The 115,343-nt window shown below is 42.7% G+C and carries 120 protein-coding genes and 1 riboswitch (2 of these 121 running past the window's edge); of the genes, 86 read left to right on the top strand and 34 right to left on the bottom strand.

The window, feature by feature from the left end:
* From DFP79_RS14360 to DFP79_RS14400, 9 genes are all read left to right on the top strand, one after another.
* Positions 1-41 carry the 3' portion of a response regulator gene (locus DFP79_RS14360; RefSeq protein WP_133504638.1) on the top strand. 325 nt of this gene lie to the left of the window's left edge, so the window shows 41 of its 366 coding nt (coding positions 326-366); its start codon lies beyond the left edge, outside the window; the stop codon is at positions 39-41.
* A 65-nt stretch (positions 42-106) separates the two neighbouring features.
* Positions 107-2,326 (top strand): chemotaxis protein CheA, encoded by a 2,220-nt coding sequence (locus tag DFP79_RS14365; RefSeq protein WP_133504639.1) that lies wholly within the window; start codon positions 107-109, stop codon positions 2,324-2,326.
* A complete protein-coding gene (locus DFP79_RS14370) occupies positions 2,313-2,798 on the top strand; it encodes a chemotaxis protein CheW (protein ID WP_133504640.1) in 486 nt (161 codons plus the stop codon). The genes DFP79_RS14365 and DFP79_RS14370 overlap by 14 nt, the downstream gene beginning before the upstream one ends.
* Before the next feature lie 19 nt (positions 2,799-2,817).
* Positions 2,818-5,649, top strand: a complete 2,832-nt coding sequence (locus DFP79_RS18175) for a methyl-accepting chemotaxis protein (RefSeq protein WP_133504641.1) — start codon at positions 2,818-2,820, stop codon at positions 5,647-5,649.
* Between the two features lie 2 nt (positions 5,650-5,651).
* A complete protein-coding gene (locus DFP79_RS14380) occupies positions 5,652-6,458 on the top strand; it encodes a CheR family methyltransferase (RefSeq protein ID WP_133504642.1) in 807 nt (268 codons plus the stop codon).
* A gap of 15 nt (positions 6,459-6,473) precedes the next feature.
* Entirely contained in the window at positions 6,474-7,088 is a 615-nt protein-coding gene (cheD, locus tag DFP79_RS14385; RefSeq protein WP_133504643.1) for a chemoreceptor glutamine deamidase CheD, read from the top strand.
* The gene (locus DFP79_RS14390; RefSeq protein ID WP_133504644.1) at positions 7,088-8,140 is read left to right on the top strand and encodes a protein-glutamate methylesterase/protein-glutamine glutaminase; all 1,053 of its coding nucleotides are present in this window, start codon (positions 7,088-7,090) and stop codon (positions 8,138-8,140) included. Before cheD ends, DFP79_RS14390 begins: the two co-directional genes overlap by 1 nt.
* A 316-nt stretch (positions 8,141-8,456) precedes the next feature.
* Positions 8,457-8,723: riboswitch (cobalamin riboswitch) on the top strand.
* A 33-nt stretch (positions 8,724-8,756) separates the two neighbouring features.
* Positions 8,757-9,431 (top strand): energy-coupling factor ABC transporter permease, encoded by a 675-nt coding sequence (locus DFP79_RS14395; protein WP_133504645.1) that lies wholly within the window; start codon positions 8,757-8,759, stop codon positions 9,429-9,431.
* A 197-nt stretch (positions 9,432-9,628) separates the two neighbouring features.
* A complete protein-coding gene (locus DFP79_RS14400) occupies positions 9,629-9,958 on the top strand; it encodes a hypothetical protein (RefSeq protein WP_133504646.1) in 330 nt (109 codons plus the stop codon).
* Between the two features lie 10 nt (positions 9,959-9,968).
* On the opposite strand, the gene DFP79_RS14405 is transcribed toward DFP79_RS14400, so the two are convergent.
* A complete protein-coding gene (locus DFP79_RS14405; protein WP_166637713.1) occupies positions 9,969-10,871 on the bottom strand; it encodes a TraB/GumN family protein in 903 nt (300 codons plus the stop codon).
* 187 nt (positions 10,872-11,058) lie between these two features.
* Between DFP79_RS14405 and DFP79_RS14410 the strand changes: the two genes are divergently transcribed.
* The 7 genes from DFP79_RS14410 to acpS all read left to right on the top strand — a co-directional run bounded on the left by DFP79_RS14410 (position 11,059) and on the right by acpS (position 17,530).
* Complete coding sequence (locus DFP79_RS14410) at positions 11,059-11,688, top strand: riboflavin synthase subunit alpha (protein WP_133504648.1); 630 nt, start codon at positions 11,059-11,061, stop codon at positions 11,686-11,688.
* A gap of 306 nt (positions 11,689-11,994) precedes the next feature.
* Positions 11,995-13,797, top strand: coding sequence for a translation elongation factor 4 (lepA, locus tag DFP79_RS14415; RefSeq protein WP_133504649.1), 1,803 nt, complete (start codon positions 11,995-11,997; stop codon positions 13,795-13,797).
* 60 nt (positions 13,798-13,857) lie between these two features.
* Positions 13,858-14,685, top strand: coding sequence for a signal peptidase I (lepB, locus tag DFP79_RS14420; RefSeq protein WP_133504650.1), 828 nt, complete (start codon positions 13,858-13,860; stop codon positions 14,683-14,685).
* A gap of 13 nt (positions 14,686-14,698) precedes the next feature.
* Positions 14,699-15,385: a ribonuclease III gene (gene rnc, locus DFP79_RS14425; protein WP_133504651.1), complete on the top strand. Its 687-nt coding sequence runs from the start codon at positions 14,699-14,701 to the stop codon at positions 15,383-15,385.
* A gap of 19 nt (positions 15,386-15,404) precedes the next feature.
* On the top strand, positions 15,405-16,343 hold the full coding sequence (gene era, locus DFP79_RS14430) for a GTPase Era (RefSeq protein WP_133504791.1): 939 nt from the start codon (positions 15,405-15,407) through the stop codon (positions 16,341-16,343).
* A 30-nt stretch (positions 16,344-16,373) separates the two neighbouring features.
* On the top strand, positions 16,374-17,105 hold the full coding sequence (recO, locus tag DFP79_RS14435; RefSeq protein WP_133504652.1) for a DNA repair protein RecO: 732 nt from the start codon (positions 16,374-16,376) through the stop codon (positions 17,103-17,105).
* 41 nt (positions 17,106-17,146) lie between these two features.
* Positions 17,147-17,530: a holo-ACP synthase gene (gene acpS / locus DFP79_RS14440; protein ID WP_133504653.1), complete on the top strand. Its 384-nt coding sequence runs from the start codon at positions 17,147-17,149 to the stop codon at positions 17,528-17,530.
* Here the strand turns inward: acpS and DFP79_RS14445 are convergent.
* The 3 genes from DFP79_RS14445 to DFP79_RS14450 form a co-directional block, all read right to left on the bottom strand.
* Positions 17,511-19,943 carry a response regulator gene (locus DFP79_RS14445; RefSeq protein WP_243730283.1) on the bottom strand — a complete coding sequence of 811 codons (2,433 nt, stop codon included), beginning with the start codon at positions 19,941-19,943 and terminating at the stop codon, positions 17,511-17,513. The two genes, acpS and DFP79_RS14445, sit on opposite strands and share 20 nt — an antisense overlap.
* An 80-nt stretch (positions 19,944-20,023) precedes the next feature.
* Positions 20,024-20,317, bottom strand: a complete 294-nt coding sequence (locus DFP79_RS18095; protein ID WP_243730284.1) for a hypothetical protein — start codon at positions 20,315-20,317, stop codon at positions 20,024-20,026.
* A 33-nt stretch (positions 20,318-20,350) separates the two neighbouring features.
* Positions 20,351-20,575 carry a hypothetical protein gene (locus tag DFP79_RS14450; protein WP_133504654.1) on the bottom strand — a complete coding sequence of 75 codons (225 nt, stop codon included), beginning with the start codon at positions 20,573-20,575 and terminating at the stop codon, positions 20,351-20,353.
* 143 nt (positions 20,576-20,718) lie between these two features.
* Between DFP79_RS14450 and cysM the strand changes: the two genes are divergently transcribed.
* The 10 genes from cysM (at position 20,719) to DFP79_RS14500 (ending at position 32,354) form a co-directional block, all read left to right on the top strand.
* Positions 20,719-21,615: a cysteine synthase CysM gene (gene cysM, locus DFP79_RS14455; protein WP_133504655.1), complete on the top strand. Its 897-nt coding sequence runs from the start codon at positions 20,719-20,721 to the stop codon at positions 21,613-21,615.
* 117 nt (positions 21,616-21,732) lie between these two features.
* Entirely contained in the window at positions 21,733-23,046 is a 1,314-nt protein-coding gene (gene rlmD / locus DFP79_RS14460) for a 23S rRNA (uracil(1939)-C(5))-methyltransferase RlmD (protein WP_243730285.1), read from the top strand.
* A gap of 21 nt (positions 23,047-23,067) precedes the next feature.
* Positions 23,068-25,317, top strand: a complete 2,250-nt coding sequence (gene relA, locus DFP79_RS14465; protein ID WP_133504656.1) for a GTP diphosphokinase — start codon at positions 23,068-23,070, stop codon at positions 25,315-25,317.
* Positions 25,314-26,135, top strand: a complete 822-nt coding sequence (gene mazG, locus DFP79_RS14470) for a nucleoside triphosphate pyrophosphohydrolase (RefSeq protein WP_133504657.1) — start codon at positions 25,314-25,316, stop codon at positions 26,133-26,135. The genes relA and mazG overlap by 4 nt, the downstream gene beginning before the upstream one ends.
* 93 nt (positions 26,136-26,228) lie before the next feature.
* Positions 26,229-28,859 carry a phosphoenolpyruvate carboxylase gene (gene ppc, locus DFP79_RS14475; RefSeq protein WP_133504658.1) on the top strand — a complete coding sequence of 877 codons (2,631 nt, stop codon included), beginning with the start codon at positions 26,229-26,231 and terminating at the stop codon, positions 28,857-28,859.
* 231 nt (positions 28,860-29,090) lie between these two features.
* Entirely contained in the window at positions 29,091-29,747 is a 657-nt protein-coding gene (adk, locus tag DFP79_RS14480) for an adenylate kinase (protein ID WP_133504659.1), read from the top strand.
* 9 nt (positions 29,748-29,756) lie between these two features.
* Positions 29,757-30,464 (top strand): tRNA (adenosine(37)-N6)-threonylcarbamoyltransferase complex dimerization subunit type 1 TsaB, encoded by a 708-nt coding sequence (tsaB, locus tag DFP79_RS14485; RefSeq protein ID WP_133504660.1) that lies wholly within the window; start codon positions 29,757-29,759, stop codon positions 30,462-30,464.
* 3 nt (positions 30,465-30,467) lie between these two features.
* Positions 30,468-31,274 carry an undecaprenyl-diphosphate phosphatase gene (locus tag DFP79_RS14490; protein WP_133504661.1) on the top strand — a complete coding sequence of 269 codons (807 nt, stop codon included), beginning with the start codon at positions 30,468-30,470 and terminating at the stop codon, positions 31,272-31,274.
* Between the two features lie 8 nt (positions 31,275-31,282).
* A complete protein-coding gene (locus DFP79_RS14495) occupies positions 31,283-31,582 on the top strand; it encodes a hypothetical protein (RefSeq protein WP_133504662.1) in 300 nt (99 codons plus the stop codon).
* Positions 31,575-32,354, top strand: coding sequence for a class I SAM-dependent methyltransferase (locus DFP79_RS14500; protein ID WP_133504663.1), 780 nt, complete (start codon positions 31,575-31,577; stop codon positions 32,352-32,354). The genes DFP79_RS14495 and DFP79_RS14500 overlap by 8 nt, the downstream gene beginning before the upstream one ends.
* A gap of 35 nt (positions 32,355-32,389) precedes the next feature.
* Here DFP79_RS14500 and DFP79_RS14505 read toward each other — a convergent pair whose 3' ends face one another.
* Positions 32,390-32,620, bottom strand: a complete 231-nt coding sequence (locus tag DFP79_RS14505; protein ID WP_243730286.1) for a SlyX family protein — start codon at positions 32,618-32,620, stop codon at positions 32,390-32,392.
* A 255-nt stretch (positions 32,621-32,875) separates the two neighbouring features.
* Here DFP79_RS14505 and DFP79_RS18180 point away from each other — a divergent pair, with 255 nt between their 5' ends.
* From DFP79_RS18180 to DFP79_RS14520, 3 genes are all read left to right on the top strand, one after another.
* The gene (locus DFP79_RS18180; protein ID WP_279526500.1) at positions 32,876-33,340 is read left to right on the top strand and encodes a cold-shock protein; all 465 of its coding nucleotides are present in this window, start codon (positions 32,876-32,878) and stop codon (positions 33,338-33,340) included.
* 24 nt (positions 33,341-33,364) lie between these two features.
* Positions 33,365-33,862 carry a thiol peroxidase gene (gene tpx, locus DFP79_RS14515; protein ID WP_133504664.1) on the top strand — a complete coding sequence of 166 codons (498 nt, stop codon included), beginning with the start codon at positions 33,365-33,367 and terminating at the stop codon, positions 33,860-33,862.
* A gap of 86 nt (positions 33,863-33,948) precedes the next feature.
* The gene (locus DFP79_RS14520; protein ID WP_133504665.1) at positions 33,949-34,374 is read left to right on the top strand and encodes a DUF3010 family protein; all 426 of its coding nucleotides are present in this window, start codon (positions 33,949-33,951) and stop codon (positions 34,372-34,374) included.
* Positions 34,375-34,498: 124 nt separating this feature from the next.
* Here the strand turns inward: DFP79_RS14520 and panD are convergent, their stop codons facing one another.
* The 4 genes from panD to dapE form a co-directional block, all read right to left on the bottom strand.
* Positions 34,499-34,879 carry an aspartate 1-decarboxylase gene (gene panD / locus DFP79_RS14525; protein WP_133504666.1) on the bottom strand — a complete coding sequence of 127 codons (381 nt, stop codon included), beginning with the start codon at positions 34,877-34,879 and terminating at the stop codon, positions 34,499-34,501.
* Between the two features lie 61 nt (positions 34,880-34,940).
* Positions 34,941-35,315, bottom strand: coding sequence for a hypothetical protein (locus tag DFP79_RS14530; protein ID WP_133504667.1), 375 nt, complete (start codon positions 35,313-35,315; stop codon positions 34,941-34,943).
* Between the two features lie 2 nt (positions 35,316-35,317).
* Complete coding sequence (locus DFP79_RS14535) at positions 35,318-35,524, bottom strand: hypothetical protein (RefSeq protein ID WP_243730287.1); 207 nt, start codon at positions 35,522-35,524, stop codon at positions 35,318-35,320.
* 72 nt (positions 35,525-35,596) lie between these two features.
* Positions 35,597-36,772 (bottom strand): succinyl-diaminopimelate desuccinylase, encoded by a 1,176-nt coding sequence (gene dapE / locus DFP79_RS14540; protein WP_133504669.1) that lies wholly within the window; start codon positions 36,770-36,772, stop codon positions 35,597-35,599.
* 73 nt (positions 36,773-36,845) lie between these two features.
* On the opposite strand from dapE, the gene DFP79_RS14545 reads away from it, so the two are divergent.
* Positions 36,846-37,070, top strand: a complete 225-nt coding sequence (locus tag DFP79_RS14545; RefSeq protein WP_133504670.1) for a hypothetical protein — start codon at positions 36,846-36,848, stop codon at positions 37,068-37,070.
* 16 nt (positions 37,071-37,086) lie between these two features.
* Here the strand turns inward: DFP79_RS14545 and DFP79_RS14550 are convergent, their stop codons facing one another.
* From DFP79_RS14550 to map, 5 genes are all read right to left on the bottom strand, one after another.
* Positions 37,087-37,431 (bottom strand): ArsC family reductase, encoded by a 345-nt coding sequence (locus DFP79_RS14550; RefSeq protein ID WP_133504671.1) that lies wholly within the window; start codon positions 37,429-37,431, stop codon positions 37,087-37,089.
* Between the two features lie 106 nt (positions 37,432-37,537).
* Entirely contained in the window at positions 37,538-38,575 is a 1,038-nt protein-coding gene (dapD, locus tag DFP79_RS14555; protein ID WP_133504672.1) for a 2,3,4,5-tetrahydropyridine-2,6-dicarboxylate N-succinyltransferase, read from the bottom strand.
* On the bottom strand, positions 38,575-39,792 hold the full coding sequence (gene dapC, locus DFP79_RS14560; RefSeq protein WP_133504673.1) for a succinyldiaminopimelate transaminase: 1,218 nt from the start codon (positions 39,790-39,792) through the stop codon (positions 38,575-38,577). The genes dapD and dapC overlap by 1 nt, the downstream gene beginning before the upstream one ends.
* Positions 39,792-42,491, bottom strand: a complete 2,700-nt coding sequence (glnD, locus tag DFP79_RS14565) for a [protein-PII] uridylyltransferase (protein ID WP_133504674.1) — start codon at positions 42,489-42,491, stop codon at positions 39,792-39,794. Before glnD ends, dapC begins: the two co-directional genes overlap by 1 nt.
* A 73-nt stretch (positions 42,492-42,564) precedes the next feature.
* Positions 42,565-43,425 carry a type I methionyl aminopeptidase gene (map, locus tag DFP79_RS14570; RefSeq protein ID WP_133504675.1) on the bottom strand — a complete coding sequence of 287 codons (861 nt, stop codon included), beginning with the start codon at positions 43,423-43,425 and terminating at the stop codon, positions 42,565-42,567.
* Between the two features lie 351 nt (positions 43,426-43,776).
* On the opposite strand from map, the gene rpsB reads away from it, so the two are divergent.
* From rpsB to DFP79_RS14675, 21 genes are all read left to right on the top strand, one after another.
* Positions 43,777-44,511, top strand: a complete 735-nt coding sequence (rpsB, locus tag DFP79_RS14575; protein WP_133504676.1) for a 30S ribosomal protein S2 — start codon at positions 43,777-43,779, stop codon at positions 44,509-44,511.
* An 89-nt stretch (positions 44,512-44,600) separates the two neighbouring features.
* Positions 44,601-45,461, top strand: coding sequence for a translation elongation factor Ts (gene tsf, locus DFP79_RS14580; RefSeq protein ID WP_133504677.1), 861 nt, complete (start codon positions 44,601-44,603; stop codon positions 45,459-45,461).
* 124 nt (positions 45,462-45,585) lie between these two features.
* Entirely contained in the window at positions 45,586-46,308 is a 723-nt protein-coding gene (gene pyrH / locus DFP79_RS14585) for a UMP kinase (RefSeq protein ID WP_133504678.1), read from the top strand.
* Between the two features lie 7 nt (positions 46,309-46,315).
* On the top strand, positions 46,316-46,873 hold the full coding sequence (gene frr, locus DFP79_RS14590) for a ribosome recycling factor (protein WP_133504679.1): 558 nt from the start codon (positions 46,316-46,318) through the stop codon (positions 46,871-46,873).
* Positions 46,874-46,936: 63 nt separating this feature from the next.
* Positions 46,937-47,665 (top strand): isoprenyl transferase, encoded by a 729-nt coding sequence (locus DFP79_RS14595; RefSeq protein ID WP_133504680.1) that lies wholly within the window; start codon positions 46,937-46,939, stop codon positions 47,663-47,665.
* 2 nt (positions 47,666-47,667) lie between these two features.
* On the top strand, positions 47,668-48,471 hold the full coding sequence (locus DFP79_RS14600) for a phosphatidate cytidylyltransferase (RefSeq protein ID WP_133504681.1): 804 nt from the start codon (positions 47,668-47,670) through the stop codon (positions 48,469-48,471).
* Positions 48,468-49,646, top strand: a complete 1,179-nt coding sequence (ispC, locus tag DFP79_RS14605) for a 1-deoxy-D-xylulose-5-phosphate reductoisomerase (RefSeq protein WP_133504682.1) — start codon at positions 48,468-48,470, stop codon at positions 49,644-49,646. Before DFP79_RS14600 ends, ispC begins: the two co-directional genes overlap by 4 nt.
* The gene (gene rseP, locus DFP79_RS14610) at positions 49,643-50,989 is read left to right on the top strand and encodes an RIP metalloprotease RseP (protein ID WP_133504683.1); all 1,347 of its coding nucleotides are present in this window, start codon (positions 49,643-49,645) and stop codon (positions 50,987-50,989) included. The genes ispC and rseP overlap by 4 nt, the downstream gene beginning before the upstream one ends.
* Before the next feature lie 19 nt (positions 50,990-51,008).
* On the top strand, positions 51,009-53,318 hold the full coding sequence (bamA, locus tag DFP79_RS14615) for an outer membrane protein assembly factor BamA (RefSeq protein WP_133504684.1): 2,310 nt from the start codon (positions 51,009-51,011) through the stop codon (positions 53,316-53,318).
* A 22-nt stretch (positions 53,319-53,340) separates the two neighbouring features.
* The gene (locus DFP79_RS14620; RefSeq protein WP_133504685.1) at positions 53,341-53,835 is read left to right on the top strand and encodes an OmpH/Skp family outer membrane protein; all 495 of its coding nucleotides are present in this window, start codon (positions 53,341-53,343) and stop codon (positions 53,833-53,835) included.
* Positions 53,836-54,882, top strand: a complete 1,047-nt coding sequence (lpxD, locus tag DFP79_RS14625) for a UDP-3-O-(3-hydroxymyristoyl)glucosamine N-acyltransferase (RefSeq protein WP_133504686.1) — start codon at positions 53,836-53,838, stop codon at positions 54,880-54,882. It abuts the gene before it with no gap.
* A gap of 6 nt (positions 54,883-54,888) precedes the next feature.
* Positions 54,889-55,326 carry a 3-hydroxyacyl-ACP dehydratase FabZ gene (gene fabZ, locus DFP79_RS14630; RefSeq protein WP_133504687.1) on the top strand — a complete coding sequence of 146 codons (438 nt, stop codon included), beginning with the start codon at positions 54,889-54,891 and terminating at the stop codon, positions 55,324-55,326.
* Positions 55,326-56,102 (top strand): acyl-ACP--UDP-N-acetylglucosamine O-acyltransferase, encoded by a 777-nt coding sequence (lpxA, locus tag DFP79_RS14635; RefSeq protein WP_133504688.1) that lies wholly within the window; start codon positions 55,326-55,328, stop codon positions 56,100-56,102. Before fabZ ends, lpxA begins: the two co-directional genes overlap by 1 nt.
* 158 nt (positions 56,103-56,260) lie before the next feature.
* Positions 56,261-57,400 carry a lipid-A-disaccharide synthase gene (lpxB, locus tag DFP79_RS14640; RefSeq protein WP_133504689.1) on the top strand — a complete coding sequence of 380 codons (1,140 nt, stop codon included), beginning with the start codon at positions 56,261-56,263 and terminating at the stop codon, positions 57,398-57,400.
* Positions 57,401-57,423: 23 nt separating this feature from the next.
* Entirely contained in the window at positions 57,424-58,026 is a 603-nt protein-coding gene (gene rnhB, locus DFP79_RS14645; protein WP_166637715.1) for a ribonuclease HII, read from the top strand.
* 46 nt (positions 58,027-58,072) lie between these two features.
* Entirely contained in the window at positions 58,073-61,543 is a 3,471-nt protein-coding gene (gene dnaE, locus DFP79_RS14650) for a DNA polymerase III subunit alpha (protein ID WP_133504691.1), read from the top strand.
* A 110-nt stretch (positions 61,544-61,653) separates the two neighbouring features.
* The gene (gene accA / locus DFP79_RS14655; RefSeq protein WP_133504692.1) at positions 61,654-62,601 is read left to right on the top strand and encodes an acetyl-CoA carboxylase carboxyl transferase subunit alpha; all 948 of its coding nucleotides are present in this window, start codon (positions 61,654-61,656) and stop codon (positions 62,599-62,601) included.
* A 164-nt stretch (positions 62,602-62,765) separates the two neighbouring features.
* The gene (tilS, locus tag DFP79_RS14660) at positions 62,766-64,034 is read left to right on the top strand and encodes a tRNA lysidine(34) synthetase TilS (protein ID WP_133504693.1); all 1,269 of its coding nucleotides are present in this window, start codon (positions 62,766-62,768) and stop codon (positions 64,032-64,034) included.
* A 22-nt stretch (positions 64,035-64,056) separates the two neighbouring features.
* A complete protein-coding gene (locus tag DFP79_RS14665; protein ID WP_133504694.1) occupies positions 64,057-64,320 on the top strand; it encodes a hypothetical protein in 264 nt (87 codons plus the stop codon).
* 207 nt (positions 64,321-64,527) lie between these two features.
* Positions 64,528-65,316, top strand: a complete 789-nt coding sequence (locus DFP79_RS14670; RefSeq protein WP_133504695.1) for a DODA-type extradiol aromatic ring-opening family dioxygenase — start codon at positions 64,528-64,530, stop codon at positions 65,314-65,316.
* Positions 65,317-65,515: 199 nt separating this feature from the next.
* Positions 65,516-65,818 (top strand): DUF6482 family protein, encoded by a 303-nt coding sequence (locus DFP79_RS14675; RefSeq protein WP_133504696.1) that lies wholly within the window; start codon positions 65,516-65,518, stop codon positions 65,816-65,818.
* A 37-nt stretch (positions 65,819-65,855) separates the two neighbouring features.
* On the opposite strand, the gene DFP79_RS14680 is transcribed toward DFP79_RS14675, so the two are convergent.
* The gene (locus tag DFP79_RS14680) at positions 65,856-66,584 is read right to left on the bottom strand and encodes a GntR family transcriptional regulator (RefSeq protein WP_133504697.1); all 729 of its coding nucleotides are present in this window, start codon (positions 66,582-66,584) and stop codon (positions 65,856-65,858) included.
* 178 nt (positions 66,585-66,762) lie between these two features.
* Between DFP79_RS14680 and DFP79_RS14685 the strand changes: the two genes are divergently transcribed.
* The 13 genes from DFP79_RS14685 to rpoS all read left to right on the top strand — a co-directional run bounded on the left by DFP79_RS14685 (position 66,763) and on the right by rpoS (position 79,024).
* Positions 66,763-67,890 (top strand): aromatic ring-hydroxylating dioxygenase subunit alpha, encoded by a 1,128-nt coding sequence (locus DFP79_RS14685; protein ID WP_133504698.1) that lies wholly within the window; start codon positions 66,763-66,765, stop codon positions 67,888-67,890.
* A 29-nt stretch (positions 67,891-67,919) separates the two neighbouring features.
* Entirely contained in the window at positions 67,920-68,876 is a 957-nt protein-coding gene (locus tag DFP79_RS14690) for a PDR/VanB family oxidoreductase (RefSeq protein WP_133504699.1), read from the top strand.
* A gap of 140 nt (positions 68,877-69,016) precedes the next feature.
* Positions 69,017-70,651, top strand: a complete 1,635-nt coding sequence (locus tag DFP79_RS14695; RefSeq protein WP_133504700.1) for a CTP synthase — start codon at positions 69,017-69,019, stop codon at positions 70,649-70,651.
* Between the two features lie 68 nt (positions 70,652-70,719).
* Positions 70,720-72,015: a phosphopyruvate hydratase gene (gene eno, locus DFP79_RS14700; RefSeq protein WP_133504701.1), complete on the top strand. Its 1,296-nt coding sequence runs from the start codon at positions 70,720-70,722 to the stop codon at positions 72,013-72,015.
* A gap of 108 nt (positions 72,016-72,123) precedes the next feature.
* Positions 72,124-72,402 (top strand): septum formation initiator family protein, encoded by a 279-nt coding sequence (locus DFP79_RS14705; protein WP_133504702.1) that lies wholly within the window; start codon positions 72,124-72,126, stop codon positions 72,400-72,402.
* Positions 72,399-73,085 (top strand): 2-C-methyl-D-erythritol 4-phosphate cytidylyltransferase, encoded by a 687-nt coding sequence (ispD, locus tag DFP79_RS14710; RefSeq protein WP_133504703.1) that lies wholly within the window; start codon positions 72,399-72,401, stop codon positions 73,083-73,085. The genes DFP79_RS14705 and ispD overlap by 4 nt, the downstream gene beginning before the upstream one ends.
* A gap of 45 nt (positions 73,086-73,130) precedes the next feature.
* A complete protein-coding gene (ispF, locus tag DFP79_RS14715) occupies positions 73,131-73,619 on the top strand; it encodes a 2-C-methyl-D-erythritol 2,4-cyclodiphosphate synthase (RefSeq protein ID WP_133504704.1) in 489 nt (162 codons plus the stop codon).
* Complete coding sequence (gene truD, locus DFP79_RS14720; protein ID WP_133504705.1) at positions 73,619-74,776, top strand: tRNA pseudouridine(13) synthase TruD; 1,158 nt, start codon at positions 73,619-73,621, stop codon at positions 74,774-74,776. The genes ispF and truD overlap by 1 nt, the downstream gene beginning before the upstream one ends.
* The gene (gene surE / locus DFP79_RS14725) at positions 74,773-75,534 is read left to right on the top strand and encodes a 5'/3'-nucleotidase SurE (protein ID WP_133504706.1); all 762 of its coding nucleotides are present in this window, start codon (positions 74,773-74,775) and stop codon (positions 75,532-75,534) included. The genes truD and surE overlap by 4 nt, the downstream gene beginning before the upstream one ends.
* Positions 75,531-76,193, top strand: coding sequence for a protein-L-isoaspartate(D-aspartate) O-methyltransferase (locus DFP79_RS14730; protein ID WP_133504707.1), 663 nt, complete (start codon positions 75,531-75,533; stop codon positions 76,191-76,193). The genes surE and DFP79_RS14730 overlap by 4 nt, the downstream gene beginning before the upstream one ends.
* Positions 76,186-77,100 carry a DUF368 domain-containing protein gene (locus DFP79_RS14735; protein WP_133504708.1) on the top strand — a complete coding sequence of 305 codons (915 nt, stop codon included), beginning with the start codon at positions 76,186-76,188 and terminating at the stop codon, positions 77,098-77,100. The genes DFP79_RS14730 and DFP79_RS14735 overlap by 8 nt, the downstream gene beginning before the upstream one ends.
* A gap of 244 nt (positions 77,101-77,344) precedes the next feature.
* Complete coding sequence (locus tag DFP79_RS14740; protein ID WP_243730289.1) at positions 77,345-78,016, top strand: peptidoglycan DD-metalloendopeptidase family protein; 672 nt, start codon at positions 77,345-77,347, stop codon at positions 78,014-78,016.
* 27 nt (positions 78,017-78,043) lie between these two features.
* The gene (gene rpoS, locus DFP79_RS14745; protein ID WP_208111445.1) at positions 78,044-79,024 is read left to right on the top strand and encodes an RNA polymerase sigma factor RpoS; all 981 of its coding nucleotides are present in this window, start codon (positions 78,044-78,046) and stop codon (positions 79,022-79,024) included.
* A gap of 175 nt (positions 79,025-79,199) precedes the next feature.
* On the opposite strand, the gene DFP79_RS14750 is transcribed toward rpoS, so the two are convergent.
* Complete coding sequence (locus DFP79_RS14750) at positions 79,200-80,594, bottom strand: AhpA/YtjB family protein (protein ID WP_133504710.1); 1,395 nt, start codon at positions 80,592-80,594, stop codon at positions 79,200-79,202.
* A gap of 196 nt (positions 80,595-80,790) precedes the next feature.
* Here DFP79_RS14750 and serB point away from each other — a divergent pair, with 196 nt between their 5' ends.
* Together serB and DFP79_RS14760 are read left to right on the top strand one after the other, a co-directional pair.
* Positions 80,791-81,705, top strand: a complete 915-nt coding sequence (gene serB / locus DFP79_RS14755; protein WP_133504711.1) for a phosphoserine phosphatase SerB — start codon at positions 80,791-80,793, stop codon at positions 81,703-81,705.
* A gap of 194 nt (positions 81,706-81,899) precedes the next feature.
* Positions 81,900-82,835: a LysR family transcriptional regulator gene (locus tag DFP79_RS14760; protein ID WP_133504712.1), complete on the top strand. Its 936-nt coding sequence runs from the start codon at positions 81,900-81,902 to the stop codon at positions 82,833-82,835.
* A gap of 115 nt (positions 82,836-82,950) precedes the next feature.
* On the opposite strand, the gene DFP79_RS14765 is transcribed toward DFP79_RS14760, so the two are convergent.
* The 4 genes from DFP79_RS14765 to moaA form a co-directional block, all read right to left on the bottom strand.
* Positions 82,951-83,370 (bottom strand): HepT-like ribonuclease domain-containing protein, encoded by a 420-nt coding sequence (locus DFP79_RS14765; protein ID WP_133504713.1) that lies wholly within the window; start codon positions 83,368-83,370, stop codon positions 82,951-82,953.
* Positions 83,371-83,471: 101 nt separating this feature from the next.
* Positions 83,472-84,683 carry a molybdopterin molybdotransferase MoeA gene (locus tag DFP79_RS14770; protein ID WP_133504714.1) on the bottom strand — a complete coding sequence of 404 codons (1,212 nt, stop codon included), beginning with the start codon at positions 84,681-84,683 and terminating at the stop codon, positions 83,472-83,474.
* A gap of 29 nt (positions 84,684-84,712) precedes the next feature.
* Positions 84,713-85,240, bottom strand: a complete 528-nt coding sequence (moaB, locus tag DFP79_RS14775) for a molybdenum cofactor biosynthesis protein B (RefSeq protein WP_133504715.1) — start codon at positions 85,238-85,240, stop codon at positions 84,713-84,715.
* A 13-nt stretch (positions 85,241-85,253) separates the two neighbouring features.
* Positions 85,254-86,249, bottom strand: coding sequence for a GTP 3',8-cyclase MoaA (moaA, locus tag DFP79_RS14780; protein ID WP_133504716.1), 996 nt, complete (start codon positions 86,247-86,249; stop codon positions 85,254-85,256).
* 224 nt (positions 86,250-86,473) lie between these two features.
* On the opposite strand from moaA, the gene DFP79_RS14785 reads away from it, so the two are divergent.
* Together DFP79_RS14785 and DFP79_RS14790 are read left to right on the top strand one after the other, a co-directional pair.
* The gene (locus DFP79_RS14785; RefSeq protein WP_133504717.1) at positions 86,474-87,328 is read left to right on the top strand and encodes an acyl-CoA thioesterase; all 855 of its coding nucleotides are present in this window, start codon (positions 86,474-86,476) and stop codon (positions 87,326-87,328) included.
* Positions 87,329-87,588: 260 nt separating this feature from the next.
* Positions 87,589-88,896, top strand: a complete 1,308-nt coding sequence (locus tag DFP79_RS14790; protein ID WP_133504718.1) for a GGDEF domain-containing protein — start codon at positions 87,589-87,591, stop codon at positions 88,894-88,896.
* Positions 88,897-88,917: 21 nt separating this feature from the next.
* Here DFP79_RS14790 and queG read toward each other — a convergent pair whose 3' ends face one another.
* Together queG and DFP79_RS14800 are read right to left on the bottom strand one after the other, a co-directional pair.
* Entirely contained in the window at positions 88,918-90,000 is a 1,083-nt protein-coding gene (queG, locus tag DFP79_RS14795) for a tRNA epoxyqueuosine(34) reductase QueG (RefSeq protein ID WP_133504719.1), read from the bottom strand.
* 134 nt (positions 90,001-90,134) lie between these two features.
* Positions 90,135-90,395, bottom strand: a complete 261-nt coding sequence (locus DFP79_RS14800) for a hypothetical protein (protein ID WP_133504720.1) — start codon at positions 90,393-90,395, stop codon at positions 90,135-90,137.
* A gap of 424 nt (positions 90,396-90,819) precedes the next feature.
* Here DFP79_RS14800 and DFP79_RS14805 point away from each other — a divergent pair, with 424 nt between their 5' ends.
* The 5 genes from DFP79_RS14805 (at position 90,820) to DFP79_RS14825 (ending at position 95,043) form a co-directional block, all read left to right on the top strand.
* On the top strand, positions 90,820-92,538 hold the full coding sequence (locus tag DFP79_RS14805; protein ID WP_133504721.1) for an acetolactate synthase 3 large subunit: 1,719 nt from the start codon (positions 90,820-90,822) through the stop codon (positions 92,536-92,538).
* Positions 92,539-92,540: 2 nt separating this feature from the next.
* Positions 92,541-93,032, top strand: coding sequence for an acetolactate synthase small subunit (gene ilvN, locus DFP79_RS14810; RefSeq protein ID WP_133504722.1), 492 nt, complete (start codon positions 92,541-92,543; stop codon positions 93,030-93,032).
* 120 nt (positions 93,033-93,152) lie between these two features.
* Positions 93,153-93,830, top strand: a complete 678-nt coding sequence (locus DFP79_RS14815) for a zinc metallopeptidase (protein ID WP_133504723.1) — start codon at positions 93,153-93,155, stop codon at positions 93,828-93,830.
* 56 nt (positions 93,831-93,886) lie between these two features.
* Positions 93,887-94,513: a LysE family translocator gene (locus DFP79_RS14820; protein ID WP_133504724.1), complete on the top strand. Its 627-nt coding sequence runs from the start codon at positions 93,887-93,889 to the stop codon at positions 94,511-94,513.
* A gap of 74 nt (positions 94,514-94,587) precedes the next feature.
* Positions 94,588-95,043, top strand: coding sequence for an Lrp/AsnC family transcriptional regulator (locus DFP79_RS14825; protein ID WP_133504725.1), 456 nt, complete (start codon positions 94,588-94,590; stop codon positions 95,041-95,043).
* A 66-nt stretch (positions 95,044-95,109) separates the two neighbouring features.
* Here the strand turns inward: DFP79_RS14825 and DFP79_RS14830 are convergent, their stop codons facing one another.
* Positions 95,110-95,982: a DMT family transporter gene (locus tag DFP79_RS14830; RefSeq protein WP_133504726.1), complete on the bottom strand. Its 873-nt coding sequence runs from the start codon at positions 95,980-95,982 to the stop codon at positions 95,110-95,112.
* Positions 95,983-96,261: 279 nt separating this feature from the next.
* Positions 96,262-97,071, bottom strand: a complete 810-nt coding sequence (gene cysE, locus DFP79_RS14835; RefSeq protein WP_133504796.1) for a serine O-acetyltransferase — start codon at positions 97,069-97,071, stop codon at positions 96,262-96,264.
* Positions 97,072-97,188: 117 nt separating this feature from the next.
* Here cysE and DFP79_RS14840 point away from each other — a divergent pair, with 117 nt between their 5' ends.
* The gene (locus DFP79_RS14840; protein WP_133504727.1) at positions 97,189-97,518 is read left to right on the top strand and encodes a hypothetical protein; all 330 of its coding nucleotides are present in this window, start codon (positions 97,189-97,191) and stop codon (positions 97,516-97,518) included.
* A gap of 72 nt (positions 97,519-97,590) precedes the next feature.
* Here the strand turns inward: DFP79_RS14840 and mnmC are convergent, their stop codons facing one another.
* Positions 97,591-99,606, bottom strand: coding sequence for a bifunctional tRNA (5-methylaminomethyl-2-thiouridine)(34)-methyltransferase MnmC2/FAD-dependent 5-carboxymethylaminomethyl-2-thiouridine(34) oxidoreductase MnmC1 (gene mnmC, locus DFP79_RS14845; protein ID WP_133504728.1), 2,016 nt, complete (start codon positions 99,604-99,606; stop codon positions 97,591-97,593).
* A complete protein-coding gene (locus DFP79_RS14850) occupies positions 99,596-100,147 on the bottom strand; it encodes a peptidylprolyl isomerase (RefSeq protein WP_133504729.1) in 552 nt (183 codons plus the stop codon). Before DFP79_RS14850 ends, mnmC begins: the two co-directional genes overlap by 11 nt.
* 120 nt (positions 100,148-100,267) lie before the next feature.
* Between DFP79_RS14850 and DFP79_RS14855 the strand changes: the two genes are divergently transcribed.
* Positions 100,268-100,552 carry an Rdx family protein gene (locus DFP79_RS14855; RefSeq protein WP_133504730.1) on the top strand — a complete coding sequence of 95 codons (285 nt, stop codon included), beginning with the start codon at positions 100,268-100,270 and terminating at the stop codon, positions 100,550-100,552.
* 66 nt (positions 100,553-100,618) lie between these two features.
* Here DFP79_RS14855 and DFP79_RS14860 read toward each other — a convergent pair whose 3' ends face one another.
* Both DFP79_RS14860 and DFP79_RS14865 read right to left on the bottom strand, forming a co-directional pair.
* Positions 100,619-100,915 (bottom strand): YciI family protein, encoded by a 297-nt coding sequence (locus DFP79_RS14860; RefSeq protein WP_133504731.1) that lies wholly within the window; start codon positions 100,913-100,915, stop codon positions 100,619-100,621.
* Between the two features lie 4 nt (positions 100,916-100,919).
* Positions 100,920-101,456 (bottom strand): septation protein A, encoded by a 537-nt coding sequence (locus DFP79_RS14865; RefSeq protein WP_133504732.1) that lies wholly within the window; start codon positions 101,454-101,456, stop codon positions 100,920-100,922.
* A gap of 66 nt (positions 101,457-101,522) precedes the next feature.
* Between DFP79_RS14865 and DFP79_RS14870 the strand changes: the two genes are divergently transcribed.
* The 6 genes from DFP79_RS14870 to DFP79_RS14895 all read left to right on the top strand — a co-directional run bounded on the left by DFP79_RS14870 (position 101,523) and on the right by DFP79_RS14895 (position 106,911).
* A complete protein-coding gene (locus DFP79_RS14870; RefSeq protein WP_133504733.1) occupies positions 101,523-102,377 on the top strand; it encodes a PHP domain-containing protein in 855 nt (284 codons plus the stop codon).
* A 101-nt stretch (positions 102,378-102,478) separates the two neighbouring features.
* A complete protein-coding gene (locus DFP79_RS14875; protein WP_133504734.1) occupies positions 102,479-103,099 on the top strand; it encodes an L-threonylcarbamoyladenylate synthase in 621 nt (206 codons plus the stop codon).
* A 112-nt stretch (positions 103,100-103,211) separates the two neighbouring features.
* Positions 103,212-104,108: a 23S rRNA pseudouridine(2605) synthase RluB gene (gene rluB / locus DFP79_RS14880; RefSeq protein ID WP_133504735.1), complete on the top strand. Its 897-nt coding sequence runs from the start codon at positions 103,212-103,214 to the stop codon at positions 104,106-104,108.
* Between the two features lie 23 nt (positions 104,109-104,131).
* Entirely contained in the window at positions 104,132-104,593 is a 462-nt protein-coding gene (locus DFP79_RS14885; protein ID WP_133504736.1) for a DUF1499 domain-containing protein, read from the top strand.
* A gap of 42 nt (positions 104,594-104,635) precedes the next feature.
* Entirely contained in the window at positions 104,636-105,373 is a 738-nt protein-coding gene (locus tag DFP79_RS14890; protein WP_133504737.1) for a winged helix-turn-helix domain-containing protein, read from the top strand.
* Between the two features lie 5 nt (positions 105,374-105,378).
* The gene (locus DFP79_RS14895; protein WP_133504738.1) at positions 105,379-106,911 is read left to right on the top strand and encodes an ATP-binding protein; all 1,533 of its coding nucleotides are present in this window, start codon (positions 105,379-105,381) and stop codon (positions 106,909-106,911) included.
* A gap of 90 nt (positions 106,912-107,001) precedes the next feature.
* On the opposite strand, the gene DFP79_RS14900 is transcribed toward DFP79_RS14895, so the two are convergent.
* Complete coding sequence (locus DFP79_RS14900; protein WP_279526501.1) at positions 107,002-107,928, bottom strand: LysR family transcriptional regulator; 927 nt, start codon at positions 107,926-107,928, stop codon at positions 107,002-107,004.
* Between the two features lie 88 nt (positions 107,929-108,016).
* Complete coding sequence (argF, locus tag DFP79_RS14905) at positions 108,017-108,922, bottom strand: ornithine carbamoyltransferase (RefSeq protein ID WP_133504739.1); 906 nt, start codon at positions 108,920-108,922, stop codon at positions 108,017-108,019.
* Between the two features lie 224 nt (positions 108,923-109,146).
* Between argF and grxD the strand changes: the two genes are divergently transcribed.
* Positions 109,147-109,473, top strand: coding sequence for a Grx4 family monothiol glutaredoxin (grxD, locus tag DFP79_RS14910; RefSeq protein ID WP_133504740.1), 327 nt, complete (start codon positions 109,147-109,149; stop codon positions 109,471-109,473).
* Between the two features lie 85 nt (positions 109,474-109,558).
* Complete coding sequence (locus DFP79_RS14915) at positions 109,559-110,182, top strand: peroxiredoxin (RefSeq protein ID WP_133504741.1); 624 nt, start codon at positions 109,559-109,561, stop codon at positions 110,180-110,182.
* Positions 110,183-110,298: 116 nt separating this feature from the next.
* Here DFP79_RS14915 and DFP79_RS14920 read toward each other — a convergent pair whose 3' ends face one another.
* The 3 genes from DFP79_RS14920 to DFP79_RS14930 form a co-directional block, all read right to left on the bottom strand.
* On the bottom strand, positions 110,299-111,249 hold the full coding sequence (locus DFP79_RS14920; RefSeq protein WP_133504742.1) for a LysR family transcriptional regulator: 951 nt from the start codon (positions 111,247-111,249) through the stop codon (positions 110,299-110,301).
* A gap of 185 nt (positions 111,250-111,434) precedes the next feature.
* On the bottom strand, positions 111,435-112,322 hold the full coding sequence (locus DFP79_RS14925) for a LysR substrate-binding domain-containing protein (RefSeq protein ID WP_133504743.1): 888 nt from the start codon (positions 112,320-112,322) through the stop codon (positions 111,435-111,437).
* Positions 112,323-112,358: 36 nt separating this feature from the next.
* A complete protein-coding gene (locus tag DFP79_RS14930) occupies positions 112,359-113,351 on the bottom strand; it encodes a 2-hydroxyacid dehydrogenase (RefSeq protein WP_133504744.1) in 993 nt (330 codons plus the stop codon).
* 369 nt (positions 113,352-113,720) lie between these two features.
* Here DFP79_RS14930 and DFP79_RS14935 point away from each other — a divergent pair, with 369 nt between their 5' ends.
* Positions 113,721-113,930, top strand: a complete 210-nt coding sequence (locus tag DFP79_RS14935) for a cold-shock protein (protein ID WP_013662110.1) — start codon at positions 113,721-113,723, stop codon at positions 113,928-113,930.
* Positions 113,931-114,088: 158 nt separating this feature from the next.
* Positions 114,089-114,640 carry a DUF2058 domain-containing protein gene (locus DFP79_RS14940; RefSeq protein WP_133504745.1) on the top strand — a complete coding sequence of 184 codons (552 nt, stop codon included), beginning with the start codon at positions 114,089-114,091 and terminating at the stop codon, positions 114,638-114,640.
* 87 nt (positions 114,641-114,727) lie between these two features.
* Here the strand turns inward: DFP79_RS14940 and DFP79_RS14945 are convergent, their stop codons facing one another.
* Positions 114,728-115,075: a hypothetical protein gene (locus tag DFP79_RS14945; protein WP_133504746.1), complete on the bottom strand. Its 348-nt coding sequence runs from the start codon at positions 115,073-115,075 to the stop codon at positions 114,728-114,730.
* Between the two features lie 257 nt (positions 115,076-115,332).
* Between DFP79_RS14945 and DFP79_RS14950 the strand changes: the two genes are divergently transcribed.
* Positions 115,333-115,343 carry the beginning of a cupin domain-containing protein gene (locus DFP79_RS14950; RefSeq protein ID WP_133504747.1) on the top strand. The gene runs 649 nt beyond the window's last position, so the window shows 11 of its 660 coding nt (coding positions 1-11); its start codon is at positions 115,333-115,335; the stop codon falls past the right edge of the window.

Consider the following 115,343-nt stretch of genomic DNA (forward strand, 5'->3'; position numbering starts at 1 on the left):
CTCAAAAGTTACTGGAAGTGGTCGCGAAAGTGGTGCGTTGAAAAATGTAAAAAACGTGTTTAGCGCAATGTACTAAGCACGTAATAAACAACGCTAGGGAAAGACTATGGACGATATGAATCAGTTTACTGAAATCTTCTTTGAAGAAGCACAAGAGCATATTGACGCAATGGAAACACTGTTGCTTGCTTTTAATATCGATGAGCCTGATATCGAAGAGCTCAATAGTATTTTCCGTGCCGCTCATTCTATTAAAGGAGGCAGTGGAACATTCGGTTTACATGCAATGACAGGTGTAACTCATGTAATGGAGAACATTTTAGACTCGGCAAGAAACGAAACATTAAGACTTGATGACACATTGATCACGGTACTGCTTGAAACTGTCGATGTGCTTAAGAACATTCTAGATGCCTACCGTTTTAATGCTGAGATAGATTACCCAGAAATAGACACAGCAAAATCAAAACTCGAAGCCGAACTTAAGCGGGTCACTGAAGCCCAGGGTAACGCGACTCCCCCTAATGACACTGCACAAGCGCTAATCAATCCTTATCAAAATACGTCTGCATCAGTTGCTGTTACAAATGAATCTACGGGCGAAGCAACATCGGACGGTGCGAAGGAGGAAGAGGCGTTTGGTTTCTTCGAGCAAAACTCAACGGACGACGACGCAGGCTTCGGATTCTTTGATGATGAGTTTACCTCTGAGGGTGTTTCTGCTGACGCTGCCCCGTCTCTTAGTGACGAGTTTCAAGAGGAATGTTATGGCTTTTTTGATGAAATATCAGAAGACGCCACTACCAACGAAGCCAGCAATAACGAAGGCACAGTTAAGGAAGAAACCAATCAGGATGGACCATTATTAACTGAAGAATTGGATGAAGAGTCTAAAGGCTACGGTTTCTTTGAAAAACCTGAAGAGCGTCTTTCCGGTTTTCAGGCTGATTCCAGTGATCATGCCTCGTACGGTTTTTTTAATAGTTTAGATGAAACAGACACTAACGAAACACTCCAAGAATTGAATTCTACAGTCTCAAAAACGCCAAAACGTGGTGAACAGCGGTCGCCTGAGTCTAAAACCACTGTGGGAAAACGCGTCGAAAAAGCGAAAGCCAGTAAAGGGGCGGGAGAAGCCACCAGCATTCGAGTTGAAACAACGAAAGTCGATAATTTAGTCAATTTAGTCGGCGAGTTGGTTATTACGCAGTCTATGCTGAAACTAATTGGTAATGACGTGCAGGACAGTTTGCTTGAAAAAATGCAAACAGCCCTCGTTGAATTGGAGCGAAATACACGAGAAATTCAGGAAGCCGTGATGTCGGTACGGATGCTTCCTATTTCGACCGTTTTTAATCGGTTCCCTCGTTTGGTCAGAGACTTATCTAAGAAACTCGATAAGCAAATTGAGTTGGTTATAGAGGGTGGAGCGACGGAAATTGACAAGAACTTAATTGAAAAAATTTCAGACCCTTTAACGCATTTAATCCGAAATAGTGTGGATCACGGGATCGAGCTACCCAGTGATAGAGAGGAGAAAGGTAAAGCTTCTAAAGGGACTGTAACTTTGTCGGCAAGCCAAAAAGGGGGAGAAATCGTCATTGAAATTAGGGATGACGGCGGGGGCTTGAATAAGGAGAAAATCCTGCAGAAGGCAGTTGAAAACAATGTCACTCTTCCTGATCCATTGACCGATTCCGCTATTTGGGGGCTTATTTTTGCCGCAGGTTTTTCTACTGCCGCAGAGGTCACGGATGTGTCTGGGCGCGGAGTTGGGATGGATGTCGTACGTAAAAACATAGAGTCACTTGGCGGCCGAGTTGATATTTACTCAAAAGAAAACGTAGGAACGCGCTTTCAGATTAGTCTTCCTCTTACATTAGCCATTCTGGATGGCATGTGTGTTCGAAGTGGCGAACAAGTCTTTGTATTACCGCTTACGAATATTATCGAAAGCATACAACCGGATGCGAACCAGATCCGGGTGATGAAGAACAAACCGCTTCTTTGGGTAAGAGAGGAGTATTGGCCGCTTGTTGATCTTGGACAAGTGTTAGCGGATGAAGAAAACGCGAAGGATTTAAGCGAGAGCATTGTGGTGCTTGTTGAAGCGGCAAGCAACCGATTCGGCGTCATCGTTGACGGTTTGTTGGGCCAGCAGCAAGTCGTTATTAAAAGTTTGGAAAGACATTATAAACGCGTCCAAGGGATCGCAGGGGCGACCATTATGGGTGATGGAAGTGTTGCTTTGATCCTCGATGCAGATTCTCTGACAGGGTTTATTGCTCAGTCAGAAATGGAGGAAACGAATTATGTCGTTAATTGAAGCAGACGCAACGAGTCAGGCGCTTGCTGAAGAGTTGCTTACGTTTGTATTGGGTGATGAAACCTACGCTCTCGATATTATGGCAGTAAAGGAGATTCGCGGTTACGAAGATTCGACCAAAATTGCGAATACACCTGACTACATTAAAGGGGTGATTAACCTAAGAGGAGACATTGTTCCCATTGTCGATTTGAGAATCAAGTTTTCGATAGGCGAACCTGTCTATAACGAGTGGACCATTGTCATCATGCTAAACGTTGGTTCGCGTATTGTGGGAATCGTCGTTGATGCGGTTTCTGATGTTGTCACATTGAACGAAGAAAATATTAAGCCCCCGCCTGAGTTCGGCACTGCGTTTGACAGCCGCTATCTTCGAGGGCTAGCAACAGTCGATGATCATATGATTATTATCGTTAATATTGATGAACTCATTTCCAGTGATGAGCTTGGTCTTTTTGACGCCGAACGTTAAGGAAACTTAGGAGCACACCATGCAGTGGATGAATAATATAAAACTCTCACGTAAGTTCGTACTGCTTGGCATATTGGTTGCCATTAGTGTGGGCGTACCGATCAAATTTTTGATCGAACGAGAGATGCGAGTTTTTGATAAGTCGAATACTGAAATATTGGGTGTTGGGCCCACAAACATGCTGTTGGAGTATGTGAGTTTGTTGCAGCTGCATAGAGGGCACTCTGCAATCTATCTTTCTAACGGTGTTAAGGCGACGACGAACATTGATAACTTGGTGAAAGAGATAGATGTTTTTCATGAAAACGTGCTTCAGGAGATGAAAGCACAGTTCCCAAATTCTCCCATCGTCGCTGACGTTGAACGCCTAAAAGTAAGTTTTGACCGCTTACGAGGGGAGGTGCGATCTAGAGTGATTACTCCCTCGGATTCTTATGCTGCTCATACTGGGTTAGTCATGCAAATCATTGCGGAAGATATTCCATTTGTACTTGAGTATTCAGGTTTGAAGTTTGATTCCTCGAAAGAGACTGCATACCTGACCACAGCATCCAAGCTGAATTTGCCATTATTTATCGAAGGGATTGCGCGCCTTCGTGGATACGGCAGTGAGGCGCTTGCACAGGATAATATAACACCTGTACAGATAGGTAAGATTCTATCAGCGTTAGCCTTTATCGAGGCGCCTCACATAGAGCTTTTGCATAACTTGAAAGCGGCCTATGAGTCTACCGGAGATCCAAGAGCGAATGAGTTGTATCGGGAGGCGATGGTGATTGATGAGGATTATCAAGTGCTTCTCGGTGTTGCTCAAAGGTATGTGATGACCGAAGGTGTGCCGGAGTACACTCCACAGCAGTTTTTTGACAATGCAACTGTGATTATTGATGAGTTATTTCTTTTGAGCCGCCACGCTTCTGATCTTATGAAAGAAGTGTTGTTAGAGAGAATGGAACGAGTGAAGTTCGAGCTCATAACAAATCTGGGGGTTGTGTTTGGTTTTCTATTTTTAGTCATTATCGCTTCTATATTCATATTACGTAACTTAAACATTGCATTAAGTAACTTAGGTGACGCGGCATTGTCTGTTGCAGAAGGGAACTATGACGTTGAGTTGAATAATGCTCGTAAAGACGAATTTGGCCCTTTGAATCAGTCTGTTGTAGATATGAGTCTTAGCTTGCGCAAAGCCGAACTTGAGAGAGAAGAGAATTTAAAAGTCATGGCCGCCCGTCTTGTCGAGACGACAAGGGTTGAGCAAGCTTTGAATGCCACCGGAACGAACGTTATTATTGTTGGGAATGACAGAAAAATTCTTTATGCGAACGCTTCGATGGAGAAAATGCTCAAGACCGCTGAGCCAAATTTACGCTCTGTCATTTCCGGTTTTGATGCGTCGGCAATCATCGGTGAAAGCATCGATTCTTTTAATGTTTCTGGCCAGCCGAATATTTTACCAGAGAACCTACAAGCCTCCTACGAATCGAATATTGAGCTCTCCGAACTGCACTTTAGAGTGTTCGCTAATCCGATTTTCAGTCAAGAAAAGGAAAAAATTGGATCGATAGTCGAGTGGCTTGATTTAACGAGTGAAGTTGAAGCTCAAAATGAAATTGGCTCTATTGTGAATGAAGCCGCCCGTGGAAACTTTACCGTAAGAGCAAAAGAAGAGGGCAAGGTTGAATTTATGCTCTTTATGGCGCAATCGCTCAATAAGCTCATGGCAACTGCTGATGAAGGCTTATCAGATGTGACACGTGTTCTAATGGCACTGTCGAAAGGTAATTTGACAGAGAAAATTACGCAAGATTATGAAGGGCAATTTAACGATCTAAAAAATTACTGTAATCAAACGAGTGAAAACCTCGCTCGAATGATCGGCGAGCTTAGGTTTGCGGCTGAAACCATCAATGTGGCGGCGTCCGAAATTGCACAGGGTAACTCTGATTTGTCGAATAGGACAGAGACTCAAGCTTCGAGCTTAGAAGAGACCGCTTCGAGCATGGAAGAAATTACCAGTACCGTAAGGCGCAATGCCGATAATGCGACCGAAGCCAATACACTTGCTTCGGAAGCGGCAGACGTTGCGATAACAGGCGGCGAGTTGATCCATCAGGTTGTCGAAACGATGACGGCAATCAACCAATCCTCTCAAAAGATTTCAGACATTATTGGTGTCATTGATGGAATCGCATTCCAAACAAACATATTGGCATTAAATGCAGCGGTAGAGGCCGCGCGGGCGGGCGAGCAAGGTCGTGGTTTTGCCGTCGTTGCGTCTGAAGTTCGTACGTTAGCTCAAAGGTCTGCGAATGCAGCAAAAGACATCAAAGCTCTGATTTCTGACTCTGTTGCTAAAATTGTGGATGGTAATGAGCTCGTCGGTCAATCAGGTGAGACAATGGGCGTTATTGTCGATTCTATTAAAAGAGTGAACGGCATTATGGCTGAAATTGCAGCGGCTTCCACTCAGCAAGCGGCTGGTGTTGACGAAATTAACCGAACGATTTCTCAAATGGATGAGATGACCCAGCAAAATGCGGCATTGGTTGAAGAAGCCGCGGCGTCTGCTGAGAGCATGCGTTCGCAGGCAAATGGATTAGAACGTCAAGTGTCGAGCTTCACATTGTCGGACAATCAAAACCGAAACCAATCGTTACTTTCTATGGAACGTGAGAACACAAGTGGGGCTGCCCCAACGAGTTTAAACAGGCACGGCTCAAACAGTATGAATACCTCCTCAGCGAAACCTTCTTCGCAAACAGGCATGAAGCCGAAGAAAACAGAGTCGTCAAAGGTGGTTACCGCGAGCGGTAATGCATTAAATGAAGATGATTGGGAAGAGTTTTAATCATGCCACCATTGGAAAGGGAGTTTCAATACACACAAGAAGACTTTCAACGCGTTCGGTTATTACTTAAATCCTTATCAGGTATCAATTTAGTTGAAACAAAGGATTCCATGGTTTATAGCCGAATTGCTTCGCGTGTGCGTTATTTGAAGATGACGAAGGTGTCTGATTATCTGGCATTCATTGAAAGAGATGAGGAAGAGTTGCAGCATTTTGTGAATGCCTTAACGACAAATCTGACGTCTTTTTTTCGTGAGTGTCATCACTTTGAACAGTTAGAAAAGTTCGTTCAAAGTGGTGAAAAAGTAAATCGTATTTGGAGTGCAGCCTCCAGTACTGGAGAAGAGCCGTATTCGATCGCGATGTCGCTTGTTCGTCTTTGGGACAAGTTTGATATTCCGGTTCAAGTGGTTGCCTCAGATATCAACAGCCATGTGCTTCAAACCGCAAGTACAGGTGAGTACGAACTGGAAAGTGTGAAATCTATAACCGACAAAAAACGTTTTTTCTTTAAAGGCAAAGGAAAGTGCGAAGGGTTGGCAAGGGTTAAACCGGAGCTTAGAAATTTGATTGAATTTCGTCAAATTAATTTGCTCAATGCCACGTGGCCTATTGAGGAAAAACAAGATGTTATTTTTTGCCGGAATGTCATGATTTATTTTGAAAAAGAACAGCAGGAAGCGTTGTTAGTACGGCTATTGAGTAAGTTACGTAAAGGAGGGATGTATATAGCGGGCCACTCAGAAAACTTCTCACAATTTGCTCACCTTATGTCACCCGTTGGTCGCACAACGTATATAAAAAACTGATCATAAGGAATCAAAATGCCAGCTGGCTCTCAAAGTGAGTACTTTGCAACGCACCGATTTTTTGACTCTCGCTTCAACACAGAGGTTGTTAAAGTGTTGCCTGGGCAATACTACGTCAGTGATGTGGATGAGATGATTACAACGTTGCTCGGTTCTTGTGTCGCAGTTTGTATGTATGATGAAGAAGCGCATGTCGGCGGTATGAATCATTTTTTGTTACCTGAAAGGGATCAACCGGGCGATTTTATTTTGTCATCCTCGGCTCGTTATGGCGTTCATTCAATGGAACTCTTGATTAATCATCTCATTAAACTAGGAGCAAGGCGGAATCACCTAACTGCGAAAATTTTTGGTGGTGCGAGTGTCTTAAGTTGTTCCAGTACATCGAATATTGGTAAAAATAATGTTGATTTCACCAAGTGCTATTTGAAAAATGAAGGGATTCCTATTTCAGGGCAAGATGTAGGTGAGTCGTGTCCCCGTCGGGTAAATTTATTTCCATTAACAGGGAAAGTTCTAATGAAACGATTGAAACCACGAAACGACAGTAACCTTATTGAGCAGGAGAGAGGATACCGACAATCGATCTCGGGTGATTCAAACTTATCTGGTGAAGTGGATTTATTCTGATGAGCGTCCAACAAAACTTAAATCACAATTCAAAAATAAAAGTTCTCGTAGTGGACGACTCTGCGTCTATACGCAAACTTTTGACGGAAATTATTACCAGTGACTCTGAGTTGTTATTAGTGGGCGCAGCAGAGGATGCATTTGAAGCGAAGGAAATGGTTAATATTCATCAGCCAGATGTGATTACCCTAGACGTTGAAATGCCCAAAGTCGATGGATTGCGCTTTTTAGAGGTGTTAATGAGAGCTCGACCTACACCTGTCGTGATGATTTCAACATTAACCAAAGCCAATGCAGATGTGACGTTACGCGCACTTGAATTAGGTGCGGTGGACTATATTGCAAAACCTATTATCGCCCAAGAAGAAGTGTTTAAGAAATACTGCAAGACGATATTGCGTAAGATTAAAATGGCAGCGACCGCCAACGTGTCCAACACACGTGCGGCGTCGTCAGTGATTCATCCCGTCACGACCAACGCGTCAGGGAAAAAAATAGTAGCGATTGGAGCGTCTACTGGTGGAACAGAAGCAATAAAAAGGGTGCTAGCTTGTTTGCCATCCGACAACTTTGCGGTATTGATCGTTCAGCATATGCCACCCGGTTTTACCACTACATTTGCAAATCGATTGAACTCAATTTCGGGCTTTACCGTTACTGAAGCAAAAGGTAATGAAAATGTGTTACCCGGTTATGCGTATTTAGCTCCGGGTGATCAGCACCTGTCCGTGGTTCGCCGAGGCAGTCAGTTAGTTACACGGTTGACCGCAGATGAAAAAGTGTCAGGACATCGGCCATCTGTTGACGTTTTATTTGAGTCAGTTGCCTTATCCGTTAATGACAAAGCGGTCGGTGTTATTTTAACTGGGATGGGCAAAGACGGCGCGACAGGCTTGCTGTCAATGCGTGAAGCAGGCGCTTATACCGTTGCGCAAGATGAGGACTCTTGTGTTGTCTTTGGGATGCCTAAGGAGGCGATAAAACAAAATGCGGTTGTGACGGTAGCAAAGTTAGATGAGATTGCTAACACGGTTGTTACCAACCTCACTTAAAATGTATTTCTTTATGTGTTGTTTGCTATTGATAGACTCCCTTTAGCGGCGGGATAACACGTGTTAGCAGTTGGTCCAGTAAGAGCATGATTAACATTGCTCTCCAGTGGGGAGAGTCGACGCATTCTAATTTCAATTCAAATGATGATGTTATTTTTTCTGTGGGCGTTTTTTATCAGTCTCCCAATTATTTTTTTACATGTTTTCAGTGAATCGAATTCATATTGGATGCGGGCAAATGACTCATATCGAAATCGTAAATAGGATAAACTTTCGTTTCTAGTGAAAAGTTCGCCAATCTATTAAGGGGTGGTGGCTTTTCCCAACGTGATAAGGTGCTTTTAAAGGCTATTTTGGCCTTTTATGAAAGTGAAAAGGGAAGGGTGTGAGTTCAATGAATGAGCAAGCCACTCGCTGCCCCCGCAACGGTAAGTACAACATGGAAGTGTGCAGGATCATCACTTTGTAAACAGATGTTCTGTATGACATGGGAAGGTGATCATTAGAAAACGTGTTATTTTTCGAGTCTTCTATCATTACTGCAGTACTAAGTCCGGAGACCTGCCTTGTCATCCATTGATTAATTCTTACGGGGCGTAAGATAGGAGATTAAGAAATGCATATTGAACCGGGTTTGGTGAACGAAGCGAAAATTATATTGAGTTACGCGACAGCTGTAGGTGCGTTGGCGTATTTAGGTAAAGATACTTGGGATGCAGTAAAAGAGCGTGGTTTGATGTCTGTTGCAGCGCGTTCTATGTTGTCAGTGTTATTGGTGTTTTGCTTTTTTGAAATACTGCCTCATCAGGCGGTAGGCGTTTCGGAAGTGCACTTTATATTAGGGTCCACTTTGTTTTTGATTTTGGGTTCTGCGCCTGCGGCCATAGGGTTAGCTGGTGGTCTTCTCGTCCAAGGAATGTTCTTCGCTCAAATTGATCTTCCGCAATATGGAATGAATGTGACGACGTTACTGGTGCCATTGTTCGTAATGGGAGTGATTGCGAACAAAGTCATTGGGCGAGGCACGGCCTATATTGAGATTAAGTACACTCAAGCTCTGCGACTCTCGTTAACTTACCAAGGCGGCATTGTCGCTTGGGTTGCATTTTGGGCGTTTTATGGTCAGGGATTTGGTGCTGAAAATGTGTCATCCGTTGCCAGCTTTAGCGTAGCGTACTTATCGGTAGTGTTGATTGAACCTGTATTTGATGTGGCAATCTTGGGCGTAGCGAAATTGGCGGCCAATTTTAAACACTCTGCGTTATTAGAAACTCGCCTATTTAACGCATAAAAATTAGTTTTTGGGCTTTAAAAGGGAAGTGGAATGATCGCCACTTCCCTTTTTTATAAGAAGTGCGTACGTATTTAAATTCAGTTTTCATTCAGAGCTGCTCTAAATCAATTCTCGTGTTGTTTGTTGCAAGCTGAGCTTGTTATTCCTATAAAAGGATCTAAACCTACATTATCACTCAATATAAATGGAGGCTGATGATGTTAGATCTTGTGGAAGATGCTAGGCGACAGACGATTTATTCTATTAAAAAGGAATTTGAAAAGGGCCAATACCTTTTGAATGAAGAAGCAGAAGCGCGGAAACGATTAGAGTGTTATTTTAATCTTCGTAGCGATATTCCGTTTCTAGCGCCAATTGAGGAGAACGATCAGCATCCATTGGTTCGAGGTATCGAGTCTCTTCTTGAATCTTTCAGAAATACTCTAGCCTACTCTTATCGGCTGGGAGGCAAAGAGGCGTCTATGGTGTTCTACCAAAGAAAGCTTATGAGTGTCGTTTTTGAGGCTCGCCAATCTTTTCGCTAAATCGCGTATTTTACATTCGTTGAATGTAAAAACCTTTTTGCTTGAGGGCTTGTATGATGCTCTTGGGACCGCTTAGATGCAGTGCACCTACAACAACGAAGGTTGCTGTGGGCTGAGTATTTGGTTGGTTCAAATAAATGCTTATGATATCTGCCATACGCAGGTTTCGGTCGTCCAATAGTGATGTCATCATGGGGGCAACTTGTGGTGTTTTTTCTACATCACGATAGACAAATTGATACAAAGCTTCATCCTTTCCTTCACGCCAAAGAGTCGCCATTGTAGGTAAGTAGTCTCGATCATGAAGTTCATCTAAGCTGATTTGTAACGCAGCGAGCTGGGCGTTAAATGGAACATCAGCGATGGCAGAAATTTGCTCGTTGAGGGATTCTAATTCAAGTATCGGGATTTTTCGCTCTTTGGCTTTGTCCAAAAAGAAATTATCGACCCCAAATTCGACACTGAACCCAGAGTCCTTGATTTGAAACTGAGTAAGGTTTTCAATCAACATCCATGGTCGTGTTTTCAATATGGTTTCATAAGGTGTTTGAGTTATCTCACTGGCTTCTTTTAATCGCGTAAGATGAGTTTGCGATAAGAACTGGTCGAGACTTCTCCCTTTTTTTAGCCACATTCTTGACTGAACTAAACGATGTGCTTCATAGGGATCAATTTCATTTGGATCAAGCTCGACTGCTAGGCGTTGAGACTTCTCAAAAGCATTTAGTAAATTAGAGGGAAGTGGGTAGAAATCCTCTGACAATGCGTGAATAGATCCAGCGATATAAACGGTATTTTGTTGGTATTGTGCTTTCCATAAAAAAGCTTTGTATTCTGACGCGAACGTAGAAAAGCAAAAAAAGCCGACATTTACTAAAACGATAAGCTTGAAAATATGACTTACTGAACGCATTAAACTATCCATGACCTTAACCGACTTTTGTGAGATGCGATTAAAGGTTATCCCCGAAGCTTGTGGATAACCCTATTGGTGACTCATTAATAACTCTCTACAAGTCAGGCGGGGCGTGAGTTCACGGGGGTATGTCTATTTCTTCCTCACCCGCCCATTTACTTGTAAAAATAATCTGGAGCTAAACATGTTTACTGGTATTGTGCAAGGGGTCGCGACCGTGGCTCTAAGCGAATCTAATGGTCGAAACAAGAAGCTGGATATTTGCTTTCCTGAGGGTTCAATGCTGAATCAGCAGCTAGGGGCCAGTGTTGCGATTAACGGTGTGTGTCTGACAGTTTCTGATATTCAAGCCGATACTTTGTCATTTGATGTCATTGATACGACTCTGGCATTAACCAACATTGGCGACCTAAATGTCCATGATCAGGTCAATTTCGAAAGAGCGGCTCGAATGGGCGACGAAGTGGGTGGCCACGTTATGTCTGGCCATATCATGACGGCCGTGATTGTTTCGGGTATAGAGAAAGTTGAAGAAAGTGTTCACATTCGCTTTTCTGTCGCCAAAGACAAAATAGATGCTCGTCGTTACCTGTTTGATAAAGGCTATGTAGGATTGAATGGCGCGAGTCTAACGATATCGGCTATAGGCGACGATTGGATCGAAGTTTCACTTATACCTGAAACGTTGCGATTAACGACTTTTGGAACGTTGCAAATCGGTGATCGAGTCAATCTAGAGGTTGATGCTCATACCCAATCTACCGTTGATACAGTTGAGCGAGTGTTAAAGCAACGCGGTATTGTTTTGCCATAATTGCTTCACGCTTAGCTAGCTTCAATTTAGGGGGCTCGACCTATCTAACGCCGGATGAATGGCGTATTGGCGATTTGTATTTTTGTATTTACGCCAAATACACACAGGGTTCCCCCTAAATAAATGGTGTATCTAAGGGAATTTGGGTAGAATGCTCGCCAAATTCTGCCTAGAGTCTGCTGTTAATAAGTCTTTTCTTTCGTTATACGGCGTGTTTTGTAATACGAAGAATTGAGAGGCTTTATTAACAGAAACTCTAAATTGGCAGATATCCAACGTTAAAAGTATATTTCGTGTGAGTAAAACGTGTCGTCAGAAAACTTAAAGCACATACGCAATTTTTCGATAATTGCGCATATTGACCATGGTAAGTCTACCTTGGCAGATCGCTTCATTCAGAGCTGTGAAGGGTTGAGTGAGCGCGAGATGGAAGCTCAGGTTCTTGATTCAATGGATATTGAACGAGAACGTGGCATTACCATTAAAGCGCAAAGCGTTACTTTGGATTACCATGCTAAAGATGGTAATACCTACCAACTAAACTTTATTGATACGCCGGGACACGTTGACTTTTCGTACGAAGTTTCCCGTTCTCTTGCTGCCTGTGAAGGTGCATTGCTTGTCGTTGATGCCGCACAAGGTGTTGAGGCTCAATCAGTTGCGAACTGTTATACCGCAATTGAGCAAGGCCTAGAAGTCATGCCGGTCCTCAATAAGATTGACTTACCTCAGGCCGAACCCGAGCGTGTCTGCGGTGAAATTGAAGAAATCATTGGCATTGATGCGGTAGGCGCCGTGACCTGTTCTGCTAAAACAGGTATGGGTGTTGACGATGTTCTTGAAAGACTTGTTGAAACCGTGCCCGCTCCTGAAGGCGATGTTGATGCGCCATTACAGGCATTGATTATCGATTCTTGGTTTGATAACTATTTAGGCGTTGTGTCACTGGTTCGTATCAAGCAAGGAACCTTACGCAAGAAAGACAAGATTTTCATCAAATCAACGAAACAAAGCTTCCCAGTGGATAATGTCGGTATCTTTACTCCTAAGCGTAAAGAAACGGGCGTATTGAGAGCAGGAGAAGTGGGGTATGTAGTTGCCGGCATTAAAGACATTCATGGCGCTCCTGTAGGCGACACGATTACTCATATTGCAACGCAAAACGTTGAACAGCTTGATGGGTTTCAAAAGGTTAAACCTCAAGTCTATGCGGGTCTGTTCCCCGTAAGTTCGGATGACTATGAAGATTTCCGAGTGGCTCTTGAGAAGTTGACTCTGAACGACGCTTCGTTGTTCTTCGAACCTGAATCGTCTGATGCGCTTGGCTTTGGCTTCCGTTGTGGTTTCTTAGGTATGTTGCACATGGAAATCATTCAAGAACGTTTAGAGCGCGAATACGATCTTGACTTGATTACAACTGCACCCACTGTAATTTATGAAATTGAACTCGCTGACGGAACGGTTGTCAGTGTAGACAGTCCTTCGAAAATGCCTGATCCAGGCTCAGTTCGAGAAATGAGAGAACCGATTGTAGAAGCCAATATTCTTGTTCCTCAAGATTATTTGGGTTCGGTTATCACATTGTGTGTTGAAAAGCGCGGGATCCAAAAAGACATGCAATACGTTGGCAGTCAGGTTCAATTGCGTTATCACTTGCCAATGAACGAAGTGGTAATGGATTTCTTTGACAGACTTAAATCTGCCAGTCGTGGGTTTGCATCGTTGGATTATGGTTTCCATCATTTTGAGCCAGCACCTTTATGTCGTCTGGATATATTGATTAACGGCGATCGCGTTGATGCTCTAGCGCTGATTATGCACAAAGATAACGTTCAATATAAAGGGCGTGCTTTGTGTGAAAAAATGAAAGAGTTGATTCCTCGTCAAATGTTTGATGTTGCGATTCAGGGTGCTGTAGGTGCCAAGGTTATTGCTCGTACGACTGTAAAAGCGCTTCGCAAAAACGTAACAGCAAAATGTTACGGTGGCGATGTGAGCCGTAAGAAAAAGCTCCTTCAGAAACAAAAAGAAGGTAAAAAGCGTATGAAGCAGGTAGGTAACGTAGAAGTTCCTCAATCAGCCTTCTTAGCGGCACTGAAAGTAGATTAGTAAAATTGGTCTTTAGTAGAGCGGCCTGACATTTTATCAGGCGTTAGTTGGAGAGATTGAATGGCGTTTGATTTTGAGTTGATATTGGCGGCAGCTTTTATCATCACAGGGATTGCGTGGGGAGTGGATCGTTTTGTTTATCACCCTAAACGTAAGCAGTTGTTGGCTGAGATGGATCCTGAAGCGGTTGCCAAATTAGATTCAAATGCACAGCAGAGGCTTGCAGACACGCCTAAGGTATTATTGGAAGTTAAATCCTATTTTATCATTATTGCCGTGATTTTTGGCCTGCGCTCATTTGTGATCGAGCCTTTTCAAATACCGTCAGGTTCAATGCTGCCTACTTTAAAGATAGGTGATTTTATTCTCGTAAATAAGTTTGAATACGGTGTGCGTTTACCTGTATTAAATACTACGATTATTCCAACCAATGAACCTAAGCGTGGCGATGTAGTTGTATTCAAATACCCAAATGATCCTAGCATCAACTATATAAAACGTTTGGTGGGGTTACCTGGAGATAGAATCAGCTATCACAATAAGCGCTTAATGATTAACGGTAAGCTGGTGGATCAAGCGTTGCTTGAAGAGTTGCCTTATTCGTTTAATCCTAATAAAGAACCTGTAAAACTCTTCGATGAAAATTTAGATGGCGTTCATCATGAAACTTATAACAGCTACCGTTGGGATAAGCGTCTAGAAGGTGATTGGATTGTACCTGAAGGTCATTACTTCATGATGGGTGACAATCGAGACAACAGTTCGGATAGCCGAGTATGGGGCTTTGTCCCAGAAGAGAACCTTAAAGGTCGAGCTTTTTATGTATGGATGCATTGGAGTTCATGGTTCAGTATCCCAAGCTTTAAAAATAACGGTTTAATAAATTAATTTTGGAGACATTTTGAGTTCACTGTATCAGAAGCTTTGTCGGCGGATAGGTTATTTTTTCGCTGACTTAGGCTTGCTAGAACTGGCTTTAACACATCGCAGTTATGGCGGAAAAAACAACGAACGCTTAGAGTTTTTAGGTGATTCGATTTTAAACTATGTTATCGCTGAAGATCTTTTTCATCGTTTTCCAAAAGCGAAAGAAGGTGAACTGAGTCGGCTTAGAGCGTCGTTGGTTAAAGGTGACACATTAGCTGAGCTTGCGCGTGAATTTCAGTTAGGAGACTTTCTGAAACTGGGAGCAGGGGAACTCAAGAGCGGCGGATTTAGACGGGATTCTATTTTAGCAGATGCGGTTGAAGGGATTATTGGCGCCATGTATCTGGATGCTGGAATGGACTCGTGTCGAAATCAAATATTGGAGTGGTATAAAACTCGTTTGGACGCTACATCTTTAAATGTAGTGACCAAAGACGCTAAAACCCGACTTCAAGAATATTTACAAGCTCGAAAGTACGCCTTACCACAGTATGATGTTGTGAAAATTGATGGTGAGCCACATGACCAAACTTTTTTTGTTCACTGTCAGATCGAAGTTTTTGATCAAGCTGTTGAAGGAAAAGGTAATAGTCGCCGAATAGCAGAACAAAATGCCGCTGCTGAAGCGCTACGTCAGTTGGAAAAATCGAATGCAAAATGAAGATCAAGACATCACACCAATGGAAGAAAGCTATTTAGATGAGAGTCACTTAGATGAGACTCATCAAGAAATAACCCATTGTGGTTTTGTAGCCATTGTTGGCCGACCTAATGTGGGTAAGTCGACTTTGATGAACCATATATTGGGTCAAAAGCTTTCCATAACGTCTCGTAAGCCTCAAACGACACGAGATCAAATATTGGGTGTGAAAACTGAAGGATCAATTCAAACGATCTATGTGGATACACCAGGACTTCATTTGGGGCAACAAAAAGCCATTAACCGATTTATGAATAAAACGGCGACTGCAGCGCTTAAAGACGTTGATGTTGTTTTGTTCGTTATTGACGCAGAGCGCTGGACCGACGAAGACGAATCTGTATTACAGAAAGTTCAATATGCTCAGTGTCCTGTTGTGCTTGTGGTCAATAAGGTTGATAACCTTGATGAGAAAGATGAGCTTTTGCCAAAACTTGCTCTCTTGTCAGAGAAAATGGAATTTGCTCAGATTGTTCCGATATCGGCGTTGAGAAATAAAAATTTAGATCGCTTGGAAAACTTGGTAGAAAGCTATATTCCTGAAGGAACGCAATACTACCCTGAAGATCAGATTACCAATAGAAGCTCTCGATTTTTGGCAGCAGAAATTGTTCGCGAAAAAATTACTCGTCAACTTGGGCAGGAAGTACCTTATGAGGTTGCTGTTCAAATTGAAGAATTCGTTTATGAAGAAAATGCGATTCATATCAGTGCTTTGATATTGGTTGAGCGTAATGGTCAAAAACGAATCTTAATTGGAGATAAAGGCGAGAAAATCAAGTTGATTGGACGAGAAGCCCGTATTGACATGGAAAACCTGTTCCAACACAAGGTTATGTTAAATACTTGGGTTAAAGTGCGTTCTGGTTGGTCTGATGATGAGCGAGCATTGGCTAGTCTAGGTTATCAAGACAACTAGTACTCGTATTAAATAAAGCAGGATTGGTTTATGGTTGCTCATGGATATGTGATACATACGCGCACATTCCAAGAGAATAAGGTTCTAATAGACCTGCTCACGCTTGAAGCAGGGCTGTTGCGAACCGTATATCGTGTTAGTAAAAAAGAGGCTCAGGTTTTACCTGGGCCTTTTTTGCGTTATGAGCTGGAGATAGCGGGGAGAGGGGACCTGAAAACGCTCAAATCGATTGAGGGTGATGGGGCAGCTATTAAATTAGAAGGCTTATACCTATACAGCGCCATGTACGTTCATGAGATTATTGAGAAAATCGTTCCGTTAAACTTGCCACTTGAAAACATGTTTGTTTTATATGAATGGCTAGCTCAAAGCTTTGAGAAGCAGCTTCCTATTGCGCCATTATTGCGCCGATTTGAAGCGGCTTTGTTTGATGAAGTCGGTATGAGTATTAACATGGGAATGACGGCGACGGGCCAGTTTTTAACGCCTGAGCAGATATATCAGTTCATACCTAGGTTTGGGCTGAAGCCTTATCATGGGGAGCAGCTTAAACGTGTCCCCAGTTTATTTGTCAGTGGTGACTTGGCGGCGGCATACGCAAACGGTGACTGGACAAATAAAAAAGTACTTGAAATGGCGAAGATGCTACACCGAGATTGGTTGTTATACTTGCTGCACGGTCGTGAGTTAAATGCGAGGAAATTGTTGCCTGTTAGTGAATACGCTGGCGAGAAAATTGGCTCGGTCCCAGTATTTCGCTAATGAAACCCTTTTAGTAATCCCACAAAATAGAATTAACCGAAATGATTATAGGTATTGGTACTGATCTCGTTGAGATTGTTCGAATTCGCGATTCGTATGAGCGTCTTGGAGATCGCTTTGCACGGCGCATTCTAACGGAAGGCGAGTTCGAACGATTAAAAACGTTTGAGAATAAAGCGCTTGCGGCTGCATTTTTAGCAAAGCGTTTTGCAGCAAAGGAAGCCGCGGTAAAAGCACTAGGAACAGGAATTGGCCGGGGTGTGAGTTTTCAGCATTTTGAAGTGAAAAACCTTGAGTCGGGACAGCCAGTATTGACCGCCGATAAAGAAATTTCTGATCGATTTGATAAGCCGATTGCATGGCATTTAAGTTTGACTGATGAACGAGAGTACGCCCAAGCGTTTGTTATACTTGAGGCCATTTAACGAGAGGGGAAACATCTACGAGCGCATCAATGCTGTCGATAAAGTCTTCTAGTACGCCTTCTACCTCATCAAATTGAAGTTCTTTTAAATGCGTTTCTAAATACCCCGCATTTTTCGACAGTTCGGTCGCACCTGTGTACTTTGAACCACCGTGTAACCTATGAACAACATGAATGAGTTTGTCTAAATCTCGTTCTTCAAAGTGATGCAAAACAAGTTTTTTGTCTGCTTCAAGTGTGGATAATAGCATTTCAAACATGTCTTTTGCTATTTCACTTTTACCGTTTGCAATGCTCAATGCTTTGCTCATATCGAACAGGTCGCTTACTTTTTCATCGGCGAGGTCTTGATAGCTTTTTTCCGATTGACACCATTGCGTGATGGTTTCCAGTAAAATGTCTTCGTTGACTGGTTTGGTTAGATATGCGTTCATACCACTAGAGACGATTTGTTTTTGTTCGGATCCAAGCGCATGAGCGGTCAATGCCACAATCGGAGTCTGCTCATAGCTTGCCAGCTTTCTGAGATGTTGGGTTGCTTCCATTCCATCCATTTCTGGCATCTGTATATCCATTAAAATGAGATCATATTGTGTTTCCTTGGCCATCTCGATAGCCTGTTTTCCGCTGTAGGCTAAATCAATTTGTAGACCATGCGGCTCTAGCCAGTGCCCTAATAGTTGTAAGTTAATTTGCGTGTCGTCTACTGCCAGTATCTGAAGACCATTAAGTGGTGATGTGGTTTGTATTGTTTGTGACGGTTCCGGGGTTGAATCTGCGCGAGTCAGCTCGCTTTCATAGACAATATCTTCAGAAAGGGTTTTTGGTGCTTCTAAATTTCTTAAGGCTTTATTCAAGCGGTTATGACTTATTGGTGTCATAAGTATGTCGCTGCATAAGGTGTGAAGCGCTGAGTTTTTATTTATGTCATGGGGACGTTTAGTGAGTAAAATACACGGTAATTTGAATTGATGAGTCGCGTAGCCAACGAGCTCTTGTATTTCGTTTAATCGATCCGAATAAGAATCAATGTTAAGGAGTAAGGCATCAAGGCTTGAGTGGCTATTGAGTAGGGTTACTGTTTGCTCAAGGCTGGAGGTAAAAGAGCAATTTGCACCAATGTGGTTTAAATAGTTTTTTAAATAATTTCGGTAATTTAACGACGGTTCAAATACAAGCAGTGACTTTGAAATAGGGTCTTCTGTTTTTTGTACTTTTTGACTTGGTTTTAGAACAATAGTGAACCGGAAGTTTGATCCTACGCCGTATTCGCTGGATACTTCAACGTTGCCGCCCATTTGCTTGACCAGCTTTTTAGTGATGACAAGTCCCAACCCCGTACCGCCGAATTTTCGAGTGGTGCTTGTGTCCACTTGTGAAAATGGCTTGAAGAGGTTGTCTAATTTATTCTCAGGTATTCCAACGCCCGTATCAATAATTTGAAACGAAAGCTTTAGTGATTCGTCTGATTTCTCATGTATCTTTACTTTGGTGCGCACGGAGCCTTCGTGCGTAAACTTTATGGCATTACCTATTAGATTGGTTAACACTTGGCGGATTCGAACCGGGTCCCCGACGACCCATGTAGGAATGTCTAAATCAAATTCCGGAATGAGGTCAATTTCCTTCGAAGCGTTTACTAAACTTGCACTACTGAGGATTTGATAAACTTCATCAACAACATCCCTAATGTTGATATCGGTTACATCTAAATTTAGCTTACCGGCTTCAATTTTTGAAAAGTCTAAAATATCGCTAATGATGGTCAGCAAGTTCGTTGTGGATTGAGCAATTGTGTCCATATACAAGCGCTGTTGCTTGTCCAGATTGTCTTTCTGGAGGATTTGGATGTATCCCATAATTGCATTCAAAGGTGTTCTTATTTCATGGCTAATATTGGCTAAAAACTGAGATTTGAGACGGTTTGACTCCGTTGCTTCTTTGTTGGCAATGTGAAGTTGAGCACTTTTTTCTTCTAGGCTGTCCATGTTACGGCGAATGTCTTCAGTCGCTTGGTCAATATTATTGAACATTTCATCTCGGTGGTTTTCTATTCGGGATGCTATGTCGTTAAGATCTGATTGCACTGTTGAATACTGACTTGGAAGGTTGAGACCCTTCGTGGCGCCAAAGTGCCCTTGAGTGATTTTATTGATAGTGTCAGCGATGCGTTCCATAGGGCGCAATAGGGCTGCGGTAACATTCAGCAAAGCAAAAATAGCAATGAGGTTAACAAGAAAAAAAGTACCCAGTGTCGCTGATAGGTAGCGATACTTACTCACTGTTGAAGCTTCTTTACTGGCTTCTACTTTTAGCCACCCTGATATTTGTGGCACTGAATTAGTGTTGGTGATGAAGCTCGTTGTGGGATTGTAGTCTAGATGGATGTCGATCTGTTGTACTGGAATTGACATGCCAAAGAGGTTTGTATTTTCGCTTGCCTCACGATGGTCAGTAAGTGGCAAGGATGTCAGTTTACTGGATTTACCCAGATCTAAGATGAGTTTTTTTCAAACGAGTAAAGTTGAACACTGTTTATGTGATCAAATTTCAACAAAATGCTGAGTAGGTGAGAAAGCATTTTTTCATCAGAGTTTGCAAGCGCATACTCAGTACTGACCACCATTTGCGTGGTAGCTTTAGTGATACCTTCTTTAAAGTTTCGGTCGATCGTTTCGAAGCGGGACAGTGTAAAAGCAACGGCCGCAATTAAACTGAATATTAAACAGGGGCAATAAATGGCAAGAAAGAGCTTGCTTCGCAAAGAAATTCTATTTAAAGCAAGCATTTACATCTTCCCTAATTTTAACACGGCATTACCTTAATAGCAGACCAGATTTCCGTTTCCTTTGCGGCGAGCACACTCGCGTACGTAGTTTTCACAGGCCAAAGCTTTGGTTCTAGAAGGGTTTGAAATTGTTTTACATTCGCGCCACTTCTTTCTAAGATCAGCATCTTTAATGTCAGCTGAAGGACCGCCAAACATATCACAACCACTCAAAGTTAAAACAGCGGTCATAAGACCTGTAAAATAAAGCTTATGCATTGTTTTCGTCTCCTAATGCGGAAATAAGGCTAAGGTTATAACCCTTTCGTATTTTAATCTTATTGCTAAGTACTTTCTAATACTAACATTATAGCCTGAAAGCTAGTTTCTTTTCCTACACTATTAATGTCAATAAAGTTTTTATGATGGATTACCCAACGATAGAATCCCTAATAGGGAAAACACCCATAGTTCGATTACAACGAATCAACCCAAATAAGAGTAATACAATTTTACTCAAACTAGAGGGACAAAACCCAGCAGGATCCGTGAAAGATCGCCCGGCACTGAATATGATATTACAGGCAGAAGCGCGAGGTGAAGTAAAACCGGGCGATAGCCTCATAGAAGCAACGAGTGGTAACACTGGTATTGCGTTAGCGATGGTTGCGGCAATCAAAGGTTATACCATGCACCTAATCATGCCGGATAATATGAGTGCTGAGCGAAAATCTGCGATGACTGCGTACGGAGCGCAACTGCACTTGGTTTCGAAAGAAGAGGGTATGGAGCGTGCGCGAGATTTAGCGGTTGAAATGCAAGAAAAAGGCATAGGTAAGGTGTTAAATCAATTTGGTAATGCTGATAATCCGAGTGCACATTACTGCAGTACTGGGCCTGAAATTTGGGAGCAAACTGACGGGAAAGTGACGCACTTCGTCAGCTCTATGGGAACCACTGGAACCATTATGGGGGTTTCTCGCTACCTTAAAGAGAAAAAAGAGAGCGTCCAAATTATTGGACTGCAACCCCAAGAAGGCAGCAGCATTCCAGGTATTAGGCGATGGCCTAAAGAATACCTTCCTACGATTTTTGAAGAAGAGCGCGTTGATCAGGTGATGGATGTAGCGCAAATCGATGCAGAGGTAACCATGCGTCGATTAGCGAAAGAAGAAGGGATATTTTGCGGTGTATCGTCAGGAGGGTCTGTTGCAGCAGCGCTTGCTTTGTCGAAAACACTCAATAATGCCACTATCGTAGCTATTATTTGTGATCGAGGAGATCGTTACCTTTCTACCGGTGTATTCAATTCAAACTAAACGATTGATCTATAAAGTTGAGTCAGGCATTGTCAAATATGCTGACTCAACCTTCTCTCATTACCTTTCTTGTGCCACTTTGCGTTACTATTGTCATCGATATGAATTAAGAGAGAGATGGCGTTGAGAAAGCGTACCGGCCGTAGGCCAACTCAAAAAACAAAACAATCCCCCAGTTTTACAAAAGAATTTCTAGTAGAAGGACTTACGCACGATGCAAAAGGCGTTGCTCGTGATGACGGTAAAGTAACCTTTGTAGAAGGCGCGTTGCCAGGCGAACGCGTTGAAGCTTATGTAGTCAAACAAGGGCGTCGTTTTGATGAGGCAAAAGTAAGCAAAATATTAGAAGAGAGCGCTGATAGGGTTACTCCTGAGTGCGAACACTATTTCCAATGTGGCGGGTGCCAATTTCAACATTTGACCTACACAAAGCAAATAGATTCAAAGTTAGAATGGTTGAGAGGGCAGTTTCGCAAGCTCAATATTGGCGATATCGAATTATTGTCAAATACTTCACAACAGTATCGCCGCCGCGCCCGCCTGTCTGTATTTTCAAAAGAGGGAAAGCAGCAACTCGGATTTAGAGCGCGTAACTCTAAAGACATTGTTAATATTTCCCAGTGTTTAGTATTAACGAAACCGTTGCAGGTCGTATTCGATGCGTTTAAAGAACGTTTTAATGAGAGTACTTTGGCTTCGCGGATAGGGCACATAGAGTTACTGGATGACAACCTTAGTACAAGCATTACAATTCGACTGTCGAGAAACGTTTCTGATGACGACCTAATTGATTGGAATAAATGGGCGGAATCTCAGAACGTTAATTTGTATTGGCAACAAGCAAATGAACAACGCTTACCCGTAGTTAATGAGCACTTTTATACCATTGATGGTTTGAAAATTTACTTTCATCCGCAGGATTTCATACAGGTCAATGGCCCTATGAATGAAAAGATGGTTGAGCAGGCAATGAACTGGTTATCTCCTACTAAAGACGACCGGATATTAGATCTGTTTTGTGGCTCTGGTAATTTTTCATTACCTCTTGCCAAAAGAGCGGGAGAAGTCGTAGGTGTTGAAGCCTTAGAATCAATGGTTGAATATGCTAAGTCTAATGCGCGCGTAAATGAGTTGGATAATGTGACTTTTATTGCGGCGGATTTGACGAAAACAGCGCCTAGAATATTGAAAAATAAGAAGGTGACCAAAGTATTATTAGATCCACCTCGATCAGGCGCATTTGAATTTCTAGAAACACTTGTAAAATTCAAGCCAGATCAAATTTTGTATGTTTCTTGCAATGCATCTACGTTAGCCAGGGACGCGGAATATTTGATTGCAAATGGATACCTAGTTTCACGTGTTAGTTTGATGGAAATGTTTCCTCAAACTTCGCATTCAGAGACTATGATGTTATTGCAGCGTAAGTAGTTACTAAAAAAGGGCAAGTTAATGGTTACAGTCAGAAAAGATCATCCAATATTGGAAGACGGATCAGTAGACATTGATAGTTGGATGTCTCAGTTTGCTGACAATATTGATGACGGTGCTCGAGTTCCTCTCAGGATGGCTTGTGAACTAGCGCGGCAAGCAGAGTCCTCCTGCGGCCGTCCGTCGTATTGGGGGCCGCAAGCAAGTACTTTTAGAGCGGGCCTCGAAATGGTCGAAATACTGGCGGGTTTTAGGGCAGATCAAGACTCCCTTATCGCGGCTGCACTGTACCGGTCTGTTCGAGAAGATCAACTTGCTATTTCCAGAGTAGTGGATATGTTTGGTCGAAAGGTCGCGTCTCTGATTGAAGGCGTGATTCGAATGGGCGAGGTTTCTAAGAACTTGTCAGCTGATGCCACTGCCGAAGTGTTAGGAAGTTCTGAAAACCAGCTAGAGTCACTTAGAAAAATGCTGGTATCCATTATTGACGATGTTCGAGTTGTACTTATAAAGCTTGCCGAGCGAGCTTGTGCAATTAAAGAGGCGAAGCATCAAGATGGTGCGCGTAAAGAAGCAGTCGCCCTAGAAGTGCAAAGTGTATATGCCCCACTTGCCCATCGTTTGGGAATTGGACACATCAAATGGGAATTGGAAGACCTTTCATTTCGTTACTTATATCCCAGCGAGTACAAACGCATTGCAAAATGGCTGGATGAAAAGCGCCTAGATAGGCAGCAGTATATTCACGATGTAATCGAGCTTCTAGACAGTCGACTAAAAACCATCAATATTGAAGCGGATTTGATGGGACGCGCGAAGCATATTTACAGTATTTGGCGCAAAATGAAGCGCAAAAATATTGGCTTTGACGAAGTTTACGATGTACGTGCTGTGCGCATTCTTGTGGATGAGACAATGCAGTGCTACGGCGTATTGGGTATCGTGCATAACCTTTGGAAACCAATACCACAAGAATTTGATGATTATATTAGTAACCCTAAACCTAATGGGTATCAGTCGCTCCATACTGCGGTAATTGGTCCACAAGGTCGTGCGCTGGAAATCCAGATTCGTACCGGAAAAATGCACGAAGACGCCGAGTTAGGTGTTTGCGCACATTGGAAATACAAAGGAACAGACTTGTCCTCAAACAGCACAAGCTATGAGGAAAAACTGCAGTGGCTTAGAACTATTTTGGACTTTCACGAAGTTCAAGGGGATCTAGAATCGCTTACAGAGCAGGTTAAAAGCGACATCGAGCAGGATCGCATCTACGTTTTTACACCGGATGGGCATGTTGTAGATCTACCTACGGGTGCAACAGCGGTGGATTTTGCTTACCGAGTACATACTGAAATTGGTCATCGTTGTCGTGGCGCGAAAGTAAACGGGAAAATTATATCCTTAGTTACGCACCTAAAAACCGGTGATAAAATCGAAATACTGACGTCAAAAGAAGGTGCGCCGAGTCGTGATTGGTTGCACCCTACATTGGGATATGTTCAAACTAACCGTGCGCGAGCAAAGATTCAAAGCTGGTTTCGTAAGGAAGACAGAGAGAAAAACCTAGAAGCCGGGCATCAGATTTTGGATAGACAGCTAAAGCGTCTTGGCTTTGACGAATCTAAATTTGATTTTAGTAAAATTGCGGCGCGCTTTAATTACTCTAATGCGGAAGAGGTGTATGTCGCTTTGGGAGCGGGTGATATTCTGCTGGCCAGGGTTTTACGAGTAATTGATGATTTATATAACTTAAACGGTGAGCCCGAAGAGGTGAAGCCTGTTAGGTTGAAAAAGAGCAAGCACCGATCTTCTGATAATGACATTCAAATTCGTGGGGTGGGTAAGCTACTCACTCAAATGGCTAAATGTTGTTCGCCGATTCCTGGTGATTATATAGTCGGCTACATTACACAAGGAAGAGGGGTTTCGATACATCGACAAGACTGTATCAATGTTGCACAACTTACTCTTGATGAACCTGAACGCATTGTAGAAGTGAGTTGGGGTGAAGAGCTTGATAACTTATATCCTGTTAATATTCAGGTCCAAGCGTATGATCGAACGGGGTTGCTGAGTGATATTACTGCAATGTTGGCCAACGAAAAAGTAAACCTGTTGTCTATGAATACCTTGTCGACTAAGGAGAGCAATACGGCGTCGATTCGTTTCACAATAGAAGTAGGTGAACTTGGGACGCTTTCAAAATTACTTCATCGAATCAATCAACTACCTAATGTATTAAATGTGTTTAGGGAAAAAGACTTTTGAATTACTCCGTTGATGATTTGAAGTTGATGATGACTCAGCTTAGAGATCCTTTAAAAGGGTGTCCGTGGGATATTAAGCAAACCTTTGAAACCATTGCTCCATTTACATTGGAAGAAGCGTATGAGGTTGTGGATGCTATACACCAAGGCACACCTCAAGCGTTAAAAGATGAGCTGGGAGACTTACTTTTTCAAGTTGTCTTCCATGCTCAGATGGCGAAAGAGCAAGGTGATTTTTGTTTTGAAGATGTCGTATCTGCGATTGTTGCGAAAATGCTACGACGTCACCCTCACGTCTTTCCACTAGGGACACTAGAGAGCTTTGGTCAACCGACCGAACTTACCGAATCAGATCTAGCAACATTGTGGGATGACATTAAACAACAGGAAAAAGCGAAATTAGGCGCAAGCGCAGATGTTGATGATGGCATCCTGTCGAGCGTATCAGATTCTATGCCAGCGTTGATGCAGGCTGTTAAACTCCAGAAAAAAGCTTCAAAATTCGGTTTTGATTGGGATAGTATCGCGCCCGTATTTGGCAAAATCCGAGAAGAAATAGACGAGCTTGAAGAGGCCGTTCAAAGTTTGTCTCAATCGGAAATCGAAGATGAACTAGGTGATGTGCTATTTGCTGTTACGAATTTAGCTCGTCATTTAAAGGTTTCTCCTGATATCGCATTAATGAAAACAAACTTGAAATTTCGTAGACGCTTTCGGTACATTGAACGCACCGTCAGTGCGCAGAATAAGCAATTAACAGATTGTACGCTGGATGAATTAGACAAATATTGGGATCAGGCTAAAGTGGCAGGGATGTAGCCAATAATAAATCAAATAATTATAGCGTTTAGTGGACGGTGAGCTTAAGTCAACACCGAATGAAGACTAAAACGATAGCAAAAGGAGATATGTGTGAGTGATCGTCAAGCTTCTTTGAGAGAAAATGTGCGTCTACTAGGGGATTGCCTTGGAGAAACCATGAGCAATCATCTTGGGGATGATTTTCTACAAACCGTCGAAACGATTAGACAGCTCTCGAAAGACGGTCGTCAATTGGGGGACTCACAAGCTCTAATAAAAGCGCTGGAGGACTTGAAAGACAATGACATCGTTCCTGTCGCCCGTGCGTTCAATCAGTTCTTAAACTTATCCAACATTGCAGAACAATACCATCGGGTTCATCGTCGCAAAACGAATGAAAGCCTTGGTGTATACAAAAATCCAGTTGGAGATTTACTCGCTCGTTTGGATGAAAATGCGTTCACTCCAGAGCAAATACTCGATACGCTAAAAACACAAAGTATTGAGTTGGTATTGACGGCTCATCCTACGGAAGTGGTTCGTCGTTCGTTAATCCGAAAGTACGACAATATTTCGAGTGAGCTTGAATCGCTGGATAAAGATAACATTCTTCCCTTAGAAGAAAGTAAACACATCCGCCGATTGAAAGAAATTATTACCCAAGCGTGGCATACGGATGAAATTCGCGCAGAGCGCCCTTCGCCTGTTGACGAAGCTAAATGGGGATATGCGGTAATTGAGCAATCTTTATGGCAAGCCGTACCCCGATTTTTTAGGCAATTGGACGAACAATTTGCTCATTATACCGACGAAGAGCATTTACCGCTTGATCTGTCGCCTATACGGTTTGCAAGCTGGATGGGGGGAGATCGCGACGGCAACCCAAATGTCACACACTCTGCCACTGAAGAAGTAACCTTGCTTGCCCGTTGGATGGCCGCTGACCTCTATATTAAAGATCTTAATATTCTTCGATCTGAATTTTCCATGACTCAATGCAACCAAGCGTTGCGAGATCGTGTTGGAGACAGTGTGCAACCGTATCGCGAGGTGCTTCGACATCTTGAGCAAAAGATGAAGCGCACGAAAAAGTGGGCACAATCTCGTTTAGACGGCGAAGATGTTAGTGACGATGGCGTTATGTTAGACACTGATGAATTGCTGAATGATTTAACACTGTGTTATCAATCCTTGTTGGATTGTGGCATGAAAGTGATTGCAAATGGCTCATTGCTGGATTTGATCCGATGTGCCTCAACTTTTGGCGTCACGTTGTTGAAGCTAGATATTAGGCAAGATGCTTCTCGCCATATTGATGCTATTTCTGCTATTACGCGTTTTTACGGTTTAGGGGATTACGCAGAGTGGGATGAAGCTTCTCGTCAGGCATTTTTACTTACGGAATTGAATTCAAAACGACCGCTGATTCCTATGGAGTGGGAGCCTAATGAAGAAGTTCAAGAGGTTCTAGACTCTTTCGCCATGATCGCCCGTGGTCGTAAAAACTCATTTGGTTCCTATGTTATTTCTATGGCAAGTGCTCCGTCAGATGTGCTTGCTGTTGCCTTGCTATTGAAGGAATCGAAGGTTTCATTTCCAATGAAGATCGTTCCGCTTTTTGAAACGTTGGCCGATTTGGATAATGCTGAGCCGATTGTTGAGCAATTGTTCTCAATACCTTGGTATAAAGCGTATATCGATGGGCGTCAGGAAGTGATGATTGGCTATTCTGATTCTGCCAAAGACGCAGGGCAAATTGCCGCTACTTGGGGGCAATATAGAGCTCAAGAAGCGTTAACGCGGCTCTGTAATAAACATGGTGTGCACTTAACTTTATTTCATGGCCGAGGAGGCACTGTTGGACGTGGTGGTGGTCCGGCACACGTCGCTATTTTGTCTCAGCCGCCGGGCTCAGTTAACGGCGCTATTCGCGTGACTGAGCAAGGGGAGATGATCCGGTTTAAATTTGGTATTCCCGACATCGCCGTACGATCGCTTGAATTGTATTGCTCTGCTGTCATGGAAGCAACGCTTATGCCCTCTGAAGCGCCTAAACAGGAATGGCGAGCTATTATGGATGAGATTGCGGAAGTTGGAATGAACCAATATCGTTCGATAGTTAGGGGGCATGAGGAGTTTGTTCCTTATTTTAGGGCGATTACTCCTGAGCAAGAGCTTGCGAAGTTGCCTTTAGGATCTCGCCCAGCTCGACGTCGATCTGATGGCGGAGTAGAAAGCCTTAGGGCGATTCCTTGGATCTTCGCGTGGATGCAAATTCGTCTCATGCTTCCTGCATGGTTGGGAGCAGAAAGTGCTTTGCAGCAAGCCATTGATTCGGGCCATTTAGAAAAGCTTCAAGATATGCATAAAAATTGGCCCTTCTTTGGTGCCTACTTAGACATGTTAGATATGGTGCTGGCGAAATCTGAACCTGAAATAGCAGAATATTATGAGAAACGTTTGGTGTCGCCAGAGTTGCGTGGACTTGGTCAGTTACTACGCAATAAGTTGTCTCAAGTTTCTGATTTGGTTAAACAGCTTAAACAGCAAGAACGTTTGATAGATGATAATAAAACCATCCGTCAGTCGATTGATGTACGAAATCCTTATATTGACCCATTGCACTATTTACAAGCCGAGCTTTTGTATCGAAGCCGTAAGGATGAGCAGAATAACGCGGTTGATAAAGCACTCATGATTACGATGGCCGGGATTGCAAGCGGTATGCAAAATACAGGCTAGTATAAGTAATGTTCAATAATGCTCGGTATTTGATCAAGAACGCTAAAATGTTGCGACTAAATTTGCATATTCTTAGTGAGCTTGGGTATGCTTGGCAACCATTTAGATTATTCATGTAAACGGGCTGGCTTAACTAAAGCCAATGCAGCGCTTCTTTCTTAATATAAAGATCGCCTTTTTTTAGAGGCCCGTTTGTTGTGCCAATTTTTTACTGACTTTTGGAGATATATAATGCGAGTAATTCTGTTAGGTGCGCCTGGCGCAGGTAAAGGTACTCAAGCTCAATTCATCACGGAAGAATTTGGCATTCCTCAAATTTCGACCGGAGATATGTTGCGTGCAGCAGTAAAAGCAGGGACGGAATTAGGTGTTCAAGCTAAAGCGGTTATGGATGCAGGCCAATTGGTTTCTGATGAAATTATTATAGGCTTGGTGAAAGAGCGCTTAACACAAGAAGATTGTAAAAACGGCGCGCTGTTTGATGGTTTCCCTCGTACCTTGCCGCAAGCTGATGCACTTAAAGATGCCGGAGTCGATATTGATTTCGTTGTTGAAATTGATGTTGCTGATGAAGAAATAGTAAAACGCATGAGCGGTCGTCGAGTTCATGAATCATCAGGTCGAACATACCATGTCGTGTACAATCCACCTAAAGTGGAAGGTAAAGACGATGTTACAGGTGAAGACCTAATTCAGCGTGTAGACGATACAGAAGAAACCGTGCGCAAACGTTTGGGTGTTTATCATGATCAAACAGCTCCTTTGATTGGATATTATCAGACGTGGCAAAAAGAGGCGCCAGAATCTGCTCCTACGTTTGTTAACGTGAATGGTGTGGGCGATTTAAATGAAATTAAAGACAGCTTGCTGAGCGCGCTTAAGGCTTAAGACTCCGCTATGCCAACTATCTTAGCATTGGACACATCAACGCCCGCTTGTTCGGTAGCGTTGATTGTAAATGGGGCAGTACTCGAAGATTTTCGGATTGCTCCTCGTCAGCACAATGATTTAATTCTTCCTATGATTGAGCAGATTCTCGCTCAAGCGGGCATCTCTCTTTCTCAGCTCGATGCGATAGCATTTGGCCGTGGTCCAGGTTCGTTTACTGGATTAAGAATCAGTGCTGGCGTTGTTCAAGGGTTAGCATACGGTCAGGATCTTCCTGTTGTTCCCGTATCAACTTTGAAAGCGCTCGCATATGAAGGTTATCGAGAGTGTAACCATGACACTTGGTTACCTGCACTCGATGCTCGCATGGGGGAGATTTATATCGGAGGTTATCAATTCTCAGAATCGGAAGGTGATTTGGTTGTATCTGAATTCTTGACGGAGCGTGTATGCAAACCAGATGCTATGGGGCATTTTGATAAAGAATTTGCCGCCATTGGATCAGGTTGGATTCATAAAGAAGTGATTGAAACCTCATTAGGTCGTGCACCTGTTTTATTCTGTGATGAACGAGCTCCGCGAGCGGCATGCATTGCGGAACTTGCTCAAATCGACTTTAAACAGGGGAAAATGGTAAACGCGTATCATGCGATACCGACCTATCTTCGCGATGAAGTAACATGGGAAAAACAGCCCCCTAAAATAGGTAAACGATAAACGATGTTGTGGTACCACATTGCAGTATTGGCATTAATTCAAGGATTAACCGAATTTCTACCAATCTCCAGCTCTGCCCATTTAATTTTACCGTCGCAGCTTCTAAATTGGCCTGATCAGGGGTTGGCGTTTGATGTTGCTGTACATGTCGGGACTTTGATTGCTGTTGTGTCCTATTTCTGGAAGGATCTGTGGAAAATTGCAACAGGCTGGGTAACTGGGTTAGTGCAAAGAAAGGTTGATCAAACCAGTAAATTGGGTTGGTGTATCATTCTTGGAACGATACCTGCTGGGCTTTGTGGCGTTTTGTTTGAAAGCTTTATCGAGGAGCATTTCAGGACTATTGAGGTCATAGCTTATACCACTATAGGTTTTGGTATTTTACTTTGGCTATCAGATAAATATTTTCCTGCTCAAAAAAATGAGAGTCAGCTGGGTTACTTATCGGGCTTTTTGATTGGTTGTGCGCAAGCTTTAGCCTTAATTCCGGGAACGTCCCGTTCAGGTGTTACTATGACAGCGGCTCGCGCAATGGGGTTTGATCGACAGACAGCGGCTCGATTTTCATTTTTGTTGTCTGTTCCTTTAATTTTAGCAGCAGGTGGCCTAAAGCTTGTGGAGCTAATGGGGAGTGACGTTGCTGTTGATTGGAATGCGCTAATTTGGGGAGTGCTAATTTCAGCAATCAGTGCATACCTATGCATCTATTTCTTCCTAAAATGGCTTAATAGTATGGGTTTTCTGCCGTTTTTGTTTTACAGGTTGGCATTAGGCGCTATATTACTGGTAATCATCAATAGCGGCTCGTAAGGACGGTTATGCAAGTAAGCGGTCAGTTTCCGGTATCGTTTAGAGGAAATTCAACCTCATCAAGTTCGAACCTTCCTGTAGCGAAGAATGGAAACACACACTCTTCTTCTAGTTTTCCAGTTAATATGAGTAGCTTGGAAGATTTCGAGAGTGCTTTTAAAGCGCAATTTGAAACACGTGGAAATTTTTCTAAAGTAGAATCTCCAGATAAATTTGCTCGTGAAGCGCTACAAGCCTACGAATCTACTGCAGCATTAACGGCAGACAACCCTAGAAATTTATTAATTGGAGTGGATGTTTTTGCCTAATACCTTATGTGTTGGTTACGAAAGTAATCTCGCCCAAACGACAGCACGTGATATCTCAAATGCTACTCACTTACCGCTAATTCGTCTTAAAAGTGCATTCAAATTTTTTTCAGATTACGCCTACGTGCTTATGGTGCATGAAACGCACATCGAGCTGGCTCAAACTGGAAAAGGGGCTGCTAATCCTGTCATGATTGATTTTGTATCAGGAGCAAATGATCACAGGCGAAAATTTGGGGGCGGTAAAGGGCAGGATATAGCAAAAGCAGTTGGTATTAACAAACGCAAAGGGTTGAGTGTGTTAGATGCTACAGCCGGCCTTGCTCGAGATGCATTTGTACTTGCTTCGTTGGGATGTCGGATAGACATGTGTGAGCGTGTTCCCTTCGTTCGAGAGTTGCTCAAAGATGGCTTAACTAGAGCGGCTCTAAATCTGGATGTTAGTGACATTATCTCTCGTATGGCACTCCTTGAGGGGCAATTGTTTGATCAGACAAAATCCTACGATGTTGTTTATCTAGATCCGATGTTTCCTCATATGGAAAAGAGTGCAGCGGCAAAAAAAGAAATGGCGTTTTTTAGAAATTTAGTAGGAAAAGACGAAGACGCTGATTTGCTGTTAGATGCCGCTTATGAGCGCTGCGTTTATCGTACAGTGGTCAAACGTCCTAAAGGGGCGCCTCATCTTAACAATCTTGAACCGACTTATAAGCTAGAAGGTAAAGCCGGACGTTTTGATATTTATGTTAAGGCTTCTTTAGATTCTGATTAACTTAAAAATATCGGTGGGAGTGAGTGCTACTGTTATTAGTAATGAGGTGGTCTCTCGTTTGAGATATTAATGTTAGATTGTTGCTCCTTCTGAGATTCGATTCGTTTTGCTAACCATTGCATTTGCTCTTTAAGTAAAGAGATTTCTTTTTGGTGGTTTGCGATCTCGTTATTCAGGCTTTCGATCGTGTCTTCCTGGTATTGCAGCTTAAATTCCAGTTCATATACATGTTGTTCGAGTTCTGAGGTATTCATAGTCTTCTTCATTATGTTAATCTTACTAGGCTAAGTCGTTAATTTTCGCAGATATATTATCAACTATCACTAATTTCTGGTTATTGAGTGGATATATTTGGCGCGAAAATTGCTGAATTTCGATTTATATGCCGATGATATGGGGAATTCGCTTATTTATGTTTCCTCATCTAGCGTGCAAAGTGTAAATTTAATTACTAATCATGAAATTCAGTAGCAATAATTTATGTCGTTTACGTAACATTGACTAAACAAGAGATGATAGTTATGAGTTCACAACAGGATACCGAAAATAAAACGAATGGGTCTCTCGCTTTTTTCTCATTGAGATCCCTTATTTCCAGCATCGTTATCGCACTAGTGACGCCCGTTCTGATCGCGAGCGTGTTGGGAGAGAAAATTGAAACAAACTACCTGGTGTATTTTGGATTTATTCTAGTGGCCGTCTATTTGGGGGCTATTATTAATCAGGGTAATTCTTCAACATCATCCTCCGACGAGTTCGAGGAAGATGAAAATGACGATCGTGAGTTGGGAACGGTTAAATGGTTCAACTCATCTAAAGGGTTTGGCTTCCTTACACTTGATAATGGCGACGATGTATTTGTTCATTATCGTGCTATTCGTGGCCGTGGTCGCCGTTTCTTGGTGGAAGGGCAAAAGGTTCGCTTTTATGTCACAGAAGGCGAAAAAGGAAAACAAGCTGAGAATGTTTCCATCATTCGAAACTAAGTAAAATTTAATTGAGAGGATATTATGGCTGTTGTTACTTTGAAAGGTAATGAATTTGAAACTGCAGGGGAATTGCCTGCTGCTGGTACTCAGGCACCTCAGTTTGAGCTTGTGAAAACAGATTTATCAACAGCAACGTTGGCAGATTATGCAGGTAAGAAAGTAGTATTAAATATTTTTCCATCTGTAGACACACCAACTTGTGCGACCTCTGTTCGCAAGTTTAATGAAGCCGCGTCGTCTCTAGAAAATACAGTGGTTGTATGTATTTCTGCTGATTTGCCTTTTGCTGCGGCCCGTTTTTGCGGGGCGGAAGGTTTAGATAATGTTGAGACAGGCTCCACCTTTCGTTCATCCTTTGGTGATGATTATGGCGTAGTGTTTACTACTGGACCGCTTGTTGGATTACTTTCTCGTTCAGTGGTTGTTCTTAATGAATCGGGTGAGGTTTTGTATACGGAGCAAGTTGCTGAGACAGCAGATGAGCCAAACTACGAAGCTGTCCTAGAAGCACTTAAATAGTACTTCGAAGGTGTTAAACAGGTTCAATAAAAGCGGGCATTTGTCCGCTTTTATTTTTTTTAGTTATTACTCTTAGAAATAATACAATGATTACATGTGGCGCTGAAATAAAAGGTAGTGAGTTAATACTGTGCTTGCTTTCAAAACAAGATGGCCTTTTTCAAATTGCGGAATGCCGTCAAATCCGACATTCACTTCATAACTCGAATGAGAGTGACAGTATTCGAAAGTTTCAATCTCTTTTAAAGAAACTGTTTGATGACTACAAAGTGACTCGTGTTGTCATCAAAGAACGACCAACAAAGGGCAAATTTGCTGGTGGAGCAGTGGGGTTTAAAATTGAAGCCTGTTTACAGTTGATTGATGGTATTGAAGTCAGCTTAATGAATGGAGCGGCGATTAAAGAGGTGTTACAGAAGAATCCTATTCCTATTCCATATAAAGCGACAGGGCTTAAGGCATTTCAAGAGGGGGCGTTTACAGTAGGTTATGCGTCCTTGTCTCAAGAGTAAACTCTTGGTCAAAAGAGAGGGATAAACTTCTTTTTGTAGCGTGTTAGGTAGGTAAATATTTAATCTACTCTGGGAGCTGAATATGTTTCTGCTTCCAGAGTGGATTGATTTGAGAGTTGATGAATTACTTTTTCTGGACTGGGATCGTGTTTGTAGAGCGTTCGACACTGTTATCTTCGTTTAGATACACTAATTTAGGCTTAAAGTTGCTTGCCTCAGCCTCTTCCATTTGGCCGTATGCGGCAATTATAACTCTGTCCCCTAGCTGAACTTTACGCGCTGCAGCGCCATTCATAGAAATAGTGTTAGAACCAGATTCGGCTAAAATGACATAAGTTGAAAAACGCTCCCCATTGTCTACATTGTAGATATCGATTTTTTCAAACTCTCGAAAGCCCGCTAGCTCTACAAGGTCTTTATCTATTGCACAAGATCCGTCGTACCAAAGCTCTGCTTGGGTAACACGGGCCATATGAAGCTTTCCTTTTAATAAGGTAATTTGCATTTTTTTAACTCTTTCGTACTGTCATATTGATTTGTATAAGGAGGTAGTGCATTTACAGCACTTACCTCCAGATGTAAGGTCCTTCTGAATTTGCATTGATTCGCCACCACTGATCCGGGTCTTCTTGCTCTGCTTCCTGCCAGCCTTGTAGGTTGCATCGAACTTCGGTGTTTAACGCCTCAAAGGCGGATTTTGCACACTCTATGTCGTCATTCCAAGGGGTATCTGAAGAATCGAACCAGATAGAAGTGAAACGTTTTCCCGCAGCTTGTTCCAAGATAGTGACAGGGATCATTTTGTCGTTATGGTGAAGTTCAAGTTTTAGAGAAGTGCTTGAGATCAGTTCTTTTGACTGAAGAGTAAATGCCTTCGCTAGCCACTCAACAATTGTTTCGGTAGGGCACGACAACACGTAGATTTCGATATCTGCCTGCATAACTAATCCTCGCGATTTAGCATGTGATAAATTCTTAAAATACTCATGGATAGGTAACCAATCAGCGACCAAATTGCGCCAGCGCCAGCGACGAATAAACCAAGTAATGCAACGATTTCTTGAGTCATTGACGCTGTTAGAACCCTTTCCGACACGAGAATCATGAGTGCACCGAACAAGAACAACAAGCCGCCTTGTATTAGTTTCATAAGAGCCCGCTTAGGATCTTTGCCTAATGTTATGGCAAGCTTGTGTAATGTCGAATGCTTTTTCATTGTGTGTTATTTATTTGTGAACAAGTTTTCAAGAACAAGTTCATAGATGCATGTAAGTTGATTTAGGCTGTCCGCATCCACGTGTTCGTTAATTTGGTGGATAGTTGCATTAATGGGGCCTAACTCGACGACTTGTGTCCCCATTTTTGCAATAAAGCGTCCGTCGGATGTGCCTCCAGAAGTTGATAGTGTCGGTTTTATATTAACCGTATCTTCAATAGCGTCGGTGATCGCGTCGACAAGTTCTCCTGGTGGGGTCAAGAATGGAAGTCCATTATAAGTCCACTCAATCTCGTAGTTAAGTTCGTGCTTGTCTAGAATGGCGATGACTTTTTCTTTCAGCTGATCAAACGTTAGCTCTGATGAAAAGCGAAAATTAAATTGGGTGTTTAATGTGCTTGGAACAACATTAGTCGCACCTGTGCCGGAGTGTATGTTTGATACTTGGAAGCTAGTAGGGGGGAAGAACTCATTTCCTTCGTCCCATTTTGTTTCTGACAATTCGGTAATTGCAGGTGAAGCGAGGTGTATCGGGTTTTTTGCAAGGTGGGGGTAGGCAACGTGACCTTGTTTGCCGAATACTGTTAAATCTCCGCTGAAGGAGCCTCGGCGACCATTCTTAATAATATCACCCAAAGTATTGGTGCTAGACGGCTCACCAACAATACACCAATCTACCTTTTCATTTCTTTCCATTAGTGTGTCAACGACTCGAGTTGTGCCGTCGACAAAAGGGCCCTCTTCGTCGCTAGTAATAAGAAATGATATTTGCCCATCATGGTAAGGGTGATTGGCGACAAAATTTTCGACAGCAACGACCATCGAAGCAAGGCTGCCTTTCATATCAGCCGCGCCACGGCCGTATAATACTCCGTCTACGATTTGAGGTTCAAAAGGAGGAACTTTCCATTGTGCTTCAGGCCCTGTTGGAACAACATCTGTATGGCCTGCAAAGCATAAATTTGGCCCTTTCGTGCCGCGCTTTGCATAGAAGTTCTTCACATCGCCAAAAGGCATTTTTTCAACAGTGAATCCGGCTTTTTCAAGTCGCTTAATCATCGTTTCCTGACAGCCCGCGTCTTCAGGTGTGACTGATGGTCTAGACATAAGATCGATAGCAAGTTCTAGTGTCGGCGTTAATGCAGTGGGAGAACTTGAAAGGGGATTTGACTGTTGAGTCATGCTTTTCCTACTTTTGTTTCGCTTTTGCCATGTACGCTATGATAAGGTTTGGTGTGGCAAAAAAGGTTATTTTATGAAGACTTTCTTAATTGTATTTCTAGCTATCAGTTTAAGTGCTTGCAGTTATTTTCAAGGACACACTGGAAAGGTGCAAGATGCATACTATGTGCCTGTTATTCAAAGTGACAAAAGAGCCTCTTCAGGGGCACAAAATTCAAATTCCGGTGTGACGCCTTTGCAAATATCCGATCAAAAACGGAGTAGCCAGGATCCTTATGTTCCTGTCATCTTACCATAGAAGTTGAGACTATAATTTATCTGAATAGTGTTTCGTATTCATCAACTTTGAAACCTAGGGTGATATTTGAATCTTTGACGAGCAATGGGCGTTTAATCATGGCGGGCTGTTCTAAGAGTGTTGGGATGACTAAGTTGTCGTCCATTTTTTCCTTTGTTTCCTCGTCTAGTTTGCGCCAAGTTGTTCCGCGTTTGTTGACGAGGGACTCCCAGCCAAGCTTATTTACCCAAGAAGTAAGTAACGCTTGGTCCAAACCGTCTTTTCGGTAGTCGTGAAAAGTGTAATCGATACTTTGGTCATCAAGCCAGCGTATGGCTTTTTTCATTGTGTCGCAGTTTTTTATTCCGTAAATAGTGATCATTGTAATGTGCTCTGTTTCACTAAAGTAAATGAATAGGGGAGAAAGACGCGTATAAGGAGTCTTATACGCGTAGAGTTGTTTCTTTCGACGCTAACGTCGGTAGTGCTTAGTTGTGAGCGTGCAGTGCTTCGTTTAAAGCGATTGCAGTTTTATTTGTTTTGCACTCAATAGCACCTGTTTCAGAATTGCGACGGAAAAGAAGGTCTGAGTGTCCAGAAAGCTCACGAGCTTTTACGACAGAAGCAACTTCGTTATTTTCATCCAGAACGGCTACTTTTGAACCGGCTGTGATATAAAGGCCTGATTCGATAGTACAACGGTCGCCTAAGCCAATGCCTATGCCCGCATTGGCACCAATTAGACATTCATCACCGACACCGATAACAATGTTGCCGCCACCAGATAGAGTACCCATTGTGGAGCAGCCGCCACCAAGATCAGAGCCATTACCTACGACTACCCCAGCCGAAATGCGCCCTTCAACCATGCTTACGCCTAGTGTGCCAGCATTGAAGTTAACGAAACCTTCGTGCATAACTGTTGTGCCTTCTCCTAAGTGAGCGCCAAGGCGGATTCGTGATGCGTCACCAATACGAACACCAGTAGGAACAACAAAATTAACCATTTTAGGGAATTTGTCGACACTGAATACTTCAATTGTACGACCTTCCATACGAGCACTTAGTTGACGATCTGCTAGTTCTTTGACGTCGATCGGACCTTCGCTAGTCCACGCTGTATTGATCAAAAGACCGAACATACCATCCAGAACTGTTTGGTGTGGTTGAACCAGTCGGTTCGAAATAAGCTGAAGCTTTAAATACACTTCAGCTGGATTTGCTGGCGCAGTATCTTCTGCAAGAACACAAAGAACGACAGGTTGTTTTGATGCTTTTAGCTTTGATGCAAGCTCGGCTTGTTCAATGTTGCCGGCTTTTAAAAGAGCCAAATGCAATCGGTTTAAGTCCGCTTCTTCCAGTACTAGAGTTGCATTTCCGCCTTCATAGTTTGTGCTTTCTAATATGGCATCAACAACGGTATTTTCAGGGTTTACGGCAGGTGTTGCGTAAAATACTTCAAGCCAAGCGTTTTCGTTATTTTGAGTGCCTACGCCAAGGCCAAAAGCAAAAATAGAGTTGCTCATTAGTTCAATTGCTCCAGTTCGTTTAGAGGAAAGTTTCTTGTCATAAAGTTACGAATGCGTTCTGCTGCTTCCGTACATAATTCTTCTTCCGCAACCAATGCAAGTCGAACATGGTTGCTTCCAGGATTCGTGCTATTAATTTCTCGACCCAGATAGCTGCCGGGTAAAACAAGTACGGCCTCTTCTTCATAGAGTTTGACGCAAAATTCTTCGTCCCCCATTGGAATTTTTGGCCATAAATAGAATCCCGCTTCGGGTTTCATTACCTTCATTACAGGTTTAAGTATGTTGAGCACTGCATCGAATTTGCGTTGATAGATGTCTCTGTTTGTTTGAACGTGCTGCTCGTCCCCCCAAGCGACAATTGAAGCGGCTTGGTGGTGATTGGGCATCGCGCAGCCTTGATAGGTTCGATACAGGAGAAATGGCTTTAATAATGTAGCGTCTCCAGCAACAAATCCAGAACGAAGCCCTGGTAAATTTGATCGTTTAGAAAGCGATTGGAATATAAGGCAATGCTCGTAGCGATCATTCCCAAGTTCAACGCACGCTTCTAGTAGACCTAATGGCTTATCTGTACCGAAATATATTTCAGAATAACATTCATCAGACACAATGGTGAAATCGAATTTCTTCGCTTGATCAATTAAAAAGCGGTAATCCTCAAGAGGTGTTACTGTGCCTGCTGGGTTGTTTGGGGAGCATACAAATACGATTTCACAACGGCTCCATACGTCATCTGAAACTGAGCGATAATCTACCTGATAATTGTTTGTGTCGTCGCACGGCAAGAACTCAAGACTGGCTCCTGCCAGTATCGCAGCACCTTCATATATTTGGTAAAAAGGATTTGGACTAATAACCGTTCCGTTTTCTTTACTTCCAACTAGTGTTTGTACAATTGCGAAAAGAGCTTCACGAGTGCCCGTTACGGGTAAAACTTCGGTTTCTGGGTCAAGTGAGTTTAGGGTGAAACGGTTGCATGCCCAGTTAGATATAGCCTTTCTTAGGCTGACTTCACCTTTTGTGCTGGGGTACTTTCTGACAGCACTCAGTGTGTTTTGGAGCTCATCGAGAACTGACTGAGGAGCGTCATGCTGAGGTTCGCCTATGGTCAGTTTTATAAGTTCTTTGTCTTGTGCTGGCTCGACATTTTGTAATAGCTCGGCCAATTTCTGAAATGGGTAGGGGTGTAGGTTGCTGATTAAAGGGTTCATTAATTCTCTTCCGTTGCTTTAGAGAAACGATCAATGCTCTCTTTTAGGCGAGTGCAGATTGCTTTCATGCGTGTAGCATCTGTTATCAGTTCACCGTTTTGTTCTGTAATATAAAAAGTGTCTTCTATGCGTTCGCCAAGGGTGGCAATCTTGGCCTTGTGAAGCATTATGTGGTTTTGCATGAAAAATTTACCGATAACGGCAAGTAGGCCTGGGCGGTCGGGTGCGGTGACTTCTAATGCAGACCAGACTTCCTCGGGTTGACTAACAAAGTGCGCTGTTGAGGGTGAGTTGAAAATTTTGAGTACTCTCGGTGTAAAACGTTGCACCATGCTTTCGTAAAGAGAAGGTGAGGCCAGCTGCTCGATAAGTGTTTTTCTTATTAGATCAATTCTTTCGCTGTCCAAATATAGGTTTGTGTCGTTTTCTTCACTGTCCATCACAACAAACGTGTCCAGCGTGTACTTCTCATTTGTTGTGCTTATTTTTGCGTCGAGAATTGTTAATCCCAATTGTTCAAAGATGGCCGCAGTTACAGCGAAAACATGACTTTCAATTGGGGTATAAATAAAGATCTTTGATGCACCTGAGAAGTTTCTCCCTCCAAGTGGAATGATTGCGACAAGAGGCTTGGTACTTGGTCGGTGCTTGATGATCGCTTCGGTGTTCCAAGCGATTTCGTCTCCACTAGAGCGGATGAAGTATTCGTCTTCAATGTCGTCCCAAATCGACTCAGCTTCCATCATGTCGACATTTCGCTCAATCAGGATTTCAAGGGCTCGTTGTTTGTGCTCGTCCGCTTGCATTTCTGCGTCAATAGGGGAATCTAGGCCGCGACGTAATGCGCGTTTCGTTTCTAAGTACAGTTGACGCATTAAAGAGGCTCGCCAGCTGTTCCACATGGTTGGATTAGTCGCGTTAATGTCTGCAACCGTTAAGATGAAGAGATAATCTAAGCGTTCTTGTGTCTTAACTTGGCTTGCGAACTCCCATATTACTTCAGGATCCGAAATGTCTTTTCGTTGGGCTGTGACCGACATTAGTAAATGGTGGCGAACTAGCCAAATGATTAAATTGGTTTCCTGTTTTGATAAGCCGTGGCGCTCGCAGAATAATTGGGCGTCTTCACATCCCAGTTCTGAGTGGTCTCCGCCTCGGCCTTTGGCGATATCATGGTAGAGTCCAGCTATATAGAGCAGCTCTACTTTAGGGACGTGGCGAATTGCCTGTGCAGATATTGGGAATTTAGATTTGGATTCTGGCAACCAAAGGCGACGCATATTTTCTACAAGCTGTAGTGTGTGGGCATCGACGGTGTAGATGTGGAAAAGGTCGTGTTGCATTTGCCCTATAATAGCGCCGAACTCTGGTAGATAGCGGCCAAGCAATCCGATGTGTTTCATGGACCTAAGAAGATCGGTCATGCGGTATCGGCTTGCAATAACGTCTAGGAATAAATCTGTGTTGGTTTTGCTTTTACGAAAGTCTTCATCAATTAGATCTAGACTGTCGCGTAACTGGCGCATAGTGCTAGAGCGAATTCCCTTTATGTCGCTGCGTTCGCCCATGAGTACGTAGATCTCAAGCATTGCGGACGGAGTGTTTTGAAATAAAGTTGAAGATCGAGCTTCAATTTGACCGTTGCTTATTTGAAAATGGGCGTTAAGAACCTCTATGTTAGGCGTGTCGTCGATAAATAGAAACGATTCTTCAAAGTGTTGAAGAAGTAGGTCGTTAAGTTGTTGAATTGAAGCGACACTTTGATAGTAGCCTTGCATGAAACGTTCAACATTTCGTTTTAGGTCGTCGTCATCAAACCCAAATAACTTTGCCAATGTTCTTTGGTGATCAAAGAGGAGCCTGTCTTCTTTACGGCCAACAACCATATGGAGTGCCCAGCGAATACGCCATAGGTGGCTAACGGCTCCTTTAATTTGCATGTATTCGTCTTCAGACAAAAATTGCTTGTCAATTAAAGCGCTTAGTCGATGTGTATGGAGATGACGCTTAGCAACCCAGTCAATAACTTGCATATCTCGTAAGCCGCCCGGACATTCTTTTAGGTTGGGTTCAAGATTGTATGCGGTATGCTGGTATTTTGCGTGGCGATCTTCTTGCTCTTGCATCTTTGCGCGATAAAAGCTGAGTCCGTCCCACATGTGGTTAACGTCAATTTGCAACTGTAGAGTGGAAAGTAAATCGCAAGACCCTGCGAGTGTGCGAGATTCTAATAGGTTGGTAATGACGGTGATGTCTTTTTCCGCAAGAGAGCAAGCCTCATCGATTGTTCTTACGCTATGGCCTACGTCGAGCTTCATATCCCATAAGAAAGTAATAAAACTCTCAATTTTATCTTGGGGTAGGTCTTGCTCGTCTTTTAGAAGAATTAATAGATCGATATCTGACTTCGGGTGAAGTTCGCTTCTTCCATATCCGCCCACGGCGGTCAGTGAGACTTTTGGTTCGCTGTCGAGACCTTTTCCGATCCAAGCTGCTCGTAATATTTCGTCGTACAGCTCTGCAAAACCCTTAACCAGTTTTTCTATAGGATACAAGTCGTTGAAAAGGTCATGATAAGCGGAAGTCTTCTCGGCCTGAATTTCTTTAAAGCGAGAGACTGAGCATTGAGGGTTGCTCAGTTCCTGCTTTTCATCATCGGTGAGAAGAGGAGGTGCGTCAGGGAAGGCTGGGAACTCCATCAAAAGTCTCTTTCTGTCAGGCTAGTTGGGTCATGTTTTCAATGTGATGCGTTTCTATCGCTACACACGCAAATCACACATTAAAACGCGTTTCTTCTGGGCGTCTTGTTAATACTTCAACGCCATCTGCTGTTACTAGAAGAGTGTGTTCGTATTGGGCGGAAAGTCTACCGTCCTTTGTTTTAGCAATCCAATTATCAGGACCAGAGTGTTTAACTTGTTTTTTACCTGCGTTAATCATAGGCTCAATGGTAAAAGTCATTCCTTCTTCAAGAGTGGCTCCTGTACCCGCTTTTCCATAATGAGTAACTTGTGGTGAACCATGGAACGTTGTACCTACGCCGTGTCCGCAATATTCTTCTACAACTGAATAATGATGTTTGTGTGCATGAGCCTGAATGGTTGCACCAATATCGCCTAGGCGTACGCCAGGTTTTACTAAATCGATTGCTAGATACAGGCATTCTTGAGTGACTTTGCATAGCCTCTCCACATGAGGTGCAGCACTTCCGGCAAAGAACATACGGCTAGTGTCACCGTAATAACCATCTTTTATTACAGTAATGTCAATGTTGACAGCGTCGCCTTTTTTTAGTGGCTTGTCGTTAGGGATGCCGTGACAAATTACGTCATTAACAGATGTGCAGCAAGATTTCGGAAAGCCGTGATAGTTCAACGGAGCAGGGATAGCACCTTGCTCACTCACAATGTAGTTATGAGCGATGATGTCTAGTTGGTCCGTGGTGACGCCCGGTACAACAAATTTTTCTAGCATTATTAATACGTCAGCAGCAAGGCGTCCAGCAGTACGCATGCCTTCGATGTCGTTAATGTCAGTAAATTGAGTTGCTGCCGCTTTTGGTGTCCAGTTTGGTGTATCAACTCGGCCGTTATTGGTTAGCTCTTTGACGGTTTGGAGGATCTCATTGCTCATAATAAAAATGTCGTAATCTTGTGCTAGTGTGGACTGTAGAGTAAAGCTACAGAATTTAATTAGGCAATATTCTACATTAGTTAATAAGGATTAGCGCTACCTAAGAGGCAAAAAAGGAAAAATGGAGGCCTTTAAGTTTAAGAATGCGGACTAAGTTCTTTAGTTTTTTTTCGATTTGTGTTATAAAACGCACGCTTTTCAGGATATTCCTGTTTGGCTTTATTATTAAATTTAACGACCTCATTGCAATAAGATAAGTTTCTGGGGTGCCTCTGGTTGCTATAAACCTAATGTGGCTGAAGCTTTGAGTTGATGAGTGTAAAACAACCCAAAAAAATAAAGGATATTGTTATGCCTACAGTTTCTATGCGCGACCTTTTACAGGTTGGCTCTCACTTCGGTCACCAAACTCGTTACTGGAACCCAAAAATGAAGCCTTTCATTTTCGGTGCTCGTAACAAGATTCATATCATCAACCTTGAGCACACTGTTCCTGCTCTTAACGAAGCGTTGGCTCTTGTTAAGAAAATGACAGAAAACAAAAACAAAGTTTTGTTTGTTGGTACTAAACGTGCCGCTGCTAAATCTATTAAAGAGCAAGCAGCTCGCTCATCTATGCCATATGTAAATCACCGTTGGTTGGGTGGTATGTTGACGAACTACAAAACTATCCGCGCTTCTATCAAGCGTTTGCGTGACCTTGAAGGTCAGGCGAAGGACGGTACGTTCGAGCAGTTGACTAAGAAAGAGGCGTTGATGCGCACTCGTGAACTAGAAAAGCTTGAGCTTTCTCTAGGTGGTATTAAAGATATGGGTGGCTTGCCTGACGCTTTGTTCGTGGTTGATGTTGACCATGAGCGTATTGCTATCAAAGAAGCAAACAAACTAGGTATCCCGGTTATTGGTATCGTTGATACTAACAGTGATCCAGATGGTATCGATTACGTTATCCCTGCAAACGACGACGCTATTCGTGCTGTTCAGTTGTACGTTTCTGCATTTGCTGATGCGGCTTTAGAAGGTCGTGCTGCTGCCGCAGGTACTGCAGACGAGTTTGTTGAAGTAAGCGAAGCTACTGAAGCTTAATTTTAGGGATCATTATTGGTCTTTGTTTCGAAAGGGGGGCCACCGAGTGCCCCCTTTTTTAAATTTAAAATCGTACAAGGGGATTAAACATGGCCGCAGTATCTGCAGCAATGGTAAAAGAACTACGTGACCGTACAGGTTTGGGCATGATGGAGTGTAAAAAAGCTCTGTCTGCTGCTGGCGGCGATATCGAAGTTGCAATTGAAGAGTTACGTAAAAGTAGTGGTATGAAAGCTGCGAAAAAAGCTGGTCGTACTGCTGCAGAAGGTACTGTTATTCTTAAAGTTGCAGAGGATAATTCTTACGGCGTGATCGTAGAGATTAACTCTGAAACTGACTTCGCAGCGCGCGATGAAAACTTTGTTGCATTTGCAAATAAAGTTGCTGATGTTGTTTTTGAAACCAAAGACACAAACATCGAAACGTTGTTGGCTGGTGAAATTGGTGTTGCTCGTGAAGCGCTTGTTCAAAAAATCGGTGAAAACATTTCTCCTCGCCGTGCTGTTGTTGTTGAGGGTGGCTTAGTTTCTGGCTACCGTCATAGTAATGGTCAAATTGCAGTGTTGACTCAACTTGAAGGCGGTAACGCTGAGTTGGCTAAAGATGTGTCTATGCACGTTGCTGCAGTATCTCCACAAGTTGTAAAAGGCGATGACATGCCTGCGGAAGTTCTTGCTAAAGAAGAAGAAATTATCCGTGCACAGCCTGATATGGAAGGTAAGCCAACTGAGATTGTTGACAAGATGATTGGTGGTCGAATCAAGAAATTCCTTGCGGAAAATAGCTTGGTCGAGCAGCCATTTGTTAAGAATCCAGAGCAAAAAGTTGGTCAGCTTGCTAAAGAGGCAGGTGCAACCATTACTTCTTTCGTTCGTCTAGAAGTAGGTGAAGGTATTGAAGTTGAAGAAACTGATTTCGCGGCAGAAGTAGCAGCTCAACTGAAAGGTTAAGTTCGTTTGCGAGTCAAATTCAAGGGGCAGCTAGACTGCCCCTTTTTGTGAGTGCAGCATTTTTATAAATCTGTATACTGACACGAAAATAACTCTGATGTAGGAATCGTTGCTGGAGGTTGTGATGCCCAAAGAAAATAACCCTAATTACAAACGTATTTTGTTAAAATTGAGCGGCGAAGCCCTACAGGGAGATGAGCGGTTTGGTATTGATCCAAAAGTTCTGAATCGAATTGCCTTGGAAATTGGCCAGCTTCGCGGAATCGGTGTTGAAGTGGGAATTGTGATCGGAGGTGGTAACCTTTTTCGAGGTCAGGCGCTTAGTCAAGCAGGTATGGACCGCGTTACCGGTGACCATATGGGAATGCTTGCTACTGTAATGAATGCGCTTGCTATGCGTGATGCATTAGAGCGTGCAAATATTCGTACGCGCGTAATGTCTGCAATAACAATGACGGGTATTGTAGAGCCTTACGATCGTCGTCGTGCGATGCGTTTGATGAAAGATGGCGATGTGTTGATCTTTTCAGCGGGCACAGGGAATCCATTTTTTACTACCGACTCTGCTGCATGTTTACGTGGTATAGAAATTGACGCTGATGTTGTATTGAAAGCAACAAAAGTTGATGGAGTCTATTCTGCCGATCCAATGAAAGACCCTTCAGCCGTGAAATATGATACATTAAGCTATGATGAAGTATTGGAAAAACAACTGGGTGTTATGGATTTAACAGCTATTTGTTTGACTCGTGACCATCAGATGCCTGTAAGAGTATTCAACATGAATAAACCCGGTGCTCTTACAAATATTATGGTTGGTGGTGACGAAGGCACAGTGATTAAGTGAGGAAGGTATGATTAACGAAATTCTAAAAGACGCAGAAGAGCGCATGTCGAAAGCGGTTAGCTCCGTAGAGGTTGCTTTCAATAAAATTCGTACGGGCCGAGCTCACCCAAGCCTTTTGGACCCTGTGAAGGTTAACTATTACGGCTCGCCTACACCTTTGAGCCAAGTTGCAAACATTACAGTTGAAGACGCTCGTACACTTGGGATTTCTCCTTGGGAAGGGAATATGGTTCCTGAAATTGAGAAGGCGATTATGAAGTCTGATTTAGGCTTAAACCCTTCTACAACAGGTAATTTAATTCGAATCCCTATGCCCGCTTTGACTGAAGAAACACGTGGCAATTACGTTAAGCAAGCCCGCAGTGAAGCTGAGAATGGTCGTATCGCTATTCGTAACATTCGTCGCGATGCGAATGGGAGCTTAAAAGATCTAATGAAAGAGAAAGAAATTTCAGAAGATGACGAACGTCGTGGTCAAGATCAAGTGCAAAAACTTACCGATAAATACGTAGCTAAAGTGGAAGAGCGCTTAGCATCTAAAGAAAAAGACTTGATGGCAATCTAGTTTTTTAAACGTATTTATCAATAAGAGGCGAGGTTAGCTCGCCTTTTTGTTTTAGGTAATGGTATGTCTCTCACGACAAATGATATTGAGGCACCGGCCGCCCCTAATCATGTTGCAATCATCATGGATGGCAATAATAGATGGGCAAAGAAAAAGCTTCTACCTAGTATCGCAGGCCACACGGCAGGAGCCGGAGCGGTAAGGCGAACAGTGGAAGCGGCTGCTAAGGCTGGTGTTAAAGTTGTTACGTTATTTGCTTTTTCAAGTGAAAATTGGAAAAGACCTAAACTCGAAGTAGACGGTTTAATGAACCTGTTTATGCGTTCTCTCCGTAAAGAAGTGAAACGGCTCAATGAATACAATATTCAGCTTAGAGTGGTCGGGGATATGCAAGGGTTTAGTGAAAAGCTTCAGCGAGAAATCGAGGAAGCTGAGCGTGCAACCTTGGGCAATAAAGGTATGGTATTGGTGGTCGCTGCTAATTACGGCGGTCGCTGGGACATAGCTCAAGCGACAAAGCGAGTTGTTCAAGATGTTTTGCAAGGCAATGTAGCGGTAGAAGATATTAATGAATCTACTTTAGCGCGCCATATGCAACTTGCAGATTTACCAGAACCTGATTTATTGATTCGCACTTCAGGAGAAGAGCGGATTAGCAACTTTTTGCTTTGGCAATTAGCTTATGCAGAATTTGTTTTTCTTCCTGTATTGTGGCCGGACTTCGGCGAACAACATTTTGCTGAGGCGTTAGAAATATTTCAAAGCCGTCAGCGACGATACGGTGGTCGTTAGAAATGCTTTTACCTCGTGTTCTTAGTGCCATAGTTATGGCATTTTTCTTTATTTCTGCTGTGTTTTTTCTACCGCAAAGTGCTTTTCTTATTTCAATGGCTGCAGTGGTTGTGTTGGCGGCTTGGGAATGGGCTCGTCTTTCAGGTGTGAAGGCCCAACTTCAAAGAGTTTTGTTTTCCGCTGGCGTTGCAGTGGCAATTTTGGCGCTGTACGTTATTGGTATGACAAAAACGATTCTCCTCGTTGCGCCTATAGTATGGTTGGTTGGATTTTTATGGGTGGTTAATTTTCCTCGTCCCATGGGATGGCAATCATCAAGTATACGTCTCATTTTTGGTGTCTATATTCTTATAAGTACGTGGGCGGCATTGGCAGTACTAAAGTCTTCTCCTGATTTTGTTGTTTGGATTCTTCTGTTAATGGGGCTGATATGGGGAGCAGATTCAGGCGCTTATTTTTCCGGTAAGGCATTTGGTAAGCGAAAACTAGCGCCGAATGTGAGCCCTGGGAAGTCTTGGGAAGGTGTCATTGGTGGGGTTGTTTTCACTCAAATTGGTATGCTTCTATTCTCTATTGTTTCTGGCTTTTCTGTAAAGCAAGCGCTGACGATGGCTTTAATTGCATTGTTGACTGTTTTTGTTTCCGTGTTGGGTGATCTCAGCGAGAGCATGTTCAAGCGTCATGAGTCGATGAAAGATTCAAGTAACCTTATTCCTGGGCATGGTGGTGTCATGGACCGTGTTGATTCATTGACCTCAGCAGCCCCTATTTTTGTTTTGCTGTTGTCTATGTCGGAGTGGTTGTGAAGCAGAGAATTTGTTTATTAGGGGCAACGGGCTCAATTGGAAAGAGTACGCTTGATGTTATTGAGCTGAACTCCACCCTGTTTGAATTGGAAAGTGTTGCAGCAAATAAAAACGTCGAGCGTATGGCGGAAATCTGTAAGAAATTTCGCCCTAATAGAGCTGTGATGGGGACAATAGAAGCTCGTGACCAGCTTGCTGCATTGTGCCCTGAGTTACCGACGTCTTTTGAATACGGCTCCGAAGCAATGGAGAGCATTGCTGGAGATGACGGCTGCGATCAAGTAATGGCGGCGATTATGGGCTTTGCTGGCCTTCGTCCAACACTTGCAGCTATACGAGCGGGTAAAAGGGTGTTGCTTGCAAACAAAGAGTCACTTGTCACTGCTGGTAAACTGTTCATGGATGAAGTTAAAAAATATTCAGTCACTTTGATGCCGATTGATAGTGAGCACAATGCTATTTTTCAGAGCTTACCTCAGTGTGAAAATGGAGCAAACAAGTCGGGCGTTGATAAGTTATTGCTGACAGCGTCGGGTGGCCCTTTCAGAACATGGTCGCGTCAGCAGATGAAGAGCGTGACTCCGGAGCAGGCTTGTAAACATCCGAATTGGTCTATGGGTCGTAAGATTTCTGTTGATTCGGCTTCACTGATGAACAAAGGTCTGGAACTGATTGAGGCTTGTTGGTTATTTGATGTTACCCCGCATGATATTGAAGTAGTAGTGCATCCTGAAAGTGTTATTCATTCAATGGTTTCTTACGTTGATGGGTCGGTTATCTGTCAAATGGGAAACCCTGATATGAAAATCCCCGTTGCCTATGGAATGACTTGGCCGAAACGTGTAGAAACTGGCGCTGGAGCGCTAAATATTTTCGAAATATCTCAGCTAAATTTTGAGAAGCCTGACCTTGATCGTTTTCCTAATTTAAAATTGGCTTCTGACGCATGGTTTCTAGGCGGCAGTGCCATGGCTACGTTAAATGCAGCAAATGAAATTGCAGTTGATGCATTTTTGAACAAAAGGATTGGTTTTTTACAAATTGCTGAATTAAATCAAGAAGTCTTGGAACGCTCCGACATAACCGCGGTCAATAATTTGGATGTTGTATTTGAGGCTGATAAATCGGCTCGGGCAATAGCCAATGACATTGTTGGTTCGTGGAGCATGAAATGATCCAAAATATTCTATCAATACTCGTAGCGCTTGGCGTTTTAATTACATTTCATGAGTTTGGCCATTTTTGGGTTGCTCGTCGTTGTGGTGTTAAGGTTCTTCGCTTTTCAGTAGGCTTTGGTAAACCAATTTATACCTACTATGGTAAGACAGGAACGGAATATACATTAGCCCTCATTCCATTAGGGGGATATGTAAAGATGCTTGATAGTCGTGAAGGTGAGATACCTACAGCCTTAGCGTCACAAGCATTTAATAATAAAAACGTGTGGCAACGAATAGCCATTGTTGCAGCGGGGCCATGTGCGAATTTCGTGTTGGCAATAATATTGTATGCCTTAGTCGGCATGCTTGGCGTTCAGCACCTTGCTCCTAAAGTCGGAAGTATTGAGTCAAACACTCCCGTTGCTCAAACCTCCATACAAGTGAGCGCTGAAATCGTTGAAATTAACGGTAAGACGGTAACATCGTGGGAAGACGCTAATTTTGCACTGGCTGACTTGATAGGAAAAAGTGGGCATTTTCAGGTGCGCTATATTCCCGAAGACTCAAATATGATCGAGGAGTCTTCGTTCAAGTTGAATAGGTGGTTAGCTAATCAAGAACCGAATAACCTGATTCAAGACTTTGGTGTTACGCCTTGGGTGCCTGTTATTGCCCCAATTATCGATCAAGTATTTGATGACGGGGCTGCAATGTCTGCAGGCTTTGTACATGGTGATAAAGTTCTCTCTATTAATGGCGAACAAATATCTGATTGGCGCTCGTTTGTTAAATGGGTCCAGAGTAATCCAAATCGCGCTTTGAGTGTTCAGATAGCGCGAGGGAGTGACATTTTTGAGTTGACTCTTGTTCCTGATAAACGATCCAACGGAGAGGATAGCATTGGAGTTGCAGGTATTTCAGTGCAGCCAGTTGAGTATGACAAGAGTTTTATACGAGAGACGAAATACGATTTTCTATCGTCGTTTGCATATGGCGTCAATCAAACTTGGACAATGGTCAGTTTAACTGTCTCATCCATTGGAAAAATGCTTCAAGGGCTTATTTCAATTGATAACCTATCTGGCCCAATTACGATTGCTAAAGTAGCAAGCGCCTCTGCGGAATCTGGAATTCAATCATTTTTGAAGTTTATGGCTTATCTAAGTGTCAGTTTGGGGGTGCTCAACCTGCTTCCAATACCCATGCTTGATGGTGGGCATTTGTTGTTTTTTAGTGTTGAGGCTCTTCGCAAAAAACCTGTGTCAGAGCGGATACAGAGTTTGGCCTATCGGGTCGGTGCATCATTGCTGTTTGCTTTGATGGCAGTTGCCATGTTTAACGATTTAGCTCGCCTTTGAAGCTGTTAGAGAGGTATATGTGAGAATTGTTTTTGCCGTTGTAATGGCATTGTTTGTAAATCATAGTTTTGCAAAAAGTATAGCGGATGTCCGGATTGACGGTTTGTTGCTTATGCAGCCTTCTAAGGCGTTTAATATTATTGGATTTAAGCAAGGTCAGCAGTATGACTCTGATAATGTATACAGTGCTATTAATGCACTGTTTGCATCTGGCTACTTCAGTGACATTCAGGTGTATGAAGAAAATGATGTTCTAATATTTGATGTGGTAGAACGTCCGGCAATTGGTGATTTGACCATTGAAGGCAATGATCTTATCGCCACTGAAGATCTCGAAAAAGGCTTAAAGTTCTCAGGATTAGTTGTAGGCGAGACATACAAACCCGATACGATTAACCAGATTGAGCAAGAGCTTCAGCGTCAATATTTCTCCCAAGGTCGTTACAGTGCTGACGTAGATATCGACGTCACGCCATTACCTCGAAATCGCGTTGCGGTAGCAATAAAGATTGAAGAAGGTGATACGGCTAAGATTGTTCACGTCAATATTGTTGGAAATAACTCGTTTTCTGATGAGGAGCTGACTAAGAACTTCTTGTCTGTAGAAACTGGATTTTTTAACCCTTTTAGCTCAGCAGATGAGTATTCGAAGCCCAAATTACAAGGAGATTTGGATACTCTGAAAAGTTTTTACTTAGATCGAGGGTATCTAGACTATACGTTAGAATCCAGTCAAGTCAGCATATCTCCCGATAAACGAGATGTATATATTGTCATTAACCTCAACGAAGGTCAGCCTTATAATATCGGCCAGCTAAGCTTAAGCGGTGCACTTCCAATTGATGAAGATCGTGTTTGGAAACACATAGATCACAATACAGGGGATGTTTTCTCTCGTACTCAAATTACACGAATTATTGAAAACATATCGACAGAGCTTGGCGATGAAGGATACCTTTTTACAAATGTAAATATCATTCCTACAAAGCACGATGATCTAACGGTTGATTTGGCCTATCAAATATCCCCTGGCCCAAAAGTATATGTGCGAAGAATAAATTTTAAAGGAAACAGCGAAACTCGTGATGAAGTACTTCGACGTGAAATGACTCAATTTGAAGGCTCGCTTGCAACGCACTCAAAAATCGAAGCATCTAAACGTGCTATTCAGCGCCTAGGATTCTTTGGGGCGGTTGATCTGCAAACTCAAAGAGTGCCTGGTACGTCTGACCAAGTTGATTTGGTCGTTTCAGTTGAAGAGCAAGCGTCAGGAAGCATACAGGCTAGTGTTGGGTATTCTGAAACAAATGGAACCGTGTTGGGTTTCGGTGTGTCCAAACGAAACTTTTTGGGGACAGGTAATAAGTTGTCATTCAGTGCGAACCGTACAAATCAAACTCAAAATTACGTTCTATCCTATGATAACCCTTACTTCACCGTAGATGGCGTAAGTCGAGGCTATTCTGTATTCTATAAAACCAGTGATCACGATGAAGATGATGTCGAAGACTATGATCTTGATGAAATTGGAGCAAGTGTCTCATTTGGTTATCCTATTTCCGATACACAACGCTTGGCTTTTGGTGCGACGATAAAAGAGACGGGAATCGATTTAGGCTCTAACCCGTCGAATGAGACCAAAGATTACATCGAAGAATATGGTGATTCTTATAATGATCTTATTGCAAATGTCACGTGGACAGACAGTGATCTAGTAGGAGGGCTTTTGCCTGTTGATGGTTATTCTACAAAGTTGGCGTTTGATGTTGCTACCCCTGTTGGTGATCAAAGTTATTACAAGGTGGCATTAAACTCTCAGCGTTACTGGGGGCTTAATGAATCTTATCTTTATTTGTTTAGGCTGAAAGGTCGCTTGGGTTATGGTGCAGGATACGGAGATACGGACCGACTTCCATTTTTCGAGAATTATTTTGCTGGCGGTTCACGAACGGTTCGCGGTTTTAGCTCTTCATCGTTAGGCCCTAAGAACTCTTATTCTGACAGTACGGATACCTCTGCAATTGGCGGGAATATATTGCTGGCGGGTACAGCAGAATTTATATTCCCTATGCCAATGGTTGAAGATCATAAATCCGTCCGTACATCCATTTTTCTAGACGCAGGTAATGTCTTTACAGATTATTGTTATTCTGGCAATACTACCTGTGAAGAAGGTATCGATTTTTCTGAAGTCAGGTTTAGTCTAGGGTTTAATTGGACTTGGATTACACCGATAGCGCCGCTCTCGTTTAACTTTGCTAAGGCTCTAAACTCGAAAACTGGCGACACTACCGATTTCTTTCAGTTCCAGTTAGGGACTACATTCTAAACTTTTGAAGTGGGATAAGACTGTGAAATTATATTTATTAGCGTTACTTGCGGTATTTTCCATTAATGTCGTGAATGCGACAGAAGTTGCTGTTGTGGATATGCGCGCAGCCTTGCTTCAAAGCAGTGCTGGCCAAGAAGCTTCTCAAGCACCGCGTTCTCAAGTGCAAGCGATGGAAGCTCGATTAAACAAAGAAAAAAACTCCGTGAATGAAATGATCGATGCTTTTAAACGAGACGAGCTTACGCTTTCTCAAGAGCAAGCGATGTTAAGGAAAAAGGAAATTTCGTCGGCACAAGCCAAAGTACGTAACATGGAAGTGAAAATGCAAAGACAAGCGCAGGCGCTTGAGCAGAATGTGATAAAAACACTGCTTCCTAAAGGTGAGGCTGCATTAAAAGCAATCATAGAAACGCAAAAATTAGATTTGGTGCTGAACCGCCAAGTGGTAATTTATGCTGGTCAATCCATTGATATTACATCGCAATTGGTTGAAGAGTTAAATAAAGGAAAATAAATGAGTTATCGGCTAGGCGAGTTAGCAGATTTGGTGTGCGGTGAGGTAGTGGGTAACCCTGATTATCTGATCCAGTCATTGAGCACATTAGATGCAGCGACACCTGTGCAACTGAGCTTTTTAGCTAACCCTAAATACGCTAATCAGTTGAAAACAACAAATGCCGGTGCTGTATTGATTAAAGATGCCTCGCTAGTTTCGTCTCAAGGTAATGCCATTGTCGTAGGAAATCCATATCTTGCTTTTGCAACGATAACAAAACATTTTGAAAGAGATACCTCTATTTTTTCAAAATCGGATTCTGATAGAGTGAGTCCTGATGCCAGAATTGCGAAATCTGCCACAATAGGAGTGGATTGTGTAATTGAGCCAAATGTTATTGTTGGTGAAAATGTTGTATTGGAAGACCGTTGTTATTTGGGGGCAGGTACCGTTCTTTCCCGAAACGTTAAGGTGGGTGAAGGAACTCGCACGTTTCCTAATGTAACTGTATATCATGATGTTGAGCTAGGTAAAAATTGCATTGTTCATAGTGGTGCAGTGATCGGCTCAGATGGTTTTGGTTTTGCACTTTCTAAAAATGGTTGGGTGAAGTTCCACCAAATTGGCAGTGTTGAAGTGGGTAACAATGTGGAAATCGGCGCGAATACGACCATAGACCGCGGAGCGTTGGAAAACACTAAAATTGGGCACGGTGTAAAAATAGATAACCAAGTTCAAATTGCTCATAACGTAGTAATTGGGGATAATAGCGCGATTGCTGGTTGTGCTGCCGTAGCTGGCAGTACAACGATAGGAAAAAATTGTACGATTGCGGGCGGTGTTGGCATTGTTGGTCACCTAACGATTACGGATAATGTTCATATCACCGCTATGACGCTAGTAAGTAAATCAATTAATAAGTCCGGTTCATATTCATCAGGCACGGGTGTAGATACTACCGATAAATGGCGTCGATCTGCTGCTCGGTTTAGACGAATTGATGATATGGCTAAACAAATTTCCGAGTTGGAAAAACAAGTTAAAAAGCTTTTGATAGAAGGTTAATCTTAAATGATGGATGTTAATGAAATTCGCAAGTATTTGCCTCACCGCTACCCGTTTTTGCTGGTAGATCGTGTTACAGAGCTAAATCTAAGCGACTCAATAGTTGCCTATAAAAATGTAACGGTGAACGAGCCTTTCTTTAACGGCCATTTCCCTGATCATCCAGTAATGCCTGGTGTTTTGATTATCGAAGCAATGGCGCAGGCGGCAGGTGTTCTTGGTTTTAAAACAATGGATAAGACACCAGAAGACGGTTCTATCTATTATTTCGTTGGAGCAGATAATACTCGTTTCAAAAGACCTGTTGTTCCTGGTGATCGTCTTCAGTTAGAAGCGAAAATCATCACAGAGCGTCGTGGTATTTGGAAGTTTGAGTGTAAAGCGACAGTAGAAGGTGAACTTGCGTGTTCAGCGACAATTTTGTGTGCTGATAGGAAGGTATAGTGGCAATACACCCTACTGCAATTGTTGATAGCAGAGCCGAAATCGATCCAAGCGTCGAAATTGGGCCATTTTGTGTAATTGGTCCTGACGTTAAAATTGATGCCGGAACTGACGTAAAATCTCATGTTGTTATTAATGGGCATACTTCCATTGGTAAAGATAATGAAATTTATCAGTTCGCTTCCGTAGGGGAAGCGAATCAGGATAAAAAATATAAAGGTGAGCCAACTAGATTAGTAATTGGCGATCGTAATGTCATTCGTGAAAGTGCAACGATTCATCGAGGCACAGTGCAAGATAACAGTGTCACAACTATTGGTGATGGCAACCTCTTCATGGCAAGTACCCATGTGGGGCATGATTGCATCGTTGGCGACAATAACATTTTGGCGAATTACGCCGCTTTGGCTGGGCATGTCACAGTAGGTGACTCTGTCATTCTCGGGGGATATACCGGAATTCATCAGTTTTGTCAGGTGAATTCTTACAGCATGTGCGGTATGGGCTCAATGGTTACCAAAGATGTACCACGTTATGTCATGGTTTCCGGGAATCCGAGTAAAGCTCATGGTATGAATTTTGAAGGTATGCGCCGCCGTGGTACTCCAGCTGATGTTATCAAAGCATTGAGGCATACTTATAAAGTAGTATACAAAAAGGGCTTGCCTCTTGAGCAAGCCTTAGCGGACATCGAAAATAGCGTGTTTTTTGAAATGTCTGAAGTGATCGCTTTTGTTGATTCAATAAAAGCCTCCAATAGAGGCATTGTCAGGTAGTCCTAGCTTCATTGTATGGCCCTTCGGTAAATTGAAGTAACGTAATATCTTATTACGTTACTTCAACACTTTATTGCCGAGGGGCTTTTTATTATCTTCATACAGAATCTTTCTAATTATTATCCAATTTACAAAGTGCTTCCATTAAAGGGGATCAGGTGAAAAAGTTTGTCATTGTGGCTGGGGAAGCCTCCGGAGATATTCTGGGAGCGAGCTTAATTCAACATCTAAAGCTACTTTATCCTGATGCGATGTTTGTAGGCATTGGAGGCCCACTTATGATTAAGGAGGGGCTTACCAGTTTGTACCCAATGGATCGACTTTCCGTGATGGGGTTGGTTGAAGTGTTAGGGCGTTTAAAAGAGTTGCTTGGAATTAGAAAGCATATCTTCAATCACTGTATTGAATTGCGTCCAGATGCATTTATTGGCATTGATTCTCCTGATTTTAATATCCCCCTTGAACGCCGTTTAAAAGAACGAAATATCAAAACCGTTCATTATGTCAGTCCTTCTGTTTGGGCGTGGCGACAAAAACGTATATTCAAGATTAAAAAATCGATAGATTTAATGTTAGCGCTGTTTCCGTTTGAGATGGAAATTTATAAACAGCATGATATTCCCGTATCTTGTGTTGGGCATACTTTAGCGGATGAAATTCCACTTCATTCAGATAAAGGAAAAGCACGGGTTGAGTTAGGTGTCAATTTAGAAAATGACGCTCCTGTGTTTGCTATTTTACCCGGTTCTCGTCGTGGGGAAGTTGCACGTCTTGCTCCGTTGTTTGTACAAACAATGAAACATATCAAACAGAGCTGCCCTAATGCGCAATTTATTCTACCAGCAGCAAATAAAGACAGGCGAGATCAAATCGAAGAAGTATTGTGTCAGGCTGATATGGAGGCTTACATTATCGATGGTCAGTCACGCACTGTAATGGCTGCCAGTGACGCAATATTATTAGCATCTGGAACGGCTGCTTTGGAGGCTATGCTTGTTAAGCGTCCGATGGTTGTAGCATACCGCTTTACTAAATTAACCTATGCCATTATGTCCAGAATGCTGAAAGTTCCTTATGTGTCGCTTCCCAATTTATTAGCGAATAAAATGCTGGTTCCTGAGTTAATTCAAGATGATGCAACGCCTGAAAATTTGGCGAAAAATGTCGTTGAGACTTGGAAGCACTTTTCAGAAGATGGAAGTGTGGTGGCAACTTATACAGATTTGCATAAATCACTCAAACTTAATGCAGGTGAAACAGCCGCTGCCGCTGTACAGCATCTGATTACTCAGAATTAAAATCGGAGAAGTAGGTGAGTATTATTGAGCCCTTCGTAAGTGATGTGTATCTTGGAAACCTCCTAGCCGGTGTTGACGAAGCTGGACGTGGACCTCTTGCAGGTGATGTTGTCGCAGCAGCGGTCATTTTAGATCCTAATAACCCCATTGATGGGTTAAATGATTCTAAGAAAATTTCTGAAAAAAAAAGGGAGCGGCTGTATTCTGAAATAGTAGAGAAAGCCCTATCTTTTTCAATTGCTCGAGCAAGCGTAGCTGAAATCGACGACATCAATATATTGCACGCCAGTATGTTGGCAATGGCAAGAGCGATAAACGGCCTGCCTATTGCGGCTGAGCATGCATTAATTGATGGTAATCGAGTGCCTCCCCAATTGATCTGTTCTGCCGAAGCGGTAGTAAAAGGTGATGCTAGACATCATGCCATCGCGGCCGCATCAATACTTGCTAAGGTAACGAGAGATCGAGAAATCGTTGCAATGGCTGAAACATATCCTCAATATGGATTTGAAAAACATAAAGGTTATCCTACCGCAGTGCATTTAGACGCTATTAAGCAGCACGGTGTATGTGAAATACACAGAACCAGCTTTGGCCCTGTAAAGCGGGCACTTGAGTGCAATTAGCAGTTTGTTTGAAATCGCGACTGAATTATTTAAAAAGGTACGTTGAATGTCTTCTTTTATTCACCTAAGGCTCCATACAGAATTTTCCCTTGTAGACGGGTTGGTCAAAATTAAAGGCTTGTTGGGTGAAACCGAAGCGCAAAAAATGCCTGCGGTTGCCATTACAGATGAAAATAATCTGTGTGGCTTTGTCCGATTTTATAAAGGTGCTATGGATAAGGGAATTAAGCCCATCTGTGGTGCGGATGTTGTTCTTGAGGCACAAGGAGACGTTGAAGTCAGAACGCGTCTCACTTTATTGGCAATGACTAACAAAGGTTATAAAAATGTCATTGAAGTGATCTCCAAGGGTTACCAATTGGGGCAACACGAAGGTCGGCCGATTGTTCAGCGTGCTTGGGTAGAAGAGCACAGTGAAGATGTTATTGCTCTCTCAGGTGGATTGCAGGGCGATGTAGGATTCTTGCTAAGTAAGTATAAGACACAAGAAGCGAAAAAATATTTAGATTATTGGATGTCTGTTTTTCCTGATCGTTTCTATGTTGAATTGGAACGTACTTCTCGAGCAGGGGAAGAGGATTATATTCATGCAGTGATACCTCTGGCTTCGCAAACGAATTGCCCAGTTGTTGCAACTAATGATGTCCGGTTTCTGAAAAAAGAAGACTTTGAGGCACATGAAGCGCGAGTTTGTATTCATGATGGTGTGACTCTGGATGATCCTCGTCGAGGACGACGTTATTCAGAAGAGCAGTATTTTAAAACAGCAGAAGAGATGGAAGCTGTTTTTGAGGACATTCCAGAAGCCCTTGAAAATACAGTAGAAATAGCGAAGCGTTGTAATGTCGATGTTTTATTAGGCAAGTACTTCCTTCCAGACTACCCTGTGCCTGACGGTATGACGATGGAAGAGTTTTTTAACGAACTTTCCTATAAAGGTCTTCAAGATCGAATGGACATCTTGATCAAAAAAGACGGAAACCGCATCGTTGAGAGAAAGCAGGAATATCTTGATCGCCTGGATTTCGAACTCAATATTATTAATCAGATGGGATTCCCAGGGTACTTTCTGATAGTAATGGATTTCATCCAATGGGCTAAAGACAATGACATTCCCGTCGGTCCAGGACGAGGATCCGGTGCAGGATCGTTGGTGGCATACGCTCTTAAGATCACGGACTTGGATCCACTAGAATACGACCTGCTATTTGAACGTTTCTTGAACCCAGAACGTGTCTCCATGCCCGATTTTGATATCGATTTCTGTATGGAGAACCGAGATAAGGTAATTGACTACGTTGCGCGTACGTATGGTCGTGATGCGGTCTCTCAGATTATTACTTTTGGAGCGATGGCTGCGAAAGCGGTAGTGCGAGATGTCGCGCGCGTGCAGGGTAAGCCTTACAGTCTTGGTGATAAGTTATCGAAGCTCATTCCATTTGAGATTGGAATGACGTTGAAAAAGGCGCTTGAAGAGGAACCCGCTCTGGTCGATTTCATCGAAGCGGATGAAGAAGCAGCCGATATTATGGATATGGCCTTTTCTTTAGAGGGCGTAGTACGGAACTTTGGTAAACACGCTGGGGGTGTTGTTATCGCACCCACTAAGCTCACTGACTTTGCGCCGCTTTACTGTGAAGAAGATGGCAGTGGGTTGGTCACGCAATATGACAAAAATGATGTAGAAGAAGCGGGGCTAGTGAAGTTTGACTTCCTTGGCCTGAAAACGCTGACCGTTGTCGATTGGGCGCTAGGAAACATTAATGCCTTACATGCAAAAGAAGGTAAGCCGCCACTCGATATCGCATTGATAGATTTGGAAGACAAATCTACCTACGACTTGCTTCAACGAGCGGAAACGACCGCAGTGTTCCAGCTGGAATCTCGTGGTATGAAGGAGCTGATTAAGAAGCTATTGCCTTCACGTTTTGAAGACATTATCGCATTGGTTGCTTTGTATCGCCCAGGACCTCTTGGTTCAGGCATGGTTGATGACTTTATTAACCGAAAACACGGTCGTGCAGAGCTGGCGTTTCCGCATCCTGATTATCAGCATGACGATCTAATCCCCGTGTTGGAACCAACATACGGCATTATCTTGTATCAAGAGCAGGTAATGCAGATTGCACAGGTGCTTGCGAAATTTTCGCTAGGTGGCGCGGATTTACTTCGTCGTGCAATGGGTAAGAAAAAGCCAGAAGTAATGGCAGAGCAGCGCCTAATATTCATGGAAGGTGCCTCTAAGAACAACATAGATAAAGACCTCGGCGGTAATATCTTCGATCTAATGGAGAAATTTGCTGGTTATGGTTTCAACAAATCTCACTCTGCAGCCTACGCATTAGTTTCCTATCAGACTGCATGGCTGAAGAATCACTACCCTGCGCCGTTTATGGCGGCGGTACTTTCTGCCGATATGCAGAATACCGATAAGATCGTTATATTCATTGAAGAGTGTCGAGCTATGAAGCTGACACTTGAGCTTCCTAACGTCAATGAGTCGGTTTATAAATTTACCGTTAACGAAGCCGGTGCTGTAGTTTATGGTTTGGGCGCGATTAAAGGGGTGGGCGAAGGGCCAATTGAAGCGATTGTTGAGGCTAGGCAAGATGGGCCGTTTGAACATATTTTTGATTTCTGTCAGCGGGTTGGTCGTAAAGTAAATAAACGAGTTATGGAGGCGCTAGTGCGTTCTGGCGCCTTTGATACGATAGGACCGAATCGATCGACGTTATTTGCCAGCATTGATGAAGCGCTAAAACGTGCGGATCAAAATGCGAAAAACGAAGACGCTGGCATGATGGACTTGTTTGGCGTGGCCGTCGAAGAGTCCACTGAAAATGCTTATGATGAAATTGGTATTCAACATGAATGGCCAGGACGTCAGCGATTAGACGGTGAAAAAGATACGTTAGGGCTTTATGTAACAGGACATCCGATCGAAGATTATGAGCATGAGCTCCGCCGCTTTGTTCGATCTCGCATTGTAGATATTCAACCTAAGCGTGATACGCAAGTGTTGGCAGGTCTAATTGTTGAGATGCGAGTTACCAAAAGTAAGCGCGGCGGTAATATTGCTTTTATGACGCTCGATGACCGATCTGCACGAATAGAGGTCACGGTTTTCCCCGATAACTATGAAACATTTAAAAGCGTTATGCTTGCCGATGAAGTCGTAGTGATAGAAGGTGAAGTCAGTATCGATGAGTTCCGCGGTGGGCAAAAAGTGATCGCTCGAAATGTATTGAGCATGGCGCAAGCGCGCATACGATATGTTGAGGCGCTTCGTATTGATTGGAAGGACACGAATGTTACTCCAGCGGACATTGACCAATTAGCGAAAAAAATGGCACCGTACAAAGGTGACGGCTGTGATGTCGTCATCGGATTTGATACAGATAAGGCGCTCGGCGATGTTCGTTTGGGGCCAGCATGGAAAATTCGCCCAGATGATGAATTAATTCATGAGTTACAGAAACAATACGGTAAACAAAATGTGCAGTTGGTGTATAATTAGCGGCATTTTAGCGTTTCAATAATATGTACCGCGAATATCGGGTGTGGAAAGGATGCTTGTAATGCGGACATCCTGTAGAATGACGACAAACAAATAGCAGTGTATTTATAATGAATCTAGATTATTTACCTTTTGAGCAGCCGATTGCTGAGCTTGAACAAAAAATAGAAGAATTACGATTGGTCGGAAACGACAACGAACTTAACATTAGTGATGAGATCAGTCGTTTAGAAGATAAAAAAATTGCACTTACTCAAAGCTTATTCAGTAATCTTGGCGCATGGGAAGTTTCACAACTAGCTCGACACCCTAAACGCCCTTACACCTTGGATTACATTGAACACGCTTTTACTGACTTTGAAGAGATGCACGGTGATCGCCATTATGCAGATGATCGTGCCATCGTTGGTGGTATCGCCCGGTTAGATGATCGCCCAGTAATGGTAATCGGTCATCAAAAAGGCCGTGAAGTTAAAGAAAAAGTACTGCGTAATTTTGGTATGCCTCGTCCAGAAGGCTACCGCAAAGCATTGCGTCTTATGGAAACCGCTGAGCGTTTCAAAATGCCTATCGTTACCTTGATTGATACTCCTGGGGCTTACCCCGGTATCGGTGCCGAAGAGCGAGGTCAAAGTGAGGCGATAGCGTACAACTTGGCTGTAATGTCTCGCCTTAAAACACCAATTATATCGACGGTAATTGGTGAAGGTGGTTCTGGTGGCGCGTTGGCTATTGGCGTTTGTGATGAACTCATGATGTTACAGTACGGTACGTATTCTGTAATTTCTCCTGAGGGTTGTGCATCGATTCTTTGGAAGAGTGCAGATCGTGCATCGGATGCTGCTAAAGCAATGGGTATCACTGCACAAAGGCTACAAGAGCTTGGTCTTGTTGATACTATTATCCAAGAGCCTCTTGGTGGCGCACACATTAACCATGCTTCTATGGCGCAAAGCTATAAAGAAAATGTGCTAGAGGCTTTGGATCGTATGGAAGCACTGTCTGAAGATGAACTGCTTGAACGCCGTTATCAAAGATTAATGGCCTACGGTCTGTAAATATTATTCAAATTTGCTCTGCTTTGATTTTCTATATCGGAAAGCAGAATGTTGAATTTTTGAAACCTCTCATTTACGCTGAAAAATAATTCGGATGTTTAAATGAGGGGTTTTTTGCGTTTAACTTGTTGAATAATTTTCTCGTTTTTTAGGATTTAGTCGCCGTGTTAAAGTTGGATTCTAATACTTTACGATCATTTCTCTTAGATGCGGGAGATGTCCCAATCAGTATCTGGGTTGCCTATAGTGGCGGGTTAGATTCTGAAGCATTATTGCATCTCGTTTCCTCCGAACTTGAATCAATTCAAAAAATACACGGCAATGTCTGTCTAAAGGCGATCCACGTACATCACGGTGTAAGTGCTAATGCAGATTCATGGGTAGAACACTGTCGACATTCCTGCGGTTCTTTGCAGATTCCTCTCGTTGTAGAAAAAGTTACGGTGTCCTCTTCAGGTTCGTTTGAAAATGCTGCAAGAGATGCGCGGTATCAGGCGTTTTCAAAACATCTTCAAGCTCGCGATGTGTTGCTGCAAGCCCATCATGCGAATGATCAGGCAGAAACCTTACTGTTTCGGCTAGAGCGTGGCACAGGATTAAAAGGCATGGCAGGCATCCCTAACATTCGACAGCTCAATGAAGCGGTCATTTGGCGGCCTTTACTTCACTATTCAAGAAGTCAACTTGAAGAATATGCCGCGCTGAATCAACTTTCTTGGCTTGAGGATGAGTCTAATCAAGACCAATCGTATAGACGGAATTTTCTGCGTCACAGCGTACTTTCGCCTTGGCAAAAGAATAACGTAGAGATAGCTGCTAGACTCTCGTCAAGTGCTTCGCGCATCCGGCAAGAATGGCAGGTCGTTTCTCGACTTGTTGATTTGGCGTTATCGTCATGGTGCCATACTGATGGTAGCTTGCTGCTAAATTCGTTACCGATGGGCGAAGAGAGTTATTGGATCACGGTATTTTTGAATAAGAGTGAGATTTCACTGACCTCTGCACAGGCCGACGCTCTTATGGATATGTTATTTTCGGATGTCGGAAAACAGCCAGAATATCGCGGAGCTGCGTTTAGGTTAGCTCGTAGAAATCAAAGACTGTATGTGCTGCCATTGGAAAGAACGCCCAGCGTGGGGGAGCTTGTGCCAAATATTTGGTTTCATTGTGCTTTTGGAAAAATTAAGGCAGATAAGCCTTTGACGCTTAAAGTACGGCCAATCGGAGAATCTATAGCATTAAAAAATGGCTTTCATCGACCTCTTAAAAAGTGGTTGAACGACCAAAAAATACCGACTTGGTGGAGAGATCATTTGCCCTACCTCTATGATGGGGAAAGATTGGTCGCGATTGGGGATCTATGGAATCACCCCGATTGGCAAGGAAGGGTTGAATGGGAGCAAGGTAGCGAACTCATCTTTTGTTTAGACTGAGTTATTCGCAGGCTCCCTAGGGTTGGATCGAGGTATTTCAGCGTCTTCTGATGTACGTACGTTCTTGGAGCCTAATCTCGACGATATTGGTCGTAAAACAGTAACCTATATTAATAAGCTTACGCCTTATATTGGAGACCTTCCTGCAACGCCTCCAGAAGAAGCGGGAGAAATCGCTATTTTATTGCAAAGCATCGCGCATGAAGTGGCATTTAATAACCTTTCAATAAAAGAGGGAGCTGATAAGTTTTATAAAAAAAGCAGTCAGATAGTCCAAGTTAGTTGAGAGGTGTTGGTTAACTGTATCTGAATGCGATCAAGCTTGATCTTTTATTGTTTTTAATTATGAAATAATGAATTGCTTTTGCCACTATTTATTGCTTATTTGTTCGGTTGTAACATGGCAGTCATTCAGTTGGGCAATTGCAGGGAAATAAGTCATGTTTTGCCCAGTTTATATAAGCTAATCGCCTTTGTGGCGGAGTGGGGTGATATGTCAAAGGTGGCGTTTGTTTCTCATGGTGGAGGTCCGCTTCCGATATTAGGTGATCCGGAGCATTTTGAACTGGTCAATACTCTCAAGTCGCTGTCTTCTGATTTAGGAGATCAGCCGTCTGTCATTGTTGTTGTTAGCGCTCATTGGGAAACCGAAGGGTTTGAAATTACAGCGCTGGCTACCCCTGATTTGGTATACGACTATTATGGTTTTCCTGAAGAATCCTATCAATTAACTTATCCAGCTCAAGGAGCGCCTGAGCTCGCACAGGAGTTAACGAATACTCTTTTAGAACGCGGTATTAATGCGCGACTGAATAAAACCCGTGGCTACGACCACGGTGTGTTTATCCCGTTAATGTTAATGTACCCAGAGGCTAACATCCCCGTACTTGAGATGTCAGTTGATTGTTCATTAGACCCTGAACTTCATTGGAACATGGGGAAAGAGCTTGCGAATGCGTTACCGGAAGACGCGTTGATTATTGGGTCGGGTTTTAGTTTTCATAATATGCGAGCGTTTTTTAGCCCAAAAACAGCGAGTGTTAAAGCTAATGTTAATCGCTTTCAGACTTGGTTGGATGAGACTGTCACGCAGGAAAATCTTTCTTTAGAAGATGCAAAAGCGCGTTGGAAAGGCTGGGCGACGGTCGAAGGGGGGCGTTTTTGTCATCCACGAGAAGAGCATTTGATTCCCGCGATTGTGTGTCACGGTGCGGCACAAAAACAAGGGCATTCGATACCGTTTGAAGCGCTTGGAGTGGAGGCTCGCCATTTTAAGTGGTAACGAAAAGCAGCTTCGAATTGTTGTTGTTAATGTGAACTTAACTCGACGCGATTGAAGGTACATTAATTTTTACATTTAGCACTTATTTAAATCTCTTTCAGTGTCTTCTTTCGTATGAACATTGAGAGGCTTTGCAAACATGAGTTTTTGAGAGCGTTTGTTAGGCATAAGCGATGTAAAAATTAATTGGAGAATATCTATGAAAATGTCTGACCTTCGACACATTGACGTATTTGATAAGGTTCTCATTCATTCATTAGAATCGAGTTTGTACCAACTTTCGGTTGTGGTAAATGGAAAAGAAGATTACGTATATAAAGATACTGGTGTGTTTTTAACAAGTCATAACAAGCTTGATCTACAGTCTCTTTTTACGGATAAAATTGTGAGTGAAATGGTCTTGTGCCACCAAAGTGCTTACGATGAAATGGTCGGACAACCCGTAAGAAGCGGTCCTAACTTATTGGAAGTGCCAATAGGAAGAGCGCCTTTGTCTCTCTAGCTAAAACCGGCTTTCGATGGGTTGCTCTTTCGTAGGCTCATTGTTTCAGTATGGGATCTTTACTGATGAGCTGGATGTCTTCGTTTTCATTTGCCCCGTGATATTTATGAACATGCCCAAGCGTTGCGTGGGCATGTTCTCGCATAATCATTTCAGCACGAGCGCTTTGTCTTGAGGCAAGGGTCATGTAGATATGATGATGTTGTGTGTGGGCAAATAAAAAACGTTTTGTTTCTTCCCTCATATTTGTTTTGTCGTATGCAAGCGCATTTACGGATGCGAATGGAATATGTTCGTCACGACTTAGGGCAATTGAAATCGCGCGGTTATCGGCCACATCAATAATGAGTTGATGAAACGCTTTATTCATCGTGTGATATAGCTCAATGTCTTTTTCCGACAAAGGTTCGTTTGATTGAAAGAGTTCGTCACCTTGTTGTAGCAATTCTTCAAAGCGCCTCTTTTGCTCGTCAGTTAAGCCTTTTTCAGCAGCGCGTCTCGCGGCCAGACCTTCTAATGCGCCTCGCACTTCTACAGCGCCTTCTATTTCTGCAATCGAAACGGACCTTACTTCATATCCGCGGCCAGGAAGTTTATTAAGTAAACCTTCCTGCTCTAATGCTCTGAATGCGAGTCGAATTGGTGTCCTCGAAACGCCCAGTCTGTCAGCAGTGGGGATTTCTGCTAGCCGCTCATTTGCTTTGAACTCTCCTGAAAGAATCATTTGTCTGAGCGTTGTAAGTATTTGCGGCCCTGAATTTGCCATATGCGAAGTGAACCTGCTTTTGAAATTAGTTTATTGGATCCAATGATTGGCTTATTTCTGATAAAAGGCGACGAATTATGCATTTATTGGATCCATTTTTCGATATTTTAAATACGATAAATGGCCTGATTCCTATTATATTGGATCCAATAAGAACAAAAAATTAATGGAGCCTAAGATGACGAATCAAACTTATCCTAAAAATGCATGGTATGTCGCGGCCATGTCTGAAGAAATTGGTCTAGAAAAGCCGCTTGGAAGGACAATATGTGGTGAGCGTATCGCTTTTTATCGGCCGTCTGAAAATGACATTGCCGCTGTATTAGACTTTTGCCCTCACCGTGGCGCTGCATTGTCGCTTGGCTATGTCGAAGACGGTTTATTAGTGTGCGGATATCATGGGTTAAAAATTGGAGAGGATGGAAAAACCAAAGAAATGCCTTTGCAGCGAGTGCAAGGATTCCCATGTATGAAATCCTACGCGGTTGAGGAACGATATGGGTTTATTTGGGTTTGGACAGGTGACCAATCGAAAGCCGATGAAGCATTGATCCCACATCTCGAATGGGCTGTCAGTGATGACTGGGCCTATGGCGGCGGCTTGTATCACATTAAGTGTGACTATCGCCTTATGATTGATAATTTAATGGATTTGACGCATGAAACCTACGTTCATGCATCCAGTATTGGTCAAAAAGAAATTGATGAATCTCCCGTTTCTACCCAAGTGTTGGGTGGTGAGGTCATCACAAGTCGCTATATGGAAAACATTATGGCTCCCCCTTTTTGGCAGGCTGCGCTAAAGGCGAATGGATTAGCGGATGATGTGCCAGTTGACCGGTGGCAACGCTGTCGTTTTACACCGCCGTCTAACGTCATGATTGATGTGGGTGTTGCCCATGCAGGAAAGGGTGGGTTTGATGCGCCTAAAGAGTTTAAAGCCAGTAGTATCGTAGTGGATTTTATTACCCCTGAAAATGACGATACGATGTGGTATTTCTGGGGAATGGCGAGAAATTTCAAACCGAATGATGATGCATTAACGGACAATATCCGTGACGGACAAGGCGGCATTTTTCAGGAAGATTTAGAGGTATTAGAGTGCCAACAAATTAATCTAAAATCGTTTCCAGAGTACGATCTATTAAAGCTAAATATTGACGCTGGTGGTGTGCAATCTCGTCGTATAATCGAACGAATTATTCAAGAAGAGCAGAAGTCGTCTAAACAGGAAAGTACGGCTAATAATAGTGCTACAACATCAGGGAAGAATGAGGAAATTCCTTTGCAAACGGTTTCCTTTTAATACGTTGTGTCTCTTGGAGAATAATAAAAATGATTGCTGTTGTTGTAAAAAATGTGGTGCTTGAAGCGCACTCTGTAGTGCGCATTGTGTTGGGGCGTGAAGACAATGAAAGATTACCCACTTTCGAAGCAGGCGCTCATATTGAAATTCATTTATCGAGCGGTTTGGTTCGTCAATATTCGTTATGCAGATTGCAAGCGGATGATCGGTATTATGAAATTGCGGTACTGAAGGATCCAGAGTCAAGAGGCGGTTCACGTCAAGTGCATGCGTTAAAAATAGGTGATCGTCTTTCGATCAGTGAACCAAGGAATCATTTTCCGCTTGTTAGTTTGAAACGAAAGTCTCTTCTTATTGCGGGAGGGATTGGTGTAACGCCTTTATTGCCGATGGCTCAAACTTTGGCTCAATCTGGGGCGGATTTTGAATTTCATTATTGTTCGAAATCGCCAGATCACGCTGCTTTTTCAAGTGCTTTGGAAGTCGGAAGTTTCGCCGATAAAATGCATTTTCATTACAGTCAGGTGTCATCGTCTGGGCGTATGGATGTTCGTGAAACTTTGTCTGAAAATTTAGTAGACGTAGAGCTTTATGTTTGTGGCCCGGCTAATTTCATAACCGCCGTTCTTGAAGAGGCAAAAACATTAGGTTGGCCTGAAATTAGGTTACACCGTGAGTTTTTTTCGGCACCAGCACAGGAGACAACAGCGACTGAAAATACAGAATTTACAGTAAAGATTTTCAGTACGGGAGAGGCGTTTTTGGTAGGAGAAGATCAAACGATTTCTCAGGTATTAGATGAGAATGGTGTTTTTCTGCCAGTTTCTTGTGAAGAGGGAGTTTGTGGTACCTGTATGACGCAAGTAGTCGATGGTATACCGGATCACAGAGATGTTTTCTTAACGGATAAGGAGCATCAGGAAGGCAAATTAGTGATGGCCTGTTGCTCCCGATCGAAAACAAAAACACTGACCTTGGATTTGTAACAGATATATTTTCATAAAACGCGTTTTGCTTCATTGAGCAAAACGCGCCTCAATGTTATCATTTCCCCCCGTCCTGAAGGTACATAATCAAGTACCTCTATTTCAATCGATTCTATTTATTTAAGGCGGGCTATTAACACATGGCGACACGATATATTTTCGTCACAGGCGGCGTGGTTTCTTCACTAGGTAAAGGACTTGCATCAGCATCTCTGGCTGCAATCCTTGAATCGCGTGGTCTGAAAGTTACTATGTTAAAACTGGATCCATACATCAATGTTGATCCAGGTACAATGAGCCCATTTCAACACGGTGAAGTTTATGTGACCGACGACGGTGCAGAAACGGATCTGGATTTAGGACACTACGAACGCTTCATTTCTACGCGAATGAGCAAGCGTAATAACTTTACCTCCGGTCGTGTTTACCAAGATGTTTTGAAAAAAGAACGTCGTGGCGACTACCTTGGAGGCACGGTTCAGGTTATTCCTCATATCACTGATGAAATTAAACATCGAGTAATTGCTGGTGCACAAGGCGCAGATGTCGCGCTTGTAGAAATCGGCGGTACGGTAGGTGATATTGAATCTCAACCTTTCCTTGAAGCTGTGCGTCAGCTGAAAGTCGAGTTGGGATCTCATCGTGCGTTGTTCATGCATTTGACGCTAGTGCCTTACATTCGTACTGCGGGTGAGACCAAAACGAAACCAACTCAGCACTCTGTAAAAGAGTTGCGCTCAATCGGTATTCAGCCAGATATTTTGGTATGTCGTTCTGAAGTCAGTATCGAATCGCCAGAACGTAAGAAGATTGCATTGTTTACCAACGTTGACGAGCGCGCCGTTATTTCTTTGCCTGACGCTGATACGATTTATAGAATTCCACAAATGTTGGAAGAGCAAGGGCTTGATAGCTTAATCGTTGAGCGTTTCAATCTTGATTGTAATATTTCAGACCTCAGCATTTGGAATAAGGTTGCTCAAGCTAAACTTAACCCAGAGAAGCAAGTTAACATTGCTATGGTGGGTAAGTATATGGAGCTTCTAGATGCTTATAAGTCTCTTATCGAGGCAATGGATCATGCTGGAATTCACGCTCGTACAAAAGTGAAGTTGCATTATGTTGATTCCGAAAAAGTGGAAGAAGAAGGTACGTCTATACTGGAAGGAATGGATGCGATCTTGGTACCTGGTGGCTTCGGCGAGCGTGGTGTAGAAGGTAAGATCCGTACAGCACAATACGCACGTGAGAATAAAATCCCTTATTTGGGTATCTGTTTAGGTATGCAAGTAGCGGTAATCGAATTTGCACGAAATGTAGCAAATCTTTCTGGTGCACACAGCACAGAATTTAACTTAAAAACAGAGAATCCCGTCGTTGGTTTGATTACAGAATGGACTAACGCAGAAGGTTCCAAGGAAATCCGGTCAGAGGAATCCGATCTTGGTGGAACGATGCGTTTAGGCGCTCAAGACTGTAACTTGGTTGACGGTACGAAGGCACAAGAAGCGTACGGTAAATCAGTGATTAGTGAGCGTCATCGTCACCGTTACGAAGTAAATAACTATTACCTTGATGCTTTAGAGCAAGCTGGTCTTACGATTTCAGGTCGTTCGGCAGACAGCTCTTTGGTAGAGGTTGTGGAAATTGCAGATCATCCTTGGTTTGTAGCTTGTCAATTCCACCCAGAATTTACTTCAACACCTCGATATGGACACGGCCTGTTCAGTGCATTTGTTCATGCTGCACTGAAGTTCGCAGGAAAAGAAAAATAACTTTTGCAAACAGGTGTTTGTGACTATTTCATTTTTTATGAAGGTTCATCTATAAAAAGGGGTTTGTTATGAGTCAAATCGTTGATATTAAGGCCAGAGAAGTACTGGACTCTCGCGGTAATCCAACTGTCGAAGCGGACGTATTTCTTGCTGATGGCGCTTTTGGGTCAGCGTGTGCACCTTCTGGTGCCTCTACCGGTTCTCGTGAAGCTTTGGAATTACGTGATGGTGATAAAAGCCGTTACCTTGGCAAAGGCGTATTGAAAGCCGTTGCAGCTATAAATGGTCCAATTCGTGATGCTTTGATCGGTAAAGAAGCGACTGCACAAGCAGAGCTTGATCAGGTCATGATTGATCTGGATGGAACTGAAAACAAATCTACTTTTGGTGCGAACGCTATTTTAGCGGTTTCTTTGGCGGCGGCGAAAGCGGCGGCAGTCTCTAAAAAAGTTCCATTGTATGCACACATTGCAGACCTAAATGGTACGCCTGGCGAATACTCAATGCCTGTTCCTATGATGAATATCATCAATGGTGGCGAGCACGCAGACAATAATGTAGATATTCAAGAATTTATGGTTCAGCCAGTAGGTGCACCAAACTTTCGTGAAGCACTGCGTTATGGCGCTGAAATTTTCCATGCACTGAAAAAAGTTCTAAATGCTCGTGGTTTAAACACAGCTGTAGGTGATGAAGGCGGCTTTGCTCCTGACTTGTCCTCTAATGCAGAAGCATTGGCTGTAATCAAAGAAGCGATTTCGGCAGCGGGCTATGAGCTGGGTAAAGACATTACCTTGGCAATGGATTGTGCATCTTCTGAATTCTATGAAGACGGCAAATACAACATGAAAGGTGAAGGCAAAGTATTCTCTTCCGAAGAATTCTCTGATTACCTTGCTGAGTTGTGCAACGAGTACCCTATTGTATCAATTGAAGATGGCCAAGATGAGTCTGATTGGGATGGTTTTGCATACCAAACTAAGATTCTGGGCGATAAAATCCAGCTTGTCGGTGATGATCTGTTCGTTACGAACACCAAGATTCTTAAGCGTGGCATAGATGAGAATATCGCTAACTCTATTTTGATTAAATTCAATCAAATCGGGTCATTAACTGAAACGCTTGAAGCGATCAAAATGGCTAAAGCGGCAGGTTACACAGTGGTTATCTCTCACCGTTCTGGTGAGACGGAAGATGCTACTATTGCTGATTTGGCTGTTGGTACGGCTGCGGGTCAAATCAAGACTGGCTCTTTATGTCGTTCTGATCGTGTCGCTAAGTACAATCAATTGTTGCGTATAGAAGAGCAGTTGGGTGGAAAAGCACCATACAACGGCCTGTCCGAGATAAAAGGTCAAGCGTAATCGATTTGTGATCTTTAAAGGGAGAACATTTGTTCTCCCTTTTTTATTTATTTTCTTTGATACGCTTTCGGGGAATAATGGAAGCTTTCTAATAGTATTATTTTCTTTATGACTCAGCGCTTCATTCTTATCATTCTCTTTTCTCTTGTTTGTATCGTGTCGTATCGCCTGTATTTTGGCGATCAAGGTATAAAGCGTCAGGAAGAGTTAGCAAAGCAAATTGAATATCAAGAGCGTATAAACGGACGTTTAAAGCAGCGTAATGATGCACTTCGTGCGCAGGTAAGTGATTTGCGTCAGGGAGAGGAAGCAGTTGAAGAGCATGTTAGAACGGAGCTGCAGTATATAAAAGAAGGTGAAACTTTTTATAGAATGGTTGAAAAATGAGTAAAAAGTTCTGGGTTGTTATTCCTGCTGCAGGTGTAGGAAAACGAATGCAATCCGATTGCCCTAAGCAATATCTAGAAATTGCAGGAAAAACAGTATTGGATCGAACCATCTCGATTTTTGTAGAGCACCCAAGTATTGAGGGTGTTGCCGTAGGAGTCAGTATCGATGATGGTTATTGGAAAGATTCTATTTGGCGCGAGCACCCAAAAATTCACCACTATTTTGGAGGGAGCGAACGTTCCGATACGGTATTGAACGGATTGGCTTACTTGCTTGATAAAAAGCGTGCGACACAACACCAATCGGTATTAGTTCATGATGCCGCTCGCCCTATGCTATCGCAAGCAGGCTTGGACAAAATATTACAACATAATGGCGACGCAGGCTGCATCTTAGCATTGCCTTGTAGAGATACTATTAAGTCCCAAACTGCGCATTCGACAATTCATTCTACTTTGGATCGACGCCTTCTTTGGCAAGCCCAAACCCCACAGTGCTTCCCCATTGGAGCACTAAATAACGCACTAAAAAAGGCCTATGACGAAGGTGGAGAGATTACGGATGAGAGCTCTGCTATGGAGTTAATAGGTTGGCAGCCTGCACTGATCGAGGGAGAGGTGCTTAATTTTAAAATCACGTCGCCTGAAGATTTGATTTTAGCCAAAGCACTTTTAAATTAGCAGCATTTCACAGACGCTTTTAGCCGCGAAGATATTGGAGAATATATGACACCTTTTCGTATAGGCCACGGTTTTGATGTACATAAATTTGGTGAAGGGGATCATGTCGTTTTAGGGGGCGTAACTATTCCCTATGAACGCGGATTAATTGCTCATTCTGATGGAGATGTAGTGCTTCACGCACTAACGGATGCTCTGCTTGGGGCGTCCGCATTGGGTGATATTGGAAAGCACTTCCCCGATACTGACGCAGAATTTGCGGGGGCAGACAGTCGTTTATTAATGAAGCGTGCATACGACAGCGTTGTTTCTTTAGGTTGGAAAGTGGGAAATGTCGACGTTACCATCATTGCGCAGGCACCAAAAATGAGACCGTATATTGATCGAATGCGCGAGAATATCGCAGAAGATCTCAACGTAAGTATTGATTCCGTCAATGTGAAAGCAACGACAACAGAGAAGCTAGGGTTTACGGGGCGAAAAGAAGGGATCGCCGTTGAATCTGTCGCACTGTTATATAAAGTGGATGTTTAATGCTGGAATGTGAAAAAGGTGAGTTGAGCCCGCAACTTAATACCGAATGGTCTTATGCTTGGGGCGCTCCTACTGTTAGTGGTAAGTTTAAAGTTTACCCTCAGGACTTTTATGTCGAAGAGACTCTTGGTTTTGAACCTTCTGGGGCCGGAGAGTTTCTGTATGTTTTTATTGAAAAAATCGGCATAAATACGGATTTTCTTGCTAAACGTCTCGCTCAAATTGCCGATATCTCTGCAAATAGAATTTCTTATGCTGGCGTTAAAGATCGTCATGCGTGTACCCGACAATGGTTTTGTCTACATCTTTTGGGTAAGCCCGTTGATTTCTCTGGGTTGAATGATGCGTTTCGTTCTCCAGAACAAGTGCGTGTTCTTAAAGAAGTCAGACACTCTAAGAAATTAAAAATGGGTGGACACAAAGGTAATCGCTTTGTGCTTAGAATTCGAGAGCTTCACCGACGTGAGAGTGATCAATTTCTTGCTCGTTTGGAGTTGGTTAAGCGCTATGGCGTCCCTAACTATTTTGGCGCACAGCGATTTGGAATTAACGGCAATAACCTGCACCATGGTTTGGATTTTGTAGGGCGTGGAAGGCAAAGCAAACGTCGTTTAAGCAAGACCGAAGGTTTTTGGCTTTCCGCAATTCGATCCTGGTTTTTTAATGAGAGTTTGCATTGCCAAGTTCAAGGTGGCCAGTGGGAGAGTCTTTATGTTGGCGATATCATGCAGTATTGGTCTCGAAATGAACAGCTAAGAGTGAAAGAGCTTTCAAATGATACCTTGTTAGCTTTGAGAACAGGGCAATGCTCTCCTTTACACCCATTATTGAGTGAGGGATGGGAGAAGGGAACGAGTGAGACGCGCGCAAGCATCATACGAAACATCATTGAACAACGTACTGATTTATATAAAGGTTTCTTAACATTTGACTGCTGCCGAGAAGATCGTTTGACACGTTTGATTCCTATGGATATGGCCTGGGAATTGCTTGAGAGCAAAAAGTCTGAAACATCGACACAAGAACCGTCAGAGGATTTGATCTTGCAGTTTGAATTACCTAAAGGGGCATTTGCGACAACAGTGATGCGTGAGTTAATGAATCTTGAGGATTGTTCTCAGTATGTGAGAACCGGTGGGCAAGAGGATAAAAAGTGAGAGTACTCATTTCAAATGACGACGGCTTAGATGCAAAAGGCATTCAAACACTCGCCGAAACGTTATCGGGTGACTATAACACAACCGTCGTTGCCCCTGATCGCAATCGCAGCGGCGCGAGTAACTCGTTGACGTTAACCCGCCCGCTCCAGCCAATTGAAGTGAGAGAAGGTCAATATCGTATTGATGGCACGCCCACTGACTGTGTGAATTTGGCGTTGTCTGGAGCAATAAACGATCAAGAGTTTGATGCTGTTGTCTCGGGCGTGAACCATGGCCCTAATTTGGGAGATGATGTTATCTACTCGGGGACCGTAGCAGCAGCATTAGAGGCTAGACATCTAGGCCGCCCCGCAATTGCTGTGTCTCTTGTTGGTAACACGCATTTTGATACCGCAGCGAAGGTTGTGCTCTTTTTGATTAAAAATCTTATAAAAGACAGCCATACGTTGGCTTTGCCTCCCAAAATTATTCTTAATGTTAATGTTCCTGATATGGCTTACGAGGCTTTATCCGGCTTCAAAATCACACGATTGGGTCACCGTCATTCGTCTCAGCCAGCAGTAACCGCTCATCATCCAAGAGGTGTGGAGAGTTATTGGATTGGTGCGTTATCTGAACCCTATGATGCTGCGCCTGGCACAGACTTTGATGCGATTAAAAATGGTTACGTATCCATCACTCCGATTCATGCGGATATGACATGCCATTCAGTTCTTTCTACTCTCGAAGATTGGGCTGGTAGTATTTCAATATGACGTCTTTGTTGAATGAGTTACTACGCAAAACTGAGCCTCGAGCAGCGTCGATGGTAGCTTATTTACAAGAGTCTGGAATACGGAATACGGAAATATTACAATTGATGGGGAGCTTGCCTCGACATCAATTTGTAGAGTCTGCCTTTTCTCATCTTGCTTATTCTCCAACACCTCTTCCGATTGGAAAAAATCAAACGATCAGTCAGCCGCTCACTGTTGCTCGTATGTCTGAATGGCTGCTTGAAAATGCACGCCATGGCCGAGTGTTAGAGGTCGGAACAGGTTCTGGATATCAAACATGTATCTTAGCCAATATATTCAACAAAGTGCACACCATAGAGCGTCATAAGACATTGTATGACCTAGCCATGAAACGACTTACAAGTTTTGGAGTCTCAAATGTGGAGTTTCATCATGGTGACGGGCATTTAGGTTGGCCGACAAACATTTCGATGGATGCGATTATTGTCACGGCATTGGCATCGAAAGTTCCTCATGCATTGACTGATTCTCTCAAAGAAGGTGGCATACTTATCATGCCAATCGAAGATGAAATATCGTCGATTGGTTGTTGGAAAAAAGAGGGTGAAAAGTGGCGTCGTTTAGGATTTGCTCCAGCGCAGTTTGTACCTATGTTAGAAGGAAAAGAAGATGCCTAAATGGCTAAAAACGTATTTGAGCGGTGTGTTAATGGGAGCTGCTGATGTAGTTCCTGGGGTATCTGGTGGAACAATTGCGTTTATTGTCGGGATTTATGATCGTCTCATTAATGCGCTGAGTGGGGTGAATAAGACCAGTATTGCTATGTTATTAAAAGCTGATTTTAAAGGTTTGTGGAATCACTTTGATCTTGGCTTCTTGTTAGTGTTAGCCGCTGGGATATTAACCAGTATCGTTTCATTGGCTGGTATTATTTCACATGCATTATCTGATTATCCTATTTGGGTGTGGAGCTTTTTCTTTGGTCTAATTTTGGCTTCTGCGTGGATGTTGTCTAGAGAGTTTCCGTTGTCTGATCGCAATAATGTGTTGGGAATGGTTACAGGGATACTCGTAGGCGCGTTTTTATCGATGTTGGTACCCATTCACATTAATGTCACTTTACCTTTAGTGTTTTTTGCTGGGATGATTGCTATTTGTGCGATGATACTGCCTGGAATTTCTGGCAGTTTCCTTCTTTTAATGATGGGATTATATGGAGATATTCTCCTTTCTATCAAAGAATTCAATCTGTTAGTTATTGCAGTGTTTGGAGGAGGAGCATTAGTCGGTTTGCTAAGCTTTTCCAAACTATTAAACTGGATGCTGAATCGCTATCGTGAGCTTACTATGTCTATATTAACTGGGGTTATGTTAGGGGCATTAGTGAAAGTATGGCCGTGGAAAGAAGTGACCGAAATAATGATGGTTGGTGATAAGAAAGTTCCAGCAGAAGAAGCCCTATTATTGCCTTGGAATCTTGAGCATTATTCTTTGTTTGGGGATTTTATTGGGCCAGTATGTGTACTTTTGATAGGTCTATTTACTGTTTTTATAGTCCGATTCTCCACAAAACGCATAAAATAACGAAACTTAACAGGTTTAAACTTATAATAACTTTTGTTCTAGGTGAATGATTCTGACCATATTACTCATAGGTGTACAGCGAATAAACGCTTTTAAGCGTTTATTAAGTTTGACGATAGTAAGTTTGCTATTGTCTGCGTGTGCCTACGATAGTTTCCATTACCCTGATTCGAACTCCAAATCCCGACAAGTTCAAAGCTCCAGACCGCAGGTCACACCTACGCCTGCGTCTGGAATACATAAGGTGCAAAGCGGCGATACTTTGTTTGCAATTGCTTTTCGGTATGGGTTGGATTATCGCAATTTGGCCTCTTTAAATAACATTGATTCTCCCTATGTTATATATCCAAATCAAAAAATTCGTTTAGTAGGTAAACATAAGACGCTTACAAAACCTACTTCCATTAAAAAAGCGGTAACACCGACTAAAGCAGCGAAAACAAAGACATCTGCGCAAAAGAATAAGCCTTCAAATTCAAAAAATGTAAAAAAAGTGAACTCTGCTAAGAAACTGCCGTCAAAGAGTAGTGTTACAACAAAAAAAGTAGTGAAGTGGTTGTGGCCAATAGAAGGAAGTGTGGTTAGGGGGTTTTCAAGCAGTGGTGTTAGTAGTAAAGGTATAGACATCAAAGGAACAAAAGGTCACCATGTAAAAGCAGTAGCAGATGGTGTTGTTGTTTACGCAGGTAGTGGGCTAATAGGATATGGCAATCTCGTTATTGTAAAACATAATGAAATCTATCTGAGTGCATATGCGTATAACAAACGTATATTGGTAAAAGAGCAACAAAGTGTCCGAGCAGGAGATTCTCTTGCAATAATCGGAGGAAAGGGAAACGAAGCATCTTTATTGCACTTTGAAGTGCGTAAAGACGGTCAACCAGTGAATCCACTAAACGTATTACCCAGCAGATAATTACGCGATGTTGGGTGAGGAGGGGGCATGAAAGCGACTGAAATGGAAAAGACAGAGTTAGTTACGCTTACAGATAATATTGATTTAGATCTTGAAGAAAGCCAAGATAACTCGGAGTTTGAATCGGCAGTTAGTGCTCGTTATAACGCTGAAGAAAACACTAAATCATTAGATGTTACGCAATTATACCTGAGCGAAATCGGATTTTCGCCGCTGTTAACTGCACAAGAAGAAGTTTACTTTGCTCGGCTGGCGTTAAAAGGAGATGAAGCAGCCCGCAAAAGAATGATAGAAAGTAATTTACGTCTCGTTGTAAAAATATCAAGACGTTATTTGAATCGAGGATTATCTCTGCTTGATTTGATTGAAGAGGGTAACCTCGGTCTAATTAGAGCGGTTGAAAAATTTGATCCTGAACGAGGGTTTCGGTTCTCGACCTATGCCACTTGGTGGATTAGACAAACAATTGAACGTGCGATTATGAATCAGACGCGTACGATTCGATTACCTATCCATGTGGTGAAAGAGCTTAATGTATACCTCCGTGCTGCTCGAGAGCTGACGCAGCAGTTGGACCATGAGCCAAGCCCAGAAGAAATTGCTGAAAAATTGGATCGTCCTGTTGAAGATGTCCAAAAAATGCTGGGCCTTAATGAAAGAATAAGTTCGATTGACTCTCCGTTGGGTGGAAGCGAAGGCGACAAAAGCCTAGTTGAAGTGATACCCGATACACAGCACTCTAACCCCGAAGATGAACGCCAGGAAGGGGATGTTTTAAATAACATCGATGGTTGGCTCGACGCATTAAATGAAAAACAACGTGAAGTTATAGCTCGCCGATTTGGTTTACGAGGCTACGAACCGAGCACTCTTGAAGATGTGGGTGCTGAAATAGGTTTGACTCGTGAAAGAGTAAGACAGATTCAGGTCGAAGCATTACGAAAACTCAGATTGATGCTGGATAAACAAGGCTTGTCGTTAGACGATGTAATTCAATTAGACTACTGATTTAAGTGGTTGTAAGTCATTTTTAAAAAACGCTAGAGCTTGCTCTAGCGTTTTTTTTGCAGTGGGTTCAACAAGTAGTTTTATTGAGTGTTAGAAGTGGCGCTGTCAGTGTACCTGTAATAGCACTTTCTGATTTTTGCCATCGCTAACGAAGCTGTATGAGCTAAGTGATGGTCTAACTGATAGTGTCAGTATCTTCGTTCAGCATTTCTATTGTGTCATCTATGCCGCTTTGATATCGCTCTGAGATCCCTTTGAGCGTGTACAGCAACTTCTCTTCGCCATTGATCTCAACGATTTCCGGAAGGCTAGTGACGATCCTATGTTGGAAGTCTGGAACAGTAACGACCTTTTCATCTAATAGCAGAGTGTTGTATATATTCAGAGAATCGTAGGCTTTGAGTTCAACTAAGTGTTGTTCCGCTTTCTCTATTTCAAAAGTATCCTTGTCCGCTAAGCTAGAAAGCTCGTCGTTACAGTCGTGTAGGCTTAGATGGAAGTTAAGCTTGGGGGTATCCTTGTATACATCGCCGTTCAACAAGTGTTGCATTAGGCCAATGAAGAGTTGCCCTGTGCAGACCGCATTCATGTAGATACTGTCTTCACAATTCATGGTTTTAAAGAAAATTAAAACCGAATTACCTTTGTATTGATGTACGACGCCCTGATAATTTTCGCTTGCTCTAAACAGTGCGCGATAGATCGGAGTGAGTAGATTTGCAACATCAAGAGGAGAGAGCGCATTGTGCCAAGAGTCTAAATTGCAAAACTCGAAATACAGTACACAAGTCTCTTTTTCTTTGGCTTTAATGATACTTTCGAAATCGATTTCGAATTGGGAGTGTTCAGGTTTGCCGACCGACTCTTCAGATTCTTTTTGTTTAGGTAGGTTCCATTCTAGGTTCTTTAAAGAAGCGAATGCGGTGCTTAGCTCATTCGCTTCTAAATAGGTGTTGCTTGGTAAAGGTACGTCCTTTACTCCATGCTTCATTGCTTGTATTGCGTCGGTTATTTGATATATCGGGGCATATAACCATTTCGTCACCAAGACAATCACTAACGTTGCGAGAGCGGTAATAAAAATGGCGACGCCAATAAGTAAGTTGTTTAAGTGGGTTAGTGTTTGTTGTGCGGGCGTTTTATCCAGAGTTATTAGAACGTGTCCAACTATTTCATCTCGAAACTTCACCGAAGAGCTGTAAACTCTCTGGTTTTCAACGGGGCGCCAATCTCGTGAAGAGACTGAAGTGCTTCCATTACTGCTGGCTTCGGCGAGCAGCTCATCTTTTTTATTAAAAACACGCGCACTTAAGATGTTTTCGTCAATGACCAATCGGTTCAATAACACATTAAGGCTCAGGAGGTCGTTAGTCAGTATCGATTGAGTCGCATTAAATGCAGCCTGTGTAGCAAGGCTGTTGCCCAATACCTCGGTTTGTTGATTTAGGTAGTTGTCGAGTGCAGATGTCATCGTACTCCAAAAGACGGCCACTGCCACAACAATCAATATGATGAATGTCGTTAAGGTGACGACCAGCGCGGATAACTTATTTTGTAAAACAGATAACATCGTGTTTACTTGAGGTTCCTTTTAACAACAGGACTTTTATAAAATATAACATTAATCCAACAAATATAGCCTGATTATATCGGCATGTTTGATTTTTCTTTAGTTATACACAGAACTTCTTTTTAAAACCGTCAATATGATTCTTCGACGTAGTCATATTTGCTATAGTTGTCGCCTAAAAATTCTAGGAGCTAGCATGTCCCCTTCTATAACGTTAATTGGTCGTATAAACGATGCGTACCAAAATGCATTTAGTACTTGGCTTTCTGACCATTCAATTGAGTTTGAGGTAATAACGCTCTCTGACGAACAAGACGATTTTGAGGTCGTTAGATACGATTTTACACAGGATATTTCTGAAGAAACGGAATTGAAGCTAAAGAAGGCGTTGCTTGAAAAAGCCAATGTCACCGGAATTGATCACGTTCTCCAGACTCACCAACATTCGATTGAAGACGCTGGTTTGGCTGTTTTTGATATGGACTCTACCTTGATTAAAGCAGAAGTAATGGATGAGCTTGCTGTAGAAATGGGGATAGGCGAACAAATTTCGGCAGTTACGGCGAGTGCAATGAGGGGAGAGATTGATTTCACTGAAAGCTTTACTCAGCGTTTAGCGCTTTTAAACGGACTAAGTAGCGATGTTATGGATTCCGTATATAAGCGTATTGTGCATATGGACGGTATTGGAACCTTGATGTCTACTCTTCATGCTTTTGGATGGAAAACGGCGATATTATCCGGCGGTTTTACTTACTTTGCTGATCGAGTAAAAAGTGATTATGGAATGAAAGAAGTCCACGCGAATGTACTAGAAATTGTTGATGGTAACTTGACGGGAAAGCACATCGGTCCAATCGTTGACGGAAAACGAAAGGAAGAATTACTTGAAGCGTTGGTCGAGCAATATGATGTAGATTGGTCAAATACGATTGCATGCGGCGATGGCGCAAATGATTTATTAATGCTGAATCGAGCTTCTTTAGGTGTGGCACTGCACGCTAAGCCTATTGTTAGAGAGCAGGCACCTTGCCCTACAAGTTATCTCGGTTTAGATGGTATATTGTATTTAATGGGAATGACGTCAGAGCGAATTCGAAACGTTAAATAAATGGATCTTTCGAGCTAATGAGTGCGGTGTATAAACGAATCTATTTTCGGATTCCAAGTATACTTTTGTAGTTTCGCCTCCGAAGAATTCGCTGCCTGTGCTAACCTTTAGTTTTGGTGGAATATTGTACGCTTAATGGTTTTTCTTTAAGGTGTACCAATTAAATAATTCAAGAATAATAAGAGGAAACCTCTTTGACAGAAGTTAAGTTATGCGATGTCGATTTAAATCTTTTATACATATATCTTGTTTTGATTGAAGAGAAAAATGTAACGAAAGCGGCTTCACGTTTAAAAGTATCTCAACCTGCTGTAAGTCGATCTCTTTCGCGACTTAGAGACGTGTTCGATGACCCTTTGTTTGTACGTAATTCCCACGGCCTTTCTACCACAGCACGCACTGATCAACTTGCGCCACAGCTTAAAGAAATGATGGACGGGTTGGAGACTTTAATTCAACCGTCCGAATTTGACCCAGAGCATTCTACCCGTCGGTTTGTTATTTCAACGACCGACTTTGGATCATTGACTGTATTGCCAAAATTGCTAGAAACGTTTCGTAATCAGGCTCCAAATGCAGTTTTGGAGGTAAAAAGCTGGGATGAAAACACGGTAAACGATATGGATAACGCTGAAATTGATTTAGCGGTTGCTGTATTGTCAAAAGAACCTCCCGCCGGTGTTAAAGGAACACGACTGAAAAGCGATACGATGGTCTGTCTGGCACGCAAAGAAAACCCTCATGTGACGAATGGCATTTTGACGTTAGAGGGTTATCTAGCAGCGCCTCATGTTCAAGTCGTTTTAGGGCGTCGCTACCAATACGCGGTTGACAGAGCGCTTAATAAAATTGGTCATAAACGACAAATAGCGGTAACTCTTCCAAATTTCGTTCCTGCCGCAGCCGTGGTTCGAAACAGTGATTTGTTACTGACTGTGCCTAAATTGTTTGCGCAAGATTTTGCTGAAATTTCTCCGAATTTGGCGGTCTATGAGTTGCCGTTTGAGTCCAAGTCATTTGACTATTCAATGATCTGGCACGACAGATATCAACATGATGATGCTCATAAATGGTTTAGGCAGATTATTTATGACGTATTTGAAGAATATCGCCATTTATACGATGTTTAATCGTATTAAATGCTAGATGGGCTCTTGCCTGTTTAGAGAAGAAAGAGTTCGTGTTTGTGAAAACTGTTGTTCAAAAAGCGGTAAACACGAACTCTTGAGAGTTAAATGAATATTTTTAGGACTCTAGGCGCGCAGTCCATTCTTTTGTTAGTACTTCAACCAGTGCGTATCGTTTAATTTTCAGAGCGTCATTTAATCCGGTAAAATTCTGTTCGAGATAATCGTTAAGTATTTGATCTCGAATTTTTATTAACGAAGCGATTTGCTGGCCTTGTTCATAGGTAACGTCTTGGTGTTTGATAAGCTCGTCTAAGACCTGATCTCGGGTTTCAACATCCTCGTTATAATGGTTTTTTAAAACGTATTTGGCGAGATCCAGCATTGAGGCAACGAGAAGTTGGAACGAGTGCTCAACAGCCATTCTTTCGTCGCTGGTTAAATCCTCTGTTTTATTTTTTTTTCGGTGAGCGTCTAAGCGTTTAATCATCATGTGCTGATGATCGTAGAGTGCTTTCTCCCATTCAATATCTCGCATACTCTCTCCTCAATATTCGGCGTAAATCAAAACAACAAAGAGTGCCAATGAGCACTCAGAAAACCAAATAAGTGAATAAACTTGTTTATGTTCAGTGTAGTTTAAAAGGCTAGAAAAGGGTAAAAGTCATACGTATCTTCTTGATTTATCGACACGCCAGCAGGAATGTGAAGGTACCCATCTGATTCACATGCGGGTAATAATGCACCGGAGCTTTGTCGTATATGAGGTTCCGCTCGACCATTCAAGATGGACACTCTTAGAAACTCATCTCTGCGAATGGCATTGCTTCTGGTAAAGTTTGTCTTTATTGGAGTGGGTCGAGGGATATAGGCTGTTTGCCCTGAGGCGCCTCTAAGCGCGCCACTTGCAAGCCAGTGGTACGTAACCAGCGTTGAGCTTGGATTTCCGGGTAAACCGATGAAAGGAGTGTCAAATACATTAGCAACAACAATAGGTTTACCTGGCTTCATTGCCACTTTCCAAAGACTGACAGAGCCATTATTTTCAATTGCTTCTTTAACGTAATCTTCCTCCCCAACAGACACTCCCCCAGAAGATATAATAATATCAACGTGTTCTGACAGTGTTTTGAGCGCGTTTTCCGTTTCCTCTTTGCTGTCTAAGCAATGGAGAGTTTTAACCACCTGATGACCGGATTGGGATAATAGACTCGCCAGCATCGGGCCGTTAGAGTTATAAATTTGTCCCGGACTTAATGGTTTTCCGGGAGCTACTAATTCGTCACCAGTGGTTAGAACACCTACTTTTAACGATTTAAAAACGCTGACACGTTCTTTTCCTACGCTGGCAAGCAAGCCAATCTGCATGGCAGATAGCTTTTGTCCAGCACGTAACACAGTTTGTTGTTGTGCAATATCTTGTCCCTTGGGACGGATATTTTCACCGACCTTCGGACGCTTTTTAATAGTAACACTGCTGTCTGTGTTAACGTCCACCTCTTCCTGCATAATGACCGTGTCTGCTCCAACGGGAATTTCGGCTCCTGTGAAAATTCGAGCCACTGTGCCTTGTTGGAGTGGAGCGGGAGCTTGACCAGCGGGGATTCTTTGAGAAACATGAAAAGCCATCTCAGTGATATCTGTGTTTTGACCGATCTCTTGAGCATTGAGTGCATATCCGTCCATTGCGCTGTTTGCTGCTGGAGGCACATCAATTTCGGAGACAATGTCCTCAGCTAAAATCCGCTCTAACGCCGATGTAACGGGAACGCTTTCTTGTTCAACAAGAATGGGCAAACAGGTTTGGAAGAAAGAGAGCGCCTCTTGAAATGGCATCATTTTCGGTGACATGTTATCTGTCCTAATTGTTTGTTTTGTACTTATCCGATTGTATATGGGCCGAGAAGCATTTCGACAAAATTACAAGGCTTGTGAGTCGCGTCTAATTGTTCGTGAATGACATGATTCCATGCGGTTTTACATGCTCCTGTGGAGCCTGGTAGGCAGAACACGAGTGTTTTGTTTGACAATCCCGCCATTGCTCGAGATTGAATCGTAGATGTGCCGATTTCATTGTAGGAAATTTGTCGAAAGAGCTCTCCAAAACCGTCAATAGTTTTATCTAGTAATGGTGTAATGGCTTCGGGAGTGCTGTCTCTAGAGTAGAAACCTGTACCGCCTGTTATGATAACGACATGACTGTCTTTGTCGGCAATCCATTGAGATACAACGGCGCGCATTTGGTAGACATCATCTTTTACAATGGTGCGCTCTCGAAGTTGATGTCCGGCTTCGGATAACAGTGAGACCAGAGCATCACCCGATGTGTCGTTTTCAAGGCTACGAGTGTCTGAGACGGTTAATACGCAGATGTTTAAAGGTCGAAACGGAGTAGGGGATTTAGACATTAGAGATTCCTGTTTAGCCTCCTGTTGCGCTCATAAAACGCAAGATTTGAGGTTCTTCGTTTAAGTCGAAATGATGGCGCTCAGGTTTTAACGCCAGTGCATTATGAATACTGGTTTTAAGTGAATCTTGCGTCGCTTTTGGATCACGTAAAACGGCTTTTAGATCCATAGAGTGTTCGTTACCAAGGCAAAGTAATAGTTTCCCTTCAGCCGTTAGTCTGACGCGATTGCAGGTGCTGCAAAAGTTATGGCTATGAGGCGAAATAAGCCCAATTTTGTTATTAAAACCATCAACATCATAATAACGACTAGGCCCACCTGTTTTGAGCTCGCTTTTGTGTAATTTATAGCGGCTACTCAGTTGGTTGTATATTTCGTCACTCGAAATGTAGGCTGCCGCGCGATCATGATGGCTAATAACACCCAATGGCATTTCTTCGATATAGCTAATATCCATAGCGTGATTCAGCGCAAACTCTGCCAGAGAGAGAATTTCGTGGTCGTTGTGGTTTTTTAAAATGACGCTGTTAATTTTGACACGCTTGAACGGCAGTTCTGCGACTTTATTGATACCGCGAACAACCTGATCGAATTTATCTCGTCGTGTAAGGCTTTCAAATTTTTGGCGATTTAGCGTGTCGAGACTGATGTTAATGCGAGACACGCCAGCGTTGTGGAGGGAGTCCGCCATGCTTTCAAGTTGAGAGCCATTGGTGGTAATTGTCAGCTCATCAAGGCCGTCTGTTTTTGCAATTTCTTCTAATGCCCAAAGGATATTTTTTCGAACCAGAGGTTCACCTCCTGTTATACGAATCTGCTTAGACCCCATACTAATAAAGGTTTTTGCAACATTGACAATCTCTTCAAGCGTTAGAATGTGGCTTCTTGGTAAAAATGTAACGTCTTCGTCCATGCAATACGTACATCTAAAATCGCATTTATCCGTTACGGATATCCGCAAGTAATCGATGGATCTACCAAATGGATCAATGAGCGTATTTTTAGACAATGTGATGCCCCTCAGTATTAACCTACCAATAGAACCAGAAAATCGGCGTTTTAGCAAAAAAGGTTGCTGATAAAAGCGATAACTTGGTAGGAGTGGACTCTTTATTATTGTAGTCGTTTGGAGTTTCACATGCGCAGATTATTAATTTATACCGCGGTTTTTTCAGGACACGCGCTGTTTGATGTTAACATTCCGTAAAGCGGTTATTTTAAGTAGAGGTTGTCGTGAATCAGGTACTAAACGGTTTAATTGAATTGTTATCATTGGAGCAAAAATCAGACAATCGGTTTGTCGGTACGAGTCAGGATCTAGGGTTTCCTAAAGTATTCGGTGGTCAAGTGATTGGGCAAGCGCTAAGTGCTGCATCGCAAACTGTCGAAAATAGGGCGCCTCATTCATTGCATTGTTATTTTATTCGACCAGGCGACGCTGCGCATCCAATTGAATATGATGTCGAGCGAGTGCGTGATGGAGGCAGTTTCAGTGTACGCCGAATCATTGCTACTCAATTTGAGAAAACAATATTAGTCATGACGGCTTCATTTCATATTGAAGAAGAAGGTTTAGAGCACCAAGATACGATGCCTTCTGTTCCAGGGCCTGAGAATTTCAAATCAGAGCTAAGTCTCTATCGGGCACATGCTGATGAAATTCCAGAAAAGATTCGCGGCCTATTGACTGCCGACCGTCCTATTGAATATCGAATTGTCGAAAACCAGAATCCATTTAGACCGAGGGCTGGAATAGGAAAACGTCATATCTGGATGAGAAGTGTCGATGCACTTCCAAATAACCCATTTATTCATCAATCTATGCTTGCTTATACGACCGATTACGGTTTCTTGGAAACGGCGCTGCAACCTCACGGGATTTCTATCGGAAATCCTAAGTTAAATATTGCCAGCTTGGATCATGCTATTTGGTTTCATCGTCCGTTTAGGCTGGATGACTGGCTTCTTTATGTTGCGGATAGTCCATCTTCCTGCGCGTCACGCGGGTTTGTTAGAGGACAGATTTTTAACCGGGAGGGTCTGCTCATCGCTTCCACTTCTCAAGAAGGCCTAATTCGTAAAAGTTAAGGTGATCGTTGATAAAGCTAGGCTTGTTAGCGTTAGCGCCAATGTTTGCTAAAGAATGCTAGAGATCAATAAAATGAAATAATAGATGAACAACTGTACACAAAATCATCAGTTTTGTTTAGAATATCGGATCTTTTCGTTTTGAGCGCCCTGTAAACTGGTTTAACTTGAGTTTTGATGGTTATGTCTTGATAGTCAGGAAGACACGCAGGGGTATTAATATTGATTGTTTTACATTATATGGATGTGAAGGGTAAACAGTGAATACCAATCGATCACTTGCAAGTTTTATGTTACACAAAGCATTGGCGTGTTACTTTTTGTCTGCTGTATTTGTGTTCGGCGCGATGCTTGTATTTTTTTTCGAGAACCAGAAAGACATTCAGTCTGAAGAAGCTCGAATGTACGGCAGTTTTATTGCACGTAAATTACAGAATGTCTCTGCAACAAGCTTAAGTGATCTCGTCTCTCACATTGATAAAATGGGGGGAGCTGCTCAGAGCCATGAATTTAATATTGGAGTGGCGACTAAGTCGACAGAGACGCTTTGGCTAAATAAGCCTGATGCAGCCACTAGCCAACCTCTTCGAGAGTGGTCAGAAAATATCAGTAATGTTCAACTGGGTATCATTACGGTTACTGTTTCCGCTCCGCTCACCCCTGTTTACGACGCTGTTTTTTCTAAGGCCCTATCTTATCTGGCAATATTAACTGCACAGTTGTTCTTGTTGTGGGGCTTATTCAAATTCCTTGTCGTGCGCTTCCTTCGAAGAGCAATACAAACACTAAGTCGCGACTTAGAGGTGCTTAATTTAAAGAATCCTACGCCGTTAGCTGGCGACCCGATTCTCTCTGGTTTCTCAGAATACAGACGCATACTTGTAGACATTAATCGAGTTATCACGTCCTTAGTTTTATCGCGAAATCAAGTTGAAAAAATGAATGAGCAACTTGAAGAAAAAGTACGTGAAAAAACACTCTCTCTAGAAGAGAAGAACGAAACCTTAGTTAAACTAAATCAACACCTTTCTACGTTAGCGAATACAGACTCCCTTACCCAAGTATACAATCGAACTCGTTTTGACCTGCTTTTTCGAGAGAATGTTGCGGTATCACAACGAAGGCAAACAACCTTGTCGTTGCTTTTGATTGATTTAGACGACTTTAAAAAAGTAAACGATCGATATGGCCATCAAATCGGAGATCAGGTGCTTAAGCACGTAGCTCAGTCATTGACAGAGACGCTTGGGAAGAATGGAATACTTGCACGATGGGGTGGAGAAGAGTTTGCTGTGTTACTGCCGTATTTTGATGAGCAGCGTGCAAGAGGGATGGCAGAGATTCTTCGACAGTCTATTGATACTGCGTATTTCGAAGATCAAAAAATTCATATTACTTTGAGTGTCGGTGTTGCAATGCTGTTGGCAGATGAAACTGGTAACCAGCTTCTCAATCGGGCGGATGTGGCGCTTTACGAAGCAAAAGAGAGTGGTCGTAATCGAGTTGTTATTGCTAAGCATGCGCTACAAAAGCAGCTAACTTTTGAAGACTTATCAGATCCTAGATAGCAATCTATTCAAACGTTTGTGTTATTGAGGGTTGTTAAGCTGCCTTTCTAGTGCCCACTCTACGTGCTCTCGTACTAACTCAGTACAAGACAGTTGTTTAATCTTAAGTGCTTCAATGATTTTTTCATCGTATGGCGCGTTACCGAGCGCGATGGCTACATTTCTCAGCCAGCTTTCATAGCCTGTTCGTCTAATAGGCGATCCGGCTGTTTTATCCAAAAATTCGTCTTCACTCCATAAGAACAAATCCATTAAATCAGCCTGATCGAGTTGATGGCGAGGTTGAAAATCGTTTTCTTGGGTGTTTTTTGAGAATTTTGTCCAAGGGCATACTAACTGACAATCGTCGCAGCCAAATATTCGATTACCCATTTTGCTTCTAAGTTCGACTGGGATAGAGCCTTTGTGCTCGATGGTTAAATACGAGATGCATTTACTGGCATCCAAAACCCATGGCTCTACAAAAGCGTCGGTAGGACATTTTTGAATACAGGCGTCACAGCTTCCGCAGTGACGAGACTTACTTGGAGCGTCAACGGGCAGAGGAAGGTTCGTAAATAGCTCACCTAATAAAAACCAACTTCCGGCTTTTGGAGATAAGAGCAGTGTGTTTTTGCCAATCCATCCCATTCCAGCTTGTTCTGCTATTTGCCGTTCAAGAATGGGGGCACTGTCTACGAACGCACGATATCCATGATCTCCAACGACTTCTTCGATGCGTTTTGCCAGAGTGGTTAGGCGTTTTCGAATGATTTTGTGATAATCACGTCCAAGGGCATAGCGTGCAACATACGCTTTTGTCGGGGTTTTGAGTCTTTTTACTGTCTCAACGGATTCAGGAAGGTAGTGCATCCTCAGTGAGATAACTCGTTGAGTACCTTCATGAAGCTCTTCAGGTTTGAATCTTAAATCACCATGATCTGCAAGATACCCCATTGATCCATGGTAACCACGATCGATCCATTGTTGATATTGAGCTTTGTATTGCTCCAAGCTTGGTTGTACTATTTTTGCTTCCGCGAAGCCGAGCTCAAAAGCCCAATCTTTTATTTGTTGTGCTAAGTCTGCAAGGTCTCGTGGGGAATTTAAATTTGAAGATAACAAAATAAGTCTTAGTAGATTTGAAGAGAGGGGGGATTCCCACTCTTCAACAGGTTATAGAAAATGGCTTTGATTAGATACTTTTCTAGTGTTGGCAGCCCTCGAAAAACGCATTTCTAGAACCCAAAAAAGTAGGATTAATATAGAAGAGAGTCGCCTTTGACGACATCCATCAAAAGGTTGATAAACATCTTATCGGCATCAGAATGATCTTCAGGGATCTTTAATGTCGTTTGAGAGGATACTTCCTCGGCGATCTTTTGATATGCATTAGGGTCGTTGATGTGCTCTCTGGCAATGCGTACGATTTCAGCTGAAAGTTCCGGTTCCATCAGCATTTTTCTGAAGCAGCGTAAAAATTCGTCAATAATGCGTTGTTGGTTGAGCTCGGACGCCATGGTGATTACTCCTATATCAATAATGCTGTAATAACACCACGAAGCTACTTATGGGGCAAGTGGCATCAAATTATAAATTGTTTATGGTTGACTAACTCTAGGGTGATGGAGATAATAACCGACTATTATCAGCAATACCCCGCTGATCGTTCTTCTTGGTGGCCAACAGCTCCCTTCACATATGGTATTTTAGGCCATACACACGAGCGATGTTAGTTTTAATGCATGACTATCTCGCTAATCCTCGCGCAAACACGCGGGCAGTGTAAAAACTGCGATTTATTGCGTACAAATGTTTCCTGCTTTCAGGTATCTCTTTGGTTTAGCAAACTTCGTTTTATCAACGTTTATCTACTTGCTATATACAGGTACAATACAACACGTATTTAGCACTAAAACAATAAACACTATAGAGGGTAACAAGGTGGAGTTATTATCCGGTGGTGAGATGATCGCCCGCTTCCTTAAAGACGAGGGAGTTGAAAATATTTATGGCTATCCAGGTGGAGCTGCTCTTCATATTTACGATGCGTTGCACCGTCAATCTGATGTGAAGCACGTACTGGTTCGTCATGAACAAGCGGCCACGCACATGGCAGACGGTTATGCGCGTGCAACCGGTAAGCCAGGTGTCGTACTCGTCACGTCCGGACCTGGTGCAACAAACACGGTCACAGGCATCGCAACGGCGTATATGGATTCGATTCCTATGGTCGTTATCTGCGGTCAGGTAATGAGCTATTTGATTGGTGAAGACGCATTCCAAGAAACCGATATGGTGGGTGTTTCTCGTCCGATTGTTAAACACAGCTTTACTGTAAAACACCCTTCAGAAATCCCAGAGATTCTAAAAAAGGCGTTTTATATTGCAAGCTCTGGTCGACCTGGTCCAGTAGTCGTTGATGTGCCTAAAGATATGACTATGCCGAACGAAAAGTTCGAATACCATTATCCTGATGCTGTCTCTTTGAGGTCTTATACTCCTCCTACAAAAGGCCACAGTGGACAAATCAAAAAGGCGGTAGAGCTTTTGCTATCCGCAAAACGCCCTGTTATTTACGCTGGTGGCGGTGTCATCATGGGTGGTGGTTCTGATCAGCTGATCTCTCTTGCTAGGCATTTGGGTTACCCTGTGACTAATACATTGATGGGTTTAGGGTGTTACCCAGCGACTGATAAACAGTGTGTTGGAATGCTAGGCATGCACGGTAGTTATGAGGCGAATATGGTGATGCACCATTCGGATCTTATTCTTGCCGTAGGCGCACGCTTTGATGATCGTGTGACAAATGACCCAGACAAATTCTGCCCAGGCGCTAAGATTGTTCATATCGACATTGATCCTGCTTCGATTTCAAAAACGATTCGTGCTGATGTTCCTATTGTTGGGCCAGTTCGTCAGGTTCTTGAAGAGATGCGTGAACTTATTGATGCAGCGCCTGCGCGCTCAAATGAAGAATCAATTGCGACTTGGTGGAAGCAGATTGAAGAGTGGCGTCTAGTACACGGCGGACGCTACGATACTTCAAGCGACAAAATTAAGCCTCAAGCTGCGGTTGAAGCTTGCTGGAGAGCGACAAATGGAGACGCTTTCGTTGCTTCTGACGTAGGTCAGCATCAAATGTTTACTGCTCAGTATTATAAATTCGATAAGCCGAATCGTTGGGTTAACTCGGGTGGTCTAGGTACCATGGGGTTCGGATTGCCTGCAGCGATGGGCGTAAAAATGAACTTCCCTGAAGAAACTGTAGTCTGTGTAACAGGCGAAGGCAGTATTCAAATGAATATTCAGGAATTGTCGACCTGTCTACAGTATGGTCTTCCAGTGAAGATTTTATGTCTAAACAATGGTTACTTAGGCATGGTTCGCCAGTGGCAAGACATGAATTATGAAGGTCGTCACTCAAACTCCTACATGGATTCACTGCCAGACTTTAAGATTCTAATGGATGCTTATCGTCATAAATACGTAGAAATTCGAACTAAAGATGAGCTGGATTCGAAGATGGAAGAAGCCTTCGCGATGAAAGATCAACTTGTTTTCATTAACTGTTTTGTAGATCCAGAAGAGCACGTTTACCCAATGCAGGTACCACGAGGCTCTATGCGTGATATGTTCTTGAGTAAAACGGAGCGAACCTAATTATGCGACATATAATCTCAGTATTGTTGGAGAACGAGCCGGGTGCCTTGTCGCGTGTGGTTGGACTTTTCTCGCAACGTAATTTTAACATTGAGTCGTTGAACGTAGCACCTACTGATGATCCGACATTGTCTCGTGTTACTTTAACAACCTTTGGTTCTGATCAGGTTGTTGAGCAAATTACTAAGCAGCTAAACAAGTTAATTGACGTTGTTAAGTTAGTTGATTTGACTGAAGGTCAGCATATTGAGCGCGAGCTAATGTTGGTTAAGGTTAGAGCAACAGGCTCGCAACGAGCGGAAATCAAACGCACGGTAGACATATTCCGTGGCAGTGTTGTCGATATGACGCCTTCTATCTACACCATTCAGGTGGCGGGAGAATCTGATAAGCTTGATGGATTTCTTCAGGCGCTAGGTGGCACCCATTTGCTTGAGGTGGTTAGAACAGGTGTATCAGGTGTTGCTCGTGGTGAGAAAACACTTTCGATTTAACCGATAAATTGAAAAATAAAAAGCCGAGCGAATGCTCGGCTTTTTTGTGTATATTTGCCATGAAAGTTGTCAAAAATAGCATAAGCTTAAAGAATTCAAAGTTGTTAAGGGAGTGGCTCTATGCATTTTTTAATATTGATTGTCGTTGTGCTGGTGGTTTTTTTTGGGCCAACACTCTGGGTAAAGGCGATACTGAGAAAACACCGTGAACCAAGGCCAGATCTCGCGGGTACGGGTGGAGAGCTAGCGGAACACCTGATAAGTCGTTTCAAATTGGAAGGAGTCGAGGTAGAGGAGGGCGTCGAGGGAAGAGATCATTTCGATATACGCGCAAGGAAGGTCAGGTTGAGCCCTTATGTCTATAAAGAGAAGTCTTTAACGGCTGTGGCCGTTGCGGCACATGAAATAGGGCATGCCATTGCCCATACAAAAAATGATCCAATCTCTCATTTAAGTACGCGTTATTTGCCGTTAGCAGCGGTACTACAGCGCTTTACTATGTTGGTGCTATTGCTTTGGCCATTTTTTAGTTTGGCTCTGCAGATTCCTTATGCACCACAATTTCACTTAAGCGTAGTGATTTTGCTTGGGCTACTCACCGTATTTGTGCAAGTCGCTATTCTACCAGAAGAGTGGGATGCAAGTTTTAACAAAGCGCTTCCTATTTTGCGTGAAGGCCGTTATGTTGGAGAGGACGACCTTAAAGACATACAACGAATTTTAACCGCGTGCGCATTAACCTATGTTGCGGCCGCACTTAAAAATATACTGCTGTTTTGGAAGTTCCCCAGACGCTAAATGTCAATTGTTGGACAAGCTGTATTGATGCAGAATGATCCTAAAAGGAGTGAGTAATGAGTTTTTCCGTTTGGCTAGCGCTAGTCCCTTTTCTGATGCTGCTTGCTCTTACGCCTGGGCCAAACAACTTCACGTCTATGTATAATGGTATTCACCAAGGTGTTCTGCCTGCAACTGTTGGGGCGACAGGCAGAAATTTAGCATTTGTTATTTTAATGAGCGTTTCCGCGGTTGGACTTGGCGCTGTGATTGTTAGTTCTGCATTTTGGTTTAATGTTGTTAAGTGGTTTGGTGTGCTTTACTTACTTTATCTTGGCATAAAAACTTGGCGTGCTCCGGTAGCGAAAATAGATGAGTCCTCTTCTTTTTCAGAGAGCTCTTCTAGTATGCTTCCTTTGATTCGCCAAGAATTTTTGATAGCGATAAGTAACCCTAAGGCGATATTGATTTTTACGGCGATATTTCCTCAACTCCTTGATGTTGCTAAGCCTCTTGCCCCTCAATTTGTAATTATTGGTATTACCTTTTTATTGGCTGAGTACTTTTCTGCTTGTATGTATGCGTATTTTGGGATGCAGTTAAGGCGTTATTTATCTAGCGCACATTGGGTGGCTCGAGTGAATAAAGCAATCGCTTCTCTGTTTATCTTAGCTGGTAGTGTGTTAGCAAGCTCCTCGCGTTAAAGGTTGTGTTGTCGGGGCGGATTAAGTGCTGTGCGGTTCCTGCTCTTTTTACTGATTTTTGTCGAAAAGGCGATATGGATAAAATTAACTGGAAAATTATTAAGGCGTTAGAAGAAAATGCTCGGCTAACGTACGCAGAGCTCGGTAAGCAAGTTCATTTATCTGCACCCGCAGTTGCCGAACGCGTGCGAAAATTGGAAGAGGTGGGGGTTATTACCGGTTATGGTGCGAAAATAAACCTAGAAAAAATTGGTGTCCCCATTACCGCTATTGTCGAGTGCGAGGTATATCGCACGAAAGAGCGGGAGTTTAAAGCGCTTGTACTAGCGCAAAAAGAAGTGATCTCTTGTTATAACGTCACGGGTCCTTATGCTTTTATTTTAAAGGTCTCCACTCACTCGTTATCGAAGCTAGATGCGTTGCTCGAACGATTAATCGACCTCAGCGATACGAATACAATGATGGTACTGTCGACTCCTGTTAATAGAGAAATGCCTTTAAATGCTGATGATATTGAACAGATAATTTAGCTGTAAAGAACTTACTCCAGAGCTTTTAAATTCAGGAGTAAGTCCTTTCAGTTTTTTTTATTTCTCTTAAACCGCTTCGGTCAGTACTTTTTTGGTTGTTGGCCATTGGCTAATAAGCATTCCCAAAAATATGAGAGCGCATGCAAAAATGGAGCGAGAAGTGAGTTCTTCATCTAAAAGTAACCATCCGCCTAATGCAGCAAATACAGCTTCGGTCGAGAGTATTAATGCGGCAATGCTTGGAGCAACGTTTTTTTGTCCAAGCATTTGTAAAGTATAGGCAATCGCAGAAGAGGCGACGCCGGTATAGACGATCGGCATCCAGCTGATAGATATGGCTGCCCAACTAATGTCTTCGATTGACAGCGCGACTCCCCAAGATAAAACGGAAACCACCATCAGCTGAATAACTGAAAACGTGACGATTCTTACTTTACTGACATAGTGATTGACTACCAATACGTGAGAGGCCCAAAAAAATGCGCCAATGAGCATTAACGAATCGCCTTTGTGTATTGATAGGTGTGGCCCAACCGTAAGTAAGTAAAACCCGACAATAGCAAACGCGACGCCACACCATACTTTAGGTTCAATTTTGTGTTTTAAAAATAGGCCAATAAGAGGGACAATGAGCATATACAATGCGGTAATAAATCCTGCATTGGCAGTGCTTGTGTACTGTAATCCGACTTGTTGAAGCGCTGAGCCAATAAAAAGAATGAGTCCGCCAGATAAGCCTGCTTGAGTTGTCACTCGCACATCGATGTTGTATTTCCTGTCGAAGAAAAAAGCGAGAGGGAGCATCGCGAGTGTCGCTAAGGTGAAGCGAGCTGCGTTAAAACCATAAGGTCCAAGCTCTTCCATGCCGACACTTTGAGCGACGAATGCAAAGCCCCATATAGCGGCAGTAATCCATAAAAATAGCTGTGAAATTGACATGATTCCCTGACTTCTTAGTGTTTAAGTTGAACTTATTTTAATCGGCTTTCCTGTTTTTCTAACAGGTTTATTCTTTCGTTTTATAGGGTAGATTCTTAAAATATACAGGTCATTATGAGTGTTTTCTTTCGAATCGAAAGTTGGTTGTTGATATGGGCTGAGAGGTGAATAATTGGATGGTGCTTAAGATTTACTGATATGGCTTTGCCTCGTGACTTCGTCCAAGGTCTCAGGATGGCTAAAAGATCAGTAACATGGTTTTGTTACTGATCCAATTACTTACTTTTCTTTTATGCAGTTTGTTATTGAATGATCCATTGCTCTGGATGGTTCTGACTCTTTATTTCGACCAACTGCTTTTGCGGGTACGCCAGCAACCGTCGTATGCGCTTGTACGGGTTCTAGTACGACACTGCCAGCGCCCACTTTCGCACCTTCACCTACTTCAATGTTGCCTAAAATTTTTGCGCCTGCACCAATTAATACACCAGATCGAATTTTTGGGTGTCTGTCTCCGTGCTCTTTGCCGGTTCCACCAAGTGTCACGGATTGAAGAATAGAGACATTGTCTTCAATTACACACGTTTCACCTACAACCAAGCCCGTTGCGTGGTCGAGCAGAATACCGCAGCCTAGTTTTGCGGCAGGGTGTATATCAACTCCAAAGATCATCGACACTTGGCTTTGAATATAAAGCGCTAGTGTTTTTCTGTTCTCTGTCCAAAGCCAGTGAGCGACGCGGTACGACTGCAATGCATGAAAGCCTTTAAAGAACAGTAATGGTGTCGTATAACCATCGGAGGCCGGATCGCGTTCATTTATTGAAATTATGTCTTTTTCTACGTGTCGAACTATGTCAGAGTTAGAAGCTGTCATAGCTTCTTCAAATACTTCGCGTAGCACCATGGCGGGAATAGAAGTGCTGTCTAGCTTGCTTGCAAGTAGGAAGCTCAAAGCCGACGCCAAGGAGTTATGGCGCAAAATGGTGGTATTGAAGTAGCTCGCTAATATGGGCTCTTCTTGAGAAAGCAGTTTTGCTTCATCTTGAAGGGAACGCCATAAATTGTCCGATGTCACGTTTTCGTACATAGTATTACTCAAGATCTATTTACCTGTATTGATTCACAGCTAGAATAAGGGTTATGGGGTTAGCATGTATGAAAACAAGAGTGTAAGTAAAGTAATTACTTTCTGCGTGGAGAGAATATGAATCAAAAGACTGTAGCTGATGCGTTAAATGTATTTTATGAGCTGGGTGCCGCTCTATCAGACGCATACTGGGAAACCAACGATATCGATAACAAAGATATTTTCTTTGCTATGAAATTGATGCTTCAAGAGGAATTGGATGAACTTCATAAATTAAGTATGCAAGATCATATTTATCCTTATGAGCCGATCAATCCAAATGTAATACGTTTGAGTGGTAAGCTTCGATCGTTACACAAAGAGCTTGAAGGTATTGTGTTTAGACCGCAAACCTTGATGTTATTAGAAGAACTTATCCCTAACGCCTGCGATCTATTCGAAAAGTAAGGGGCTTAGGGAAACCTCATAGAATGTCTGTTATATCAGACTTTCTATGAGATATTATTCGTAATAAATCCGCTATGCCTCTCCTCGTTTTAATCCGCGAACCGTGAACCGTGAAGGGTGAAGCGTTTCAATACAAATTTGTTCGAGTGGAGCAATTTGGTCGGTGATTAAGGCGGCTAAGTAACGAGCCGAAAGAGGCGCGCTAACGAATCCTCGCGACCCATGTCCAATGTTTACAAACAGTCCTTCGACAAAAGGGGCTTCTTCCGATGTTTCCCATTTTGCGTTTTTACTAAGTGTCGAATACTTAGATATTAGGTGAGACCTATCCATAATTGGTCCAACAATCGGACAGTAATCAGGCACAGTGCATCTTAGCGCTGCTCGACCTGTAAGTTTACTTATATCAATATTGTCTGTTTCTATGGTGAGTAGATCTCGTAACTTTTCGAGATTTTCAATGTGATCTTCGTTGCGAATAAGTGAATCTGTGTTCTTTAGATCGTATGTCGCGCCGAAGTTCAAATGGTTTTCTAGCGGTGGTGATACGTAACCTTGACCGCAAATTACAGAGTTAAAAGACAGTTTCTTGTCTACCTGATCTCCCGACGCTTCGGCTGTTCTAAAAGCCGCTATGGGAGCGTGTGTAACCTGACCTCTGATCGCTTTCGTCTGAAGGGGAAGCCATTGATCTAAGATTTGGTGATCATTTGCCGTGCAAATAACCACGTAATCGAAATGTTCTAACGAACCGTCTTTGTCTATTGCGTCGAATTTACATTCAGAGCGTGTGGTTTTCTTTAGTTCTTTGAGTGAACGACTTAGCGAAACATGTATATTTTCGTGAGTCAAAAGATTGACGCAAGCCTCAGAAGGTTTGACCCATCCAGATAACGGCAAATTGAGCCCACCCTCTGGAAGCGCACTGACAATGCTTTCAGGATAAAGTCGTTTCTCTATGATTTTGGACAGTTTGTCTGCTTCTTGAGTGTTTTTAGGTTTTTGGAGTAACCCGCATTGGTTCCACCAAATAGAGTATGAGCTTTCATCATTGCTTTGGTTTTGATAGTGATGGTAATAGCGATTAGCGTATAAGTACGAGGCTAAATAATAGCGGTTTACGGGAGTGTCTTGGTTGGCAAGCTTAGGGTATAGCATTCCTTGAATGTTGCCCGATGCGCCGTTTGCAATGCGATCTGATGCTTCCCACACTTGTACTTTTAAGCCTTGCTCAGCGAGTGCACGCGCGGTGGTTGCCCCCGCGATTCCGGCTCCTACGATGAGTGCGTTTTCTTGTTTTGAATTTGTTGGCAACGCTTTGTTTCGGACGTGAAACCAAGGTTTATTTGATTCTATCGAAGCAGTCTCTGTTTCAACGTAGTGGCCGATCGCCATTTCCCGTTTATGTCCAAACCCTTTTACTTTTTGAACATCAAATCCATGAGACTTTAGCCCTCTACGCACTATGCCTGCTGCTGTGAAGGTTGCGAATGTCGTTGTGTTATAACTGAGTCTTTCTATCTCGGAAAATAGGGATTCGCTCCACATTTCTGGGTTTTTACTGGGCGCAAACCCATCTAAAAACCACGCGTCAATCTTGCCATTTAGCGTTTGAAACCCTTCACTGGCTTCGCCGAAATAGAGCGATAGAGAGATGTTGTTACCTATAAAGTCCATATGGTGAAGACCTTGGCATAACTCGGGATAATCCTTTATTAAAGCATCGGCTTCGGTTTGTAATGATGGCCATGATTTAAGGGCTTGCTTGAGAACGTCCTTGGTTAACGGGTATTTTTCTACAGAAACGAAATGGAGCTTTGTATTCTTAGGTGCGACATTCTGAAAAAGCTGGATAGCACACAGAAAGTTTAATCCAGTTCCAAAACCCGTTTCAGCAATATTAAACGTTTGCCCAGCTGAAAGAGCCTTAAACCGTTCTTCCAAATTATTGTGTTTCAGAAATACGTATTTTGACTCTTCAAGACCTGCTTCTTTATCGAAGTATACATCGTCAAATTCATTGGAACGTGGGACGCCGTCATTGCCCCAATCGAGTGTTGGGGCGTCAAGGATATAGCTATTTAACACGTATTACTTTCTCTATCAAAACAGGGGATTCCGGTACGTCGCTGTATGGGCCGACTCTGTGAGTTGATACGTCCGCGATTTCGTCAATGATATCCATACCTTGGATGATTGTTCCAAATACCGTATAGCCCGCCCCGCCGCGAGCGCCATGATTTAGAAATGGATTCGTTACTTGGTTAACAAAAAATTGGGCTGTGGCACTGTCTGGGTCGCGAGTACGCGCCATAGCTAGCGTACCGCGATCATTGTAAAGGCCATTATCGCCTTCATACGGTACAGGTGGACGAGTATCTTTCTTGCCCATATCAGGAGTGAAACCGCCACCTTGAATCATAAAGCCTTTTATTACTCGGTGAAAAATAGTGCCGTTATAGAAACCATCGTCGACGTATTTTAAAAAGTTTGAGACGGTCTTTGGCGCCGATTCATCAGCGAGATCGACTCGAATCGTTCCTTTATTTGTAAGGATATCAACTTGAGTTGCAAATGAGCTGCTGGTGAAAAGAGTAAGAAGTAGCCCTAGGATGAGACTTTTTTTCATTTTTTTCTTTCCTATTTAATTGGTGGCTCTATATTAGGTGACTTCGTTAAAGAAAAATAGATCGCTCATGTAACTGAGATCGTTAAAAATTGATGTAATTAAAATAGAGTAAAGAAAAACATGAGAACAGCCGTTGTAGAGATAGAATACTGTACTTTGTGTCGTTGGATGTTGCGTGCCGCGTGGCTTGCGCAAGAGGTGCTTACAACCTTTGATGTAGATGTAAAGAGTGTTACCTTGATACCCACTGAAGGTGGAATTTTTAAAGTAAGAGTTAATGGTGAGGAAGTCTGGTGTCGTAAGAAAGAAGACGGTTTTCCAGAGGCTAAAGTTTTAAAACAGCGGATTCGGGATATTATTGATCCTGAGCGAGATTTAGGGCATTCAGATAGACAAAAAAAATAGCGACAATGAGTCGCTATTTTTATGTACGCTATTTGTAGCATGACATGGTGTTCTAACGTATGTGGTTTAAAAGACCTGTTTAAAAGGTTTTACTTCTACGTCTTTGTATACACCTGCCTCTAAGTAAGGGTCTTCTGAAGACCATTTCTTTGCGTCTTCCAGCGAATCGAACTGAGCGATAATGATGCTGCCAGTAAAGCCGGCTTCACCAGGCTCATTTGTATCTAATGCTGGGTTGGGACCCGCTAGCACAAGTTTGCCATTTTCTTTCAGTGTTTCTAACCTAGCTAGGTGAGCTGGACGAGCAGACTTTCGCCCTTCAAGGCTGTGTGCGTTATCTTGACAGACAATGGAATACAGCATCGTATTAATCCTTATTTTGCATATGGCTTGAGAGGTAAATACCTTGGAGTATGATGAAAACGAGTGTCATGCCGAGTAGACCAAATAATTTGAAATCAACCCAAACTTCTTCGCTGAAATTAAACGCGACATATAAGTTGGTCAGGCCTGATACGATGAAGAAGCCAACCCACGCTAAATTTAGCGTGCGCCATACTTTAAAGGGCAGTGAAATTTTATCGCCCATCATTCTCTGAATTAGGTTTTTATTGCCAATAAATTGGCTGCCGAAAAAGGCAAGTGCAAATAGACCATTTACAATCGTCGGTTTCCATTTAATAAAATCACCGTCGCCCATCAGTACCGTGGCGCCACCAAGGAGAACCACTAAGACAAGTGATACGACATGCATCTTCTCAATGTGTTTGTGTTTCCACCAAGTGTACCCAACTTGCAGTATGGTTGCAGGAATGAGAATCGCAGTGGCAAGGATGATATCGTTTGTCATTTTATAGACAGCGAAAAAAACGATAATAGGTAAAAAGTCGAATAGAATTTTCATATTAGAACCAGTTTATGTATGCTCAAGAGATAATAACGACCTAAAACGAGAATTAACAGCATTAAAATGGATCACTTTCGTTATAAAAAAGTCGACTTACACATGCACTCGTTGGCGTCTGATGGTGTATTTGCACCTGCCGAGTTGATGCAAAGAGCGCATGAGCAAAAGCTAGAGGTTGTTGCATTAACAGATCATGACAGCTTAGAGGGCTTAGCAGAAGCGCGCAAAGTAGCGAATCAGCTGAGCATGCATTTCGTGAACGGTGTCGAGCTATCAGTCCAGTGGAAAGGGATTCCGATTCATCTCGTGGCTTTGGGTTTTGATATTGATGACGATGCTCTTAATACGGTTGTTGAATCCAATCAAAAAGTCCGAATAGAGCGCGGCAAAACAATTTCCCATCTACTTAAAAAACAAGGTTTACCCGATATTTACGATGAAGCCTTAGAAGAAGCTGGAATGAGTCAACTTGGCCGGCCTCATTTTGCGAAAGTGCTCGTGGATAAAGGAATTGTCAAAGACGTTAACAAAGCTTTCGATAAATATCTTGGCAATAAAAATTTGGGAGGAAAGCTTCGCCAGGTTTGGCCGGAACTTTCAGATGTGGTTGAACACCTTAAGTCGCAAGATATGTCGACGATCGTAGCTCACCCTAAACGTTACCCTCTGACGGTTACAAAGTTAAAGCGAATGTTAACGGATTTTAAGACCGCTGGAGGAAATGGGATTGAAGTTGTTTCTGGAAACGAGCGACCTGATTCGGTTAGGTTATTGGAGCGCTTATCACGGGAATATGATTTTGATGCATCCGTAGGAAGTGATTTTCATGGCCCATTTGGACCTTGGGCTGAGGTTGGCAAATATACCTCCGTTCATGAATCAGAGATTTCACCGATCTGGTATAAGTGGTTGGTTTAAACTCTTAGTCTAAAGTTATTTATTGTTGATTACGTTTTTGAATCAATTTTTGGAATCAAATGTCGACTTCTTTGAATGATATGTAACGCAAGGAGAATGGATTGAGTCAGTTTTTTCAAGTGCATCCCGACAACCCGCAAGTTCGTCTTATTAAACAAGCTGGCCAAATTGTACGTGATGGCGGCGTCATAGCGTATCCTACCGACAGTGGCTATTCACTTGGTTGCCATATTGGCGATAAAAAAGCACTGGAAAGAATTCGAACAATTCGAAAACTGGACGACAAGCATAATTTTACACTCGTGTGTCGAGACCTCTCGGAAATCTCAACCTATGCGAGATTTGACAATGTTATGTATCGTCTTTTAAAGCATAACACCCCAGGCCCATATACCTTTATTTTCAATGCCACCTCGGAAGTGCCTCGGCGTTTAATGCACCCTAAACGCAAAACAATTGGTATCCGTATTCCCCACAGCAATATTGTTTCAGCATTGTTGGAGGAGTTAGGTGAGCCGTTAATGAGTGCTTCTCTGATCTTGCCGGGCGACACTGAGCCGATGATGGATCCATATGACATTAGAGAAACGCTGGAGCATCAGCTAGATTTAGTTATTGACGGTGGGTATTGTGGAATGGAACCGACAACTGTTGTTCATATGGATTCTGAAGAGATTACGATCTCAAGAGTCGGAGCAGGTGACCCAACGCCTTTTATGTAGAAAAAGCGCTCTGAATAATGCTGTTAGAAATGTATTGGACAGGTATAATAGCACTAAATTTTTAATTGTTGGTTAACTGGGTTGCTGAGAAGCATTCCCCCATGAGGTCGTAATGGACGAAAAATTACAGAAAGTACTCGCTAGAGCGGGTTTGGGGTCTCGTAGAGAGATGGAAACTCGTATCCGAGAAGGTCGAGTTGTTGTTAACGGTGAAGTTGCTACGCTGGGAGACCGCGTTAGCTCAGAAGATCAAATTGAGTTTGATGGATATCCTGTTTCCGTGAGTGATGCGGGACAAAATCGTCGAGTCATTATATACAACAAGCCAGAAGGCGAAGTGTGTACTCGAAAAGATCCAGAAGGTCGTCCTACCGTATTTGACCGCTTGCCAAAGTTACGTGGAGAGCGTTGGATAGCAGTCGGTCGTCTTGATATTAATACATCTGGGCTGCTTCTTTTTACTACAGATGGTGAATTAGCTAACCGTTTAATGCACCCTTCTACGGAAATTGATCGTGAGTACCTTGTCCGTGTCATGGGTCAGGTAACAGATGAGAATATCGCAACCTTGAAAAAAGGCGTTTTGCTGGATGACGGTATGGCCAGCTTCTCTGACGTCGTTGACGGTGGCGGGGAGGGCATAAACCATTGGTTCTATGTATGCCTAATGGAAGGTCGTAACCGTGAAGTGCGTCGTCTGTGGGAGTCTCAAGGGCTGAAGGTAAACCGACTTAAGCGCGTTCGATTCGGCCCTGTATTTTTGCCATCAAAAGCGAAAGTTGGCCGTTGGGTTGAAATGGAGGATGTTGAAGTAAATGGCTTGTGTGAACTTGTCAATATTCAACCTGCCCCTATTAAGCAGAAAACCAAGCAAGAACAGGAAGATCTTAAACGTCGTCGTGCAAAACAGGTTCCTGGAAAAGCACGACGGACGAAAGGGTTTGATTGGCAGAGTTCTGATAAACAAGAGTTTAAACCGAAAAAACCGGGAAAACGCTCGTTTCGATAGTTTTGTTGTGAGGTAGAAATCAAATGGGAATGATACGCTGGATCTTAGTGTCACTTGTCGTGCTTGTTTTAGGGTTCTTTGTGTTTGTTGATATATACAATACTCCGCCAGAGAACTTAGGGGTTGAAAATGGGTTGTTTGCCTCTTGCCCAAATTCCCCGAACTGCGTATCGACTCAGGCGGATCCGACAGACACGATTCATTATGTTGAACCCATTGTGTATCGCGGATCGATGAAAGACGCTCAATTAAAGATTGAGCAGTACTTTTTAAGCAAAGGTGATGCACACATAGTAGAGAGCCGATTGGGTTATCTCTACTTGGAAAAATCCAGCGATTTGTTTGGGTTTATCGATGACGTGGAGTTTTACTTTCCTGAGGCCGACAGTGTGATTCATGTTCGGTCTGCATCGCGCGTAGGTTATGATGATTTGGGTGTAAATACGACGCGAGTTAGACAAGTGCGAGAACTTCTAGTAAATTGATTTTACTGGTTTAATAATATCAAAATAGGACGAGGATGGCCCATGAGTGTGGATGATAGTCAATCAATCCTGATCGTTGAAGACGACGAGCGTCTCGCTTCTTTAACGCAAGAGTATTTGCAAAAGAACGGATTTAAAGCCGAAGTTGAACCAGATGGACGTAATGCCATCGCTCGTATAATAAATGAGCAGCCATCATTAGTTGTATTGGATTTAATGTTACCTGGAGCTGACGGGTTCACGGTATGCCGAAGTGTTCGTAATGAATACAAAGGCCCAATACTGATGTTGACCGCTCGCAGCGACGATGTGGATCAGATTCTTGGGCTAGAAATTGGTGCAGATGATTATGTCTCTAAACCCGCTAAGCCTCGTGTATTGCTTGCGAGGATTCAGTCACTATTGCGACGCAGTACGCAAGATGTTGATTTAAGCCATTTGGAAAGTAAAGCAGAGCAAACGCTTACTTTTGGTCCATTGGTTGTGGATAATTCTCGTCGAGAAGCATGGTTAGTAGACGGCAGTAGTTCTGAAAAATCAGAGATTGAGCTTACAAGCGCTGAGTTTGACTTACTTTGGTTGTTGGCAAGCAATGCCGGTCGCATCTTAAGTCGAGAAGAAATATTCAGCGAATTGCGTGGTATTGAATACGACGGCCAAGATCGCTCTGTTGATGTTCGAATCTCTCGAATTCGATCTAAAATTGGGGACGACCCAATTCATCCTCGCCGAATCAAAACGATTCGTAGCAAAGGCTACTTGTTCGTTAAAGAGGTGTAGCGAGTATGCGAGCAGAAGTATGGCGTCTCTATCGTCATTTATTGATAGGTGGAGGGGTCATCGTTGCTTGCTGTTATGCTGCAATTGAGTTTACCCAATATCGATTTGGTATTGCGGAATACGAACAACACTTATGTTCTGATGCGGAGATAAATGCCGCAGCCCTTCTACTGGTTCCCGGTTATGATCCTTCAGGGAGTCATCTTACTTGGCGATTTGGTGATAGCGCTAACAAGGTTTCGCTCGACGCCCAAAAAGTCGCCCACCTTATTGCCCAAGAACGCTGGTCTTACAGCTCTAATCGAGACTTTCAGCTTGTATTAGCAGATGCAGATACTCCGCTGTTAGTGGGAGAAAGCCTTGCTCAGAAAGGCTTCAGCGATCATTTGTTTTCAAGTCAAAATGCTTTTGATGCGCTTCTTAGCTCGTCACTAACATTTGATGAAAAGCTTGGGTTACTTGAAAGCTTTAGCTGTGTATCGTCACAGGTCATCGACAGAGTTGACTTTACGCAGCAAAAGAATTTATTAAGTGCTCATGGGATGGGGTTTGAAACCGCTTACATCTGGTCTCCAAATGGAATGGATAAATCGGTAATGATTGGGCTAGCGCGTTCTCAAACATTGTCGTTTACCGTTGTGGTTGTGAGTGTTGTTGCCTTGGCAATTGTCATTATGCTGCTGTTGATTTGGCGAGAGCTGGTTACCTTGGAGGCGAAGCGCAAAACATTCGAGAGTATTACGCGACAAATTGCTCGTGGCCGAAGCGGGTTACCTAAAGGGATTCCCGATAGTTCAGGCACACTTAAAGAGCTGGCTTACTCGTTTGATTCAATGTCCTCTCATATTCAAAGGCTGTTAAAAGTACAAAGAGAAATGATCAACGCCATTTCTCATGAACTTCGTACTCCGATTGCTCGATTGCGGTTTGGGCTAGAAGTAGTAAAAGACGAAATTGATGAGAGTGCACACAATACAATCACTGCGCTCGAAGATGACGTAGAAGAGCTAAATACTCTAGTGGATGAAGTGCTTACGTACGGGAAACTAGAGGAAGGTTCATTGGCTCTTAACTTTGAAAATACAAGTATTCGTCAATTGATTGATGGTATTTTAGAGCACAATCAGCCTTTGCTAAAACATCTTAATGTTTCGGTATATATCGATGATGATGACGAGGTTATTGCTGATGCGCACCATCTTCATAGGGCGCTTCAAAATCTAATACTAAATGCATCGAAATATGCAAATGTTGCTATTTCAATTCGCTTCTCGGCGGATGAGTCTCGTTGGCAAGTTGATATTGAAGACGATGGTCCTGGAATCGCTTTTGAGGACCGTGACAAAGTGTTTATTCCTTTCCAGCGTTTGGACAATTCACGTACTCGTGCGTCCGGCGGTTATGGGTTAGGGTTGGCGATTGTTCAGCGAATTGCCTTTTGGCATGGTGGCGCGGTTCTGGTGGATTCGAGCGGGCTAGGTGGAGCGAAATTTAGCTTGATTTGGTCTCGGAATCAGCATAGATCATCCGTGTCTTAGCGGCAGTTTGTAAAGAAGCTAGTAATGTGAGGCTTAGTGTATTAGCTAGTACAGCTAAGTCGTACAAAGCTAGCTTCTTACGCTTGCTAATCAAAGCTCGGGAGATAATATCCCTCGTAGGTTTTTAAAACAGGTTTTCTTGGCTGTTGACACCAAATCTTCCATATATGCGTTGTCTAATTGGTCTTTTCTGATCGCCAGATAAAGCTTGCACCAAACGCCTTCTTCGCCAAGCGACTTTGTTATCACATACTGTCGATTGGTGTATTCCGTCAATGCCCAGTTCGGTAGGCAGCTTACACCTCGTCCACTGGCTACGAGTTGCATCATCATAAGTGTGAGTTCGCTGTGCCGAATTTTTGCTGGAGCGATGCCAGCAGGGTCGAGAAAATGTTTAAAAATATCCAGTCTTTCTGTTTCAACGGGATAGGTAATTAAGGTTTCGTCACTGAGGTCTTGCGGTTCTAAGAACTCTTTCTTTGCAAGAACGTGGTGTCGAGAGAGTGCGACCAACGATTCGTATTGAAATAATGGAATGTATTCAATGTTAGGCAAATCTTGAGGATCGGAGGTCACGACAAGATCTAGGTCTCCACGAGCCAATGCAGGTAACGGCATAAAGCTAAAAGCATTAGAAAGATCCAGTTCTACATCTGGCCAATGCTCACGGAAATGATCAATGGTTGGCATGAGCCATTCGTAACAGCTGTGACATTCGATCGCGATATGCAAGCGGCCACTTTCACCTTCAGCAAATCGTTGGATATCTCTTTGTGCTGAGCGGAATGAAACCAATACATCATCTGCGAGCTGAAGTAGCCTTAATCCAGCACTTGTAAAGCGAACGGGTTTAGTCTTCCTGATAAATAAAGAGCAGCCTAGTTTTTCCTCTAAATCTTTTAGTTGATGTGATAAGGCGGATTGCGTTAGATGTACGCGTTCGGCTGCTTCCACTAGGCTACCGGTTTCGCGAAGTGCGGTGAGTGTTTTAAGGTGCCTAACTTCGATGATGCTCATATTTAAATTTTTTTCGTGAGTTTATTTCAATTAATTAAAGGTAAAAAAAGCTCGATAAGAAAACCTTAGCGAGCTTCCTGTTACTTAGTTATTTGCAGATCAAAAACTCAAGTAGTGCTTTTTGTGCATGCAAGCGGTTCTCTGCTTCATCCCACACAACTGAATCAGGATGGTCTATCACTCCAGCGGATACTTCTTCGCCGCGATGTGCTGGTAAGCAGTGCATGAAGAGTGCATCGTCATGAGCTAAAGCCATCAATGCTTCGTTAACTTGAAAGCCTTCAAAATCTTTTTCTCGTTGTGCTTGTTCTTCTTCTTGACCCATAGAGGCGAATACATCGGTTACAACAAGATCTGCATCTTTAACCGCCGTTTTCACATCGTTCACAATCGTCACAAAGGCTTTATTTTCGGACATCAAGCTTTCGTTGGGTTCATAGCCTTCTGGGCATGCAACAACCAAATTGAAGTTCAGAAGCGCCGCAGCATTGATATAGGAGTGACACATGTTGTTACCGTCTCCTACCCAAACTACTTTCTTACCTTCAATACTTCCACGATGTTCCGTATACGTTTGCATATCAGCCAGTAGCTGACACGGGTGGAAATCATCGGTAAGTGCATTAATGACAGGCACCGAAGAGTTCGCAGCAAATGTTTCAATTTTATCATGTTCGAATGTGCGAATCATGACTGCGTCTACCATACTAGAGATAACTTTAGCGCTATCTTCGATAGGCTCGCCGCGACCCAATTGCGTATCGCGTGGCGACAAAAAGAGTGCATGTCCGCCAAACTGTGCCATACCCGATTCAAAAGAAACACGCGTGCGGGTAGATGACTTCTCAAAGATCATAGCTAAGACGCGATTTTTTAACGGCTCGTAGATAACACCTTCTCGTCGCATCTTTTTGAGTTCAATTGCACGAGATATGAGCTGCTTAAATTCTTCGGTCGTAAGGTCTTTAAGGGTCAAAAAATGCCTTGGCGCCACTGCCTGTTACTCCTATGAATGAGTGTTATTTAAAGAAGGAATCGGACAATTTAATACAGACTTTTATTGGAGTAAAGCAGAACTCGTGAAAACCCTATAAAACTTGGGGTTGTAATTAGGGGCTAAGACCCAATAAACTTCCGCATGAGAAGCACTTTGTCTGAAATATGTAGGACACGAAGTAAAGTGCGAAAAATTTTAATAATCTACGAGGTTTTAGCATCGTGAGTAACACAATTGAAACCATAAAAGAGCAACTTGAGAACAACGATATTCTTCTTTATATGAAGGGATCACCTCGTGCACCTCAATGTGGCTTTTCCGCACAGGCAGTACAAGCACTAATGTCATGCGGCGAACGTTTTGCATTCGTTAATATCTTGGATAACCCTGATATTCGAGCAGAGCTTCCTAAATACGCTAATTGGCCTACATTCCCACAGTTGTGGGTTAAAGGTGAGTTAGTTGGCGGTTGCGACATTATTGTTGAAATGGCGCAAAACGGTGAGCTTGAGCCGATCATTAAAGAAGCGGCTGCAACTGAAGAATAATATTTGTTGAACAAGAACGTATTATGTTCAACATAAAGCAATAGAAACGAACTTTAAACGCGTATAAATAAGGGGATTTTATACTATGTCTATTCTAGTAGGTAAGAAAGCACCAGATTTCACAACACCAGCAGTATTGGCTGATGGACAAATTGTAGATAGCTTTAGCTTGGCAGAAACGATCAAAGGTAAATACGCAGTCGTATTCTTCTACCCGCTTGATTTCACTTTTGTTTGTCCGTCTGAAATCATTGCAATGTCTAACCGCATGGAGCAATTCCGTCAAATGGGTGTTGAGGTTGTTGGTATTTCAATTGACTCTCACTTTACTCATAATGCGTGGAGAAATACACCCGTTGAAGAGGGCGGCATTGGCGCAGTTGAATACACTCTTGCAGCTGATATGGATCATGCCATCGCTAAAGCGTACGGCATTGAATCTGAAGGTGGGGATTCTTATTACCCTGCTGGTGTAGCAATGCGTGCTTCGTTTGTTATTGATAAGAGCGGTATCGTTCGTTCTCAAATCGTTAATGACGAGCCTATCGGCCGTAATATGGATGAGCTTGTTCGTATCGTTGACGCTCTTCAGTTCTTCGAAGAGAACGGTCAAGTATGTCCAGCAGGTTGGAATAAAGGCGATAAAGGCATGGTGAACACGCCTGACGGTGTTGCTTCTTACCTAAAAGACAGCAGTGAGTCACTGTAATACTGACGGCTTAAATATATAAATTTATTGCGTTGGTAATTTAGAAAAAAACGCGCTTACTTTAAAAAGTAAGCGCGTTTTTTTTATAGCATAATTTCATGCGGTAACGCGAATGCTTATCGGCTTTGCGCTTTGAGATCGTTAGCGACCTCTATCACTTGTTTGCGGAACCAAATATGACTGGCATCGTGGTGCAATAGTGGACTCCAGATCATTTTTAACTCGATAGGTGGGATGGTGAAAGGGGGTTCTAAAATAACCAAATCAGGATTATTACGGTTAACCATAGCGACTTTTCTTGGCAGCGTCGCAATCAAATCTTGTTCCATCGCAAGGTGCATCGCTGTGTGGTAGCTGCGTGTAAATACCCTGATACTACGTTTTTTGCCTTGTGCTTGAAGCGCTTCGTCGACCCAGCCTAATTTTTGTACGTCAGTAGGATCCATGCCCACACCAACGCCAAACCCCGTTTTACTTACCCAGATATGCTGTGCTTCAAGATAGGTGTCAAGATTGAAGTTTTGGGTTATGGGGTTGTTGCTCGACATCATGCAAACGAACGTATCATGCCAAACACTTTTTTCGTGAAAAGACTGTGGCAATTCTTCAAATCGGTTGATTGCCATATCGATTTTGCCAGCTTCGACATCATGAAAGGTTACATCCGAAGGTGTCATTATATCTAATGTAATGCCTGGCGCTTTTTCACGAAGAAAATTCAATAACCTTGGGATCACGGTAGAAGCAGCGTAATCACTGGCCATAATACGAAAAACGCGCGTAGACGTTTTCTCATTAAAATCAGCTTCAGGTTGTAATGCTTCTTCTAATTCCAGTAGAACTTTACGGACAATGGGCTGTAAGCGAAGTGCTTTTTCGGTGGGTTTCATTCCCTCGCTGGTTCTTACCAGTAAAGGATCGCCCATTAAATCTCTTAAACGCTTTAAGCCGTTGCTCATTGCTGGTTGAGTGATGTTTAGCTGATTTGCGGAACGTGTAACGTTACATTCTCGTAATAGCACATCCAAATAAATGAGCAGGTTTAGATCAATTTTTTTTATATTCATTTTCGTGATGCAGTGGCTGGTGGGAATAGAATTTATGAATCTATTTTAGACATAAAAGCGAAAAGTACAAGAGCTAACGCGGCGTATCCTACAATGGAGGGCACTTAAAAAGGCTTTGTTACTTTCGCTATTGTAGTGTTTACGCTAATGAACTTGGCAAAATTAATGACCGTTTAGAAAGAGCATTATTGAGAACTTTCGGGAGAGAGTTGTTTACATTGCTCAATAAAGCGTTCTGCATTTTGTGTAAGAGCGGTATTTCTAGGCGTTACAATAAGCAAATTTCTATTGAGTTCTAATGGTGTTTTATAAAGTTGGATCAGGCCTGCTTCAAGCTCTTGAGAAACTGCTAGCATCGATAGACAGCCTAATCCCATCTGGTGAATAACGGCTTGCTTAACCGCTTCCATATGGTTCAGAGAGAGTGTGACATTGAGGTTTGGTATGGATGCTCCCATCGCCTGCTCTAGAATGTTTCTCGTCCCAGAGCCTGCTTCACGCATTACCCAATTGGCTTCTTTCAAATCGTCCCATGACAGGGATGTTGGTCTATCTTCTTTGGCTGAGCCAAATACCACGAGTTCATCTTTTAACCAAATTGAGGTGGCAAGCTCGGCGTGTTGGCAATAGCCCTCTATAAAACCCACTTCCGCTTTACCAGTTAGAAGTTGTTGTATGACTTCTTGTGTATTACCGATATCTAAATCAAAACGTATGTTCGGATGCGCTTCTTTAAATATGGACATTTGTTTAGGCATCAAGTAATTGCCAACACTTACACTGGAGGCAATATGAAGAGAGCCGCTTAGTTCATCCGACTCACCCATACTCTCAATTTGCTCAATTTGACTCAGAACAGCGCGTGCTTGAGGCAAAAGGTTTCTTGCTTGAGCAGTGATTTGTAATCGCTTTCCGTGCCTGCGAAACAATGGACGTCCCAATAAGGTTTCTAATTCCCTGAGAGCTTGACTCGCTGCAGGTTGGCTAATCGCGACGAGCTCTGCGGCAGCAGTAACGGAACCGGTGTGAACGACGGCTTCGAAGATTTGTAGTTGGCGCAGGGTGATTCTCATAATTCTCGCAAATTGCTGTTGAGTGATAGGAGAATTCTAAAGGGTGTGGTGACGGATTGGCACTCCATTTTTAAAACTTATTAAATTATTTAGGGTTGTTTCGGCAATATGTTGTAATGCTATGTCGGTAAAATAGCCTTGATGGCCTGTTACGATGACATTGGGAAAGGTTAATAGTAGTTGAAAAACACTGTCGTATATTATGTGATCAGACATATCTTCAAAGAAAATATTGCCTTCTTGTTCGTAAACATCCAAACCAAGATAGCCAATTTTTCCTTGATAAAGCCCGTCAATCGCCTCTTGAGCGTTCACTAAAGCTCCTCGGCTTGTATTGATGATCATTACGCCGTCTTTCATTTCACTGAGCGTACGCTGATTTATAAGGTGGTGTGTGGATGCATTTAAAGGGCAGTGTAAGCTTATTATATCTGCTTTGTGGTATATGTCGTGCAGATCGCTGTACTCGCACCCCAACTCGATCAAAGCGTCATTCGGGGAGATATCATAGCAAATAACATGACACCCAAACCCTTTCATAATGCGACAAAATGCTTGTCCAATTCGTCCTGTACCTATGCAAGCAACTATTTTGCCTTCGAGGTTAAAACCGAGAAGTCCATCAAGAGCAAAATTATTGTCTTTCACTCGATGGTAAGCTCGATGTGTTTTGCGATTAAGGGCCATAATTAGAGCGACGGCATGTTCTGCAACGGAAGTCGGGCTGTAATCAGGAACGTGAAATACGCAAATACCATTTGCCTTAGCTGATACTAAGTCAACGTTATTGTATCCAGCACACCTTAAAGCAATGCACTTTATATTGCGTTTTGCGAGTTCGGTTATAACATCACGATTTAAATCGTCGTTAACAAAGCATGACACGCCATCAAATCCATCTGCGAGAGTGATGGTCTCACTGCTTAATCTACTTTCAAAATAATGAAACTCTACCTTGTTTTGAGATTCGGCGACTTTCTCAAGTGTTCTTTTGTCATAGGGTTTACATGAAAAAACCGCGATCTTCATAATGGTTACCTTGTTTTGTATAGCTTCTTAGAAAATATGTCTCGTTTCACTATAGACTTGAATATTTTGCAGCCCAATCCTAAAAGGCGAAAGTTTTGACCTTGAACAAGGTTTCAGGAGTCGGAAATGATTATATGGAAGAAAATAGGATGAATTATGTCTAAATGTTCGTTGACCGCCGTTAACAAAGCGTTCTACAATCGTATTGTTTAAAAGAGTTGGAAATATTTATGTCCAGAGTTACAGCGCTACTAGTGTTGACCTGTTCATGTCATAAGTAATACCGAGTTTTTTTAGCACTTCCCTCGTGCTGGCTTTACTTAAGGTTAGCTGAGAAAAAAATGAACATTAAAGATACAGGAAAACACTATGTCTAACGTAGTAACTGGTACAGTTAAATTCTTCAACGAAACTAAAGGTTTCGGTTTCATCACTCAAGAGCAAGGTCCAGACGTATTTGTACATTTCTCTGCAATCAACGTTTCTGGCTTCAAAACTCTTGCTGAAGGCCAAAAAGTTCAGTTTGAAGTTGCTGACGGTAAAAAAGGTCCAGAAGCTCAAAACGTAACGCCTCTTTAATATTTAAAGAGCTTACAATGAGTAAAAAAGGCAGCTAAAGCTGCCTTTTTGCGTTTTTGGCCGTTCATAAAATATAATCGATTCTTTCCTTGCGATTTTATACGACTCGTAGTCGCAGCTTCCTTAAAATTAACATAGATACACAGAGAGAAAATGTCATGGCGGGTAAGTCACTTCAAGAGCAGCTATTAGGCGCTGGGATCGTCGACAAGAAGAAAGCCAAAAAAATAAAAGCTGAGAAGTTACAGAACAAACAAAAAGCGAAAAAAGGCCAATTGGATACCCGCGCAGAAGAAGAACGAAAGCAAGAGCTTCAGCGTCAGAAAGAAGAGAAAATTGCAAAAGATAAGCAACTAAACTTAGAGCGCCAGAAAGAGCTTGAGAAGAAAGCGGTGGCTGGACAGATTCGTCAAATGATCTTAACTAACAAGGTCGATAAGCAAGACGGCGATGTTGCATATAACTTTACTGATAATAAACTAGTGAAGAAAATGTACCTGAGTGATGCTATGCATAAAGATCTATCAGAAGGTCGGTTGTCCCTTTTGGTGGTTGAAGGAGAGTATGTTCTGGCGCCAGCGGCTGTCGGAGAAAAAATAGCAGAGAAAGATGAAAGCTATGTTCTTGTGCTAAATACCAAATCAGAAGAAATATTGGATGAAGATGACCCTTACGCTGAGTTTGTAATACCTGATGACCTAATGTGGTAGGTCGTTAATAAAAAGCCTTAAAAAGGTGTATATGGATATATACGCCTTTTTTATGAGCGATCGATATTCTGTCCGCTTTATTAATTACTACAACTCGTTGTTAACAAATGCCTGTTTTTGCTCATAAAACAGCGCAAGAGATTCTTCATCGATAAAATGCTGCAATGTTTGTATTCTGCTGTAATTGTTAAGTTTAAGAGAGGCTGAAAATGCATCTCTTAAACTGTAAAAAAGTTCTTCTCTCAATTCCATGTCGAAAATGCTGTCGTCGGGCCAATCGTTTTGATTTGTCGAACTAAATAAGTGCTGTAAAACCTGAACTACTTCATCGTTTTTAGGTAGACATAGCTCTTCGGTGTTTTGAAGGGCGGATTTCTCTGCGTTCATACACGATGTTTTTGTGTCAAAGAACGGTCTGTTGTAGCAGTAGGACATATCGAATCTTCATAATTTGGTGTGGACACATTTTCTCAAAGCAAATTAAATACCAAGAATAAAAAATCTTTAATATCTAATGAGTTACATAAAATTCTGCTCTTTATCGTTTTATTTATAGGCTTTGTTTTTGACTAAATGGTTCAAAAAGAGCCATAAAGGTGCAATGTTTTGCCTATTATTTATACAAGTGATTTAATAAATAGATGATCTTATTAGAATTTAACCGATTAATGCTGTTGTAGAGGAGTGGGCTCATGCTAAACAT

It is taken from the genome of Marinomonas balearica, assembly GCF_004362145.1.
In the GTDB taxonomy this organism is placed as follows: domain Bacteria; phylum Pseudomonadota; class Gammaproteobacteria; order Pseudomonadales; family Marinomonadaceae; genus Marinomonas; species Marinomonas balearica.

Excerpts from the sequence above, each read along its gene's own strand:
- acpS (WP_133504653.1), top strand. The coding sequence starts at position 17,147 with ATGATTATAGGTATTGGTACTGATCTCGTTGAGATTGTTCGAATTCGC.
- accA (WP_133504692.1), top strand. The coding sequence starts at position 61,654 with ATGAATCTAGATTATTTACCTTTTGAGCAGCCGATTGCTGAGCTTGAA.
- fabZ (WP_133504687.1), top strand. The coding sequence starts at position 54,889 with ATGATGGATGTTAATGAAATTCGCAAGTATTTGCCTCACCGCTACCCG.
- dnaE (WP_133504691.1), top strand. The coding sequence starts at position 58,073 with ATGTCTTCTTTTATTCACCTAAGGCTCCATACAGAATTTTCCCTTGTA.
- DFP79_RS14865 (WP_133504732.1), bottom strand. The coding sequence starts at position 101,456 with ATGAAAATTCTATTCGACTTTTTACCTATTATCGTTTTTTTCGCTGTC.
- DFP79_RS14930 (WP_133504744.1), bottom strand. The coding sequence starts at position 113,351 with ATGAAGATCGCGGTTTTTTCATGTAAACCCTATGACAAAAGAACACTT.
- DFP79_RS14445 (WP_243730283.1), bottom strand. The coding sequence starts at position 19,943 with ATGTCAATTCCAGTACAACAGATCGACATCCATCTAGACTACAATCCC.
- lpxD (WP_133504686.1), top strand. The coding sequence starts at position 53,836 with ATGAGTTATCGGCTAGGCGAGTTAGCAGATTTGGTGTGCGGTGAGGTA.
- tpx (WP_133504664.1), top strand. The coding sequence starts at position 33,365 with ATGGCTGTTGTTACTTTGAAAGGTAATGAATTTGAAACTGCAGGGGAA.
- truD (WP_133504705.1), top strand. The coding sequence starts at position 73,619 with ATGCTGGAATGTGAAAAAGGTGAGTTGAGCCCGCAACTTAATACCGAA.
- DFP79_RS14490 (WP_133504661.1), top strand. The coding sequence starts at position 30,468 with ATGTTGTGGTACCACATTGCAGTATTGGCATTAATTCAAGGATTAACC.
- lepB (WP_133504650.1), top strand. The coding sequence starts at position 13,858 with ATGGCGTTTGATTTTGAGTTGATATTGGCGGCAGCTTTTATCATCACA.
- DFP79_RS14820 (WP_133504724.1), top strand. The coding sequence starts at position 93,887 with ATGAGTTTTTCCGTTTGGCTAGCGCTAGTCCCTTTTCTGATGCTGCTT.
- DFP79_RS14505 (WP_243730286.1), bottom strand. The coding sequence starts at position 32,620 with ATGAAGAAGACTATGAATACCTCAGAACTCGAACAACATGTATATGAA.
- glnD (WP_133504674.1), bottom strand. The coding sequence starts at position 42,491 with ATGGAGTTCCCAGCCTTCCCTGACGCACCTCCTCTTCTCACCGATGAT.
- DFP79_RS14450 (WP_133504654.1), bottom strand. The coding sequence starts at position 20,575 with ATGCATAAGCTTTATTTTACAGGTCTTATGACCGCTGTTTTAACTTTG.
- rluB (WP_133504735.1), top strand. The coding sequence starts at position 103,212 with ATGGACGAAAAATTACAGAAAGTACTCGCTAGAGCGGGTTTGGGGTCT.
- panD (WP_133504666.1), bottom strand. The coding sequence starts at position 34,879 with ATGCAAATTACCTTATTAAAAGGAAAGCTTCATATGGCCCGTGTTACC.
- DFP79_RS14675 (WP_133504696.1), top strand. The coding sequence starts at position 65,516 with ATGAAAATGTCTGACCTTCGACACATTGACGTATTTGATAAGGTTCTC.
- DFP79_RS14695 (WP_133504700.1), top strand. The coding sequence starts at position 69,017 with ATGGCGACACGATATATTTTCGTCACAGGCGGCGTGGTTTCTTCACTA.
- DFP79_RS14595 (WP_133504680.1), top strand. The coding sequence starts at position 46,937 with ATGTCTCTCACGACAAATGATATTGAGGCACCGGCCGCCCCTAATCAT.
- DFP79_RS14520 (WP_133504665.1), top strand. The coding sequence starts at position 33,949 with ATGATTACATGTGGCGCTGAAATAAAAGGTAGTGAGTTAATACTGTGC.
- DFP79_RS14495 (WP_133504662.1), top strand. The coding sequence starts at position 31,283 with ATGCAAGTAAGCGGTCAGTTTCCGGTATCGTTTAGAGGAAATTCAACC.
- DFP79_RS14870 (WP_133504733.1), top strand. The coding sequence starts at position 101,523 with ATGGATCACTTTCGTTATAAAAAAGTCGACTTACACATGCACTCGTTG.
- DFP79_RS14550 (WP_133504671.1), bottom strand. The coding sequence starts at position 37,431 with ATGATCACTATTTACGGAATAAAAAACTGCGACACAATGAAAAAAGCC.
- pyrH (WP_133504678.1), top strand. The coding sequence starts at position 45,586 with ATGCCCAAAGAAAATAACCCTAATTACAAACGTATTTTGTTAAAATTG.
- dapD (WP_133504672.1), bottom strand. The coding sequence starts at position 38,575 with ATGAGCAACTCTATTTTTGCTTTTGGCCTTGGCGTAGGCACTCAAAAT.
- DFP79_RS14815 (WP_133504723.1), top strand. The coding sequence starts at position 93,153 with ATGCATTTTTTAATATTGATTGTCGTTGTGCTGGTGGTTTTTTTTGGG.
- DFP79_RS14735 (WP_133504708.1), top strand. The coding sequence starts at position 76,186 with ATGCCTAAATGGCTAAAAACGTATTTGAGCGGTGTGTTAATGGGAGCT.
- DFP79_RS14920 (WP_133504742.1), bottom strand. The coding sequence starts at position 111,249 with ATGAATATAAAAAAAATTGATCTAAACCTGCTCATTTATTTGGATGTG.
- DFP79_RS14730 (WP_133504707.1), top strand. The coding sequence starts at position 75,531 with ATGACGTCTTTGTTGAATGAGTTACTACGCAAAACTGAGCCTCGAGCA.
- moaB (WP_133504715.1), bottom strand. The coding sequence starts at position 85,240 with ATGTCTAAATCCCCTACTCCGTTTCGACCTTTAAACATCTGCGTATTA.
- dapE (WP_133504669.1), bottom strand. The coding sequence starts at position 36,772 with ATGACTCAACAGTCAAATCCCCTTTCAAGTTCTCCCACTGCATTAACG.
- DFP79_RS14935 (WP_013662110.1), top strand. The coding sequence starts at position 113,721 with ATGTCTAACGTAGTAACTGGTACAGTTAAATTCTTCAACGAAACTAAA.
- DFP79_RS14365 (WP_133504639.1), top strand. The coding sequence starts at position 107 with ATGGACGATATGAATCAGTTTACTGAAATCTTCTTTGAAGAAGCACAA.
- rseP (WP_133504683.1), top strand. The coding sequence starts at position 49,643 with ATGATCCAAAATATTCTATCAATACTCGTAGCGCTTGGCGTTTTAATT.
- map (WP_133504675.1), bottom strand. The coding sequence starts at position 43,425 with ATGAGCAATGAGATCCTCCAAACCGTCAAAGAGCTAACCAATAACGGC.
- DFP79_RS14895 (WP_133504738.1), top strand. The coding sequence starts at position 105,379 with ATGCGAGCAGAAGTATGGCGTCTCTATCGTCATTTATTGATAGGTGGA.
- DFP79_RS14600 (WP_133504681.1), top strand. The coding sequence starts at position 47,668 with ATGCTTTTACCTCGTGTTCTTAGTGCCATAGTTATGGCATTTTTCTTT.
- tsf (WP_133504677.1), top strand. The coding sequence starts at position 44,601 with ATGGCCGCAGTATCTGCAGCAATGGTAAAAGAACTACGTGACCGTACA.
- DFP79_RS14380 (WP_133504642.1), top strand. The coding sequence starts at position 5,652 with ATGCCACCATTGGAAAGGGAGTTTCAATACACACAAGAAGACTTTCAA.
- rpoS (WP_208111445.1), top strand. The coding sequence starts at position 78,044 with ATGAAAGCGACTGAAATGGAAAAGACAGAGTTAGTTACGCTTACAGAT.
- DFP79_RS14945 (WP_133504746.1), bottom strand. The coding sequence starts at position 115,075 with ATGTCCTACTGCTACAACAGACCGTTCTTTGACACAAAAACATCGTGT.
- DFP79_RS18180 (WP_279526500.1), top strand. The coding sequence starts at position 32,876 with ATGAGTTCACAACAGGATACCGAAAATAAAACGAATGGGTCTCTCGCT.
- DFP79_RS14705 (WP_133504702.1), top strand. The coding sequence starts at position 72,124 with ATGACTCAGCGCTTCATTCTTATCATTCTCTTTTCTCTTGTTTGTATC.
- eno (WP_133504701.1), top strand. The coding sequence starts at position 70,720 with ATGAGTCAAATCGTTGATATTAAGGCCAGAGAAGTACTGGACTCTCGC.
- DFP79_RS14825 (WP_133504725.1), top strand. The coding sequence starts at position 94,588 with ATGGATAAAATTAACTGGAAAATTATTAAGGCGTTAGAAGAAAATGCT.
- DFP79_RS14400 (WP_133504646.1), top strand. The coding sequence starts at position 9,629 with ATGATGTTAGATCTTGTGGAAGATGCTAGGCGACAGACGATTTATTCT.
- rpsB (WP_133504676.1), top strand. The coding sequence starts at position 43,777 with ATGCCTACAGTTTCTATGCGCGACCTTTTACAGGTTGGCTCTCACTTC.
- DFP79_RS14390 (WP_133504644.1), top strand. The coding sequence starts at position 7,088 with ATGAGCGTCCAACAAAACTTAAATCACAATTCAAAAATAAAAGTTCTC.
- DFP79_RS14900 (WP_279526501.1), bottom strand. The coding sequence starts at position 107,928 with ATGAGCATCATCGAAGTTAGGCACCTTAAAACACTCACCGCACTTCGC.
- DFP79_RS14840 (WP_133504727.1), top strand. The coding sequence starts at position 97,189 with ATGAATCAAAAGACTGTAGCTGATGCGTTAAATGTATTTTATGAGCTG.
- DFP79_RS14770 (WP_133504714.1), bottom strand. The coding sequence starts at position 84,683 with ATGTCACCGAAAATGATGCCATTTCAAGAGGCGCTCTCTTTCTTCCAA.
- cheD (WP_133504643.1), top strand. The coding sequence starts at position 6,474 with ATGCCAGCTGGCTCTCAAAGTGAGTACTTTGCAACGCACCGATTTTTT.
- DFP79_RS14925 (WP_133504743.1), bottom strand. The coding sequence starts at position 112,322 with ATGAGAATCACCCTGCGCCAACTACAAATCTTCGAAGCCGTCGTTCAC.
- DFP79_RS14690 (WP_133504699.1), top strand. The coding sequence starts at position 67,920 with ATGATTGCTGTTGTTGTAAAAAATGTGGTGCTTGAAGCGCACTCTGTA.
- DFP79_RS14410 (WP_133504648.1), top strand. The coding sequence starts at position 11,059 with ATGTTTACTGGTATTGTGCAAGGGGTCGCGACCGTGGCTCTAAGCGAA.
- adk (WP_133504659.1), top strand. The coding sequence starts at position 29,091 with ATGCGAGTAATTCTGTTAGGTGCGCCTGGCGCAGGTAAAGGTACTCAA.
- DFP79_RS14940 (WP_133504745.1), top strand. The coding sequence starts at position 114,089 with ATGGCGGGTAAGTCACTTCAAGAGCAGCTATTAGGCGCTGGGATCGTC.
- DFP79_RS14765 (WP_133504713.1), bottom strand. The coding sequence starts at position 83,370 with ATGCGAGATATTGAATGGGAGAAAGCACTCTACGATCATCAGCACATG.
- DFP79_RS14750 (WP_133504710.1), bottom strand. The coding sequence starts at position 80,594 with ATGTTATCTGTTTTACAAAATAAGTTATCCGCGCTGGTCGTCACCTTA.
- era (WP_133504791.1), top strand. The coding sequence starts at position 15,405 with ATGGAAGAAAGCTATTTAGATGAGAGTCACTTAGATGAGACTCATCAA.
- cysM (WP_133504655.1), top strand. The coding sequence starts at position 20,719 with ATGATGGATTACCCAACGATAGAATCCCTAATAGGGAAAACACCCATA.
- DFP79_RS14395 (WP_133504645.1), top strand. The coding sequence starts at position 8,757 with ATGCATATTGAACCGGGTTTGGTGAACGAAGCGAAAATTATATTGAGT.
- DFP79_RS14800 (WP_133504720.1), bottom strand. The coding sequence starts at position 90,395 with ATGGCGTCCGAGCTCAACCAACAACGCATTATTGACGAATTTTTACGC.
- ispF (WP_133504704.1), top strand. The coding sequence starts at position 73,131 with ATGACACCTTTTCGTATAGGCCACGGTTTTGATGTACATAAATTTGGT.
- DFP79_RS14680 (WP_133504697.1), bottom strand. The coding sequence starts at position 66,584 with ATGGCAAATTCAGGGCCGCAAATACTTACAACGCTCAGACAAATGATT.
- cysE (WP_133504796.1), bottom strand. The coding sequence starts at position 97,071 with ATGTACGAAAACGTGACATCGGACAATTTATGGCGTTCCCTTCAAGAT.
- DFP79_RS14670 (WP_133504695.1), top strand. The coding sequence starts at position 64,528 with ATGTCAAAGGTGGCGTTTGTTTCTCATGGTGGAGGTCCGCTTCCGATA.
- recO (WP_133504652.1), top strand. The coding sequence starts at position 16,374 with ATGGTTGCTCATGGATATGTGATACATACGCGCACATTCCAAGAGAAT.
- DFP79_RS14855 (WP_133504730.1), top strand. The coding sequence starts at position 100,268 with ATGAGAACAGCCGTTGTAGAGATAGAATACTGTACTTTGTGTCGTTGG.
- ispD (WP_133504703.1), top strand. The coding sequence starts at position 72,399 with ATGAGTAAAAAGTTCTGGGTTGTTATTCCTGCTGCAGGTGTAGGAAAA.
- serB (WP_133504711.1), top strand. The coding sequence starts at position 80,791 with ATGTCCCCTTCTATAACGTTAATTGGTCGTATAAACGATGCGTACCAA.
- DFP79_RS18095 (WP_243730284.1), bottom strand. The coding sequence starts at position 20,317 with ATGCTTGCTTTAAATAGAATTTCTTTGCGAAGCAAGCTCTTTCTTGCC.
- DFP79_RS14885 (WP_133504736.1), top strand. The coding sequence starts at position 104,132 with ATGGGAATGATACGCTGGATCTTAGTGTCACTTGTCGTGCTTGTTTTA.
- DFP79_RS14830 (WP_133504726.1), bottom strand. The coding sequence starts at position 95,982 with ATGTCAATTTCACAGCTATTTTTATGGATTACTGCCGCTATATGGGGC.
- ilvN (WP_133504722.1), top strand. The coding sequence starts at position 92,541 with ATGCGACATATAATCTCAGTATTGTTGGAGAACGAGCCGGGTGCCTTG.
- DFP79_RS14890 (WP_133504737.1), top strand. The coding sequence starts at position 104,636 with ATGAGTGTGGATGATAGTCAATCAATCCTGATCGTTGAAGACGACGAG.
- frr (WP_133504679.1), top strand. The coding sequence starts at position 46,316 with ATGATTAACGAAATTCTAAAAGACGCAGAAGAGCGCATGTCGAAAGCG.
- DFP79_RS18175 (WP_133504641.1), top strand. The coding sequence starts at position 2,818 with ATGCAGTGGATGAATAATATAAAACTCTCACGTAAGTTCGTACTGCTT.
- DFP79_RS14545 (WP_133504670.1), top strand. The coding sequence starts at position 36,846 with ATGAAGACTTTCTTAATTGTATTTCTAGCTATCAGTTTAAGTGCTTGC.
- DFP79_RS14860 (WP_133504731.1), bottom strand. The coding sequence starts at position 100,915 with ATGCTGTATTCCATTGTCTGTCAAGATAACGCACACAGCCTTGAAGGG.
- relA (WP_133504656.1), top strand. The coding sequence starts at position 23,068 with ATGGTTACAGTCAGAAAAGATCATCCAATATTGGAAGACGGATCAGTA.
- DFP79_RS14685 (WP_133504698.1), top strand. The coding sequence starts at position 66,763 with ATGACGAATCAAACTTATCCTAAAAATGCATGGTATGTCGCGGCCATG.
- rlmD (WP_243730285.1), top strand. The coding sequence starts at position 21,733 with ATGGCGTTGAGAAAGCGTACCGGCCGTAGGCCAACTCAAAAAACAAAA.
- tsaB (WP_133504660.1), top strand. The coding sequence starts at position 29,757 with ATGCCAACTATCTTAGCATTGGACACATCAACGCCCGCTTGTTCGGTA.
- dapC (WP_133504673.1), bottom strand. The coding sequence starts at position 39,792 with ATGAACCCTTTAATCAGCAACCTACACCCCTACCCATTTCAGAAATTG.
- DFP79_RS14370 (WP_133504640.1), top strand. The coding sequence starts at position 2,313 with ATGTCGTTAATTGAAGCAGACGCAACGAGTCAGGCGCTTGCTGAAGAG.
- DFP79_RS14915 (WP_133504741.1), top strand. The coding sequence starts at position 109,559 with ATGTCTATTCTAGTAGGTAAGAAAGCACCAGATTTCACAACACCAGCA.
- DFP79_RS14530 (WP_133504667.1), bottom strand. The coding sequence starts at position 35,315 with ATGCAGGCAGATATCGAAATCTACGTGTTGTCGTGCCCTACCGAAACA.
- DFP79_RS14850 (WP_133504729.1), bottom strand. The coding sequence starts at position 100,147 with ATGAAAAAAAGTCTCATCCTAGGGCTACTTCTTACTCTTTTCACCAGC.
- DFP79_RS14405 (WP_166637713.1), bottom strand. The coding sequence starts at position 10,871 with ATGCGTTCAGTAAGTCATATTTTCAAGCTTATCGTTTTAGTAAATGTC.
- DFP79_RS14535 (WP_243730287.1), bottom strand. The coding sequence starts at position 35,524 with ATGAAACTAATACAAGGCGGCTTGTTGTTCTTGTTCGGTGCACTCATG.